The 106,233-nt window shown below is 66.0% G+C and carries 99 protein-coding genes and 1 tRNA gene (1 of these 100 only partly in view); 37 read left to right on the forward strand and 63 right to left on the reverse strand.

From position 1 onward, the window contains the following. Window positions 1-605, reverse strand: partial view of a glutamine--fructose-6-phosphate transaminase (isomerizing) gene (gene glmS / locus HGR_RS08640; protein ID WP_006297825.1) — the 5' portion only. It extends 1,261 nt beyond the left edge of the window; 605 of the gene's 1,866 nt are visible here — the first part of the coding sequence; the start codon lies at window positions 603-605; its stop codon lies off the left edge, out of view. 137 nt (window positions 606-742) lie between these two features. On the opposite strand from glmS, the gene HGR_RS08645 reads away from it, so the two are divergent. Beyond that, window positions 743-1,243 carry an Lrp/AsnC family transcriptional regulator gene (locus tag HGR_RS08645; RefSeq protein ID WP_006297826.1) on the forward strand — a complete coding sequence of 167 codons (501 nt, stop codon included), beginning with the start codon at window positions 743-745 and terminating at the stop codon, window positions 1,241-1,243. A 189-nt stretch (window positions 1,244-1,432) separates the two neighbouring features. Here HGR_RS08645 and HGR_RS08650 read toward each other — a convergent pair whose 3' ends face one another. The 3 genes from HGR_RS08650 to HGR_RS08660 form a co-directional block, all read right to left on the reverse strand. Continuing rightward, window positions 1,433-2,260 (reverse strand): sensor histidine kinase, encoded by an 828-nt coding sequence (locus HGR_RS08650; RefSeq protein ID WP_006297827.1) that lies wholly within the window; start codon window positions 2,258-2,260, stop codon window positions 1,433-1,435. Window positions 2,261-2,267: 7 nt separating this feature from the next. Next, entirely contained in the window at window positions 2,268-3,683 is a 1,416-nt protein-coding gene (gene glmU / locus HGR_RS08655; RefSeq protein WP_006297828.1) for a bifunctional UDP-N-acetylglucosamine diphosphorylase/glucosamine-1-phosphate N-acetyltransferase GlmU, read from the reverse strand. 184 nt (window positions 3,684-3,867) lie between these two features. Further along, a complete protein-coding gene (locus HGR_RS08660) occupies window positions 3,868-4,863 on the reverse strand; it encodes a tripartite tricarboxylate transporter substrate-binding protein (protein ID WP_006297829.1) in 996 nt (331 codons plus the stop codon). A 106-nt stretch (window positions 4,864-4,969) separates the two neighbouring features. Between HGR_RS08660 and HGR_RS08665 the strand changes: the two genes are divergently transcribed. Continuing rightward, window positions 4,970-5,878, forward strand: a complete 909-nt coding sequence (locus tag HGR_RS08665) for a pseudouridine synthase (protein WP_006297830.1) — start codon at window positions 4,970-4,972, stop codon at window positions 5,876-5,878. A 177-nt stretch (window positions 5,879-6,055) separates the two neighbouring features. Here the strand turns inward: HGR_RS08665 and HGR_RS08670 are convergent, their stop codons facing one another. Further along, window positions 6,056-6,355: a DUF2917 domain-containing protein gene (locus tag HGR_RS08670; RefSeq protein ID WP_006297831.1), complete on the reverse strand. Its 300-nt coding sequence runs from the start codon at window positions 6,353-6,355 to the stop codon at window positions 6,056-6,058. A 97-nt stretch (window positions 6,356-6,452) separates the two neighbouring features. Between HGR_RS08670 and HGR_RS18040 the strand changes: the two genes are divergently transcribed. Further along, a complete protein-coding gene (locus HGR_RS18040) occupies window positions 6,453-8,090 on the forward strand; it encodes a LysR substrate-binding domain-containing protein (RefSeq protein WP_006297832.1) in 1,638 nt (545 codons plus the stop codon). 30 nt (window positions 8,091-8,120) lie between these two features. Here the strand turns inward: HGR_RS18040 and HGR_RS08685 are convergent, their stop codons facing one another. Beyond that, the gene (locus HGR_RS08685) at window positions 8,121-9,365 is read right to left on the reverse strand and encodes an MFS transporter (protein ID WP_006297833.1); all 1,245 of its coding nucleotides are present in this window, start codon (window positions 9,363-9,365) and stop codon (window positions 8,121-8,123) included. A 99-nt stretch (window positions 9,366-9,464) separates the two neighbouring features. On the opposite strand from HGR_RS08685, the gene HGR_RS08690 reads away from it, so the two are divergent. Both HGR_RS08690 and htpG read left to right on the forward strand, forming a co-directional pair. Continuing rightward, window positions 9,465-10,076, forward strand: a complete 612-nt coding sequence (locus tag HGR_RS08690) for a TetR/AcrR family transcriptional regulator (protein WP_006297834.1) — start codon at window positions 9,465-9,467, stop codon at window positions 10,074-10,076. 136 nt (window positions 10,077-10,212) lie between these two features. Further along, on the forward strand, window positions 10,213-12,156 hold the full coding sequence (htpG, locus tag HGR_RS08695) for a molecular chaperone HtpG (protein ID WP_006297835.1): 1,944 nt from the start codon (window positions 10,213-10,215) through the stop codon (window positions 12,154-12,156). Window positions 12,157-12,232: 76 nt separating this feature from the next. Here htpG and HGR_RS08700 read toward each other — a convergent pair whose 3' ends face one another. The 3 genes from HGR_RS08700 to HGR_RS08710 all read right to left on the reverse strand — a co-directional run bounded on the left by HGR_RS08700 (window position 12,233) and on the right by HGR_RS08710 (window position 13,827). Then, a complete protein-coding gene (locus HGR_RS08700) occupies window positions 12,233-12,619 on the reverse strand; it encodes a VOC family protein (protein ID WP_006297836.1) in 387 nt (128 codons plus the stop codon). A 104-nt stretch (window positions 12,620-12,723) separates the two neighbouring features. Continuing rightward, complete coding sequence (locus HGR_RS08705; protein WP_006297837.1) at window positions 12,724-13,419, reverse strand: helix-turn-helix transcriptional regulator; 696 nt, start codon at window positions 13,417-13,419, stop codon at window positions 12,724-12,726. Between the two features lie 186 nt (window positions 13,420-13,605). Continuing rightward, window positions 13,606-13,827 carry a hypothetical protein gene (locus tag HGR_RS08710; protein ID WP_006297838.1) on the reverse strand — a complete coding sequence of 74 codons (222 nt, stop codon included), beginning with the start codon at window positions 13,825-13,827 and terminating at the stop codon, window positions 13,606-13,608. Window positions 13,828-14,601: 774 nt separating this feature from the next. On the opposite strand from HGR_RS08710, the gene HGR_RS08715 reads away from it, so the two are divergent. Then, entirely contained in the window at window positions 14,602-15,954 is a 1,353-nt protein-coding gene (locus tag HGR_RS08715) for a hypothetical protein (protein ID WP_006297839.1), read from the forward strand. Between the two features lie 66 nt (window positions 15,955-16,020). Here HGR_RS08715 and HGR_RS08720 read toward each other — a convergent pair whose 3' ends face one another. After that, the gene (locus tag HGR_RS08720; RefSeq protein ID WP_006297840.1) at window positions 16,021-16,770 is read right to left on the reverse strand and encodes an SDR family oxidoreductase; all 750 of its coding nucleotides are present in this window, start codon (window positions 16,768-16,770) and stop codon (window positions 16,021-16,023) included. Window positions 16,771-16,905: 135 nt separating this feature from the next. On the opposite strand from HGR_RS08720, the gene HGR_RS08725 reads away from it, so the two are divergent. Further along, entirely contained in the window at window positions 16,906-17,808 is a 903-nt protein-coding gene (locus HGR_RS08725) for a LysR family transcriptional regulator (protein ID WP_006297841.1), read from the forward strand. 64 nt (window positions 17,809-17,872) lie between these two features. Here the strand turns inward: HGR_RS08725 and HGR_RS08730 are convergent, their stop codons facing one another. From HGR_RS08730 to HGR_RS08740, 3 genes are read right to left on the reverse strand one after another with little or no spacing between them, the layout of a single operon-like run. After that, window positions 17,873-18,163, reverse strand: coding sequence for a GNAT family N-acetyltransferase (locus HGR_RS08730; protein ID WP_039853004.1), 291 nt, complete (start codon window positions 18,161-18,163; stop codon window positions 17,873-17,875). Between the two features lie 41 nt (window positions 18,164-18,204). Next, the gene (blaOXA, locus tag HGR_RS08735; protein ID WP_006297843.1) at window positions 18,205-19,005 is read right to left on the reverse strand and encodes a class D beta-lactamase; all 801 of its coding nucleotides are present in this window, start codon (window positions 19,003-19,005) and stop codon (window positions 18,205-18,207) included. Between the two features lie 46 nt (window positions 19,006-19,051). Next, window positions 19,052-19,384 (reverse strand): DUF6176 family protein, encoded by a 333-nt coding sequence (locus tag HGR_RS08740; protein ID WP_006297844.1) that lies wholly within the window; start codon window positions 19,382-19,384, stop codon window positions 19,052-19,054. 153 nt (window positions 19,385-19,537) lie between these two features. Here HGR_RS08740 and HGR_RS08745 point away from each other — a divergent pair, with 153 nt between their 5' ends. The 3 genes from HGR_RS08745 (at window position 19,538) to HGR_RS08755 (ending at window position 23,993) form a co-directional block, all read left to right on the forward strand. Continuing rightward, entirely contained in the window at window positions 19,538-20,044 is a 507-nt protein-coding gene (locus tag HGR_RS08745; protein ID WP_006297846.1) for a cytochrome c, read from the forward strand. A gap of 152 nt (window positions 20,045-20,196) precedes the next feature. Further along, complete coding sequence (locus tag HGR_RS08750) at window positions 20,197-22,149, forward strand: sensor domain-containing diguanylate cyclase (RefSeq protein WP_006297847.1); 1,953 nt, start codon at window positions 20,197-20,199, stop codon at window positions 22,147-22,149. Between the two features lie 110 nt (window positions 22,150-22,259). Beyond that, window positions 22,260-23,993 carry a GGDEF domain-containing protein gene (locus tag HGR_RS08755; protein WP_006297848.1) on the forward strand — a complete coding sequence of 578 codons (1,734 nt, stop codon included), beginning with the start codon at window positions 22,260-22,262 and terminating at the stop codon, window positions 23,991-23,993. A 32-nt stretch (window positions 23,994-24,025) separates the two neighbouring features. On the opposite strand, the gene HGR_RS08760 is transcribed toward HGR_RS08755, so the two are convergent. The 3 genes from HGR_RS08760 to HGR_RS08770 all read right to left on the reverse strand — a co-directional run bounded on the left by HGR_RS08760 (window position 24,026) and on the right by HGR_RS08770 (window position 27,143). After that, the gene (locus HGR_RS08760) at window positions 24,026-25,051 is read right to left on the reverse strand and encodes an Ldh family oxidoreductase (protein ID WP_006297849.1); all 1,026 of its coding nucleotides are present in this window, start codon (window positions 25,049-25,051) and stop codon (window positions 24,026-24,028) included. 85 nt (window positions 25,052-25,136) lie between these two features. Continuing rightward, window positions 25,137-25,841, reverse strand: a complete 705-nt coding sequence (locus tag HGR_RS08765; protein WP_006297850.1) for a molybdate ABC transporter substrate-binding protein — start codon at window positions 25,839-25,841, stop codon at window positions 25,137-25,139. Between the two features lie 126 nt (window positions 25,842-25,967). Then, entirely contained in the window at window positions 25,968-27,143 is a 1,176-nt protein-coding gene (locus HGR_RS08770; RefSeq protein ID WP_006297851.1) for a serine/threonine protein kinase, read from the reverse strand. Window positions 27,144-27,478: 335 nt separating this feature from the next. On the opposite strand from HGR_RS08770, the gene HGR_RS08775 reads away from it, so the two are divergent. The 3 genes from HGR_RS08775 to HGR_RS08785 all read left to right on the forward strand — a co-directional run bounded on the left by HGR_RS08775 (window position 27,479) and on the right by HGR_RS08785 (window position 29,176). Further along, window positions 27,479-27,718, forward strand: a complete 240-nt coding sequence (locus HGR_RS08775) for a hypothetical protein (protein ID WP_006297852.1) — start codon at window positions 27,479-27,481, stop codon at window positions 27,716-27,718. Between the two features lie 168 nt (window positions 27,719-27,886). Further along, the gene (locus HGR_RS08780) at window positions 27,887-28,312 is read left to right on the forward strand and encodes a rhodanese-like domain-containing protein (protein ID WP_006297853.1); all 426 of its coding nucleotides are present in this window, start codon (window positions 27,887-27,889) and stop codon (window positions 28,310-28,312) included. Between the two features lie 33 nt (window positions 28,313-28,345). Then, window positions 28,346-29,176 carry a type III pantothenate kinase gene (locus HGR_RS08785; RefSeq protein ID WP_006297854.1) on the forward strand — a complete coding sequence of 277 codons (831 nt, stop codon included), beginning with the start codon at window positions 28,346-28,348 and terminating at the stop codon, window positions 29,174-29,176. A 69-nt stretch (window positions 29,177-29,245) separates the two neighbouring features. Here HGR_RS08785 and HGR_RS08790 read toward each other — a convergent pair whose 3' ends face one another. Continuing rightward, window positions 29,246-30,436, reverse strand: coding sequence for a M20 aminoacylase family protein (locus HGR_RS08790; protein WP_006297855.1), 1,191 nt, complete (start codon window positions 30,434-30,436; stop codon window positions 29,246-29,248). Window positions 30,437-30,581: 145 nt separating this feature from the next. Between HGR_RS08790 and HGR_RS08795 the strand changes: the two genes are divergently transcribed. Beyond that, entirely contained in the window at window positions 30,582-31,697 is a 1,116-nt protein-coding gene (locus HGR_RS08795) for a YeeE/YedE family protein (protein ID WP_006297856.1), read from the forward strand. Between the two features lie 132 nt (window positions 31,698-31,829). On the opposite strand, the gene HGR_RS17970 is transcribed toward HGR_RS08795, so the two are convergent. The 28 genes from HGR_RS17970 to HGR_RS08935 all read right to left on the reverse strand — a co-directional run bounded on the left by HGR_RS17970 (window position 31,830) and on the right by HGR_RS08935 (window position 55,646). Beyond that, window positions 31,830-34,001, reverse strand: a complete 2,172-nt coding sequence (locus HGR_RS17970; protein ID WP_006297857.1) for an HD domain-containing phosphohydrolase — start codon at window positions 33,999-34,001, stop codon at window positions 31,830-31,832. Between the two features lie 74 nt (window positions 34,002-34,075). After that, window positions 34,076-38,038, reverse strand: a complete 3,963-nt coding sequence (locus HGR_RS08805; RefSeq protein ID WP_006297858.1) for a response regulator — start codon at window positions 38,036-38,038, stop codon at window positions 34,076-34,078. 263 nt (window positions 38,039-38,301) lie between these two features. Continuing rightward, window positions 38,302-38,378: transfer RNA gene (locus HGR_RS08810), tRNA-Met, on the reverse strand. Window positions 38,379-38,396: 18 nt separating this feature from the next. After that, window positions 38,397-38,783, reverse strand: coding sequence for a 50S ribosomal protein L17 (gene rplQ, locus HGR_RS08815; protein ID WP_006297859.1), 387 nt, complete (start codon window positions 38,781-38,783; stop codon window positions 38,397-38,399). A gap of 117 nt (window positions 38,784-38,900) precedes the next feature. After that, entirely contained in the window at window positions 38,901-39,887 is a 987-nt protein-coding gene (locus tag HGR_RS08820; protein ID WP_006297860.1) for a DNA-directed RNA polymerase subunit alpha, read from the reverse strand. 101 nt (window positions 39,888-39,988) lie between these two features. Beyond that, window positions 39,989-40,612 carry a 30S ribosomal protein S4 gene (rpsD, locus tag HGR_RS08825; protein ID WP_006297861.1) on the reverse strand — a complete coding sequence of 208 codons (624 nt, stop codon included), beginning with the start codon at window positions 40,610-40,612 and terminating at the stop codon, window positions 39,989-39,991. A 118-nt stretch (window positions 40,613-40,730) separates the two neighbouring features. Continuing rightward, window positions 40,731-41,135, reverse strand: a complete 405-nt coding sequence (rpsK, locus tag HGR_RS08830) for a 30S ribosomal protein S11 (RefSeq protein ID WP_006297863.1) — start codon at window positions 41,133-41,135, stop codon at window positions 40,731-40,733. Between the two features lie 20 nt (window positions 41,136-41,155). Beyond that, complete coding sequence (rpsM, locus tag HGR_RS08835) at window positions 41,156-41,521, reverse strand: 30S ribosomal protein S13 (RefSeq protein ID WP_006297865.1); 366 nt, start codon at window positions 41,519-41,521, stop codon at window positions 41,156-41,158. A 24-nt stretch (window positions 41,522-41,545) separates the two neighbouring features. Next, on the reverse strand, window positions 41,546-41,659 hold the full coding sequence (gene rpmJ, locus HGR_RS08840) for a 50S ribosomal protein L36 (protein ID WP_006297867.1): 114 nt from the start codon (window positions 41,657-41,659) through the stop codon (window positions 41,546-41,548). Between the two features lie 43 nt (window positions 41,660-41,702). Next, a complete protein-coding gene (gene infA, locus HGR_RS08845) occupies window positions 41,703-41,921 on the reverse strand; it encodes a translation initiation factor IF-1 (RefSeq protein ID WP_006297869.1) in 219 nt (72 codons plus the stop codon). 9 nt (window positions 41,922-41,930) lie between these two features. Continuing rightward, window positions 41,931-43,250: a preprotein translocase subunit SecY gene (gene secY, locus HGR_RS08850; RefSeq protein ID WP_006297871.1), complete on the reverse strand. Its 1,320-nt coding sequence runs from the start codon at window positions 43,248-43,250 to the stop codon at window positions 41,931-41,933. Between the two features lie 45 nt (window positions 43,251-43,295). Then, window positions 43,296-43,727 carry a 50S ribosomal protein L15 gene (gene rplO, locus HGR_RS08855; protein WP_039853045.1) on the reverse strand — a complete coding sequence of 144 codons (432 nt, stop codon included), beginning with the start codon at window positions 43,725-43,727 and terminating at the stop codon, window positions 43,296-43,298. 22 nt (window positions 43,728-43,749) lie between these two features. Beyond that, window positions 43,750-43,932 (reverse strand): 50S ribosomal protein L30, encoded by a 183-nt coding sequence (rpmD, locus tag HGR_RS08860; RefSeq protein WP_006297873.1) that lies wholly within the window; start codon window positions 43,930-43,932, stop codon window positions 43,750-43,752. A gap of 18 nt (window positions 43,933-43,950) precedes the next feature. Beyond that, window positions 43,951-44,481 (reverse strand): 30S ribosomal protein S5, encoded by a 531-nt coding sequence (gene rpsE / locus HGR_RS08865; protein ID WP_039853008.1) that lies wholly within the window; start codon window positions 44,479-44,481, stop codon window positions 43,951-43,953. 17 nt (window positions 44,482-44,498) lie between these two features. Then, the gene (gene rplR, locus HGR_RS08870) at window positions 44,499-44,864 is read right to left on the reverse strand and encodes a 50S ribosomal protein L18 (protein WP_006297875.1); all 366 of its coding nucleotides are present in this window, start codon (window positions 44,862-44,864) and stop codon (window positions 44,499-44,501) included. Window positions 44,865-44,884: 20 nt separating this feature from the next. Further along, on the reverse strand, window positions 44,885-45,418 hold the full coding sequence (gene rplF / locus HGR_RS08875; RefSeq protein WP_006297876.1) for a 50S ribosomal protein L6: 534 nt from the start codon (window positions 45,416-45,418) through the stop codon (window positions 44,885-44,887). An 18-nt stretch (window positions 45,419-45,436) separates the two neighbouring features. Further along, on the reverse strand, window positions 45,437-45,832 hold the full coding sequence (gene rpsH, locus HGR_RS08880) for a 30S ribosomal protein S8 (RefSeq protein ID WP_006297877.1): 396 nt from the start codon (window positions 45,830-45,832) through the stop codon (window positions 45,437-45,439). Window positions 45,833-45,846: 14 nt separating this feature from the next. Next, window positions 45,847-46,152: a 30S ribosomal protein S14 gene (rpsN, locus tag HGR_RS08885; RefSeq protein ID WP_006297878.1), complete on the reverse strand. Its 306-nt coding sequence runs from the start codon at window positions 46,150-46,152 to the stop codon at window positions 45,847-45,849. An 8-nt stretch (window positions 46,153-46,160) separates the two neighbouring features. Next, complete coding sequence (gene rplE, locus HGR_RS08890; RefSeq protein WP_006297879.1) at window positions 46,161-46,700, reverse strand: 50S ribosomal protein L5; 540 nt, start codon at window positions 46,698-46,700, stop codon at window positions 46,161-46,163. Window positions 46,701-46,711: 11 nt separating this feature from the next. Next, entirely contained in the window at window positions 46,712-47,032 is a 321-nt protein-coding gene (gene rplX / locus HGR_RS08895) for a 50S ribosomal protein L24 (RefSeq protein ID WP_006297880.1), read from the reverse strand. Window positions 47,033-47,042: 10 nt separating this feature from the next. Further along, entirely contained in the window at window positions 47,043-47,411 is a 369-nt protein-coding gene (gene rplN / locus HGR_RS08900) for a 50S ribosomal protein L14 (RefSeq protein ID WP_006297881.1), read from the reverse strand. A 357-nt stretch (window positions 47,412-47,768) separates the two neighbouring features. Continuing rightward, window positions 47,769-49,364 (reverse strand): glycerol-3-phosphate dehydrogenase/oxidase, encoded by a 1,596-nt coding sequence (locus HGR_RS08905; protein ID WP_039853009.1) that lies wholly within the window; start codon window positions 49,362-49,364, stop codon window positions 47,769-47,771. 121 nt (window positions 49,365-49,485) lie between these two features. After that, window positions 49,486-51,213 (reverse strand): ABC transporter substrate-binding protein, encoded by a 1,728-nt coding sequence (locus HGR_RS08910; RefSeq protein WP_006297883.1) that lies wholly within the window; start codon window positions 51,211-51,213, stop codon window positions 49,486-49,488. A gap of 87 nt (window positions 51,214-51,300) precedes the next feature. Beyond that, window positions 51,301-51,609, reverse strand: coding sequence for a DUF2160 domain-containing protein (locus tag HGR_RS08915; RefSeq protein WP_006297884.1), 309 nt, complete (start codon window positions 51,607-51,609; stop codon window positions 51,301-51,303). Window positions 51,610-51,778: 169 nt separating this feature from the next. Next, window positions 51,779-52,591 carry a carbohydrate ABC transporter permease gene (locus HGR_RS08920; RefSeq protein WP_006297885.1) on the reverse strand — a complete coding sequence of 271 codons (813 nt, stop codon included), beginning with the start codon at window positions 52,589-52,591 and terminating at the stop codon, window positions 51,779-51,781. Continuing rightward, window positions 52,584-53,480: a carbohydrate ABC transporter permease gene (locus HGR_RS08925; RefSeq protein ID WP_006297886.1), complete on the reverse strand. Its 897-nt coding sequence runs from the start codon at window positions 53,478-53,480 to the stop codon at window positions 52,584-52,586. The genes HGR_RS08920 and HGR_RS08925 overlap by 8 nt, the downstream gene beginning before the upstream one ends. Next, window positions 53,477-54,559 carry an ABC transporter ATP-binding protein gene (locus tag HGR_RS08930; RefSeq protein ID WP_006297887.1) on the reverse strand — a complete coding sequence of 361 codons (1,083 nt, stop codon included), beginning with the start codon at window positions 54,557-54,559 and terminating at the stop codon, window positions 53,477-53,479. The genes HGR_RS08925 and HGR_RS08930 overlap by 4 nt, the downstream gene beginning before the upstream one ends. A gap of 1 nt (window position 54,560) precedes the next feature. Then, window positions 54,561-55,646 (reverse strand): ABC transporter ATP-binding protein, encoded by a 1,086-nt coding sequence (locus HGR_RS08935; RefSeq protein ID WP_006297888.1) that lies wholly within the window; start codon window positions 55,644-55,646, stop codon window positions 54,561-54,563. A 193-nt stretch (window positions 55,647-55,839) separates the two neighbouring features. Here HGR_RS08935 and HGR_RS08940 point away from each other — a divergent pair, with 193 nt between their 5' ends. From HGR_RS08940 to proC, 3 genes are all read left to right on the forward strand, one after another. Further along, on the forward strand, window positions 55,840-56,607 hold the full coding sequence (locus HGR_RS08940; protein WP_006297889.1) for a DeoR/GlpR family DNA-binding transcription regulator: 768 nt from the start codon (window positions 55,840-55,842) through the stop codon (window positions 56,605-56,607). Window positions 56,608-56,633: 26 nt separating this feature from the next. After that, window positions 56,634-58,127: a glycerol kinase GlpK gene (glpK, locus tag HGR_RS08945; protein ID WP_006297890.1), complete on the forward strand. Its 1,494-nt coding sequence runs from the start codon at window positions 56,634-56,636 to the stop codon at window positions 58,125-58,127. A gap of 78 nt (window positions 58,128-58,205) precedes the next feature. Next, window positions 58,206-59,030 carry a pyrroline-5-carboxylate reductase gene (gene proC / locus HGR_RS08950; protein WP_006297891.1) on the forward strand — a complete coding sequence of 275 codons (825 nt, stop codon included), beginning with the start codon at window positions 58,206-58,208 and terminating at the stop codon, window positions 59,028-59,030. A gap of 114 nt (window positions 59,031-59,144) precedes the next feature. Here proC and HGR_RS08955 read toward each other — a convergent pair whose 3' ends face one another. The 6 genes from HGR_RS08955 to recG form a co-directional block, all read right to left on the reverse strand. Further along, the gene (locus tag HGR_RS08955; RefSeq protein ID WP_006297892.1) at window positions 59,145-60,095 is read right to left on the reverse strand and encodes a 4-hydroxybenzoate octaprenyltransferase; all 951 of its coding nucleotides are present in this window, start codon (window positions 60,093-60,095) and stop codon (window positions 59,145-59,147) included. A 120-nt stretch (window positions 60,096-60,215) separates the two neighbouring features. After that, window positions 60,216-60,707: a Dps family protein gene (locus HGR_RS08960; protein ID WP_006297893.1), complete on the reverse strand. Its 492-nt coding sequence runs from the start codon at window positions 60,705-60,707 to the stop codon at window positions 60,216-60,218. A gap of 86 nt (window positions 60,708-60,793) precedes the next feature. Continuing rightward, on the reverse strand, window positions 60,794-61,783 hold the full coding sequence (locus HGR_RS08965; RefSeq protein ID WP_006297894.1) for a LysR substrate-binding domain-containing protein: 990 nt from the start codon (window positions 61,781-61,783) through the stop codon (window positions 60,794-60,796). A 117-nt stretch (window positions 61,784-61,900) separates the two neighbouring features. Beyond that, the gene (locus HGR_RS08970) at window positions 61,901-62,503 is read right to left on the reverse strand and encodes a hypothetical protein (RefSeq protein ID WP_138922455.1); all 603 of its coding nucleotides are present in this window, start codon (window positions 62,501-62,503) and stop codon (window positions 61,901-61,903) included. A 38-nt stretch (window positions 62,504-62,541) separates the two neighbouring features. Continuing rightward, the gene (locus HGR_RS08975; RefSeq protein WP_006297896.1) at window positions 62,542-64,233 is read right to left on the reverse strand and encodes an SPOR domain-containing protein; all 1,692 of its coding nucleotides are present in this window, start codon (window positions 64,231-64,233) and stop codon (window positions 62,542-62,544) included. Window positions 64,234-64,466: 233 nt separating this feature from the next. Then, entirely contained in the window at window positions 64,467-66,716 is a 2,250-nt protein-coding gene (gene recG / locus HGR_RS08980) for an ATP-dependent DNA helicase RecG (RefSeq protein WP_406564774.1), read from the reverse strand. Window positions 66,717-66,891: 175 nt separating this feature from the next. Between recG and HGR_RS08985 the strand changes: the two genes are divergently transcribed. The 5 genes from HGR_RS08985 to HGR_RS17040 all read left to right on the forward strand — a co-directional run bounded on the left by HGR_RS08985 (window position 66,892) and on the right by HGR_RS17040 (window position 73,731). Beyond that, window positions 66,892-69,699, forward strand: a complete 2,808-nt coding sequence (locus HGR_RS08985) for a chemotaxis protein CheW (RefSeq protein ID WP_006297898.1) — start codon at window positions 66,892-66,894, stop codon at window positions 69,697-69,699. A gap of 116 nt (window positions 69,700-69,815) precedes the next feature. Further along, window positions 69,816-70,955 (forward strand): tRNA preQ1(34) S-adenosylmethionine ribosyltransferase-isomerase QueA, encoded by a 1,140-nt coding sequence (gene queA / locus HGR_RS08990; protein WP_050797425.1) that lies wholly within the window; start codon window positions 69,816-69,818, stop codon window positions 70,953-70,955. A 246-nt stretch (window positions 70,956-71,201) separates the two neighbouring features. Continuing rightward, complete coding sequence (locus HGR_RS08995) at window positions 71,202-71,951, forward strand: phospholipase D-like domain-containing protein (protein WP_006297900.1); 750 nt, start codon at window positions 71,202-71,204, stop codon at window positions 71,949-71,951. 75 nt (window positions 71,952-72,026) lie between these two features. Continuing rightward, a complete protein-coding gene (locus HGR_RS09000) occupies window positions 72,027-72,704 on the forward strand; it encodes a hypothetical protein (RefSeq protein WP_138922456.1) in 678 nt (225 codons plus the stop codon). A gap of 685 nt (window positions 72,705-73,389) precedes the next feature. After that, on the forward strand, window positions 73,390-73,731 hold the full coding sequence (locus tag HGR_RS17040; RefSeq protein ID WP_081463490.1) for a hypothetical protein: 342 nt from the start codon (window positions 73,390-73,392) through the stop codon (window positions 73,729-73,731). 356 nt (window positions 73,732-74,087) lie between these two features. Here the strand turns inward: HGR_RS17040 and HGR_RS09010 are convergent, their stop codons facing one another. Next, window positions 74,088-75,065 carry a GlxA family transcriptional regulator gene (locus tag HGR_RS09010; protein ID WP_006297905.1) on the reverse strand — a complete coding sequence of 326 codons (978 nt, stop codon included), beginning with the start codon at window positions 75,063-75,065 and terminating at the stop codon, window positions 74,088-74,090. 108 nt (window positions 75,066-75,173) lie between these two features. On the opposite strand from HGR_RS09010, the gene HGR_RS09015 reads away from it, so the two are divergent. Together HGR_RS09015 and HGR_RS17810 are read left to right on the forward strand one after the other, a co-directional pair. Then, a complete protein-coding gene (locus tag HGR_RS09015; protein ID WP_006297906.1) occupies window positions 75,174-75,821 on the forward strand; it encodes a cysteine hydrolase family protein in 648 nt (215 codons plus the stop codon). Between the two features lie 188 nt (window positions 75,822-76,009). After that, window positions 76,010-77,737, forward strand: a complete 1,728-nt coding sequence (locus tag HGR_RS17810) for a subtype B tannase (RefSeq protein ID WP_006297907.1) — start codon at window positions 76,010-76,012, stop codon at window positions 77,735-77,737. Between the two features lie 9 nt (window positions 77,738-77,746). Here HGR_RS17810 and HGR_RS09025 read toward each other — a convergent pair whose 3' ends face one another. The 4 genes from HGR_RS09025 to HGR_RS09040 all read right to left on the reverse strand — a co-directional run bounded on the left by HGR_RS09025 (window position 77,747) and on the right by HGR_RS09040 (window position 83,751). Further along, the gene (locus HGR_RS09025; RefSeq protein WP_006297908.1) at window positions 77,747-79,786 is read right to left on the reverse strand and encodes a putative bifunctional diguanylate cyclase/phosphodiesterase; all 2,040 of its coding nucleotides are present in this window, start codon (window positions 79,784-79,786) and stop codon (window positions 77,747-77,749) included. Between the two features lie 251 nt (window positions 79,787-80,037). Beyond that, window positions 80,038-80,868 (reverse strand): S-formylglutathione hydrolase, encoded by an 831-nt coding sequence (gene fghA / locus HGR_RS09030; protein WP_006297909.1) that lies wholly within the window; start codon window positions 80,866-80,868, stop codon window positions 80,038-80,040. Between the two features lie 142 nt (window positions 80,869-81,010). Further along, window positions 81,011-83,068: a sensor histidine kinase gene (locus tag HGR_RS09035; RefSeq protein ID WP_138922457.1), complete on the reverse strand. Its 2,058-nt coding sequence runs from the start codon at window positions 83,066-83,068 to the stop codon at window positions 81,011-81,013. A gap of 8 nt (window positions 83,069-83,076) precedes the next feature. After that, window positions 83,077-83,751, reverse strand: a complete 675-nt coding sequence (locus tag HGR_RS09040) for a response regulator transcription factor (RefSeq protein WP_006297911.1) — start codon at window positions 83,749-83,751, stop codon at window positions 83,077-83,079. A 227-nt stretch (window positions 83,752-83,978) separates the two neighbouring features. Between HGR_RS09040 and HGR_RS09045 the strand changes: the two genes are divergently transcribed. The 7 genes from HGR_RS09045 to tgt all read left to right on the forward strand — a co-directional run bounded on the left by HGR_RS09045 (window position 83,979) and on the right by tgt (window position 90,408). Continuing rightward, window positions 83,979-84,512 (forward strand): outer membrane beta-barrel protein, encoded by a 534-nt coding sequence (locus tag HGR_RS09045; RefSeq protein ID WP_006297912.1) that lies wholly within the window; start codon window positions 83,979-83,981, stop codon window positions 84,510-84,512. 53 nt (window positions 84,513-84,565) lie between these two features. Continuing rightward, window positions 84,566-86,086: an LPP20 family lipoprotein gene (locus HGR_RS09050; RefSeq protein WP_006297913.1), complete on the forward strand. Its 1,521-nt coding sequence runs from the start codon at window positions 84,566-84,568 to the stop codon at window positions 86,084-86,086. Continuing rightward, entirely contained in the window at window positions 86,083-87,234 is a 1,152-nt protein-coding gene (locus HGR_RS09055) for a hypothetical protein (RefSeq protein ID WP_006297914.1), read from the forward strand. Before HGR_RS09050 ends, HGR_RS09055 begins: the two co-directional genes overlap by 4 nt. Window positions 87,235-87,297: 63 nt before the next feature. Then, window positions 87,298-87,873 carry an LPP20 family lipoprotein gene (locus HGR_RS09060; protein ID WP_006297915.1) on the forward strand — a complete coding sequence of 192 codons (576 nt, stop codon included), beginning with the start codon at window positions 87,298-87,300 and terminating at the stop codon, window positions 87,871-87,873. A gap of 227 nt (window positions 87,874-88,100) precedes the next feature. Beyond that, complete coding sequence (locus HGR_RS09065; RefSeq protein WP_006297916.1) at window positions 88,101-88,715, forward strand: hypothetical protein; 615 nt, start codon at window positions 88,101-88,103, stop codon at window positions 88,713-88,715. Between the two features lie 111 nt (window positions 88,716-88,826). Next, complete coding sequence (locus tag HGR_RS09070) at window positions 88,827-89,183, forward strand: hypothetical protein (RefSeq protein ID WP_006297917.1); 357 nt, start codon at window positions 88,827-88,829, stop codon at window positions 89,181-89,183. Between the two features lie 34 nt (window positions 89,184-89,217). Continuing rightward, window positions 89,218-90,408 carry a tRNA guanosine(34) transglycosylase Tgt gene (tgt, locus tag HGR_RS09075; protein WP_006297918.1) on the forward strand — a complete coding sequence of 397 codons (1,191 nt, stop codon included), beginning with the start codon at window positions 89,218-89,220 and terminating at the stop codon, window positions 90,406-90,408. A gap of 76 nt (window positions 90,409-90,484) precedes the next feature. On the opposite strand, the gene ybaL is transcribed toward tgt, so the two are convergent. The 7 genes from ybaL to HGR_RS09110 all read right to left on the reverse strand — a co-directional run bounded on the left by ybaL (window position 90,485) and on the right by HGR_RS09110 (window position 98,663). After that, window positions 90,485-92,206, reverse strand: a complete 1,722-nt coding sequence (gene ybaL, locus HGR_RS09080) for a YbaL family putative K(+) efflux transporter (protein ID WP_006297919.1) — start codon at window positions 92,204-92,206, stop codon at window positions 90,485-90,487. 280 nt (window positions 92,207-92,486) lie between these two features. After that, entirely contained in the window at window positions 92,487-92,849 is a 363-nt protein-coding gene (mnhG, locus tag HGR_RS09085) for a monovalent cation/H(+) antiporter subunit G (RefSeq protein WP_006297920.1), read from the reverse strand. Next, complete coding sequence (locus HGR_RS09090; protein ID WP_039853059.1) at window positions 92,846-93,124, reverse strand: K+/H+ antiporter subunit F; 279 nt, start codon at window positions 93,122-93,124, stop codon at window positions 92,846-92,848. Before HGR_RS09090 ends, mnhG begins: the two co-directional genes overlap by 4 nt. A gap of 14 nt (window positions 93,125-93,138) precedes the next feature. After that, the gene (locus HGR_RS09095; RefSeq protein WP_006297922.1) at window positions 93,139-93,630 is read right to left on the reverse strand and encodes a Na+/H+ antiporter subunit E; all 492 of its coding nucleotides are present in this window, start codon (window positions 93,628-93,630) and stop codon (window positions 93,139-93,141) included. Beyond that, window positions 93,627-95,312 carry a monovalent cation/H+ antiporter subunit D gene (locus HGR_RS09100; RefSeq protein WP_006297923.1) on the reverse strand — a complete coding sequence of 562 codons (1,686 nt, stop codon included), beginning with the start codon at window positions 95,310-95,312 and terminating at the stop codon, window positions 93,627-93,629. The genes HGR_RS09095 and HGR_RS09100 overlap by 4 nt, the downstream gene beginning before the upstream one ends. Beyond that, a complete protein-coding gene (locus HGR_RS09105; RefSeq protein WP_006297924.1) occupies window positions 95,309-95,653 on the reverse strand; it encodes a Na+/H+ antiporter subunit C in 345 nt (114 codons plus the stop codon). The genes HGR_RS09100 and HGR_RS09105 overlap by 4 nt, the downstream gene beginning before the upstream one ends. A 1-nt stretch (window position 95,654) precedes the next feature. Continuing rightward, window positions 95,655-98,663 (reverse strand): monovalent cation/H+ antiporter subunit A, encoded by a 3,009-nt coding sequence (locus tag HGR_RS09110; RefSeq protein WP_006297925.1) that lies wholly within the window; start codon window positions 98,661-98,663, stop codon window positions 95,655-95,657. A 127-nt stretch (window positions 98,664-98,790) separates the two neighbouring features. Between HGR_RS09110 and HGR_RS09115 the strand changes: the two genes are divergently transcribed. From HGR_RS09115 to HGR_RS17975, 6 genes are all read left to right on the forward strand, one after another. Continuing rightward, window positions 98,791-99,651, forward strand: a complete 861-nt coding sequence (locus HGR_RS09115) for a phosphate/phosphite/phosphonate ABC transporter substrate-binding protein (protein WP_006297926.1) — start codon at window positions 98,791-98,793, stop codon at window positions 99,649-99,651. Window positions 99,652-99,660: 9 nt separating this feature from the next. Then, window positions 99,661-102,105, forward strand: a complete 2,445-nt coding sequence (locus HGR_RS16830; RefSeq protein WP_006297927.1) for a hybrid sensor histidine kinase/response regulator — start codon at window positions 99,661-99,663, stop codon at window positions 102,103-102,105. 60 nt (window positions 102,106-102,165) lie between these two features. After that, window positions 102,166-103,629, forward strand: a complete 1,464-nt coding sequence (locus HGR_RS09125) for a response regulator (RefSeq protein ID WP_006297928.1) — start codon at window positions 102,166-102,168, stop codon at window positions 103,627-103,629. Continuing rightward, on the forward strand, window positions 103,626-104,261 hold the full coding sequence (locus HGR_RS09130; RefSeq protein WP_006297929.1) for a response regulator: 636 nt from the start codon (window positions 103,626-103,628) through the stop codon (window positions 104,259-104,261). Before HGR_RS09125 ends, HGR_RS09130 begins: the two co-directional genes overlap by 4 nt. Before the next feature lie 147 nt (window positions 104,262-104,408). Further along, the gene (locus HGR_RS09135; RefSeq protein ID WP_237701393.1) at window positions 104,409-104,825 is read left to right on the forward strand and encodes a response regulator; all 417 of its coding nucleotides are present in this window, start codon (window positions 104,409-104,411) and stop codon (window positions 104,823-104,825) included. A gap of 1 nt (window position 104,826) precedes the next feature. Next, the coding region (locus HGR_RS17975) for a methyl-accepting chemotaxis protein (protein ID WP_006297931.1) at window positions 104,827-106,233 on the forward strand (1,407 nt) is incomplete at its 3' end.

Genomic DNA, 106,233 nt, shown 5'->3' on the forward strand with positions numbered 1-106,233 from the left:
TTGGCGTCGCCATCCCCGTTGTCCTTCTTGCCCACGCCCAAGATGAGCGGCGAGCCCGCACGGGCGCCCACCACGCGGTGCGGCTCGTCTTTGTGGAAAACCGCGATCGCGTAGGCGCCCTGCATTTGCCGGGTCGCCGCCTTGACGGCTTCGAACAAATCGCCTTCGTACAAGGAGTCGATCAGGTGCGTGATGACCTCGGTGTCGGTCTGGCTGACGAACACGTACCCGCGCTTTTGCAGCGCGGCGCGCAGCTCCTCGTAGTTCTCGATGATGCCGTTGTGCACCAGGGCCACACGGGCCGGCTTGGCCGCGGCGTCGGCCCCGGCCCCATGGCTGAAATGCGGGTGCGCGTTGTGCACGGCGGGCGCGCCATGCGTGGCCCAGCGCGTGTGCGCGATGCCCGTGTAGCCCTGCACCCCATCGCGCTGCACCTGCTCCATCAGCTCGGCCACCCGCGCCGTACTGCGCGCGCGCTGCGGTCCGCCAGTGGTGTGCACGGCCACGCCGCAAGAGTCATACCCCCGGTACTCAAGCCGCTGCAGGCCCTGCACCAGCACAGGAACGATGTTGCGCTGGGAAACGGCGCCGACGATGCCACACATGGAAAAGCTCACTTTGAGTTGGAATGCCTCGATGGTAGAAGCTCAAACAAGAAATATCTCATTGATATTCGATGCTCCATGAACGAAAATTCCGCCAACCTGAAATTAAGCACATTTATTTCATAGAAATATTAAAAATGGAATATTCAACCGGCACCAAACTCGATGCGATCGACCTGCTTCTGCTGGATGCGCTGCAGCAGGACAGCAGCCTGAGCAACCAGTCCCTGGCCGAGCGCGCGCACATCTCGCCCCCCACCTGCCTGCGCCGCGTCAAGCGCTTGGTCGAGGATGGTGTGATTGAGCGGCAAATCGCCATCTTGAGTGCCGACAGGCTCGCGCACTTGCTCGGCCACGGCCTGCAGGCCATCGTGGAAATCACGCTGGAACGCCAGGGCGAGGAGGCCCTGACGGCCTTTGAGCAACGCGTCGTGCAGGACGGCGCCGTGCAGCAGTGCTACCGCGTCTCGCCCGGGCCGGACTTCGTGCTCATCGTCCAAACGCGCGACATGCCGGACTACCTGGCACTGACGCAACGCCTCTTCACCAGCGACGCCAATGTCCGCAATGTGAAAACCTACTTCAGCACCAAGCGCGGGAAATTCGGAGCACAGATTCCCTTGCCGTCCAAACCCTGACAACAACGGCATCGGACACAGGACACTCCCCCGGATCGCCTGCCGCCTCAAGGACGCGTTGGGCCGGGGGAACCCGACGATTTCGATTTGCGCAGCAACTCACATGAGGAGCGGTCCCCCGGCCCAATGCGCCCGGGAGCGCCCACAGACAGAGCCAGATCCATGGCCAGCCCGAAAGCCCGGCAAGGGCTAAAGCAACTCCCCCTGCCGCGCGGGCATCGGCAAGGTGACGCTGACGTGGCAACCCGCGTCCGGCATGGCGTCGATGCGGATCGAACCACCGTGGCGCTGCGCAATCTTGCGCGCCAGCGCCAGCCCCATGCCCAGGCCCTCGAACTGCTGGGTGCTGTGCAAGCGCTGGAACACATTGAACAGCTTGTCTTTCAGCGTCGGATCAAAGCCGGCGCCGTTGTCGCGCACATGAAGGGTGGCCCATTCCTCGCCCGCCGTCCCCGCCCCACCGGTTTCGCCTTCGATCACGATCAAGGCGGTCTTGCGCTGCCGGGTGAACTTGAGCGCGTTGCCCAGCAGGTGCGAGAACAACAGGCGAAGCAAGGCGGCATCGCCGCGCAAGGGCGGCAAGGCCGGGTCCACCCGCCACTGAACGGCGCGCAAGGGCGACAAGGCGGCACCGGTGGGCTGCGCGGCGGCGGCCGTTTCCCAGGCCCGCTGTTCTTGCGCCATGGCGGCGGCCTGCAATTCCGCAAGCAACTGATTCGCGTCCACGGCCACGGGCTGCAAATCCGCCCGGTCCAGCATCGCCCATTCGCGCAGGCCATCGATCTGCCGGCCCATTTGCTGCGCCGCCTCGGTGATGGTGCCCAGGAAGCGCGCTGCCTCGCCGCTGAGCTCGCCGCCCACTTCCTCGCGCAACAGACCGGCGTAGGAAATGATGTGCCGCAAAGGCGCGCGCAAATCGTGCGTCACCACGTAAGTGAAGTCCCCAAGGGACGCGCGCACCGCCGCCAGCTCGGCGCGCAGACGCTCGATTTCCCGATCCGCCTTCACGCTCGCCACCCGCCGTTCAAGGCTTCTTCACGGAGCTTTTGCTCGGCCTCGTCCAACCGGGCACCGAAGCCTGGCGCGCCCGCGCCACCGTCAAGGCACCCGGCGCGGTGTTCTTGGTGATGGTGGAGCCCCCGCCCACGGTACCGCCCGCACCAATCGTGACGGGCGCGATCAGCACGCAGTTGCTGCCAATGTGCACGTCGTCCTCGATCACCGTGCGGTGCTTGTTGGCGCCGTCGTAGTTGGCCGTGATGCTGCCCGCGCCGTAGTTCACGCGGGCACCCACCTGCGAGTCCCCCAGGTAGGCCAGATGGTTGGCCTTGGCGCCGGACGCCAGCGTGCTGTTCTTGACCTCGACGAAGTTGCCGATGTGGACGTCCTCTCCCAGCTTGGCACCAGGCCGCAGCCGGGCATACGGACCGATGAGGGCTCCCGCGCCCACCTCCACCCAATCACTCTCGGACGTCCCACCCTCGATGTGGGTGTACGGGTGAATCACCGCGCCAGCCGCGATGCGCGCGTTGCCGATCACGCAATGCGGCCCGATGCGCACGCCTTCACCCAACTCCACCTGGCCGGTGAAGACGCAGCCCACGTCGATCTCCACGTCCTGCGCGCAACGCAGCTCGCCCCGCACATCCAGCCGCGCCGGGTCGGCCAGGCGCACGCCCTGCTCCAGCAAGCCGCGTGCGATGCGCAACTGGTAGGCGCGCTCCAGCTCGGCCAATTGCAAGGGGCTGTTGACGCCTGCGACCTGCGCGGCGTCGGTGATGCGATGCGCGGTGACCGCCACGCCTTGCGCCACGGCGAACTTCACCACGTCCGTCAGGTAGTACTCGCCCTGGGCGTTCTGGTTGTCCAGCTTCGCCAGCCAGGCTTTCAACTGCTTCGCGGGCGCGGCCATGATGCCGCTGTAGATTTCCTTGATCTCGCGCTGCGCCTCGCTCGCGTCCTTCTGCTCCACGATGGCCTGCACCGCGCCGCCCGCATCACGCACGATGCGGCCGTAACCCGTCGGGTCGTCGAAGGCGATGGTGAGCAAGGCCAGCTTGTCGCCCGCGCTGGCGGCAATGAGGGCGCGCAAGGTGTCGGCCTGGATCAAGGGTACGTCGCCCGAGAGCACCACCACCACGCCCTCGTCGGGCAGCAGCGGCGCGGCCTGCTGCACGGCGTGACCGGTGCCGAGTTGCGGCTCCTGGCGCACGAACTGCAAGGCCGCCGCCGAGGCGCGCGCCGTGACGCCCGCCTCCACCTGCTCGGCGCCGTGCCCCGTGATCACCACCACGCGCCGCGCCTGCAACGCCGCCGCCGTGTCCAGCACATGCTGCAGCAGGGCCCGACCGCCCAGGCGGTGCAGCACCTTGGGCAGGCGGCTCTTCATGCGGGTGCCCTTGCCCGCGGCCATGACGACCACATTCACTGCCACTGCCATTTCGCTTGCGCTTGCGCTTGCCATGTTCGAACCCTTGCACCCCACATGAAAAACAGGCCGCATTATCGGCGCGCGCCCGCGTGGGCCGCGCCAGGTCTGCCAAGCCGCCAAGAAAAAAGCCGCCGGACTCGCGTCCAGCGGCTGGTCTTGCCCGGCGAAACCGGGCGGTGGCCCTGGGCCTGCGTCAGTCGGCGTACTCGCCGGCCGCCTTGATGATGGCGCCCCACTTGGCGATCTCGGCCGAGACGAACTTCTTGTGCTCAGCCGGCTCCATGCGCTTGTCGGTCACGACCACGGCGCCCAGGCCCGCTTGCTTGCTGATGAACTCGGGGTCCTTCAGCGCGGCCTTCAAGGCGGTGTTGATGCGCTGAACCACGGCGTCGGGCGTGCCCTTCGGCGCGTACAGACCGTGCCAAATCGTGACTTCAAAACCCTTGAGGCCCGATTCCTGCAGCGTCGGCAGGTCCTTCAGCGCGGGCGTGGTCAGGCGCTTGGAGGTGGTCACGGCGTAGGCCTTGACCTTGCCGCCCTCGATCTGCGGCGTGGTGTTGGTGGTCTGATCGCACATCAGGTCGATCTGGCCACCAATCAGGTCCGTGATGGCCGGCGCCGTGCCCTTGTAGGGCACCGTGGTCATCCGAACGTCAAGCGCGTCTTGCAGCAGCAAGCCGCACAGATGCGAAGCGGCGCCCAAGCCAGCGTTGCCCAGGTTGATCTTGCCCGCGTTGGCCTTGATCCAGGTTTGCAGTTCCTTGTAATTCTTGGCCTCCATGCTGGGACGCGCGATCAGCGTCATGGGCACGTCATTGACCAAACCCAGGTAGGTGAAGTCGTTCTCGACGTTGAAGGGCAGCTTGCGGTAGAGCGCCGGCATGGTGGACATGCCGATGTGGTTCAGCAGCAGGGTGTAGCCATCCGGCTTGGCATTGGCGACCTTGGCCGTGCCAATGGAGCTGCCCGCGCCCGCGGCGTTGTCGATCACGATGGTGGCGCCGCCCAAGGGCTTGCGCAGCGCCTCGGCCAAGTCGCGCGCCACACGGTCGGTCGGACCACCTGCCGCGAAGGGCACCACGATGGTGATGGGCTTGTCGCCGGGGAAAGACTGGGCCGAGACGGCCAAGGGGGCGAACAGGGCCACCGCGGAAGCCGCGCCCAGAACGTGCGCAAACAAGCGTTTCATATCAATTCTCCTCAAGGGGGGAAGGGGGAGGGAAAAAGTTCCGAAGTCTAAGACCTTCGGATCGGCCGACGTTACTGCGGAAACCACTTAGGGCGACAATTCCCCCATGTCCTCTCCTGAAAAGCCCACCCTGCGCCGCGCGCCGCGTCCCGAGGGCGCCCCATCGCAGCGGCCCGCCTCCGCCACGCCCGGTTCCGGTGCGCTCGCCACCACCCGATTGAACAAGCGCATGGCCGAACTGGGCTTGTGCTCACGCCGCGAGGCCGACGCCTGGGTCGAGAACGGCTGGGTCAAGGTGAACGGGCGCGTGGCCGAGATGGGCCAGCAGGTGAGCCCTGCGGACCGCATCGAGGTCGACCCGCAAGCCCAGAACCAGCAGGCCACGCAGGTGACCATCCTGCTGCACAAGCCCATCGGTTATGTCAGCGGCCAGGCCGAGGACGGGCACGAGCCCGCCGTGGTGCTGGTGCAGGCGCAGAACCGCTGGCGCGAGGACCGCGCCCCCCATCGCTTCAACGGCGGCCAACTCCGGGGTCTGGCCCCGGCCGGTCGGCTGGACATCGACTCCACCGGCCTGCTGGTGCTGACGCAGGACGGCCGCGTCGCGCGCCAGCTCATTGGCGAGGATTCGGAGATCGAGAAGGAATATCTGGTGCGGGTGGTCTACCTCGGCACGCCCGCGGCAGCGAGTGCACCGACCGAGTTGCAGCCCATCCACGCGAACGACCCTGTCTCCGCCAATGTGCAGGCCGTTTTTCCGCCCGCCATGCTGGCCAAACTGCGCCACGGCCTGAGCCTGGACGGTCAGGCGCTCAAGCCCGCGCGCGTGGACTGGGAAAACACTGAGCAATTGCGCTTCGTGCTCAAAGAGGGCAAGAAACGCCAGATCCGCCGCATGTGTGAATTGGTGGGCCTGAAGGTGGTGGGCCTGAAGCGGGTGCGCATCGGCCGCGTGATGCTGGGCCAACTGCCCCAGGGACAATGGCGCTACCTGGCGCCGCACGAGCGGTTCTGACCCTGGCGCAGCACCCGGCGTCGGCTCTGTGCGAACCGACGCCGGTACCACGCCTCCCCTTCCCCATCAAGGAACCTTCCCCGCTTGGGCGGATGTGTCCGCACCCCCGCCCTCGTTCAACCCCGCGCTTGCGTTGGGGATCGCCCCCCGGCCATCCCCGACGCCCCTTGGGCGATGTCAGGCCGTGATGAGCGGCGCTTCCAGCACTTCGATGCGCGCCTGCGGCCAGCCCTCGGCCACCCATTCGGCGCCCGGGGGCAGGCAGTGGCGCTGGCCAGCGTCCAGCCAGAGGTCGCCGCCACGGTCCTGGGCGCTGTGTTCACCCGCGCCGCTTTGGGTCAGCCAGACCCGGCCTTCCACCACCCGCAGCCAGCGGGGCTGGGCACCCGCGGCGATGCGGGTGGCCGTGCGGGGCGGCAAAGCCCACTGCCACGGTTGCGCGGTTTGATGCAAATTTGTCATCGGCACGATGTTCATACAGACCCCTCTTAAAGCTTCGTCGTGAGGGAAATTCTGCGCATGGCGCGCCGTCGCGTCCAATGAGGAATGCGGTCTGCACTGATAACATTCCTGCATGAATCCCATCCGCCAGCGCCCGCTCTCCGTCGGCCCCTTGCGTGCTTTTGAAGCAGTGGCACGGCGCGCCAGCTTCCGGGCGGCGGCCGAGGAACTGCACCTCACCCAGCCCGCCATCAGCCGCCAGATCCGCAGCCTGGAAGAAGAGCTCGGCGCCCCGCTGTTCCTGCGCGGCACGCGCCACGTCGAACTGACCGGCGCGGGCGCCACGCTGCTGCGGGCCATCGCGCCGCTGCTGGACCGCCTGGACGCCAGCGTGCGGCACATCCGCACCTCGCAAGGACGGCGGCACGTGAGCGTGACCACCTTCGCCTCGTTCGCCTCGCTCTGGCTGCTGCCGCGTCTGGCCGAGTTCCAGAGTCAGTACCCGGACATCGACATCCGCATCTCCGCCAACGATACCCTGGTCGGCCAGGACGACCCGGAGCTGGACTTGGGCCTGCGCTATTGCCATCCGAACGACGCGCCCGCCAACTCGACCCTCTTGTTCGGCGAAGTGCTGTCGCCCGTCGTCAACCCCTCGCTGCCCTTGCGGCAGGCGCAAGACCTGGCGCGTCACACCTTGATCGAGCAGGACGACCACCGCTCGACGCCCCTTCGCCAGGTCAAGGATTTGGCCCGCCAAACCCTGATCGAGCAAGACGACCACCAACCCAGCGCCGAGTACCTGAGTTGGCGGCGCTGGCTGCGCGAGTACGCCCCAGCGGGCACCGAGCCGCGCGGCTGGATCTACCTGAACTACACCAGCCAACAGATCCAGGCGGCCATGGCGGGCCAGGGCGTGGCACTGGCGCGCATGGCCATGATCACCGAGGCCCTGGCGCGCGGCGAGTTGGTCGAACCTTTCGGCCCGACCATGCGGCTCACCTCGCCCTATGCCTACTGGCTGGTGCGCTGGCCCAGCCATGGCAAGGAGCACCGCCCCGAAGTCACGGCCTTCGCCGACTGGCTGCTGGCCCAGGCGGCGCAGACTCGCGCTTGCCTGGGACGGCGGCACGTGAACGTGCGCACATCCGCCGCCGTGGCGTCCTTTTGGCTGCTGCCGCGCCTGGCCGATTTCCAGAGCCAGCACCCGGACATCGACGTCCGCGTCCTGGCCAGCGACGCCCCCGGCGAGCAAAACCCACCGGAACCCGACCTGGACCTGCGCTACGACCTGCCCGATGACGCCCCGGCGCACGCCACCCTGCTCTTCACCGAGACGCTGACCCCCGTGGCCAGCCCCGCCCTGCCCGCGCGGCAAGCCAAGGATCTGGCGCGGCAAACCTTGATCGAGCTGGAAGAGGACCCACCCCTGCCCGGCGCCGAGCTGCTGAGCTGGCGACGCTGGCTCGGGGAGCACGCGCCCGCGACGCAACCGCGCCAATGGACCCGGCTGGACCACGCCAAGCCACAGATCGAGGCGGCCACAGCCGGTGAAGGCATCGCGCTGGCGCGCATGGCCCTGGTCAGCGAGGCACTGGCGCATGGCGAACTGGTGGAGCCGTTCGGCCCCGCCAAGCGCCTGGCCGCGCCCCAGGCCTACTGGCTGGTGCGCGGCCAGGAACAGACGGCAGCAACGCGGCCCGAGGTGCAAAATTTCATCGACTGGCTGCTGGCCCAGGCCGCGCAGACCCGCGCACAGCTCGAAGCCTGAATCCGCCCTTTGCCGCAGTCGACCTGCGGGTCAGGCGGCCAAGGCCTTGCGGCGTACCCCTGCCATCCGCAGCAAGGCCAGCAGCACCGTGGCGACGAGGACGATGCCGTAGCCAATGCTGGTGGACTCGAGCCCGAACAGGCCCACCGACAAACCCGCGGCGATGGCCGGCAGGCTGAAGGCCAGGTAACTCAGCACGAAGAAGCCCGACATCAGCGCGGCGCGCTCCTGCGGCGACACCAGAGGCACCAGGCTGCGCACCGAGCCATTGAACCCGGCGCCGAACCCCAGGCCCGCGATCAAGGTGCCCACGAAGAACAACGTGGTCGAGTGCCGGTGCATGCCCACCAGCGTCAGCAGCAGACCGGCGGCCAGCACGACCGCGCCCCCGGCCAGCACCGCCATGGGCGGGCGATGGCGCACCCACAGAATCGCCACCGCGCCGCTGAGCACCAAGGTCGCGATCAGGCCGCCGCCGATCATGGGCGCGTCGATGCCGGTGACGTAGCGCGCCAACGTCGGCCCAAGTGACAGGTAAAAACCGCCCAGCGCCCATTGCGCGGTGTTGACCGGCAGCACTTTGCCCAGGGTGGCACGGGCCGCGGCGGGCACCGCGACCTTCGGGCGCATGGACGCCCAGGCCCCAGGCCGGCGTTCCACCGTCTCGGGCAGGAAGTACGCCAGCACGCCTTGCACGGCGAACAGCACCAGCAGCACATCGAACACCAAGCGCGTCGGTGCTGGCGCGAATTGCACCAGCGCGCTGGTGCCCAGCGCCCCAAGCGCCATGCCGAACATCGGCGCCACGCTGTTGATCAGCGGGCCGCGCACGCGGTCCAGGTCCAGCAGGCTGGCGCTGAGCACGCTGGTGGCGATGCCCGTGGCCAGGCCTTGCATCACGCGCGCGGCGATCAGCCAGGCCAGGGAATCCGCCTGCCAGAACATCAGGGTGGAAACGAACTCGATGCCCAGCGCCAGCAGGATCACCTCGCGCCGCCCCCGATGGTCAGACAGCGCGCCAAACATCAGCAAGGACAACAGCAGCGCGAAGGCGTAACTGGCGAAGGCCACGGTCAGCATCAGGGCCGAGAAGCCCCAGGCTTCACGGTACAGCGCGTACAGGGGCGACGGCGCACTGGACGCCGCCAGGAAGCTGGCGATCATGGACGCCACCAGCCAAAGCGACTGCGTGGGGCTGAGCAGCGCCCGCCCGGAATGCATGACGGACGCGCTGGCGGCAGGCAGGGCGGCGGGGGGTTGCGGTGTGGACGGCATGGAAGATCCCTTGGGCGCTGTTAAAGCAAATTTTTTGCGTTTACAGGATTGTCGCCCTGTTCTGACACTAACGCAAGTTCTTTGCGTTAGCATGACCGCATGAATGTCCGATCCCTGCCCCGTCCTGGTGGTCGCAGCGCCCGCGTGCAGGCCGCCGTGCACCAGGCCACGCGCGAGTTGCTGGACCAGCGCGGCCGCGCCGCGCTCACCGTGCCCCTGATCGCCGCGCGGGCGGGCGTCACGCCTTCGACCGTCTACCGCCGCTGGGGCGACCTGAACGAGCTGCTGGCCGACGTCGCCCTGGAACAGCTGCGGCCCGAGACCCCGCCCGCCGACACCGGCAGCGTCGAAGGCGATCTGCAAGCCTGGGCCGAGCAGTATTTCGAGGAAATGTCCTCGGTGGGCATGGCCATGGTGCAGGACGTGCTCTCGGCCCGCATGGGCAGCGAGACCGCGCCCGGCTGCGCCTGCGCGGGCATCACCGCCGGGCAGATCGCGGCCATCGTCGAGCGCGGCATCGCGCGGGGCCAGGCCGTGCCCTCGGTCGAGGCGGTGATGGACGGCGTGGTGGCGCCCGTCGTCTACCGCCTGCTCTTCGGGCCGGCGCCGGCCACGCCGGGCCTGGTGCGAGCATGGGTGGCCGCCTGCATGGCGCGCGCCACGGTCCAGCCGCCAGCCCAGGCCACGCCCGCGCAGCCGGCCGAGGCTTGAAAGCCGGCGGCACCGCCCATAATTCAAGGCTTTGCCCGCCCCGGCCGGCGGCCCTTGCGTGCCCTGCGCGGAACCACCGCGCGCAGCCCAGCCCCGGCCAGGCATTTCACGTGTTCCACGAGCCATCACGACCATCATGAGCCAGAAACATTCCTTCCAGGCCGAAGTGGCCCAGCTGCTGCACCTCGTCACCCACTCGCTGTATTCCAACAAGGAAATCTTCGTCCGCGAGCTGGTCTCCAACGCCTCCGACGCCTGCGACAAGCTGCGTTACGAAGCGCTGAACAACAGCGCGCTGTACGAAGACGCGCCCGAGCTGCGCGTGCGCATCGCGCTGGACAAGAAGGCACGCACGCTGACCATCACCGACAACGGCATCGGCATGAGCGCGCAGGAGGCGATTGACCACCTGGGCACCATCGCCAAGAGCGGCACCAAGGATTTCATGAGCAAGCTCGGCGCCGACAAGCAGGCGGACGCCAAGGAGCAAGGCCAGCTGATCGGCCAGTTCGGCGTGGGCTTTTATTCCGGCTTCATCGTGGCCGACAAGATCACCGTGGAATCGCGCCGCGCCGGCCTCAAGCCCGAGGAAGGCGTGCGCTGGACCAGCGGCGGCACCGGTGACTTCGAGGTGGAAACCATCACTCGGCCTGAGCGCGGCACCAGCGTCATCCTGCACCTGCGCGAGGATGAGAGCAACAGCGCCGACGAATACCTGAGCGCCTGGAAGATCAAGCAGATCATTGGCAAGTACTCCGACCACATCGCCCTGCCCATCCAGATGCGCAAGGAAGAGTGGAAGGAGAGCGAGGAAGAAGGCAAGCCTGGTGAAATGGTGACCACCGACGAGTGGGAAACCGTCAACAAGGCCAGCGCCCTCTGGACCCGCGCGAAGAAGGACATCACGAAGGAAGAGTACGAAAGCTTCTACCAGGGCATCAGCCACGACTACGAAGCCCCGCTGGCCTGGAGCCACAACCGCGTGGAAGGCAGCACCGAATACACCCAGCTGCTCTACGTCCCGGCCAAGGCGCCCTACGACCTGTGGAACCGCGACAAGAAGGGCGGCCTCAAGCTCTACGTGAAGCGCGTCTTCATCATGGACGAGGCCGAGGCCCTGCTGCCCAGCTACCTGCGCTTCGTCAAGGGCGTGGTGGACAGCGCCGACCTGCCGCTCAACGTCAGCCGCGAACTGCTGCAGGAAAGCCGCGACGTGCGCGCCATCCGCGACGGCAACACCAAGCGCGTGCTCACCCTGCTGGAGAACCTGGCCAAGCACGACGTTCCGGCAACCGACGCCAGCGAGGAAGACAAGGCCGAGGCAGGCAAATACAGCAAGTTCTACGCGGAATTCGGCACCGTGCTCAAGGAAGGCCTGGGCGAGGACTTCGCCAACCGCGAGCGCCTGGCCAAGCTGCTGCGTTACGCCAGCACCACGAGTGACACCGCCACCGTGAGCCTGGCCGACTACAAGGCCCGCATGAAGGAAGGCCAGGAGGCCATCTACTACATCACCGCCGACACGCTCGCCGCCGCCAAGAACAGCCCGCAGCTCGAAGTCTTCAAAAAAAAGGGCATCGAGGTGCTGCTGATGACCGAGCGCGTGGACGAGTGGGCGCTGAGCTACCTCACCGAATTCGACGGCACCCCGCTGCAGAGCGTGGCCAAGGGCGCGGTGGACCTGGGCAAGCTGCAAGACGAAGCCGAGAAGAAAGCCGCCGAGGAAGCCGCCGAAGCCTTCAAGCCCGTGCTCGCCAAGCTCAAGGAAGCGCTCAAGGACAAGACCGAAGACGTGCGCGTCACCACCCGCCTCGTCGATTCACCGGCCTGCCTGGTCGTCAAGGACGGCGAGGTGAGCAACCAGCTCGCCCGCCTGCTCAAGCAAGCCGGCCAGAAGGCGCCCGACAGCAAGCCCATCCTCGAAGTGAACCCCGAACACGCGCTGGTGAAGAAACTCGACGGCAGCGTGCACTTCCACGACCTCGCGCACATCCTCTACGACCAGGCCCTGCTGGCCGAAGGCGGGCTGCCGGAAGACCCGGCAGCGTATGTGAAGCGGGTGAATGCCTTGTTGGTTTGATCGACGCAGCGCGCCCCAAGCAAAAACCGCCTTCGGGCGGTTTTTTCATGCTCCCCACCCGCGACGGCTCATGCCGTCAATTCGCTGGTGCTCGGGCGGCGGGCTGGAACACGCGCAGGCGGTGGCCATCCGGGTCGGCCACCACGGCGGTGTAGCCGAAATCCATCGCCGTGGGCGCCTGCAGCACGGGCCAGCCCTGCGCCTTACCCTGGGCGACCCAAGCGTCCACGTCGGCCGCTTGGTCCACGGCCATGCAGAGTTCACTGCCGCCCCTCTCGGCCGTGGCGGGCGGCAGCACCGCAGGCCGCAGCCACAGGCCCAGCTTGAAACCCGAGGGCAGGACAAAAAGAGCAAAGCCGGGCGACGACTCCACCGGCTGCAGCGCGAGCAGGCGCGCATAAAACGCAGCGCTGCGCGGCACGTCGGCCACGTACAGCAGCACATAACTGGGATAAGGGTTCATGAAAGCTCCGTGAAAAAGAATCAGACAAACAGGCCATGGCTTGGGTCTGGATTCTTGGCGGACGCACTGTCAGTTTCTGTCAGCAGTGCGAGGCGCCGGGGCTTTCACAGGCTGGGCGGGGCGATGCCTTCGCTCTGCCGCCAATCACGCAGCAGGTCCAGGCGGCGGCGCGGGTAACGGGCTTCCAGCACGCGCGGCGCGCTGATGCGGTCGGTGCGGAAATGGCGGAAATCGTTGCGCGTCTCGCACCAGGCGATGAGCACGCTGACCTGTTCGAAGAAGCCCAGCGCGCACGGCCACACGGTGCGCAGCGACGCGCGCTGCTGCGCGTCCAGGTAGTGGAACTCCAGCTTGCGTTCCTCGCGCAGGGCCTGGCGCGTGAGGGCCAGCACCTCGTCGGAACACGCCACCGTCTGGCGCGGGCCGACCAGCAGCGCGCTGTGCTCCAGCGTGTAGCGCAACTCCGGCGGCAACACCGCCGATACCTTGGCCAGGGCCTGACCCGCGGCATCGGCCAGGCGCGCATCCACCCGGTCCGCCACCCAGCGCACCCCAAGCACCAAGGCCTCGATCTCCTCGGGCGTCAGCATCAACGGCGGCAAGGTGAAGCCTGGGCGCAACACATAACCCAGACCGGCCTCGCCCTCGATCTGCGCACCTTGGGACTGCAAGGTGGCAATGTCGCGGTACAGCGTGCGCAGACTCACCCCCAGCTGCTGCGCCAGCGCCGCGCCGCTGACAGGCCGACGGTGGCGACGCAATTGCTCCATCAGGTTCAGCAGGCGTTCGGCGCGGGACATGGTGGGGCGGTTTTTTGACTAGGCACCTTCTGCTTCCGACCCGTAGCGGACGCTCGCTGGTTAAAAACCATACACACAACGGTTGAACTGAGCGGCACGCACATCGACGTTTGAGCTTGGAACTTTATCTCTCACGCGCCTCACTCCAGTGAGGTGTTAGGACACACGCTCAAGCAAGTGCCTCCCTCACTTCGTGAGCCCCAGTCTCGTGTTGACTGCACCAGACAGCGCCGCGTGAATCGCAGCATGCCAGTCTTCCTCTACAGCTGGGTCGGCAGGCCTTCCGTCCTGCAGCATCGACATCGAGCCAAGAAGAGCGCCGATGTCATCTGCCTTTGACCGCAGGTAGTGCGCTGCAAGGAACGAATACATCGCCAAGTAGGCTTGATTCTGTGTGAGTGCGTTCATGATTGCTACCTTGACCTGTGCGATCCATGGTCCGTCTGAAGCCCGCGGCCTAACACCTGAATCGCGCTGAGTTTGTTAGTTACTTTCGACCCGTTGCTGACGGTCAATGATTGGAAAAGCGGTCGCTCTAAGCCAGGATGCAATGGCAGCAGGGTCTAGTGAATGCACCAAGAAGACGTCGCGGGGGCAATCTGCGAACTAGCCTCGGTCGTCTACATCCTCTTATAGCAACCAGGCTCGGACGAATTCAATGCACCGCCCTGGGTAGGTGGGCAGACCTTGCCGTCGTAGGTAAAGCCCCTAGCCTTCATGCATAGAAGCATCCAGTTTCGGTAAGCTTGATCACGATCAGTCGGAGACCTGTTCTGTTCGAGAAAACGTGCTCCAGCGTCACCATACGCATCGATCGTGCATTGGGCTAGGTGTGCCTCAATGTGCATCTCGGCCGATGCAGTCTGTGCGCACAAGAAAACCTGAACGCCTAGAACAAGCGGCCTCCAAGACGTTATCGATTTCATCCATTGCTCCATATGCGATTTTTTGCGACCCTCAGGTTCAGGCAAACCAATACTGAAGTCAGTCCGCACTTGATGGCAAAGTCCGAACGATTTCATAGAGTCACCTGAACAGAACCTCGCTCTCCAATTTGGGGATGTATGGCCGCTTTCGCTGCGATCCTACCAACATCCGCTCCTGGCCGAACACGGTCTATTTGCCAGCTATGGGCAGCCCGTCTAGCATCGCCCCACCCGATAACAACAACGGAGACAAAACATGAGTTCCCTGATTCGGCAGCGCATCACGCTGCCCCTGCTGCTGGCCGCCGCACTCGTCGGCTGCGCACAAACCCACACCCCACCCACCAGCACCAGCGAAGCCGCACCCCAAGCCAGCCCCTGCCCCAAGGGCACGCCCGAAGGCGCGCGCTGCCTGCGCGGCCAGGACTCGGCCGGGTCGTTCTACCTGATCGTGGTCCCCGCGCAGTGGAACCAGATGTTGGTGGTGCATGCCCACGGCGGCCCGAGCCTGGGCGAGCCCAAGGCCAGCCGCGCAGATGAAGACATCGAGCGCTGGGCCATCACCGTGCGCGCGGGTTACGCCTGGGCGGGCTCCGTGTTCCGCCAGGGTGGCGTGGCGGTGCGCAGCGCGGCGGAGGACACGGAGCGCGTGCGGCGCATCTTCGTGCAGCACGTGGGCCAGCCCTCGCGCACGCTGCTGCACGGTCAATCCTGGGGCGCCAGCGTGGCGGCCAAGACGGCCGAGCTGTACGCGGGCCCGGGCATGCGCTCGCCTTATGACGCGGTGCTACTGAGCAGCGGTGTGCTGGCGGGCGGCACGCGGTCCTACGACTTCCGGCTGGACTTGCGCGTGGTCTATCAATACCTGTGCAACAACCACCCGCGCAGCGACGAGCCCCAATACCCGCTGTGGATGGGTCTGCCGGTGGACAGCAAGCTCACCCCCGCCGAACTGAACGCCCGCGTGGAAGACTGCCTGGCTACGCGCAAGTCCGCCGCGCAGCGCACGCCCGAGCAGGCGCGCAAGCTCAAGATGATCGTGGACGTGCTGAAGATTCCCGAGTCCTCGGTGGCGGGGCACCTGGCCTGGGCGACCTGGCATTTCCAGGACATCGTGCAGAACCGCACCCAGGGCCGCAACCCGTTCCGCAATGACCAGGTGCGCTATCAAGGCTCGGCCGATGATGCGGCGCTCAACGCCGCCGTGCTGCGCTACGCGGCGGACCCAGCCGCCGCGGCCCGCTTCTCCGAGGACGCGGACCTGACCGGCCGCATCGCCATTCCCGTGCTGACGGTGCACGGCATCGACGACCCGACCGCCTTCGTGGAGTTGGAAAGTGCCTTTCGCCAGACCATGGAACGCGCGGGCAACGGCGCGCGCCTGGTGCAGGTGTTCAGCGACCACAACACCCACAGCTACCTGAGCGACCCAACCTATGTGGCCCTGTTCGACGCCCTGAACCAGTGGGTGGAACGCGGCGTGAAGCCCACGCCAGCCAGCGTGGCCGAAGGCTGCAAACGCGCGGAAGCGACGTATGGCGCGGGCTGCAAGATTCGCGCGGACTACCAGCCCGCGCCGCTGGAAGCGCGCATGGCACCGCGCCAGTGAGCCCCACCGCATTGGAGGGTGCAGCGTTTCCGGGGCCTGGGCCCTGGGGGCGCTGCACCTCCGACATCACATCTGGCTCATGCCGCCATCGGCAATGATCTCCGTGCCGACGATGAAACCCGACTCCGGGGACGTCAGGTGCAGCACGGTGGCCGCGATTTCTTCCGGGGTACCAAAGCGGCCCAGCGGGATTTGCGTCTGGATACCGGCGGCCATGGCCTGCACTTGGTCGGGCGCCAGGCCCAGCTTGCCGTAGAGCGGCGTGCTCACCGGGCCAGGGCTGACCACGTTGACGCGCACGCCCTGGGGCAGCAACTCGGCCGACAAGGTCTTGGCCAGGGAAATCAGCGCGGCCTTACTGGCGGCGTAGACGCTGGAGTTCGGCATGCCGATGTGGGCGTTGATCGAACCATTGAGCACGATGGCACCGCCACGTGTCATGAGCGTGGACAGGCGCTGGATCAGGAAGAACGGGCCTTTGACGTTGGTGTCAAAGCTGCTGTCCCACAGCGCTTCGTCGATCTGCGCCAGGGGGCCGAACTTGGCCACGCCGGCGTTGATGAAGACGCCGTCGATAACGCCCATCTGCGCCTTCAACTCGGCCACCAGCGCGGCTTGGGCCGACACGTCGCCGGCTTCGCTGACCAGCGCGAGCGCGTTCGGGCCCAGTTCGGCCTTGACCCGGGCCAGGCCAGTGGCGTCGCGGCCGGTGATGGCCACGCGGGCGCCCTCGCGGGCAAAGGCGATGGCGGCGGCGGCGCCGATGCCGCTGCTGCCACCGGTGACGAGGATGTTCTTGCCTTCAAAGCGGTTCATGGTGTTTCCTTCGGTTGTTTCGTCGATGTCTGACGGGGTTTTCAGCCCAACTGCAGAGCTGATGGATGAAGTTTCTGCCGATCAATAGGTTCACAGACGCCATAATCCCGACGAACTCATGCGATTCCATCGAATATGTTGAGCTTGGACGATCTGCAACTGCTGGAAGCGGTACGCGCCACCGGCAGCCTGTCGCGCGCGGCCGACCGCCTGGGCAAGGCCGCGTCCACCGTCTCGCATGCGGCGCGTCAGCTCGAAGAGCGGCTGGACGCGCTGCTGTTCGACCGGGCGGGCTACCGCATCGCGTTGACGCCGGCCGGCCTGCTGCTGGTGGAGCAAGGCGCGCAGTTGCACGCGCAGGCACAGCGCCTCACCGAGCGCGTGAAGCAGGTGGCCAGCGGCTGGGAGTCCGAGTTGCGCATCTCCACCGACGAGTTGGCGAACATCGACGCGCTGCTGCCGCTCATAGCTGACTTTGATGCCCTGAACAGCGGCGTGCGCCTACGCTTCGGCCACGAGGTGCTGGGCGGCACCTGGGAGGCGCTGCTGGACCAGCGCGCCGACCTGGTGGTGGCCGCCACCAACGAGCCGCCCGCGATGGCTCACCTGCAATGGTTTGAGCTGACGCAACTGGCATGGGTGTTCGCCGTGTCACCGCGGCACCCGCTGACGCGGGAGAAGCAACCGCTGTCCACCGAGGCCATCGCGGCGCACCGCGCGGTGGTGGTGGCCGACACCTCGCGCCTGGGCTTGGCCCGCAACTACGGCGTGCAAACCCACCAGGAACGGCTGGCCATGCCCAGCATGCAAGGAAAGATCGCCGCCCAGGTGGCGGGCCTGGGCGTCGGCTGGCTGCCGCTGGAGAAGGTGCGCCCACACCTGGCGCAAGGCACGCTGGTGGCGCTAGAAACGCAGGACCCGCGCGAGCCGAACCAGCTCTTCGTGGGCTGGCACTCGCACCGCGCCGGCCCAGCGCTGAAGTGGTGGGTGGAGAAACTGCGCGACCCCCGGCTGGTGCCGCCCTTGCTACACCACTGAAACGCCGAGCAGACGACGCGGGTGCAGGCCCGTGGGCGTGCACCGCCCTTCGCGCGCGAGGCACTTACCTCAGCACATCCCGTATCGACGCGTCCTTCTCAAACTGCGCCTTGGCATAGGGACACAGCGGCACGATCTTGGTGTTGGTCTCGCGCGCCCAGACCACCAGCGCATCCAACAGCTTGCGCCCGATGCCTTGGCCCGCCAGGGAGGCATCGACTTCGGTGTGATCAATGATGATCAGCGAGGGGTTGGCCCGGCTGTAGGTCATTTCGGCGAGGTGGCCGCCCTCGGGGCGAGCGATGAAGAAGGCGCCCTTGGAGTCGGTTTCCTGGTGTTGGACGGTGTAGGTCATGGGCCCATTGTGCATGGCACGACACCGTCCACACCGATGCTTCACAAGGTTTGCGGCCAGGCCTTCAAGGTCTGCAGCGCGGCGCGCACCATCGCCTGGCGCTGCGGCAGATCTTGCAGTCGGTTGGGGGTGTCCATGTTCATCGCGAAGAACACCGGCCCCTCGGGCCATTCGACCCAGCCCACCCACCAGCCGATGCGCCCGGTCCAGCCGGTCTTGGCGCGCAATATCCAATCAGGCCCAGCCGCGCTGACCATCACGTCCTTGACCAAGCGCTGGTGCGCGACTTGGAAAGGCAACTCGTTCAAGTACAGCCGCTTCAAGAAAGCGAACTGTTCGACGGCCGAAATCGCCAGGTCGCCCTCCACCCAGAAAGGCTGGGCACCGCTGACCGCTGCGTTGCCGTAGTCCAGACGGCGCAGGTACTCAATCTCCTTCGCGGCGCCGAGTTCACGGGCGAAACGCTCGTAGACCCAGACGGTGGAGCTGCGCATGGCCGAGCGCAAGGTCTGGTCTTGGTTCCAGGCGGGCACGCTGCGCTGCACGCCGTCCCAGGGAATGACCTGGAACTCGTCACGCAACAGCCCGGCGTCCAAGGCGAACAGACTGTGCGGAATCTTGAAAGTCGACGCGGGCGAAAAACGCCGCTGGGTGCGCGCCCCATCGGCCACCCGCAGCGTCTGCGCGCCGCCGCGGGCATCGAGCACCGCGATGCAGCCCGACACACCGGCCTCCTTGAACTGGGCGGCCCAAGCGGGCATGTCTTGCGTGGTGGTTTGGGATTGCGCCAGCGGCAGCGTGCCGAGGGCGAGAGAAGCAAGGATGAAGTTACGGCGACGCATGCCGGAATTTTTACTTAGAAATGTGCTGAAGCTGTGTATGTTCTCGTCATTCACTCGTGCGCTGTAGATCGACGAGCAGCTCCAGCTTCTGCACTTCGCTCCAAGTCTCGCGTTTGAAGCTCTTGTGGAACGCGTCGATGGCAGCCGTTGATTCGAGGGCGGCGGTTGTTGCGCGGTCGAGAGAATCGGCACGCATGTAGTAGATCAGGTAATCCCCCAAGGGATTGGCATCCAGAAATACGGACTCAATCCAGACGGACTCCCTGGCAAGGGTCTCCAATGCTTCAGGTCGGCGAGCATTGATTTCGCAAGCCCAGGCACGAACTCTTTCAAGGCTGTTCGGCTTGAGTTTGACTTTGACGCAGATCACTTCCTTCATCAGCTATTCCCATTGCATGGCGGTCATGCGATCTTATGGCGACCCCCGCGGACTCGCTGAGCGATAACTTTCTTGCTCCAGATCAACACGACAGTGCAGGCGGCGAGCACAATGGCCTCGCCACCATGGCGCTGCAGCGCCGTAAAGGACCCCATGCGTCAATCAACGACTTCCCGGCTTGGCCTCGCACCGACATTTGCCGCTGCGCTGGCCTTATGCGTCGCAGCCACGCTGACCGGCTGTGCCGTTGAATGGCAGAACCCTGAGGCGGCGCGCCAACTGGCGCGGGAACAGCAGCCCCCGGGCTCGACTTACCTGGGCTGGCGGGTTTACCAGGATCGCTGCGCCAGTTGTCATGGCGCCGACGCCCGAGGCACGGCCAACGCACCCAATCTGCTGACGCGCCTGCAAACCCTGGGGCCGCGCCAGTTCGTGAGCCTGGTGCTCTACCGCTACGACAGCACGCTGCAAGGCCGACCCGCCATGGCACGCGATGCACGCGAAGCCCAGGTGGACAGCCTGATGACACGCCAAGGCCAGCCCCTGGCCATGCCAGCCTGGCAGGACGAGCCACGGGTGAACGCGCACATCCTCGATCTGCACGCCTACCTGGCCGCGCGCTCCGAAGGGCGGCTGGGTGCTGGCAAACCCGCCCCCTGAAAGGGGCTACGAGGACTCGCGGCGGGGCTTGCCGCGACTGGAAACCGCCTGAATCCAGTCCATGAAGGGGCTGGTTTCGCGATACCAGCCCCGGTAGACTGGGTCGCCGACGCTGCATCAGCATCGGCTGGTCCACCAAGGGAGCCCAGGGAATGCGCTTGTCAAGGCCTACTGACGCGGCCCCCACCGCGTCGCGCCACAGCGAATTGCCGCCGCTGAGCCTGGCCATCGGCGTGGCCTGCGCGCTGGGCTTGACGCTCATCTGGGCCATGACCTTGCAACGCATCGCCGACGAGCGTGAGCAGGCCGTCGCCGCGGCGATGGAGTCCAACGCCAACCTCGCCATCGCCTTTGAACAGCAGGTCTACCGCACCCTCAAAGCCGCGGAGCAAGTCGCCAGTTTCGCGCGGGAGCAATACCTCAACCACGGCGACACGCTGGACTTGCGGCGCTGGGAAACGCGCGGCGTGATCCGCGAGGCGATGTTCAACATCATCAGCATAGTCGATGCACGGGGCAGCATCGTGCGCAGCAGCCGCCTGCCGCTGAACGTCAACTACGCCGACCGTGAGTTCTTCATCGCGCAACGCGACATCACGCCCGACCTCGCGCACGATGTGCTCCATGTCAGCCAGCCGGTGCTGGGCCGGGTCACGAACCGCTGGCAGATTCCCATGTCACTGGGCATGTGGCGCGAGGATGGCCGCTTCGCCGGGGTCGTGGTCGTGTCGGTGGACCCGGCCAAGTTCACGGACTTCCATCGTCAGGCCAACCTGGGAGCGGGCGGCCTGCTGGAGCTGACCGGTCTGGACGGCACGGTGCGCGGGCGCAAGATCGACGAAGACCGCGGCTTTGGCATGGACGCCCACGATCTGCCCTGGTTCCAGCGGCGCGCCGTCGCGCAAGCCGGCAGCTTCGTGGACAACGGAAGCCTCGACGGCGTGCCCCGCGTCATCAGCTTTCGCACCATGGCGGACTACCCACTGATGGTGACCGTGGGCACGGCGTTCAAGAGCGAGTTGGCGCCCTCGCAAGCAAGACGCCATGGTTATTTGTGGCTGGCTGGCGGCGTCAGCGCGGGACTGATGCTGTTCACGGTGCTGCTGATGCTGGCCCTGTCGCGCCAGCGCGCCGCCGCCGAGGCCTTGCAGACCAGCGAGGCCTTGTTCCGCGCGACCTTCCACCAAGCGGCCATGGGCATCGTGCACCTCTCGCCCGAGGGCCGCATCCTGCTGGCCAACGAAAAGTTCCGCGCCATGCTCGGGTACGACATGGCCGAGTTGCGTGAACGCACGATCTTTGAAATCGGCGATCCGCAACGGCAGTTGGAGGCACGGCTGTACCTGCGCAAGCGCCTCTCGCTGGACAGCGCCGACGCCTTGCCCGAGATGGAGAAAACCTACCTGCGCAAGGATGGCGCCGTGCTGTGGGTCTGCGAAGCCTTGGGCGTGGTGCAGGACCGGCAAGGCCGGCCGGAGCGCGTGGTGGCGGTGGTGCAGGACATCACGGCGCGCAAGGCACTGGAAGCCCGGCTGTCACACGACGCCTTGCATGACACGCTGACCGGCCTGCCCAACCGCATGATGTTCCACGACCGCTTGTGTCAGGTGCTGGAATCGGCGCGGCGGCGCCAAGGCCTCGCGGCCGTGCTGTTCCTGGACCTGGATGGCTTCAAGGAGGTGAACGACACGCTGGGGCATGCGGCGGGTGACGAGTTGCTGAAGCAGGTGGCTCTACGCCTGGAAGAATGCATGCGCGCCGAAGACACGGTCGCGCGCATCGGCGGCGACGAATTCGGGGTGGTGCTGGCCAGCGTGGCGCAGGAGGGCGACTGCGAGCAGGTGGCCACCAAGATCCTGGACGCGCTGAGCCAGCCCTTCATGCTGGGGCAGCAGGAGGTGCGCATCTCGGCCAGCGTGGGCGGCGCCTTGTTCCCCCTGCATGGGCAGAGCATGGACAGCCTGCTGGCCCGCGCCGACACGGGGATGTACGCCGCCAAGCACGAGGGCAAGGGGCGCTTTTGCTGGGAGGACAAGGAAAGCCCGATCCAGCAGACGACTCACCCGACCAGACCAGTCCCGACCGGACCGGCTGACCCGGCTTAAGCGGAACCGACCCCGCCGCGCCCAATTTGACCCTTGGCGAGCAGCGGAAGACAACGAACTTTAAGATCGCCGACTTTCCCGGGATTTGCCGCGTTGGCGCGGCCGGCACCATGCGTCTTCGCCACCTGTTCCTGCTCATCAGCGCCTTGATGGCAGCGATCCTCATCACGCTGACGGTCAGCATCGTGCGCGGCGCCTGGTCTGATCTGCGTCAGGCGGAGTTGGGCTTGGAAGCCATGCGGCAAATGCGCACGCTGCTGATCGCCGCGGAATTGGCATCAGCGGAGCGCGGGCCGTCCAACGCCGTGATGGGCAGCCCCATCCCGAACGACCCCGAGGAAATGCCCTCGCTGCAAGCGGCGCGCGACCTCACCGACGAGGCGTACACCACGCTGCTCTCGGCGTTGGACACGCGAGACACGCCGGCCACGCGGGACATCAACATCATCGTGCGCAGAAGCCAGGCGCAGCTCAAACGCGCGCGGCAGGCCGTGGACCAGCGCGCCAGCCGACGCGGTCCGGCGCGTGATGGCGCGACGATGCGGGCGGCGATCCGTGAGATGTTCCTCGTGGTCGAACTGTTGTCCCCCGGCGCCGTGGCGCTGAACCGAACCGCCGAGCAGCACCTGCCGACCACGACCGATGCGCTGATCGCGGCGCATCAGTCCGCCTTGCTGCGTGAACTCGCGGGGCAACTTGGCTCCCACCTGATCGTTCCACTGGCCACCCAGCAGCGGATGACACGCGAGGAGAGCGTCACCATCGAACGCCTGCGCGGCCGCATCGAACAATTGCGTCTGCAGCTGTCGCTTAGCGGGTCGTCCATGCAGCCACGGCCCGAGGTGCGCGCGGCCGTCCAGGCCATGCTGGGAGATTACTTCGCCGTGGCCCTGCCCTTCGTCGACACTTTGACCCACGCCGAGCAAGAAAGCGGTCGTTACCCCGTGACACCGGCCGAATTCGCGCAGCGCTACGTGCCCAGCATGGGCGTCATCGCCACGCTGCGTGACACCCTGATGGAAGAAGCGATCGACGAGGCTGGGCGGGTCGTGCAACACGCGGGCGATGTGACCCTGTGGATCACCAGCAGCAGCGTGCTCATGCTCGTGCTGCTGGCCTTGATCTGGCGGCTGCTGCACCGCAGGGTGGTGCTGGCGCTGACCCAAACGACCGAGCTGATCGTGAAAATCGCCAGCGGGCAATTGGATGTGCAGGTACCGCCCACGCGCTGCCGGGACGAAGTCGGCGACATGCTGGGCGCCATCAGCGTGTTGCGCGACAACAGCGTGGCCCGCAAGGCCGCCGAGGACGCGATACGCGAAATGGCCTATTACGACCGCTTGACCGGCCTGCCCAATCGCCGCCTGCTCGAGGACCGCATGCAGCAGGTGCTGGCCAGCGCGCAACGGCGCCAGACTCGGGTCGCGGTGATGTTCATCGACCTGGACAAGTTCAAGCAGGTGAACGACCGGCACGGGCACGAGGCGGGCGACTGGCTGCTCAGCGAGGTGGCGAAGCGCATGCGCGGCGTGTTGCGTGAATCGGATACCGCCGCGCGCGTGGGCGGCGATGAGTTCGTGGTGCTGCTGCCAGACACCAACAGCCCCCAGGAAGCGACCTTGGTGGCAGAGAAAATCCGCCAGCAACTGGAACAGCCCTTCGTGAACCGCGAGGGGCGGGTGCTGGAAATTTCCTCCAGCATCGGCGTGGCGATGTACCCCGACCAGGCGGACAACCCACGCGACCTGCTGCACTGCGGCGACGAGGCGATGTACTGGGTGAAGAAGCACGGCCGCAACGCCGTCGCGGTGTTCGACACGGACGGCCCGCCCCACGCCCCCTGACACCGCGCCAGCCCCGAGCCTGGGGCACGCGCTCAGGCGGCGGCCAGCTGCCGCAGCGTGGTGAGCAAGGCCTCGGGGATCTTCAGCCCCTCGGCAAGCGCCCGCTCGGCTTTCCGCTCGCGTTGGTCGCCAGGCACGCGCACGCCTTCGTCGGCGCGCATGGCGGCGATCAGGGCTTCGATGCGCTCCGCGTAGGCCGTCGTGCCGGCCATGCTGCCGAGGTCGAAGACCAGGAAGAGCTGGCCCATGCGCAGGCGGTTGCCCTGCGGCTCGAAGAAGGTGTCCATCTCAGCACCGAAGCGCGAGCCCGTCAGCGTGACCACCAGCACCTCGATGATCAAGGCCAGGAGCGCCCCCTTGATGCCGCCGTTGGAGGAACCAAAGGGCAGCATGGAACCGCGCAGGCCGGCCTGCGCGTCGGTGGTCGGTTGACCGTGTTCGTCCAGCGCCCAGCCCAGCGGAATGGGCTCGCCTTTTTGCGCGGCCACCATGAGCTTGCCGCGCGCCACCTCGGACATGGCGAAGTCCATGACCATGGGCGGCTGGCGACGCCCGTCCTGGTCAGGGCGCGGAAACACCGCCGCCAGCGGGTTGGTGCCCATCAAGGGTCGCTTGCCGCCCACCACGGGCATGGCGGCCGGTGAATTGCTCATGGCAATGCCGATCAGGCCGGCGCGCGCCACGGGCTCCAGGTGCCAGGCCGCGGCGCCGAAGTGGTAGCTGTTGCAGATGCCGGCCACGGCCAAGCCTTGGGCACGGGCGCGGGTCATGGCTTCTTGCACGGCCAGCTCGCAAGCGGGAAACGACAAGCCGTCGGCCGCATCCACCAGCACGGTGGCGGGCTTGGACGCGAGCACACGGGGCTGTGCCTGACCATCGACGCGGCCGCTGCGCAGATGGGCGGCGTAAAAGGGGATGCGTGAGACCCCGTGCGTGGCCAGGCCCTGGGCGTCGGCGGCGACGAGGGCACGGGCGGTGGAACGGGCTTGTTGGGCGTTGGCGCCTGCCGCGCGCAGGGCTGATTCAGCCAGGGATTCGAGTTCGGCGTAAGAGATCACACCGCATCTTAACCAGGCGACATGGCGCCGAGTCAGGCGGCAGCGCGGGCTCAAGAACTGAAGGGCAGGCAGGGCGCATGAGGGGTCACTCGAAGCCGTCGGCACGGCGCTGCGCCGCCGCCTCGGGCGTGGCCAGCATCTCGATGAGCACGCGCGCGGCCAAGGCTTGCTCGGAACGCGAGGTGATGGCGGCGATGTAGACGGTCGCGAGCTCGAAGCTCTTGGGCAACACGCCCGCGCAGTGCACGCCGGGCGTGGCCAGGATCTCAGTCATGTGGGTGCAGACCAGCACGCCTCGGGCGTCGGCTGGCTCAGCCTCACACAGGGTCTGCAAGGCGGCACTGCCGTTGGCGAAGAAGCGCAGCTTGGACGCCAGCTCCGGCATCAAACCGAGGCGTTGGACCACCTGCATCAGGTGCGTGCCGGCACGGGTCTTGGCCGGATCGGCGAAATAGACGGCCCGCGCGGCAAGCAGCGCGGCCTTGAGCGCCTGCGGCGTCTCCACGCAGGGCACGGGCTCACCGGACCGCACGGCCACGCCCGTGCGCACCAGCCCCAGGGCTCGCGCGCTGTCGGGCAGGACACGGCCAGCGACGACGAGTTCCTCGATCAGCGCCTGGGTGAGGATGAGCACGTCACAGGCTTCGCCCGCGAGCAGGCGATCACGCATCAGGCCCACCGCGCCGAAACGGGCCTCGATCGTGCGTCCGGTCTGCCGTTGAAAATCCTCGCGCAGCTTTGCAATCAACCCCCTGGCCGCGCCGCCGCTCAGGACATGGAGTGCACCCATCGCGGGTCTCCTTCTGGGCTTGTTTGTTGTCGGTCGCAGCCATGCTAGTGCGGCTGCGCACGCGCCTCTCCGAGGACTATCCCTGAAAGGCCGCCTAGGGAAAGCGTGGGCCAGCGTTTCCCCGGGTTAAACCATCAGCGGTTCTTCCTGCATCGCCTCGATCTGCTCATGCAACACACGGGCCTGGCCTTGCCAGTAGTCCGAGCTACCGAACCAGGGAAAGTTGCGCGGGAAGGTGGGGTCGGCCCAGCGGCGCGCGAGCCAGGCACTGTAGTGAATGAGGCGCAAGGTGCGCAGGGGCTCGACCAAGGCCAGCTCGCGCCGGTCGAAGGGACGCATCTGTTCGTAGCCGTCGAGCAGGCAGGAGAGTTGACCGGAACGCTGCGCGCGGTCCCCCGAGAGCAGCATCCACAGGTCTTGCACGGCGGGCCCCATGCAGGCGTCGTCCAGGTCCACGAAGTGAGGACCGGGGGCCGTGGCCGTGGCCGTGACCGTGGTCGCCGTGGCGGATGAGGAGGCAGCGACGGCTTGTGCCGCGGGCTTGCGGCCCGATGACTCGGCGGACTCCAGCGGCGTCCAAAGCACATTGCCCGCGTGGCAATCACCATGCAGGCGGATCGGCGCGAGGTCGCGCAGGGGCTCGGTGTAGCGGGCTTGCACCAAGGCCAGAGCCTCTTCGCAAGCGCCTTGCCAGGCGGATTGCGCGTCCAGCGGGATCATGTCGCTGTCCAACAGCCAGCGCAGGGGCTCGAAGCCAAAGCGCTGCGCGTCGAGCACGGGACGGTGGGCGAAGGGTCTGCGCGCGCCCACCTCGTGCAGGCGCGCGAGGAAGCGGCCGATCCATTCCAGCACTTCGGCATCGTCCAGTTCAGGTGCGCGCCCGCCACGGCGCGGACTGACCGAGAAGAAAAAACGCGCCGCCGCGCCCCCATCGGCGACGGCATCCTTGCCGCCGTATTGGGCGCCATCCACTGCCGCGGCCGCCTCGCAGACATGCAGGCTGCGGCCCTGCAACAGCAGGGGCGCGACCACCGGCACCTCCGCCTCCGTCAGCTCGGCGGCGAAGGCGTGCTCTTCCAGGATTTGCGCCTCGCTCCAGCGGCCAGGCCGGTAGAACTTGGCGACGACGCTGCCCCCATCGTCCAGTCCCGCCAGATAGACGCGGTTTTCGTAAGAGCTGAGCGCCTGCAGTCGCCCATCGCAAGGCAGGCCCAGGCCGAGCAGCGCGTCCTGCACCACATCGGGGGTCAAGGCATCGTAGGGATGCGCGGAGGACAGAGAGACGCGGGCGGCATGGGACATGAGGCGACGATTGTCCGTCATCGCCTGCGCGGCGCGACGGTGCGGCCCTCCGACGTGGCCTTGCCCGCGGCCATGCGGGAACCTGCCGCCGCTGCATGACCGACGCCACTTGAAACACGGGGCGTGCACATATCCAGTGGCGCAAAGGGCGGAAAAGCAGGACCAAAGGCCCGCAGAGCCGGTGGTCTGGCGGGTTTCACCGAGGGTTTGTCAGGCTTTTTCTGACAAGAGAAACCGATGTACGCCGATTCAAGATCTTGGAGGCGGCCCCTAAAGTTCGCGCACGCAATCACAAAACCGAGATTCCTCTTTTTTTTGCGTCACAAGGAACCGCCATGCAAAGCAACCCGACCGCCCTCAATCCCTTCAGTCTGATGATGGAGCCCGAGGCCGTGATCCAGGCCATGGAACGCTCCACCGCCCTGCGCTCGCTGCGCCGCCACCAGCTGCGTCCCCTGGACAAGCCGCTGATTCCCTATTCCAGCACCCGCATCAACCCGATGCGCGACGTGCAGGACGAAGAACAAGCCGCCGTGCGCCAGGTGCGCCCGGACGCGATGGGCCTGGGCCACTGATCTTTCCCGCGCATCGGAACGGCTGAGCACGCGCCGCGTGGCTCGTTGACGCTGGCCGTGACCTGGCCTTTGCCAGGCTTCCGATCGATTCTTGCGTCACCGACACGGGAAGTCGGCATTTGCGTTTATCCTAGGCGGGCTTCGCTGCACTGACTTGCCCCGCCTGCCATGTCGCATTTTCCCGCCCGTCCCCCCGTCGAAGGTTATGCCGGCGATGTCTCGCCCGAACAGGCCTGGGCCTGGGTTCAGGGCGGCGAAGCCGTGCTGATCGACGTGCGCAGCGATGCTGAGCGCGAGTGGGTGGGGTATGTGCCGGGCGCCATCGGCCTGGCTTGGAAACAATGGCCTGGCATGGCCCTGAACCCCGCTTTTGACACAGAGCTGCAAGCCGCGGCGGCGTCCGCGCCGGGCAAGAAGCTGGTGCTGCTGTGCCGCAGCGGCGTGCGTTCCGTCGCGGCCGCGCGGCGTGCCACTGAACTCGGCCTGGCGGCTTACAACATCCTGGAAGGCTTCGAAGGCGATGCCGATGCCCAGGGACACCGAGGCCGCGTGGGCGGCTGGCGCTACCGGGGTCTGCCCTGGAAGCAGTACTGACGACCACGCCCCGGCATCACCTCACGGCCCGCCATGTCTTTTCTCGCCATCGACGTCGGCAACACGCGCCTCAAGTGGGCGCTGTTTGAGTCCGCTCAGCCTGGCGCGCGCGCGCTGGCCCAGGGCGCTGAGTTCCTCGATCACATCGACAAACTGGCCGAGACATCCTGGAGCCGCCTGCCCCCGCCCCAGACCATGCTGGGCTGCGTGGTCGCCAGCGACGCGGTCAAGCACCGCGTCGAGGCCCAGATGGAAGAGCTGTGGGACGTCTCGCCGCAGTGGGTGATCGCCAGCGCGCAGGAAGCGGGCCTGGTCAACGGTTACGACCACCCGGCCCGGCTCGGCCCCGACCGCTGGGTCGCGATGATCGGCGCCTGGCACCGCATGCGCGCCCTGCCTGGTGCCTCGACACAGTCCCGCCCCATCGTGCTGTCCATGGTGGGCACGGCGGTGACGGTGGAAGCCATCGACGCGAGCGGCAAGTTCCTGGGCGGCTACATCCTGCCGGGCCACGGCATCATGCTGCGCGCGCTGGAGTCGGGCACGGCCGGCCTGCATGTGCCCACCGGCGAGGTGCGCCCCTTCCCCACCAACACCAGCGACGCGCTGACCAGCGGCGGCACCTTCGCCATCGCGGGCGCGATGGACCGCATGGTGCAGCACGTGCGCGCGCATTGCGGCGTGGACCCCTGGTGCGTGATGACGGGCGGCGCGGGCTGGAAGATGGCGCCCAGCCTGGCCTCGCGCTTTGAGTTGATCGACAGCCTGATCTTCGATGGCCTACTGCAGATCGCGACCCACCGCGGCCTGGACCAGAAGACAGCGGCCGATGCGCCCCTGATCCAGCCGCGCTTCGCGCTGTGAGTCGTTGACGCTCTGAGGCGTTGATCTGGGGCGCCCGCGCCCCGTGACCGGTGCGGACGACTTCTGCCCTCAAGCCTTCTTCAGGAATTCCTCGACCAGGCGCACCCAGAAGGTCGCGCCCAAGGGGATCAGGTCGTCGTTGAAGTCGTAGCTCGGGTTGTGCAGGGTGCACGGCCCTTCGCCATGGCCGTGACCGCGGTGCGCGCCTTCGCCATTGCCGATGAAGGCATAGGCACCGGGCTTGGCCCGCAGCATGTAGGCGAAATCTTCCGCGCCCATGGTGGGCTCCTGCCGCAGCACGTTCGCCTCGCCCACGATGCTGGCCATCACTCGCCGGGCGAAGGCGACCTCGGCCTCGCTGTTGATGGTGGCGGGGTAGTTGCGCACGAACTCGAATTCACAGCTCGCGCCGAAGGCGGCGCAGGTGTGGTCCGCGCAGACTTTCATGCGGGCCTCGATCAGGTCCAGCACTTCGGGCCGGAAGGTGCGCACCGTGCCCTGCAGCTCGCAGCTGTCAGCGATCACGTTGGTGGCGTGGCCCGCGTGGATCATGGTCACCGAGATCACGCCCGCCTCGATGGGTTTGACGTTGCGGCTGATGATGGTCTGGAAGGCCTGCACCAGCTGCGCGGCCACGACCACCGGGTCCACCGTGTTGTAGGCCATGGCCGCGTGACCGCCCTTGCCCTTGACCACGATCTTGAATTCATTGGTGGAGGCCATCACCGGACCTGGACTGAGCGCGAAGCTGCCCGCCGGCAGGCCGGGCCAGTTGTGCATGCCAAACACCGCGTCTACCGGGAACTGATCGAACAAGCCGTCGCGGATCATGCGGTCGGCGCCAGCGCCCCCCTCTTCCGCGGGCTGGAAGATCAGGTGGACCGTGCCATCGAAGTTGCGGTTGAGCGCCAGGTGCTGGGCCGCCGCCAACAGCATGGCGGTGTGGCCATCGTGTCCGCAGGCGTGCATCTTGCCCGCGTGGCGGCTGGCGTGGGGGAAAGCGTTGATCTCCTGCACAGGCAGGGCGTCCATGTCGGCGCGCAGGCCGATGGCGCGCGAGGACGTGCCGTTGCGCACCGTGCCCACCACGCCCGTGCCGCCCAAGCCCCGGTGCACGGGGATGCCCCACTCGGCGAGCTTGGCCGCCACCAGGTCCGAGGTACGGAACTCTTCGTAGCTCAGCTCGGGATGGGCGTGAATGTCACGCCGGATGCCAGCGATGCCGGCGGCCTGCACGGCGATGGAGTCAATGAGTTTCATGGTGATCGGACCTCAGGGTGAGAGTCTAGTTCAGCGCCTGGGGGCTGTCACCCCAAGGGGCACACCTCAAGGGCGCGGGGTCTCAGGGCATGCCCTGGGGTCGGGCGGGGGTGACAACCCGCTGAATCCGCGAAAATCACCGCCCATGACTGACACGGACATCGGCGCGCTCAACAGCCAGGTGCTTTGGACCGTTCTGGCCCTGGCCCTGGTCTTCGGCGTCATCGCGCGACGCACCCGTTTCTGCACGCTGGGCGCCATTTCGGATGTCGTGGCGATGGGCGACTGGCAGCGGGCCCGGATGTGGGCCCTGGCCGTCGCGACCGCGATGGTGGGCTTCAACGCCATGGTGGCGCTGGGCTGGGTCGAGGCCCGCAACTCCCTCTATGCCGCACCTCGGCTGCTTTGGCTCTCCGCCCTGGTGGGTGGAGCCTTGTTTGGGCTGGGCATGAGCTTGGCCTCGGGCTGCGGCAGCCGCAACCTGGTGCGTCTGGGCGGCGGCAATCTCAAATCCCTGGTCGTGCTGTTGGTCTTGGCCATCAGCGCCTCGGCGACCTTGCGAGGCCTGACCGCGGTGCTGCGCGTTGAAACCGTCGACCGCGTGCGCATCGAGCTGCCCACGGGGCAAGACCTGCCCTCGCTGCTGGCCCTGCCGACAGGGTTGCCTGTGACGACGCTGGCGGCGGTGATCGGTGGCTTGCTCGCCTGCGCCCTGCTGGCCTGGGTGCTGCGCCAGCCGGAAGGACGCAGCGGCGAAACCTGGCTCGGCGGTCTGGGCATCGGGGCGGTGATCGCCGCCGTGTGGTGGGTGTCGGGACGGCTGGGCTATGTGCCCGAGGACCCGAACACGCTGGAGCCTGCCTTCCTGGCCACCAACTCGCGCCGCATGGAGTCCTTGTCGATGGTGGCGCCCGTGGCCTACGCGTTTGAATGGATTCAGTTCTTCAGCGACAAGTCCCGCGTGCTGACCGTGGGCATCGTGGCGGCCTTCGGCGTCGCGGCTGGCGCGCTGGCCGACGCGCTGGTGACGCGCGAATTCCGTTGGGAAGGCTTCCAGGGCGTCGAAGATTTGGGGCATCACCTGGTCGGCGCCACGCTGATGGGCGTGGGCGGGGTGACCGCGTTGGGTTGCACGGTAGGGCAAGGCATCAGCGGGGTGTCCACCCTGTCGCTGGGAAGTTTCCTGGCCGTGGGCGGCATCATCGCGGGCACCCTGCTGGGCTTGCGCTGGCAGCGCTGGCGCATTGAGCGCGGCGGATGAACTCCTCAATTGCACGCGTCCGCTGAGGGGCAGCTTGAGCGCGCACTGAGCGCGCCAGCTCAGCTCAGCTCAGCTCAGCTCAGCTCAGCTCAGCTCAGCTCGGGGCGGCGACGCAACGCCACGCGGGTTTGCTCAGCCCAGGTACTTGCTGATCTCGACCGTGTCGATCTGGGCCGGGTCCATGTAGCGGCGCGCGTAAGCCAGATAGACGCCCGAACTCAGGAACAGATCGAACAGCACGGGATCGATGTGTCCCTTGGTTTTGAACTGGTGCAAGATTTCGACCGCCGTCGACAGCGACTTGGCCTTCTGGTAAGGCCGGTCCCGCGCGGTCAGGGCTTCGAAGATGTCGGCGATGGCCATGATGCGCGCGGGGATCGACAGCTGCGCCCCCGTCAGCCCGCGCGGGTAGCCTGAACCCGTCAAGGTCTCGTGGTGCGTGCCCGCGTATTCGGGCACGCGCTTGAGGTCATCGGGCAAGGGCATGCTCTCCAGCATGCGGATGGTCTGAATGATGTGCTCGTTGATCTTGAAGCGCTCTTCCGCGTTCAGGGTGCCGCGCTGGATGCAGAGGTTGTAGAGCTCACCCCGGTTGTAGAGATAGCGCGGCGGCTTGAGCTTGAAATCGCCTCCGTCGTCGCTCTTGTGTCGTTCGATCAGGTGGTAAGGCTGGTCGGCCAGCAAGTTCTCCCGCGCGGGCAGGCCGGCGCGCGGTGTCTTTTCATGAAGCCGCAGCTCTTCATGCGACAGGCCGAGGCGGTCGTCGAAATGGCGCAGCCAGGTTTCCTGGGCGATGGCGCGCAAGCGGGTGACATGTGCCTCGTCCATGCTCTCGCCCCCAAGATTGCATTCGGCCACGAAGGCAAAGTCCTCGTGCAGCTGGGTCTCGCGGCGCTCGAATTCCGCGCGGGCCTGCGCGGCCGAGCCTCCGGCGAGCACGGCCTCCAGTTCGCGCACCTTGGCGTCGCGCAGCAGCACCTCAAAACGAGTGCGGATTTCGTGGATCCGGTTGACGATGGTCTCCAGCTTGGTCGCCTTGTCCACCACGTACTCGGGTGTGGTGACCTTGCCGCAGTCGTGCAACCAAGCACCAATGCGGAACTCGCGCCACTCCTGCTCAGTCTTGAAAGCGAAGTCGGCCAGAGGCCCCTCGCGCACGCGCTCCGCCTCTTCGGCCAGCATGAAGGCCAGTTCGGGCACGCGGGCGCAGTGGCCTCCGGTGTAGGGGCTCTTGGTGTCGATGGCGCCCGCCAGCATGCGGATCATCGAATCGGTGAGGTTCCTCTGAGCGTCCAGCAATTCATGGTTCTCGAGCGCCATGGCGGTTTCCGCGGCCAGCGCCTCGGTGAATCCGATGATCTCCGGGTCGAAGGGGCAGATCGCTCCCGTGCGGGAGTCTTGGGCATTGATCATCAGGACGACGCCAATCACCTTGCCGTCGCGCGGCTTGAGCGGCACACCGAGCACGGACAGGGGCGAGATGCCAGCGGCTTCGGCCAGACGCCGCAGGGGATCCAGATCGAGGCCATTCGCGCTTGCAACGCGGGCGTCATTGATGACCACGGTGGCGCCCGTGCGGGCGACCCGCTGCGCGACGCGGTCACGCGCGTCGGCCCCCTCGCCCGCCCTGGGCATTTCCATGGGCAATTCCTTGCTGCCGGCGGCCATGTGTTCGTGCGTGCTGTAGGCCATGCGCAGCGTGTTCTCCGGCGTGCGCGTGAAAAGAGCCACCGCCTCGCAGTTGGCGATGTCGCGCGCGCCCAGCAGGGCGCGCTTCATCAAGGCCTGGCGGTCCGTGTCGCGGCCGAGCGCGATGCCGATCTCAACCAGTTTGGCCAACTTGGCGCGCGCCTCCCCCAGCGCCAGGCCCGTGCGACGCACTTGGTCGCCCAGCTGGATGTTTTGCGCCTCCAGCAAGCCCAAGGCGTCACGCACCAGCAACTGGGTCTGCACGCGCGCCAACAGGATGGGCGGGCTGACCGGCTTGGCGATGTAGTCCGCCGCCCCCAGCGCCAGGCCCTTGCTTTCATCGTCCTCGCTGCTCATGCCGGTGAGGAAAATGACGGGAATCGCCTGGGTCCTTTCGTTGGCCTTGAGGCGTTCGCAGACCTCATAGCCCGACAGACCCGGCATCACCACGTCCAGCAGGATCAGGTCAGGCAGTTCATCCCCGCTGGCCAGCGCTGCCAAGGCCTTCTCACCGCTGTTGGCCAATCTCACCCGGTAGAAGTCCTTGAGCAGACCGGCGAGCAAGGACAGGTTGTCTGCCGTGTCATCCACGACCAGGATGGTTCTCTTGTGCATCGCCTGATCAACATGGTTAGCCGATGCGGCGCTTGTTTTGGAGCCGCCGGGTGTCGCTCTCAACGTGGTCGATGTCATGTCGTCTCCCCCTTGATCGCCATGGTCTGGTCCAATTGCCGCAAGGCTGCGTCGAAGTCAAATGACTTCAGTGCGGCTTCCCAGGTGTTGAAGTGGCTCCCCAGCGCAGCAGCCAGCAAGTCCGCTTCACGCTCTGCGAGGTCCATCGCCTCCGCGTCCATCGCGCCCAGCAACTCGCGCAGCTGGGCCACGACTTCGCGCAAACGGGCTGCATCCACCGTCGTTTCTGACCTCGAGACAGCGGCTTCCATCGGAAGGTGCGCGCGCAGGCCCTGCAGCACGGGGAGCAGGGCCGCCTCCAGCCCTGCCAAGTGAGCTTGAAGCTCAGCCTCCGAGTGTTGCTCGCGCAAGGCCCGCTCAAGATTCGCCGCCGCTGCTTGCACTCGGACCGCACCCACGTTGCCGGACACCCCTTTCAGCGTGTGCGCAATGCGCATCGCGGTGTCTCGGTCCTGGGCTTCGAGTGCTTGCTTCAAGGTTTCGGCCTGTTCGCTTTGTCCCTCCAGGAACTTGCGCAGCAATGCGATGTAGCGGTCCGCCTTGTGCATCATGCGCCGCATTCCCGTCACCGTGTCCAGGCCGTCGATGCTTGCAATCCCTTGCAGGGCCGTGGCCTGCTGGCCTGCCCCACCGTCGCTGCGCTGTTGCGCCAGCGCCGCTTGCTCGGTCGGGATGCGGTCTGAAGAAAGAGAATGCAATGTCGGCGCGGTGTCCCCGGCCTCTGCCGGCGCCTGGGCCTCGTTCGCCGAGACGTCTGCCGTGGAACGTTTCGGAATCCACTGCAGCAAGGCGCGCCAAAGTTCGTCGGGCTCGATGGGCTTGGCGACAAAATCCTGCATGCCAGAGGCGATGCACAGTTCCCGGTCGTGCTGCATGGCATTGGCTGTCATGGCCACGATGGGCAGGTCCGCGGGAGAGAGGGTCTTGCGCAATTCCCGGGTGGCGGTGACGCCATCCATCACGGGCATCTGCATGTCCATCAGCACCAGGTCAAAGCGCGGCTTCGCCCGGGCAATCTTCTCGATCGCGATCTGGCCGTTGTCGGCGATCTCCACCAAGAAACCCGCGCCCGTGAGCAACTCTTGCGCGACTTGTTGGTTGATTTCATTGTCTTCCACGACCAGCAAGCGCGCGCCTCGTAAGGAGGCCAGGCTTTGCTCCAGCGCGGACGGCGTGTTCTCCAGAAGGGGAATGACAGGTTCGCGCACGGCCGAGTCGTCCAAGAGGCGTACCGCCGTGTCAAACAGCAACGACGGACTGACGGGTTTGATCAACACGTCTCCCACCCCCGAGTCCTGGATCTGGTGCAACACTTCCTCCCGGCCAAAGGCCGTGACCATGGCGATCTTGGGCTCGTCTGGTAGTTCCAAGGCATGGATGCGACGGGCGGTTTCCGCCCCGTCCATGCCGGGCATCTTCCAATCCAGGAACACCACAGCGTAGGCATCAGGCTGCCCGCTGCGCTTGCGCACGGCCTCGATCGCGTCGGCGCCGTTGGACACCGTCGTCACCGCGAAACTCATGCTCTCCAGCATCTCCTTGAGCACCAGGCAAGCCGCCTTGTTGTCATCCACCACGAGCACGGTGCGCCCGCGCAGATCTCCACGAGGCCGCAGCTCGCGCGTCCCGCCTTGCCCTATGCCCAGTCTGGCGGTGAACCAGAAGGTGCTGCCCCGCCCGAGTTGACTGCTGACCCCGACCGTGCCCCCCATGCGCTCGGCCAGTTCAAGGGAGATGGACAAACCCAGGCCGGTTCCTCCATATTCGCGTGTGGTGGAGTTGTCCGCTTGCTGAAAGCTCTGGAAGAGACGCTTTTGCTGTTCGACGCTCAATCCGATGCCCGTGTCATGCACGGCGCAGTACAGGAGCACGTCATGGTCCGTGCGCTCACGCACGCGTATCTGCACGGTGACCTCGCCCCGCTCGGTGAATTTGACGGCGTTGTTCGCGTAATTGATCAGAATTTGGCCCAGGCGCAGCGAATCGCCCACCAAACGCTGGGGTACATCGGGCGCGATGTCGAAGATCAACTCCAGCCCCTTGGCATGGGCCTTCTCGGCGATCAAATTGGCCACGTTGCTGAGTGCTTTTTCCAGCTGGAATTCGGTGTGCTCGATCACGAGCTTGCCCGCTTCGATCTTCGACAGGTCCAGGATGTCGTTGATGACGCCCAGCAGGTGCTGTCCCGCCTGCTGGATCTTGCGCAGGTAATCGTGCTGGCGCTGGCTGAGTTCGGTCTTGAGCAAGAGATGGCTCAATCCGATGATGGCGTTCATGGGGGTGCGAATCTCGTGCGACATGTTCGCGAGGAAATCGCTCTTGGCCTGGGCGGCCTCCTGCGCGCGGTCCCGCGCGACGCGCAGTTCGCCTTCCATGCGCTTGCGCTCGGTGATGTCCGCGATCACCCAAACACTGCCTCGTCCAAGATCGTTCGGATCGATCGCCCGCCCGCGCAACACCGCCTCGAAATGCGTCCCATCGCGGCGGCGCAGGGTCAACTCGCGGCGGTTCTGGCGATCCTCCGCCAACTCGGCATACAGGACTTCCCCGACTTCGCGATAGTCCTCCTCGTTGACGTACCACTCTCGGGTCGCGTGCCCCAGCATGCTTCCGGGCTCCACCCTGAACATGCGTTCGAAACCCGCGCTGCAGCGCACCACGGTGCGATTCTTCAGCAGCACAATGCCGATGTCCGCCGCGTTGAGAATCGCGTCTTGCTCATCCTTGGCGTTCTTGATTTCCTGCTCGGCGGCCAGACGGGCCTGGGTTGCCTCCTGCAGGGAGCCGAGCGCGCCAAGCACCTGGCCAATTTCATCTCGCCAACGAGCACGCGGCAGATGCACCCGCTGATCGCCTCGGGCAATCTGCTCGAGGGCTTGCGTCACTTGGTCCAGCGGAATGGACAGGCGCATGCGCATGAGCACGTACATGCCCAGCAGCAGCAGGAGCGCGAAAGCCGCCAAGACGACCGTCAGCAGCAACTCACGGCGATTACGGGCATCCAGGGCGTCAATGCGACCATGCACACCCTGGATGGCGATGTTTCCGAGCTCGGCGATCGCATCGAGACGCGGGCCGTACTCGCTGGCGAGCGTGACCGCGTTCATCCCGTAGTTGCCACTGGTGCGTCCGGTGGTTTCCAGCTCGCGCAACAAGTTCATGCCTTCCTGCATGAACAGTTCATCCACCTTGCGCACGGCAGTCTGAAAGCTTTCCGCTTCGACTCCGCCTTGGTCCATCACGCGATCCCGTTGCAAGCTCAGTTCACGCCGCAACGATTCGATCGCGCCCCGCAGGTAGTGAATGCGAGCCATTTCCTGGGGCAAGAGCGGACGATTGCCCACGAACGCGGCCGTGAACACCGAAGCCATCTGCCCTGCGTAATCATGCAGCGCAGTGGCCAAGCGAGCGATGGCCGTCCATTGGAAGAGCAAGGGATCGGAGACACTGACCAGCATCTCGACCTCGGCGATGCCTGGCTCCAGATTGTCTGGCACCTCGACCAAGCTGGTCACTGCGCGCCGGACTTCGGCGTCGCCGCGCGCGGCGCGCTGGTGGACAAGCAAGGCATCGACGTTTTCCCGCGCCTGGGTCAGCATGCCCCTTGCATTGCGCAGAGCCTGGGTGAGGCGAGCCGCCTCGTCTGCGGTGATGAGCCGAACATCGGCCACCGCAGTCTGCGCGATCAATAGGGTTGCATCGGTCTCCTCGCGCGCCTGGCGCAGCGCGTCGCGCGTCGCCGCCGACCGATCACTGCCCAACAGCGCGTTGCTGGGGCTGCGTTCCTGCGAGATATAGACTGACGTGCGCAGTGCGAGGTCCATGAGGTGAGCAACCTCGCGAGCCTTGAGCGCATGCTCATGCTGCTGCAGTTGAGGAATGACCGCACGCCCGACCAGCACGGCACTGGTGGCGATCACCAAGCTCATGCTCAAGCTGACGAGTACCGACACGCGCATGGATGTTCCCCATGACGATTCCGAGTGCATGCGCCAGGACCTGGCCGCACCGCCCCCAATCAATGCGGGATGGAATGGATGCGCGCGCTCCGTTCTGTCAGCCTTTTCACCTTTGATGCGCTTGCCGCTCCCCCAGCATTGCCCCAAGACCGATTGAAACCATTATGAACCGGGCAGGCAAGGCGCGCGAAAATCACAAACTGTGCACTTAATCCGGAAACAAAAAAGGCCACGGCGAATGCCGTGGCCTTTTTTGAGTGACTTGGTTGCGCGAGGAGGATTTGAACCTCCGACCTTTGGGTTATGAGCCCAACGAGCTACCAGACTGCTCCATCGCGCGGTAGCCTTAGATTATAGCTTATTCCGACTTACCTTGGTCGGCTTCGGCGGGACGATCCACCAATTCCACCAGGGCCATGGGGGCGTTGTCACCCACGCGGAAACCCATCTTGAGGATGCGCGTGTAGCCGCCCGGACGCGCCTTGAAACGCGGGCCCAGTTCGTCGAACAGCTTGACCACGCTGTCGCGGCTGCGCAGGCGGTCGAAAGCCAAACGGCGATTGGCCACGGTGGCTTCCTTGGCCAGGGTGATCATGGGTTCGACGACGCGGCGCAGTTCCTTGGCCTTGGGGACCGTGGTCTTGATGACTTCGTGCTCGATGAGCGAGTTCATCATGTTGCGCAGCATGGCGAGGCGGTGCTCGCTGGTGCGGTTGAGTTTGCGGAGTCCGTGTCCGTGACGCATGGTGCTTTCCTTTCCTTATATAAAACGGGCAGCCGTGTCAGGTACTGCCCGGTGCACCCAGCCCCTGGGGGCCGGTTTCGGTTCGCCTCTCACCGAGGTGAGGGGCAACATTCTAGATCAACGCTTCTCGAGCGCGGCCGGCGGCCAGTTCTCGAGCTTCATGCCCAGCGTCAAGCCGCGCGAAGCCAGCACTTCCTTGATCTCGTTGAGCGACTTGCGCCCCAGGTTGGGGGTCTTGAGCAATTCGTTCTCGGAACGCTGAATCAGATCGCCGATGTAGTAGATGTTCTCGGCCTTGAGGCAGTTGGCCGAGCGCACCGTGAGCTCGAGCTCGTCAACCGGGCGCAGCAGGATGGGGTCGAACTGACCAGCGCTGCGCTGCGAGGGCGTGTCGAAAATCTTCTCGCTGCCATCGAGCTGAGCGAACACGGCGAGCTGTTCGACCAAGATCTTGGCGGAGGCGCGCACGGCATCCTCGGCCGTGATGGTGCCGTTGGTCTCAATCTCAATGACGAGCTTGTCCAGGTCGGTGCGCTGCTCCACGCGGGCGCTTTCGACCGCGTAGCTCACACGCTTGACGGGCGAATAGGAGGCATCCAGCACGATGCGGCCGATGGACTTGCTCTGTTCGTCCGTGTGGCGGCGCATGGTACCGGGCACATAACCGCGGCCCTTCTCGACCTTGATCTGCATGTCGAGCTTGCCACCAGCCGACAACGTGGCGATGACGTGTTCGGGATTGATGATTTCGACGTCGTGCGGGGTCTGGATGTCGCCCGCGGTAACGACGCCTTCGCCGTCCTTGCGCAGGGACAGCGTGACTTCATCGCGGTTGTGCAGCTTGAAGACCACACCCTTGAGGTTCAGCAGGATGTTGACCACATCCTCTTGCACGCCGTCAATCGACGAGTACTCGTGCAGAACGCCGGCGATGGTGACTTCGGTGGCCGCGTAACCCGGCATCGAGGACAGCAGAACGCGACGCAGCGCGTTGCCCAGCGTGTGCCCGTAGCCACGCTCAAAAGGCTCCAGCGCGACCTTCGCGCGATTCGGACCGAGTTGCTCGACGTTGATGGTTTTGGGTTTCAGCAGACTGGTTTGCATGAAAACTTCCTGTCAATACCCCCGGCTCGTTACACCGGTAAGGCTGGTGAAGCACCCGCAGGGCGTGGGCCCGGCGGGAACGTTGCTCAATGCTCGGCTGATTAACGCGAATACAACTCAACGATCAGCGATTCGTTGATGTCGGACCCAAATTCATCACGATCGGGAGCCTTCTTGAAGGCACCCTCGGCCTTGTCCACGTTCACTTCCACCCAAGCAGGGAAACCCACTTGCTGCGCGAGTTGAAGGGCTTCAACAACCCGGTTCTGCTTCTTGGACTTTTCACGAACGGCGATCACATCACCGGCCTGAACCATGTAGGACGGAATGTTGACGGCCTGGCCGTTCACGGTGATCGCCTTGTGCGACACCAGCTGACGCGCTTCGGCGCGGGTGGAGCCGAACCCCATGCGATAGACAACGTTGTCCAGGCGGGATTCCAACAGGCTCAGCAGGTTGGCGCCGGAGTTGCCCTTGCGCTGGGAGGCCTGCTCAAAGTAGCGGCGGAACTGACGTTCCAGCACGCCGTACATGCGCTTGACCTTCTGCTTTTCACGCAGTTGCAGACCGAAGTCTGACGTGCGGGCGCCGGAAATGCGACCGTGCTGACCCGGCTTGGAGTCAAATTTGGCCTTGTCGCTGATGGAACGGCGTGCGCTCTTCAGGAACAGGTCTGTGCCTTCACGGCGGGAGAGTTTTGCCTTGGGGCCGAGATAACGTGCCACTTGAGTTTCCTTTTCTTCAACTTCCGCAGCCTTGAACTACGGGAGCCACCAGCGCATGACGCGGGTGGCGGTGGGCTTGGTTAAAAGATGGACAGGACCCTGCGGACCTGTGAACCCATCAGATGCGACGACGCTTTTGCGGACGGCAGCCGTTGTGCGGCATGGGGGTGACGTCCGAAATCAAGTTGATGCGGATGCCCAACGCGGCGAGAGCACGCACCGAGGACTCACGACCAGGACCAGGACCCTTGATTTCCACGTCCAGGTTCTTGATGCCTTGCTCGATCGCTGCGCGGCCAGCCACTTCAGACGCCACCTGGGCGGCGAACGGCGTGGACTTGCGGGAACCCTTGAAACCTTGACCACCGGAGGAGGCCCAGGACAAGGCGTTGCCCTGACGATCCGTGATCGTGATGATGGTGTTGTTGAAGGAGGCGTGCACGTGGGCGATACCGTCAGCCACGTTCTTGCGAACCTTCTTGCGCACGCGTTGCGCAGCGGTATTGGCGGGAGCTTTAGCCATGGTGTTCTTTCAATGCCGGTTTATTTCTTCAGTGCAGCGGCGCCCTTGCGCGGACCCTTGCGAGTGCGGGCGTTGGTGCGCGTGCGCTGACCGCGCATGGGCAGGCCACGGCGATGGCGCATGCCACGGTAGCAACCGATGTCCATCAAACGCTTGATGTTCATCGTGGTTTCGCGGCGCAGGTCACCTTCGATCGTGAACTGGGCAATCTGGTCGCGGATTTTTTCCTGATCGGCGTCGGTCAGGTCCTTCACCTTCTTGGAGAAAGGAATGCCGCAAGCCACGCAGATCTTGCGGGCGCGGGTGCGACCGATGCCGAAGATGGCGGTCAGGCCAATCTCGGTATGCTGATGCGGCGGAATGTTGATGCCAGCGATACGTGCCATTTTCGTCCTCTTAAACTCTTGCGATCAGCCTTGGCGCTGCTTGTGGCGCGGATCCGTGCAGATCACGCGCACCACGCCATTGCGGCGGATGATTTTGCAGTTGCGGCAAATTTTCTTGACCGAAGCCGAAACTCTCATGATGCTCTCCTAAAACTACTGTGCCTACGCCTTGCGATTCACGTCATTTGGCGCGGAACACGATCCGCGCGCGCGTCAAGTCGTAAGGCGTCAACTCGACCGTTACCTTGTCACCGGGAAGAATTCGGATGTAGTGCATCCGCATCTTTCCAGAGATATGTCCCAACACGATGTGGCCGTTTTCCAGCTTGACGCGAAACGTCGCGTTCGGCAGGTTTTCCACCACCTCGCCCTGCATCTGAATTACATCGTCCTTCGCCATGTCGCATTCTCATGCACCCAGCGTGGGCTTGAAATTAGCTTTCTTCAACAGAGACTCGTACTGCTGACTCATCAGATAGTTCTGAACCTGAGCCATGAAATCCATCGTCACCACCACCAGGATCAACAGAGAGGTGCCGCCGAAGTAGAACGGCACGTTGTATTCCAAGATCAGGAATTCAGGCAGCAGACAGACGAAAGTGATGTAGATCGCACCCGCCAGGGTAAGGCGCAACAGAATCTTGTCGATGTACTTGGCGGTCTGATCACCAGGGCGGATGCCCGGAATGAAGGCACCGCCCTTTTTCAGGTTGTCCGCCGTCTCACGGCTGTTGAACACCAGCGCCGTGTAGAAGAAGCAGAAGAAAATGATTGCGGCTGCGTACAGCGCAACGTACACCGGCTGCCCCGGGGCCAAACTGGCCGCAATGTCCTTGAGCCACAGCATGGAATTGCCACTGCTGAACCAGCTCACCACGGTCGCGGGCAGCAGGATGATGCTGGACGCGAAGATGGGAGGAATCACGCCGGCCATGTTCAGCTTCAAGGGCAAATGCGACGATTGACCGCCATAGACCTTGTTGCCAACCTGGCGGCGGGCATAGTTCACCAAGATCTTGCGCTGGCCACGCTCCACGAACACAACGAACCAGGTCACCAAAATGACCAGCGCCACGATGAAGAGCGCCGCAATGATGCTCATCGAGCCGGTACGAACCAGTTCCAGCAGGCCGCCAATGGCGCCGGGCAGACCGGCGGCGATACCGCCGAAGATCAGAATCGAGATACCGTTGCCCAGACCGCGCTCGGTGATCTGTTCACCGAGCCACATCAGGAACATGGTGCCTGCCGTCAGGGTGACGACCGCGGTGAAACGGAAACCCATGCCAGGATCGATCACCAAGCCTGGGGAACTTTCCAGGGCGATCGCGATGCCCAGCGACTGGAAAACCGCCAGACCCAAGGTCGCGTAGCGCGTGTACTGGGTGATCTTGCGACGGCCCGCCTCGCCTTCCTTCTTCAATTGCTCGAAGGTGGGCAACACGTAGGTCAGCAACTGCATGATGATGGACGCGGAGATGTAGGGCATGATGCCCAGCGCGAACACCGTGAAGCGCGACAACGCACCACCCGAGAACATGTTGAACAGGCTCAGGATGCCGCCCTGCTGCCCTTTAAAGAGCTGAGCCAGCTGATCGGGATTGATGCCGGGCACCGGGATGTGCGCGCCAATGCGGTACACCACCAGAGCGAGCAGCAAGAAAACCAGCCGGCGACGCAGGTCGCCGAACTTGCCGGTTTTTGCCAACTGAGCCGCGTTCGTAGCCACTGTTGCTTACTTTCTTCCGTCGATCCGTTGAGTCAGCGCGTCCGTTCAGGCCACACTGCCGCCAGCAGCCTCGATGGCCGCCTTGGCGCCAGCCGTCGCACCGATGCCGTTCAGCTTGACCGCCTTCTTGATTTCACCGGACTTGATCACCTTGACGACCTTGGCGAGTTCACCCACCAGGCCGGCTTGCTTCAGAGCGAGCAGATCGACGCTGGCGGCGCCGAGCTTGTCCAAGGCGCTCAGCGTGATCTCGGCGTTGTACTTCAGCAGGGCCGACTTGAAGCCGCGCTTGGGCAGACGGCGATGCATGGGCATCTGGCCACCTTCGAAGCCCACCTTGTGGTAGCCGCCCGAACGCGACTTCTGACCCTTGTGGCCACGACCGGCGGTCTTGCCCAGGCCGGAGCCAATGCCACGGCCAACGCGACGCTTGGCGTGCTTGGCGCCTGCCGCGGGTTTGATGCTGTTGAGTTCCATCATCGGCCTCTAGAAATTTCGATTAAAGAACCTTGACCAGATAGCTGATCTTGTTGATCATGCCGCGCACGGCGGGCGTGTCCTGCAGCTCGCTCACGCTGTTGAGCTTGCGCAGGCCCAGGCCACGCACGGTCGCACGGTGCGATTCCTTGGTGCCGATGGGGCTGCGGACCAATTGAACCTTGACGGTTTGTTGAGTTGCCATGTCAGACTCCTAGTGCGCTCAGGCGGTGAACAGTTCTTCAACCGTCTTGCCGCGCTTGGCCGCCACTTCGGCGGGCGTGCTGCTGTTGTTCAGGGCGTCGAGCGTGGCGCGCACCATGTTGTACGGGTTGGTCGAACCATGGCTCTTGGCCACGATGTCGGTGATGCCCATCACTTCGAAGATGGCGCGCATCGGACCACCGGCAATGATGCCGGTACCCTTGGGGGCGGGAGCCATCATGACGGAAGCAGCACCGTGGCGCCCCATCACTTTGTGATGCAGGGTGCCGTTCTTGAGCGACACCTTGAGCATGTTGCGACGGGCTTCTTCCATCGCCTTCTGCACAGCAGCAGGCACTTCCTTGGACTTGCCCTTGCCCATGCCGACGCGGCCATCGCCATCACCCACCACGGTCAGCGCGGCGAAACCCAGGATACGGCCACCCTTGACCACCTTGGTCACGCGGTTGACCGCGATCATCTTCTCGCGCAGACCGTCCTCGGGACCCTCGGCCCCTTTGCCCTGCATTTTTGCTTGAACCTTAGCCATGTTTGCTTCCGATCTGCTTAGAACTGCAAGCCCGCTTCACGCGCGGCATCTGCCAGCGCCTTGACGCGACCGTGGTATGCGAAGCCCGAACGGTCAAAGGCGACTTTCTCGACGCCCGCCTTCTTGGCTTTCTCGGCGATGCGCTTGCCGATCAGTTGCGCGGCGGCGGCATTGCCACCCTTGCCCGCGCCACCCAGGGACTTGCGCACCTCGGCCTCGGCCGTGGAAGCGGAGGCCAACACCTTGGCACCGTCTTCCGAAATCACGCTGGCGTAGATGTGCAAGTTGGTGCGGTTCACAGTCAGACGCGCCACGCCTTGCTGGGCGATGCGGATGCGGGTCTGGCGTGCCCGACGAAGACGCTGCTCTTTTTTGGTCATCATGATGAGTATCCTTTTGAGCCTTACTTCTTCTTGGTTTCCTTGATCACAACCTTCTCATCCGCATAGCGGATGCCCTTGCCCTTGTAGGGCTCGGGAGGACGGATCGCGCGGATCTCGGCGGCAATCTGGCCCACGCGCTGACGATCGGCACCCTTGATGACGATTTCGGTCGGAGCGGGGGTGGCCACGGTGATGCCTTGCGGCATCTGGACATCCACGGGGTGGGAGTAACCCACCGACAGGTTCAGCTTGGCGCCCTGGGCCTGGGCTTTGTAGCCCACGCCGATCAAGGTCAGTTTCTTTTCGAAACCCTTGCTCACACCAAGCACCATGTTGTTCACCAGCTGACGCAAGGTGCCGCTCATGGCGTTGGCTTCACGGCTGTCGTCAACGGGCGTGAAGCTCAGCTTACCGCCTTCGTTGCTCACCTTCACCAGCGTGGATGGCGCCAGCGACAACGTGCCGCCGGAACCCTTGACGCTGATCTGGTCGGCCTTGATGGAGACTTCCACGCCGTTGGGAACGGCAATGGGCATTTTTCCGATACGCGACATTTCAGTGACTCCTCGACATCAGGCCACGTAGCACAGCACTTCGCCGCCGACACCGGTGGCGCGCGCCTTGCGATCCGTCATGACACCCTTGGGGGTGGTCACGATGGCCACACCCAGGCCGTTCTGGACCTGAGGAATGGCGTCACGGCCCTTGTAGACGCGCAGGCCAGGACGGCTCACGCGCTCGATGCGCTCGATCACCGGACGGCCGGCGTAATACTTCAGCGCAATTTCCAGTTCGGACTTGCCATCGACAGTCTTCACTTGGAAGCCGTCGATGTAACCTTCGTCCTTCAACACCTGGGCGATGGCCACCTTCACCTTGGAAGAGGGCACCGACACGGTGGTCTTGGCGACCATCTGCGCATTGCGGATGCGCGTCAGCAGGTCGGCGATGGGATCACTCATGCTCATCTTGAATCTCCTGCTTACCAGCTCGCCTTGGTCACGCCAGGGATTTCACCGGCGAAGGCCATTTCACGGATCTTGGCGCGGGCCAAGCCAAACTGGCGGAACGTGCCACGCGGACGACCGGTGATTTCGCAACGGTTGCGCTGGCGCGTCGGGTTGGCGTTGCGCGGCAGCTTCTGCAGATCCAGGCGGGCAGCAGCGCGCTCTTCATCGCTCTTCTTGGAATCACCAGCGATGGCCTTGAGTTCCGCGTACTTCTTGGCGTACTTGGCGACCAGTTTTTCGCGCTTGATTTCGCGCTCGATCAAAGCTGTTTTAGCCACGGGTCACCTCAGTTCTTGAAGGGGAATTTGAAACCGGCGAGCAGTGCCTTGCACTCCTCGTCAGTCTTGGCCGTCGTCGTGATGCTGATGTTCAGACCACGCAGGGCATCCACCTTGTCGTATTCGATCTCGGGGAAGATGATCTGCTCTTTGACGCCGATGTTGTAATTGCCGCGACCATCGAAGGCGCGACCCGAAATACCACGGAAGTCACGCACGCGCGGCAGGGCCACGGTGACAAAACGATCCAGGAATTCGTACATCTGCACACCGCGCAGGGTGACCATGCAGCCGATGGCCTGACCTTCGCGAATCTTGAAGCCGGCAATGGCCTTCTTGGCCTTGGTCACGACGGGCTTCTGGCCAGCGATCTTGGTCAGATCACCGACGGCGTTGTCCATCACCTTCTTGTCAGCAACAGCCTCGGACACACCCATGTTCAGGGTGATCTTCGTCAGGCGCGGCACCTCCATGGGCGACTTGTAGCCGAACTTCTTGGTCAGTTCGGGAACAACCTTCTCGCGGTAGATTTCTTGGAAACGAGCCATGATGGGTACCTTTAGGCGGCCTTGATTTCTTCGCCGCTGGACTTGTAGACACGCACGCGCTTGCCATCAGCCAGCAACTTGATGCCCACGCGGTCAGCCTTGCCCGTCGCGGCATTGAAGATCGCCACGTTGGATTGATGGATCGGCATGGACTTCTCCACGATGCCGCCGGTCGTACCCTTGACGGGATTGGGCTTGGTGTGCTTTTTCACCAGGTTCACACCCTCGACCACGACATGGCTGTCGTCCTTGCGCAGCGCGACCTTGCCGCGCTTGCCCTTGTCACGCCCGGCGAGGACGATGACTTCGTCGCCTTTGCGAATCTTGTTCATGACGAGTCCTTCAGAGAACTTCGGGCGCCAGGGACACGATCTTCATGAAGCGCTCGGTGCGCAGTTCGCGCGTGACCGGGCCGAAGATGCGGGTGCCAATGGGCTCCAGCTTGTTGTTGAGCAGCACGGCGGCATTGCCGTCGAACTTCACGAGCGAGCCATCGCCACGGCGAATGCCCTTGGCTGTGCGAACCACAACCGCGCTGTAAACCTCGCCCTTCTTGACGCGGCCACGCGGAGCAGCTTCCTTGATGCTCACCTTGATGATGTCGCCAACACTGGCGTAGCGACGCTTGGAACCGCCGAGCACCTTGATGCACAAAACGGACTTCGCGCCGGTGTTGTCGGCAACTTCCAACCGAGATTCTGTCTGGATCATTTCAATATTCCCAACTTGCACCAGCACCGAGCCGCGCGAAATGCGTCAGCCCTTGCCGGACAGTCTTGGGCCCGTCGTCAGCACCGCGCACCACGCGCAACGCCTCAGTTTGGGCAGATGCCAGACCCCTTCGACACCCGAACTGAACTTGAAAGCACATTCGGAATTTCTGAGGGCCTAGCGGGAAATCCACCTGAAAATTCAGGCAGAGCCGGCGATTATGCACGAGATTTGAGGCAGCGTCAAACGCCTACGAACCCCCACTACAAAGCAGCCGCCAAAAGCCGGGCGCGGCGAGAAGCCAGGGTGACGAACACGAGCGCGGCCCACAGGCGCTTATTGGTATAGCGCCCTCACTCAAACTGGCCAGTCGCGGTAACTGCGAGCCAAGGCCTCGAACGCCCCCAACTGCGGATCGCCGCCGGTTTCTTCTGTGAGAATGCGGCCCACGCGAGGCGCCACGCGACCTGCCAACTCCGCGTCCAGGAACAGCAGGCGAGACCGCCTGGCCAAGACGTCCTCGACAGTCAGCGCATACTCATATCGCGCTGCGAACCGCACCATGGCTTCGGTCAAGCCCGGCGCAAGCACCTCCCCCGCGCCTGGCAAGGCGGCAAGCGCTGTCGCCTCCTCGCCATAGAGGTGCGGACCCGGCGCGACTGTAAGCCCCGGTCCTTGCGCAGCCCGCGAAGATGGCGCCCCCACCAAACGCAGCGCTGCACTCACCCCCGCAGGGCGGCTCGGCAGCAGGCCAGACGCCACGCACCGCGCCAACACATCCTCGGCCATCGCCCGGTAGGTGGTCCACTTGCCACCGGTCACGGTCACCAGACCGCTGCTGGCTTGCAGCACCGTGTGTTCCCGACTCAGGCTACCCGTGTTCGAATCATCCCCAACCGGGCGTACCAGAGGCCGCAACCCCACCCAAATGCTCAGCACGTCGGCCGGTTTGGGCGGACGCACGAGGTAACGCGCCGCCTCGCCCAGGATGAAATCAAGCTCGGAGCGCAGCGGCCGAGGTTCCCGGGGCAGATCCCGCCGAGGCGTGTCTGTGGTGCCGAGCACCAATTTTCCCTGCCATGGCACCGCGAACAGCACGCGGCCGTCGGCCGTCTTGGGCACCAGCAGGGCATGCTCCCCCGGCAGGAAGGACTGGTCAACCACCACATGCACCCCTTGGCTGGGCGACACCATGGGCGTCACTGCCTTGCCTTGACCGCCGCCATCCATCTGACGCAGGTCGTCGACCCACACGCCGGTGGCGTTGACCACGCAACGCGCCTTCACCTCGTAGGACGCTCCCCCGATGGCGTCACGGCAGCGCAAACCCGTCACGCGGCCGGCTTCGTGCCGCAACTCGGTGACCGGACAATAGTTGAGCAGCAAGGCGCCCTCGCGCGCCGCCGTGCGCGCCAGAGCGAGCGCGAGGCGCGCGTCGTCAAACTGACCATCCCAGTACTGCACCCCACCGCTCAGACCAGCCGGTTGCAGGCGAGGCAAGGCGGCCAAGGTGTCGCTCCGACCCAGAAAACGCGTCGGCCCGAGGCCCGCTTGACCCGCCAGCAGGTCATAGAGCTTCAGGCCGATGCCATAAAACGGCGTCTGCCACCAAGCGTAGGACGGCATGATGAACGACAAGCGCGACGCCAAATGCGGCGCGTTGGCCAGCACGGTGCTGCGTTCATGCAAGGCCTCGCGCACCAGGGCGACATTGCCCTGGGCGAGGTAACGCACCCCCCCGTGCAAGAGCTTCGTGGAACGCGACGATGTGCCGCCGGCGAAGTCGTGCGACTCCAGCAACACGACCGAATAACCCCGCGCCGCGGCGTCAAGCGCCACGCCCAGACCGGTGGCGCCACCGCCGACCACGGCCAGATCCCAAGTGGAGGACTGGGCCAAACGGTCGAACAACTGGGCGCGCGATGTGGAATTCGGAAGTACAGACTCACTCATAGCTTTACAACAATACTGAGAACAAAGATACCCGGATCATCCCTCAATCCGCAGCCCTTGGTTCCCGCCAACCCGCGGCAAGGGTCTGGCGCCCCGGGGTGCGTGCGCCAGACCTGGTGCATCAACGCACTTTGCCGTCCTTCCAAGCCTGGAGCAGCTTGTCGTAATTGATGGTCTTGCCCGTGGGCTTTTCATTCGCCAGCTTGGCCCAAGGCGCGGCGTTGGTGCTGAGCCACTTGGCCGGATCGCTCTTGGGATTGAGCTTGGGCGCGCAGCGCGCCATGCCAGCGCGTTCCAAGCGGGCCATGACTTGGTCCATTTCCTCGGCCAGGGTGTCCATGGCGGCCTGCGGCGTCTTCTCGCCCGTCACGGCCTGCGCCACGTTCTTCCACCAGAGCTGGGCCAGCTTCGGATAGTCCGGCACGTTGGTGCCAGTGGGCGACCAGGCCACGCGCGCCGGGCTGCGGTAGAACTCAACCAGGCCCCCGAGCTTGGGTGCGGCCTGGGTCATGGCCGCGGACTGGATGTCGCTCTCACGGATCGGCGTGAGCCCCACCATGGTCTTCTTGAGCGACACGGTCTTGGCCGTGACGAATTGGGCGTAGAGCCAGGCCGCCGCGGTGCGGTTGGCATCGTGGCCCGAGAAGAAGGTCCACGAGCCGACGTCTTGGTAGCCGTTCTGCATGCCTTCCTTCCAGTACGGCCCATTGGGCCCAGGGGCCATGCGCCACTTGGGCGTGCCGTCGGCATTCACCACGGGCAAGCCGGGCTTGGTCATGTCGGCGGTGAAGGCCGTGTACCAGAAGATCTGCTGCGCGATCTGGCCTTGCGCGGGCACCGGGCCAGCTTCGCCGAAGGTCATGCCGGTGGCTTCCTTGGGCGCGTACTTCTTCATCCAGTCCACGTACTTGGTCAGCGCGTAGACGGCGGCCGGTGAGTTGGTGGCGCCACCGCGCGACACCGAGGCGCCCACGGGCGTGCACTTGTCCGCCGCGACGCGGATGCCCCACTCGTCGATGGGCAGGCCGTTGGGTGTGCCGATGTCCGCGGTGCCGGCCATCGAGAGCCACGCATCGGTGAAGCGCCACCCCAGGCTGGGGTCCTTCTTGCCGTAATCCATGTGCCCGTAGACGGGCTTGCCGTCGATGGTCTTCACGTCGTTGGTGAAGAACTCGGCAATGTCTTCATAGGCGCTCCAGTTCAGCGGCACGCCCAGGTCGTAGCCGTACTTGGCCTTGAACTTGTCCTGCAGGTCCTTGCGTGCGAACAGATCGGCGCGGAACCAGTACAGATTGGCGAACTGCTGGTCAGGCAACTGGTACAGCTTGCCGTCCGGTGCCGTCGTGAACTTGGTGCCGATGAAATCCTTGAGGTCCAGGCCGGGGTTGGTGTATTCCTTGCCCGCGCCGGCCATGTAGTCGGTGAGGTTCATCACCTTGCCGTAGCGGTAGTGCGTGCCGATCAGGTCGGAGTCGCTGATCCAGCCGTCGTAGATGGACTTGCCGGACTGCATCGAGGTCTGCAGCTTCTCGACCACGTCGCCTTCCTGAATCAGGTCATGCTTGACCTTGATGCCCGTGATCTCCTCGAAGGCCTTGGCCAGCGTCTTCGATTCGTACTCGTGGGTGGTGATGGTTTCCGACACCACGGAGATTTCCTTCACGCCCTTGGCTTGCAGCTTCTTGGCCGCCTCGATGAACCACTTCATCTCGGCCATCTGTCGCTCCTTGTTGAGCGTCGAGGGCTGGAACTCCGTGTCCACCCATTTCTTGGCTTCGGTCTCGCCCGCCATGGCCGGACCGGCCAGGAGGGCGATGGCCAAGGCCACCGCGGTGTATCCCGTCTTCATCATGTCTGTCTCCTCGTTGTCACTTCCCCTGGAGGTTCACGATCACGTCCGACGCAGGGGAAGCTGGGCGCCAGACGAAAGCAACAATCAACCCTTGCGCATCACCAGCAGCAACAGCAGCATGGACAGCACGAAGCTGATCCACACCGAGGGCTCGGACGGCAGATCTAGCCACGCGGCCAGCTTGCCGCTCAACCCCACGAAGGCCAAGTTCACATAGGCCGCCAGCAGCAGGCCGATGAACAGGCGGTCGCCGCGCGTGGTCGCCAGCGGAAGGAAACCCCGGCGCCGGGTCGTCGGCGAGCGGATTTCCCACACCGTCATGCCCACCAGCAACAGGACGATGGCGATGAAAAAAACCGCCACGGGCAGGGTCCAGGCCATCCAGTCAAACATAAGCACCCCCCTGTGCGCCTGCGGCGCTTCCCCCCAGGGGGACATCGCCGGTGGCCTGGCAAAGCCAGTTCCACGGCGATCGCTGGGTTTTGCCGTGGCACGCGACCGCAGGCTGTTGAACGCGGGTCGAAGCTGTCGGATTGAGCGTCATGTTTTTTTCCTCTTCTGCTCACACCCGTCCCATCGCGAAACCTTTCGCGATGTAGTGGCGCACGAACCAGATCACGATGGCGCCGGGCACGATGGTCAGCACGCCAGCCGCCGCCAGCACGGCCCAGTCCATGCCCGAGGCAGAGACCGTGCGCGTCATCGTGGCCACGATGGGCTTGGCGTTGACGCTGGTCAGCGTGCGCGCCAGCAGCAGTTCCACCCAGCTGAACATGAAGCAGAAAAAGGCCGCCACCCCGACCCCGGCCTTGATCAGCGGCAGGAAGATGGTCAGGAAGAAGCGCGGGAAGCTGTAGCCATCGATGTAGGCCGTCTCGTCGATCTCGCGCGGGATGCCGCTCATGAAGCCTTCCAGAATCCAGACCGCCAGGGGCACGTTGAACAGCAAGTGCGCCAAGGCCACCGCGATGTGCGTGTCCATCAACCCCACGGTGGTGTACAGCTGGAAGAACGGCAGCAGGAACACCGCTGGTGGGGTCATGCGATTGGTCAGCAGCCAGAAAAATACATGCCGATCGCCCAGGAACTGGTAGCGCGAGAAGGCATAGGCCGCGGGCAGGGCCACGGTGACGGAAATCACCGTGTTGATGAAGACGTAGATCAGGCTGTTGATGTAGCCCGAATACCAGGACGGGTCGGTGAAGATCGTCTTGTAGTTCGCCAGGGTGAAGTCGCGCGGGAAGAACGAGAAGCTCGACAGAATCTCCTCGTTGGTCTTGAAACTCATGTTGACCATCCAGTAGATGGGCAACACCGCGAACACCAGGTAGGCGATCAGCAGCAGCGTGCGCTTGCGCAAGCGGGGTTCATGCATGGCCGGCCTCCTGCTTGTCCGAGGTTCCCACGCCCTGCATCCAGTTGTAGAGGATGAAGCACAGCAGCAGGATGATGAGGAAGTAAATCAGCGAGAACGCCGCCGCGGGCCCCAAGTCGAACTGCCCCACGGCCTTCTGCGTCAGGTACTGCGAGAGGAACGTGGTCGCGTTGCCCGGCCCGCCCCCGGTCAGCACGAAGGGCTCGGTGTAAATCATGAAGCTGTCCATGAAGCGCAGCAGCACCGCGATCATCAGCACACCGCGCATCTTGGGCAGCTGGATGTAGCGGAACACCGCGAACTTGCTGGCGCCGTCGATGCGGGCGGCCTGGTAATAGGCGTCAGGAATGGAGCGCAAGCCAGCGAAGCACAGCAAGGCCACCAGCGGGGTCCAGTGCCAGACATCCATGACCAGCACCGTGACCCAGGCATGGGTGGGGTTGCCGGTGTAGCTGTAGTCCACGCCCAGGTAATCCAGCGCCGCGCCCAGCAGCCCGATGTCCGCGCGGGCGTAGATCTGCCAGATGGTGCCCACGACGTTCCAGGGAATCAGCAGCGACAGCGCCATCACCACCAGCACGGCCGAGGACTTCCAGCCCTGGGCCGGCATGGCCAGCGCGAGCGCGATGCCCAGCGGAAGTTCGACCGCCAGCACCGCCAGCGAGAACACGAGCTGGCGCAACAGCGCCTCGTGCAGTTCCGGGTCGCGCATCACGGCGACGAACCATTCGGTGCCCACGAAGACGCGGCGTTCGGGCGAGATGATGTCCTGCACCGAGTAGTTCACCACCGTCATCAGCGGCAGGATGGCCGAAAAGGCCACGCACAGGATCACCGGCAGGATGAGGAACCAGGCCCGCTGGTTCACAGGTTTGGTCACGGCGCTCATGGCAACAGTTCCTCCCCAGCATAAAAACAGGTATGCGCGCCCAGCAGCTGCACCCACAGGCTGCCGCCGGGCGGAGGCGGAGGCGGCGAATCGATGGCCAGCCGCGCCTTGAGCGCCTGGCCCCCACTCAACTCGACGGTGAGCATCAGGTGCGTGCCCACATCCTGCACCTGGCGCAACTTGGCCGGCAATGCGCCCGGCGAGCCGGGGGCGACGACCGTCAGGTATTCCGGCCGAATGCCCAGCTTGAGCGGCCCCTGCGGCAGAGACTGTTCGGCGGGCAGCGGCAGCGTCTGCCCCGCAAGCAGCAAATTGCCGCCTCGCACCTCGGCAAGCACGAAGTTCATGCCGGGCGAGCCGATGAAATGTCCGACGAAGGTGTGCTGGGGCCGCTCGAACAAGGCATCGGCCGGTCCGACCTGCACCGCCTTGCCGCGCGTCATCACCACCACCTGGTCGGCGAAGGTCAAGGCCTCCACCTGGTCGTGCGTGACGTAGATCAGCGTCAGCTTCAGCTCGTGATGGATCTGCTTGAGCTTGCGCCGCAGCTGCCACTTCAGGTGCGGGTCGATCACCGTCAGTGGCTCGTCGAACAGGACGGCCGACACATCGGGGCGCACCAGCCCCCGACCCAGCGAGATCTTTTGCTTGGCGTCCGCGGACAGGCCCGCGGCGCGGCAGTTGAGCTGGCCGCTCAGGTCCAGCATTTCGGCGATCACGCCGACGCGCTGGCGGATTTGCTCGCGCGGCACCCCACGGTTGCGCAAGGGAAACGCCAGGTTTTCGGCCACGGTCATCGTGTCGTAGATCACCGGGAACTGGAACACCTGAGCGATGTTGCGTTCCTGCGGGCTGGCCCGGGTGACGTCACGGCCATCGAAAAGCACCCGGCCCTGCGAGGGCACGAGCAGCCCCGACATGATGTTGAGCATGGTGGTCTTGCCGCAACCCGAAGGGCCCAGCAAGGCGTAGGCGCCGCCATCCTCGAAGGCCATGGTCAAGGGCAGCAAGGCGTAGTCACTGTCCTGCTGGGGGTTGGGCCGGTAGGCATGCGCCAAGTCGAGTTCGATGCGTGCCATGTCAATGTCCCCCGGCTCGCTGCGGCGCGACGCACAGTTCACCCGCTGCGTCAAAAAGATAGGCTTGCGCCGGGCTGAAGTACACGGTCAGCGTTGCTCCCAGCTCGAAGTAATGCACGCCGGTGAGCTGCATCACCAGTTCCCCGACCTGGGTGGCCACGTGCACATAGGTGTCGGAACCCGAGATCTCGGCCAGCTCCAGCCGTCCGGGCACGGAGACATCGCCCGCGCGCGGTACCACCCGCAAGGCGCTGGCCCGCAGCCCCAGCGTGACGGGCGCTCCCGGCCGATCCAGCCGGTCCGCCGGGAAGGCGAACGCGAAGTCCGGTCCGCCGCGCAGACGCAGGCCTTGGGCCGTCACGTCCGCCGTCAACAGGTTCATGGGAGGGTCACTGAATGCACGAGCAACTCGCAAGGAAGAAGGCCGGTGAAAAACGTCCACCGTGGGCCCGTACTGCAGCAGTTCGCCCTGGTCCAGCACCGCCGTGTAGCCGCCCAGCAGCAGGGCCTCGGCAGGCTCGGTGGTGGCATAGACCACGGTCGAACCCTCCGAGGCGAAGAGCTGGCTCAGTTCTTCGCGCAACTCCTCGCGCAGCTTGTAATCCAGATTGACCAGGGGTTCATCGAGCAGCATCAAGGGCGCTTGCTTGGCGAGGGCGCGGGCCAGGGCCACGCGCTGCTGTTGCCCTCCCGACAGCTCGGCGGGGAGGCGGTCCAGAAAGGGTTCGATGTGCAGCTTGGTGGCCAGCTCGCGCACCCGCGCGTCCACACCCGTCTGCTTGCGCAGCCGCATGGGCGAGGCGATGTTGCGCGCCACGGTCATGGACGGGTAGTTGATGAACTGCTGGTACACCATGGACACATCTCGCTTGCGCACCGGCACGCCCGTCACGTCCTGGCCGTCCACCAACACGCGCCCCGAGGTCGGCGCATCCAGACCGGCCATCAGCCGCATCAGGCTGGTCTTGCCCGCCTGCGTCGCGCCCAGCAAGACGGTGACCGCCCCGCTGCGCAGGTCCAAGCTCATCGGCTTGAGCCAGGTCTCGGCGCCCACGTTCTTGCCGACGCCCTCCAGTACCAGCCGCATCCCGCCCCCTTTCATGAACGAAGTCCGTGCCGGCACGGCGATGCGGAGCAACGCGGCGGGCCACTGTTCAACTGTTCAACAGTTCGCAATTTTTCGATTGTTATTCTTTTGCTTTCGTTTGCTGTACAGGTTTTCCCTGGAGCCATTCCTTTTCGCTCGTTTATAGTGACCCGCTCGAAATTGAACGACCCGCATGGAGAACCACACCCCCCGTCAGCTGCGACTGATCGAGTTCGTGCGCGCGCGCGGTTCGGCCACGGTGGAACAGCTCGCCGAGGAGTTGGGCGTGACCTTGCAGACCGTGCGGCGCGACATCCAGCGGCTGGCGGACACGGGCGCGCTGGCGCGCTTCCACGGTGGCGCCCGCGTGCCCAGCTCGACGACCGAAAACATTGCTCACCAGCAGCGCCAGCAACTGCATGCACAGGGCAAGGCGCGCATCGCGCGTGCCATCGCGCGGCAGGTGCCCAATGACTGCTCGCTGATCCTGAACATCGGCACCACGACCGAGGCCATCGCGCAGGCGCTGCTGCAACACACGGGTTTGCGCGTGATCACCAACAACCTCAACGTGGCCAACATCCTGTGCGGCAACCCCAGCTGCGAAATCATCGTGGCCGGCGGCATGGTGCGTCCCCGGGACCGCGGCATCGTGGGCGAGGCGGCCGTGGACTTCATCCGCCAGTTCAAGGTCGACATCGCGCTGATCGGGATTTCGGCCATCGAGTCCGATGGCTCGCTGCGCGACTACGATTACCGCGAAGTCAAGGTGGCCCAGACCATCATCGCGCAGTCGCGTGAAGTCTGGCTGGCCGCCGACACCAGCAAGTTCAACCGCCCGGCCATGGTCCAGGTCGCGACCCTGTCACAGATCGACCGGCTGTTCACCGACGCCGAGCCTCCTGCTCCTTTTCCATCCCTGCTGAACGACGCTGACATCCGCCTGGAAGTCTGCACCTGATCCACCCCGACACGACCCGAGCCCCCATGACTTACTTGCTGGCACTCGACCAAGGCACTTCCAGCTCCCGCAGCATCGTCTTCAACGAACGGGGACAGATCGTCGCGCTCGCGCAGCAAGAACTGCCGCAGATTTATCCGCAACCCGGGTGGGTCGAGCACGACCCCATGCAGATCTGGCAAACCCAGCTCGCGACCGCGCGCGATGTGCTGCGCAAAGCCGGCATCAGCGCCTCGGCGGTGCATGCCATCGGCATCACCAACCAGCGCGAGACCACGGTGGTCTGGAACCGCAAGACCGGGCAGCCCATCCACCACGCCATCGTCTGGCAGGACCGGCGCGCGGAACCGGCCTGCGCGCGGCTGCGCGAACAAGGCCACGCACCGCTGATCCACGCGCGCACGGGGCTGCTGGTCGACGCCTATTTTTCGGGCATGAAGCTGCAGTGGATCCTCGACCACGTGCCCGGCGCGCGGCAGCAGGCCTTGGCGGGTGAACTCGCGTTTGGCACCGTGGACAGCTGGCTGATGTGGCAGCTGACCGGGGGGGCCGTCCATGCAACCGACGTGAGCAACGCCTCGCGCACCATGCTGTTCAACGTCCACACCAACACCTGGGACGCCGAACTGATGGCGCTGCTCGACATCCCGCAGCAGCTGATGCCGGAAGTCCACCCGTCCAGCGCCGACTACGGCCAGGTCCGCGCGGACTTGCTGGGGCACGCGATCCGCATCGGCGGCGTGGCGGGCGACCAGCAAAGCGCCCTCTTCGGCCAGGCCTGTTTCCGCGCGGGCATGGCCAAGAACACCTACGGCACCGGCTGCTTCATGCTGATGCACACCGGTTCCACCTTCCAGGCCTCCAACAATGGCTTGCTGACCACCAGCGCGGCCCAGGTCAACCGCCAGGCCGAATACGCCATCGAGGGCAGCGTCTTCGTCGGCGGCGCGGTGGTCCAGTGGCTGCGCGATGGGCTGCACGCCATCAAGGCCAGCAGCGAAGTGCAAAGCCTGGCGGAAAGCGTGCCCGACGCCGGTGGCGTGATCCTGGTGCCCGCCTTCACCGGCCTGGGCGCGCCTTACTGGAAAGCGGATGCGCGCGGCCTCATCACCGGCCTGACGCGCGGCACGACACTCGCCCACATTGCCCGCGCCGCGCTGGAGAGCATTGCCTTCCAGAGCACGGCGCTGCTGGAGGCCATGAGCCGGGACGCCGTGGCCGCGGGCGGCAGCGCCGTCAGCGAATTGCGCGTGGACGGCGGCGCCTGCGCCAACGACCTGCTGATGCAGATCCAGGCGGACCTGCTGGGCATCCCCGTGGTGCGACCCGAGGTCATCGAGACCACCGCCCTGGGCGCCGCTTACCTGGCGGGCCTGAGCACCGGGCTCTATGCCGGCACCGACGAACTGAGCCAGCTCTGGCGCGCCGAGCGCACCTTCCGGCCCACGCTGGGGCGCGCGCAGGCCCGTGCGCGCATGGACCAGTGGGAACACGCGGTGCGCCAAGCGACCGCGGACTGACGCCGCGCCGCTGCGGCGACAATCCTTCTTTTTGAACCGGCCTGCGCGCGCCAGGCCCTGCCCAGAAGGAAGCACCGGATGATCGACCCCCGCACCGCCATCGCATTCATCGGCGGCGGCAACATGGCCAGCGCCATCATCGGCGGCCTGCTCAAGCAAGGCCTGCCGGCCAGCCGCATCACCGTCGTGGACACCAACGCCGAAGCCCGCCAGCGCCTGAGCGACAGCCACGGCGTCGTGGCGCACGCAGCGGTCGGCCCCTTCCTGCGGGACTTTCCCATCGTGGTGTGGGCCATCAAGCCCCAGACTTTCAAGGACGCCGCCCAGTCGGCCGCGCCCTTCGTCAACGGCGCGCTGCACCTGAGCGTGGCGGCCGGCATCTCGACCGACAGCCTGCAGCGCTGGCTGGGCAGTGAACGCATCGTGCGTAGCATGCCCAACACCCCGGCGCTGATCGGCAAGGGCGTCACCGGGCTGTACGCCCGCGCTGGCGTGAGCGCGCAGGACCGCGCGCAAGTCGCGCACATCGCCTCGGTCATGGGTGAGTTCGTCTGGGTCGAGCAAGAACACCTGCTCGACGCCGTGACGGCGCTTTCCGGTTCGGGCCCCGCCTATGTGTTCTACCTGCTGGAGGCCATGACGGCCACGGGGGTGGAACTGGGCCTCACGGCCGAGCAGGCCCATCAACTCGCGGTCGAGACCTTCCTGGGCGCGGGCGCGTTGGCCAAGGCCTCGCAAGAACCGCCCGAGGTGCTGCGCCAGCGCGTCACCTCCAAGGGCGGCACGACGCACGCGGCGATCACGGTCATGGAAGAAGGCGGGCTCAAGGCCTTGTTCGACCAAGCCCTGAAGGCCGCCGCGCGGCGCTCCGCCGAACTGGGCGCCGAATTCGGCAAGGACTGACGGCGGCGGTTCATTGCGGCGCCGCGGTGCAACGACCGGCGGCGAGTCTGCCGTCGCGCAAACGGGTGCAGTGCGGGTGCAGTGCGCTGGCGGAGGCGGAGGCGCGACGCTGCTTCAGCGAAGGGCGTGGCCGATCACCACGCCCGCGAACACCGTGAAACCCAGCCAATGGTTCAGGCGAAAGGCGCGGAAACAGCCTTCGCGTGTGCGCTCGCGGATCAGGCGGTGGTGCCAGACCACTTGCGCGGCGGCCACCAGCAGCGTCGCGCCCCAGACCCAGGGATGGAGCCGGTCGATCAGCAGCACCGTCCAGATCAGCAGGTGCAGCACGTAGAAAGCCGTGATCGCCACCACGTCGAAACGGCCCAGCGTGATGGCCGAGGTCTTCATGCCGATCTTCAGGTCGTCGTCGCGATCGACCATGGCGTACTCGGTGTCGTAGGCCAAGACCCAGAACAAGTTGCCGATGAGCAGGGCCCAGGCCAGCCAGGGAACCGCCCCCAGCACGGAGGACACGCTGAGCCCATCGCCGCCTTGCACGGCGGAAAAACCGAACGCATCGCCGCCTTGCACGGCGGCGAAGGCCATGGGAATGCCGAAGCTGAACGCCACGCCCAGCACGGCCTGCGGCATGGCCACGTAGCGCTTGGCGTAGGGATAGATCAAGGTCACGGCCAGCGCCGCGAACGACCAGGCGATGGTGACGGCATTGGTGGTGAGCACCAGGCCGAAAGCCAGCAGTGCCAGCACCGCGCCCAGCGCCAGGGCTTCCTTCACCGACACTTTGCCGCTCGTCACCGGGCGTTGCGCGGTGCGCTTGACGTGCCGGTCGAAATCACGGTCGGCCACATCGTTCACGCAACAGCCCGCGCTGCGCATGAGGATGGTGCCCAGCACGAACACCGCCAGCAAATGCCACCCCGGCCAGCCCCCCGCCGCGACCCACAGCGCCGACAGCGAGGGCCAGAGCAACAACAGCCAACCCGCCGGACGGTTCCAGCGGATGAGGTCGAGGTAAAGAGACCAGCGCGAGGGCTGGGTGGATGGGGTGGTGACTGAGGACATGTCAGGAATTGGAAGGCTGAGAAACCGTAGCGAGCGGTCCCAGCTTGCGCCGAGCATCGCAGCCGTACTGTACGTACGGCGAGAAGCACAGGCGCGAGATGGGATCGCGCAGTAGGTTGATCAGTCTTCCAAAAGGGAGCGCAGCATCCAGGCGCTCTGCTCATGCACCGTCAGGCGCTGCGTCAGCAGATCGGCCGTGGGCTCGTCGTTGGCCTTCTCGGCCAGGGGGAAGATGGCACGCGCCGTGCGCGCCACCGCCTCGTGGCCTTGAACGAGGATGCGCACCATCTCCAGCGCCTTGGGCGGCGTGGCTGGCACATCCGGCACCGAGGCCAGCTTGCCGAACTGCGCGTAAGAGCCCGGCGCCGCGTGGCCCAGCGAGCGGATGCGCTCGGCCACCGGGTCCACCGCGTTCCACAGCTCGGTGTACTGCGTCATGAACATGGTGTGCAGGGTGTTGAACATCGGCCCCGTCACGTTCCAGTGGAAGTTGTGCGTGGTCAGGTACAGGGTGTAGGTGTCGGCCAGCAGCCGGGACAGGCCCTCGGCGATGGCCGCGCGGTCTTGTTCGCTGATGCCGATGTTGATGGCGGGGGCAGTGGTCTTGGCCATGAAAAAACTCCTGGTGGTCGGTGAAGAAGCGTCGGGGGAGCCGGAACGATGCAGGTGATGGTTCAGGCGGCGGATTCAAGTGAAGTTCAGGCCGCCTGGGCCTCGACCTGGCGCAGGTCGGACAGGCGCGTGACACCCGGCAGAGCGCAGGCGTAGATGGCGTTGCGCAAGGCGGCGATGGCCTCATAGCGCGTGAAGCTGCGGCGCCAGACCAGCACCACGCGGCGCAGGGGCGCATCCCCGTCGAAGGGCAGGTAACGGATCAGGCTTTCGTCGGCGCCGATCCGGTTCTTGGCCCGCCCCTCTTCCAGCGCCCCCTCGGGCACCGACAGGCGCGGCACCAGGGTCACGCCCATGCCAGCGGCCACCATGTGCTTGATGGTCTCCAGCGAGGAGCCCTCGAAGCTTTTCTGAATGCCTTCGGTGTTGCTCGAGAAACGGGCGAACTCGGGGCAGACCTCCAGCACATGGTCTCGGAAGCAATGCCCCGTGCCCAGCAGCAGCATGGTTTCGGACTTGAGCTCCTGCGAGGTGACACGCTCACGCTGGGCCAGCGGATGGCCCACCGGCACGGCCGCGAAAAAGGGCTCGTCGTACAGCGGCGCGACGGCCAGGCCGGTGTCGGGAAAGGGCTCGGCCAGGATGGCGCAATCGATCTCGCCGGTGCGCAGCATCTCCAGCAGCCTGCCCGTGAAATTCTCCTGCAGCATCAACGGCATCTGCGGTGACAGGCGGATGTTCTGCCGCACCAGGTCAGGCAGCAGGTAGGGGCCGATGGTGTAGATCACGCCCATGCGCAGAGGCCCGGCCAGCGGGTCCTTGCCGCGCTTGGCGATCTCCTTGATGTTGGCGGCCTGCTCCAGCACGGACTGCGCCTGGCGCACGATGTCCTCGCCCAGGGGCGTGACGGTGACTTCGTTGGCGCTGCGCTCGAAGAGCTTGACGTCCAGCTCTTCCTCGATTTTCTTGACCGCGACCGACAGGGTGGGCTGGGACACGAAGCAGGCCTCGGCCGCGCGACCGAAGTGCTTTTCTCGGGCCACCGCCACGATGTATTTGAGTTCGGTCAAGGTCATGATCTAGCCATTCCATCCATCCAATAGACCGATACTATCAAGCGGGAGGGAACAAGGCGTGGCGATGCCCGTCACACGGCATCGCGCGCCGGACTGGACCCGTCGCGCGGTGCGGTGTCAGGGCAGCACGGTCACGCGCAGTTGCAGCAGGCGCGCCGGCTGGCCCGCGACGTCGCTGCGGTAGGTACCGCGCTCGGGTTCGGTGCCGCTCTTGGCCAGGGTCACCCACTGGCCCAGCGGCGCCAGCACGGTGGTGCGCAATTGGCCAGTCTGCTGCGCGGGCAGCTCCTTGCCGGGCTGCTGGCTGACGTTCTCGCCCAACCATTGCACTTCGACCTCGGCCTGGCGGCCGCCGGTCCAGACGGGGCGCATCTGCAAGGTCTGGCCGCTCTGGAACCAGATCAGCTCCTGCTTCACGCCAGCGCCGTTGTTCTGGCCTTCGGCCTGCACTTCCTTGATCCAGGTCTGCGGCTGGGCCGAGGTCTGGCCAACACGGGTCACGTCCCCATTGCGCACCTGCACCTGCTGAGCAGGCTGCAGGGGCACGGTGGGCTGGGTGCCCACGCTGTAGCCCGCGGCGACCGCGTCGATCTGGCGCAGCTCCAGCAGCACGTTGCGCGCGGGCAAAGACTGCGCCGCGGCCAGGCCCACGGCCCCGAACAGCGCCCAGCCCAGGGCGCTGACCACCATGAGAAAACTTTTACGCGTACCGATAGCCATCACGACCTCCCATCTCGACCTCTTTACTTCAAATTCCATCACCGCGCCTCGCGCATCACCACCGCAGGCAGGCTGCGCGCCTGGATGCGCTGGGCGGTCTGCTGGGCCTGTGCCTGCTGGGTGTAAGGCCCCGCCACCACACGCTGCAGGGACTCACCCCGGTTGTTGGACACGGTCTCCAAGCCAGCCTCGATGCCCATGGTCCGCAGCTGCGCAAGCACGCGGTTGGCGTTGTCGGCTTGGCGGAACACGCCCGCCTGCACCACCCAGGTGGATGCCGTCGCCGCCGAGCGGACGGACGGTGATGCAGTCGCGACCGCCGACTGAGGCGCCACGCTGGCGCTCACGCCGCCCTCCTGCGACTGCGCGGCCCGCTTGGCCTGCGCCGCCTGCGAAGCGGCGCGCAAACGGGCCGAAGCTTGCGGCTTTTCGCCTTCGGTGGGTTCCGCCGCCGAGGCCCGCCGGGGCGTCGAGGGCATGACCGGCGCCACAGGGCGAGCGGGCGAAGGCGCTGACACCGCCGGGGCCGGGCTGGCGCTGGCCGGCGCCGTCGCGGCGGGCCGGGTCACCACGCCGCTGGCGACATTGCCGGAACGGTTGCCCATGGGCGCGGTCGTGGTGTCGGCCTGAGCCAACTGGCGCACACGCGGTGCCGTCGGCGGCGGCGACTGGAGCCGAGAGGAAGGCAGGGTCACCGACTGCAAAGGCACCAGGTCGGTCGAAGCGGTCGCGGAACCCGTACTCGGGGCAGAGCTGGAACCAGAACCGGGACCAGAGCCCGCAGCGGGCCCCGAAAACGGTGCCGGCAGCGGCGCATTCAAAGGCGCGGGGGTCAGCGGATTGGCCGCAAAGGACGTCACGGGCACGAGGTCGGCCCCAGAGCGGCCGGGGCGGGTCGTGGCATCGAAGGCCGGCTCAAAGGCCACCACGGGCCGGGTGGCGGCATCGTCCGCAAGCGGAGCCGGGCGGGCCGACACCGCGGAAGCAGCTTGCGGGGTCGCGGTGGGCGCAGGTGCGGGTGCGATGGCGGGTGCCGTGGGCGCCAAGCCTGCCACGCGGCCCGAGGCACTTTGCGCGCCCGAGGCCGCGGGGGCGGAGGGCGACAGGGGCAAGAGCGTGCCACCGTCTGGCTGCGAGGGGTGTCGGCTCACCGCCGAGGCCAGCTTGGCCCAGGCCTGCCCGCCCATGCGCTGCCAGTCTTGCATGGCCGCCACAGGGGCCAGCACGGCCCCGACCACCAGCAGATTGGCCAACACTTGCCACCCGAAACGACGGGGGCCAGGTGCAACGGCCGTGAGCCGACCCACGGTGTCGACCACGCCGGAACTCTTGCGCAGCACCTCGGAAATCTTGTCGTTGTAGTGCCCGTACAGCCAGACGTTGGCATAGAGTCCGGGCACGATGTAGGCCGCCGAGAGGAACCACAGGCCCAGCATCCAGGCCAAGGCGCTGGAGTAGTCGAACACCAGCTTGCCCACGCCAAAGACCAGCAGCCCGGCGGTGGCCATCACGCCCACATAGGCCAGCGCCCAGTTCCACATCTTGCGGTAGACCAGCCAGTTGAAGGTGAACAGGCTGGCGGCCCAGTTCCAGCTCAGCCCCGTCTGCCCCGCTTCATCGAAACGCAGGAAGCGCGGCAGGTGATAGCCCTGCCCGCGCACGCCGATGGCGGCGCGGTAGAACAGGGCGGTGTCACCCGCGGCGAGGGGATGGAAGGGGTCGGCGCTCATGGGGGCTAGGGGCGATCAAACGGCGCCGCCGCACCGGGCGACAGACCGGGCTCGGCGGCGCTGGGCAAGTCTAAATCAGCGGGCGGCGCTCAGGTATCTTTTTGCCCGGGGCGCGCGGGGCAACTCCAGGCCTTCTTACGGACTCTCTTGCGGGCCTTCACCCAAGCGGCCGGACAAGCGTGGTTCCCACCGTTCTGTCGATCGTCCACCCAGGCGCCCCGGGAACCCTGCACTCACGCCTTGAGGTAATCCACCCGCCCGCCCAGCCAGCGCGCCACATGGCGCTCGGCCAGGACCGGATGCTGGGCGAGCATCAAGGCGGCCGTCTGCCGCGCCCAGTCCAGCAGCTCACCATCGGTGGCGAGGTCGGCGAAGCGCAGCAAGGCCGCGCCGGACTGGCGGGCGCCCAGGAATTCACCGGGGCCGCGGATTTCCAGGTCGCGCCGCGCGATCTCGAAGCCGTCGTTGGTCTCGGCCATGGCCTTGAGGCGCTCGCGCGCCGTCTGGCCGAGGCGCGGCGCGTCCCCGGTCGAGTACAGCAGCACGCAGGCCGAGGCCTGGGCCCCACGCCCCACCCGCCCGCGCAGCTGGTGCAATTGCGACAGACCAAAGCGCTCCGCGTGCTCGATCACCATCAAGGTGGCATTGGGCACGTCCACGCCCACCTCGATCACCGTGGTGCTGACCAGCAAGCCCATGCGGCCCGCCACGAACTCGGCCATCACGGCCTGCTTCTCGGCGGCGGGCAGGCGCGAGTGCAGCAGGCCGATCTGGATGCCCCCCCCGCCGCCGGGCCGCCCCAAGGCGGGGGACGCCCCCTCGGGGGGCAGCGGCGCAGCGTGGGGAGCATCGTTCAAGGCGGCGGTCAGCTCGGCGTGCGTGGCCGTGGCGTTGGTGAGGTCTACCGCCTCGCTCTCCTCGATCAGCGGGCAAACCCAGTAAACCTGCCGGCCCTCGGCCAGCTGGGCGCGGATGCGCGCGATCAGCTCGGGACGGCGCTGCTCCGAAATCACGCGGGTCACGATGGGGCTGCGCCCCGGCGGCAGCTCATCCAGCGTGGACACGTCCAAGTCCGCGTAGTAGCTCATGGCCAAGGTGCGCGGAATGGGCGTGGCGCTCATCATGAGCATGTGCGGTTCAACAGGCTGCTTCGCGCCGCCTTCAACCGCATCGCCACCTTCCATCACCTTCTCGCGCAGGGCTAGGCGCTGCGCCACGCCGAAGCGGTGCTGTTCGTCCACGATGGCCAGGCCCAGTTTGTGGAAACGCACCTTGTCCTGGATCACCGCGTGTGTGCCGACGATGAGCTGGGCCCCGCCTTCCTGGGGCGCGCGGTCGATGGCCTCCAAGGTTTCGCGCCGCTCCTTGGTCTTCTGCCCGCCCGCGAGCCAGGCCACCCGCACGCCCAGGGGCGTCAGCCAATCCACCAGCTTCTTGACGTGCTGGCTGGCCAGGATCTCGGTGGGGGCCATCAGCACGCATTGGTAACCAGCATCGATGCACACCGCGGCGGCCAGCGCGGCCACCACGGTCTTGCCGCTGCCCACATCGCCCTGCAGCAGGCGGTGCATGGGTGAAGGGCGGGCCAGATCGCGTGCGATTTCCTCGCTCACACGGCGCTGCGCCCCCGTGAGCGCGAAAGGCAGCACGGCCAACAGTTGTTCATGCAGCCCCTTGGCCTCGCCACCGCGCTGCCCCAAGGCAAGGGTCGGCGCGCGCCGCAGCGCCTGCGCCTGGCGGGCTTGCAGCTGCGACAACTGCTGGGCGAGCAACTCCTCGGCCTTGAGGCGCAGCCAGGCCGGATGGCTGCGGTCCTGCAAGGCCGCCAGCGAGACCTCGGGCCGAGGATGGTGCAGGTAGTCCAGCGCGGCGTGCAGCGGCCAGTCGGCCAGCACCCGGGGCCCGCCCGGCCAGATTTGCAGGGCCTGCGGCGGCAGGGTTTCGTCCAGCACCAGCTTGTCCAGCGCACGGCCCACGGCCTTGCGCAGATAGGCCTGCGGCAGGCCCGCCGTGGTCGGGTAGACCGGCGTCAGCGCCTGGGCCAGCGGCGCGCCAGCCTGCACGGCCTTGCATTCGGGGTGCACCATCTCGCGGCCCAGAAAGCCACCGCGCACTTCGCCGCGCACCCGCACGCGCTGGCCCACGCTCAGCAGCTTTTGCTGAGAAGGGTAGAAGTTCAGAAAGCGCAGCAGCAGCGTGTGGCCGGCGTCGTCCTCGATGCGCGCGATCAACTGGCGGCGCGCGCGCACCTCGACCCGGCTCTCGCGCACCACCCCCTCGGCCTGGGCCATGTCACCGTCGCGCAACTCGGCGATCGGCGTCAGCGTCGTCTCGTCCTCGTAGCGCAGGGGCAGGTGCAAGGCCAGCTCCATGTCACTGTTCAGACCCAGGCGGCGCATCGCCTTCTGCGGCGCGCTCATGGGCTTGTCGGCCTTGTCCTGTCGGGTCTGCATCTTGTCGACATGTTCGCGTACGGCGGGCATGGGCGGCATTGTGGCCCAGGCTCAACGGGCGCAGCACGGGCAAGGCATCAGGGCTCGATATGTAACCGGCACATCTTTTGCGTGATGCCCGACGTGGAGCCCAGCCCCACACGCAGACTCCATGAATAAAAGCGTTACCCTCCGCAGGGGGGAACGAACCCATGAAGAAAACACAATGAACAAAGAGAAGACGAAGCTGCAAACCGACATCTACCTGCCCTACATGCGTGACGTCGCGCGCTGCGAGCAATCGCTGCGCGAACTCAACCAGATGTGGCGCATGATCGAATCCTCCGCCAAGATGAATTGCCCCCGCGAGGCACAGACCATCCTGCCCATCATGGCCGCCACGCGGGCCGGCTTCGGCAGGCTTGAGCAGGAACTGGTGGACAGCCTGGCGGGCGAGAAGGTGGCCAACGTGCTGGCCGCCATCGGGGCCAAGGCGCACTACGTGATCGACATCATGGTGCGCAACCTCTACGAGCGCACCGCCGACGTGGGCTTCCTCGCGACCGACCGCGAACTGTGCGCCTTCGTCGCGTCGGCCCAGCAGTCCACGCAGGGACCCGACGAAGACGCCATCGACGCCATCCGCGCGCGCCTCTTCGCCTACCGCAGCAAGTACACCGTCTACGACGAAATCATGTTGCTTGACCTGCAAGGCAATGTGCTGGTGCAGCTGGACCCGGAGTCTCCCGTCGAGGGCAGCAGCGACGCGCTGATCGCCCGCACGCTGGAGAGCGACACCTTCGTCGAAACCTTCCGCGCCAGCGAATTGCGCCCGGGCAAGGCGCAGGCCCTGATCTACTCGCGCCGCATGCACCACCCCGACACGGGCGCCGTGGTCGGACTGCTCTGTCTGTGCTTCGATTTCGAGAACGAGATGCGCCGCATCTTCCGCTCGCACCGCGACCCGGAAGGCCGCTCCAACATGCTGCTGCTCGATGGCGAGGCCCGCGTGATCGCCAGCGCGGACGAGCACTGGATCGCGCCCGGCACCACCGTGCCGGTCAACCTCGATGGCACGCCGCACCTGCAGATCCATCAAGGCCGCGAGTACCTGATCCGCACCTTCCACGCCGAGGGCTACCAGGGCTACATGGGCCCGCAGGGCTGGCGCGGTCAGTTGATGATCCCGGTGGACCTGGCCTTCTCTGGCGGCACGCGCAGCACCTTGTCCTCGCTGGCCCCGGCGCAAGCGGCGGGCCTGCTGCAGCACGCGCGCAACTTCAGCCCGCCGCTGCACGAAATCATCACCGCCACCGAAACCATCCGCCGCGTGGTCTGGAACGGTCAGGTCATCACCGCCGACCAGCAAGACATCTTCGTGGACGATGGCCTGCCCAAGCGCAGGCGCTCGGATGCCAACGGCGGCGAGCAGAAGGAAAAGCTCAAGACCATCCTGGACCAGATCAGCGAAACCGGTTCGCGCAGCAACGCGCTCTTCTCGCAGTCCATCCGCGATCTCTACGAGACCGTGCTCGAAACCAAGCAGCAAGACGGTGAATTCCTGTCCCAGCTGCTGGTGGACCTGCTGGATCGCAACCTCTACGAACGCGCGGACGACTGCCGCTGGTGGGCGCTGACCGCCGAGCTGCGCACCGCCCTGGCCCAGCCGGTGGTCGCCCCAGAAGAAGCGCGCAAGCTGCATGACCTGCTGAGTTACATCCACGGCCTGTACACGGTCTACACCCAGCTCTTCGTCTACGACCGCCAAGGCAAGGTGATCGCGCGTTCACGCCGCGCGGGGGACCAAGCCCACGCGGGCGACGAATCCGTGGACGCCGCCACGCTGGCACGCGTGCGCGCCCTCAAAGACGATCAGGCCTACCACGTCAGCGCCTTCGAGCCCACGCCCTTCTACGGCGGCAAGCCCACTTACATCTACCACGCGGCCGTGAGGGCGCCCGCGCCAACGGGACAGAACGGCGCTGAAGTGGCCGGGGAGGTGGTGGGGGGCATCGGCATCGTCTTCGACGCCGCCACCGAGTTCGAGGCCATGCTGCGCAGCGGCTTGGCACAGCGCCAAGGCCAGGGCTACTTCACCAGCCGCGCCGGGCGCATCATCGCCAGCACCGACCCCGCGCATCCGGTGGGTGAGCGCCTGGACGACCCCGCCCTGCTCGCCTTGCTGCGTGAACTGGCCAAAGGCAAGAGCATCTCGCGCATCGTCGAGCACGACGGGCACTACGCCGTGCTGGGCTGCGCCGCCGGCCAGGGTTACCGCGAGTTCAAGGTGAGCGACGGTTACGAGGAAGACGTGCTGTCCGTGGTCTTCCAGCCCCTGGGCGCGGTGCAAAGCCATGGGCGCTCGCAACGCGCGGACCAAACCATCGAAGGCAGCGGCTACGGCGGGGACGGACGCCAGCGCAAGACCTACGCCACCTTCCACTGCGGCGGTGACCTGCTGGCCCTGCCCGCCCTGCATGTGGTGGAGGCCCTGCCCGCCAGCGCGCTTTCAGCCCGCATGGGCAACGGCGGCCCCGCCATGGGTTCGGGCTCGGGTTCGGGCAACGTCACGGGTTCAGGCGCAGCCAGCCGAGGCAAGAGTGGCACAAATGGCACAAGTGGCCCGAAGTACCAAGGCCGCATCGGCATGCTGGCGCCGCAGGGCAATGACCGCATCGGCCACTTCGTCTGGGTGTTCGACCTGTCCTGGGTGCTGCACCAGCGCCCCGGCACGCTGGACGACAACAGCCAAATCATCATCGTGCGCCACGGCCTGCACACGGCTGGTTTGCTGGTCGACGGCCTGCACGCCGTGCCGGAGTTCGGTGACGAGCAGCTGATGCCCTCGCCCTTTGGCGCGGAGCAGAAGCTGATGAGCCACTTCATCCGCGCCAACGGCGGCAACCTGCTGATCCAGTTGCTGGACCCGGCGGCCCTGCTGGCGCGCGTCACCAGCGGCGCCACGGAACCGGCCACGAACCGCACGGATGCGGCCAACATCGGCACCGGCAAGGACCTGGCGCGCGCGGCTTGAACACCCGCAGTAAGGAGGCCGGGCGGCAGCCCAGGCGAGAGGCCGGATGAGAGAATCACGGCCTCTCGCTTCTTTTTCTTGAACCCTTGGAACGGGCCCGTCCGGCCCTCAAGCCCATGCCGCATTCCCCCGCCTCCGGCGCTTCGCTGCCCTCGTCCGCGCCTCATCCCCGCGCCCACACCCTGAGCGACTTCGACTTCGCTCTGCCCCCCGAACTCATCGCCCAGCACCCCGCGCCCGAGCGCAGCGCCTCGCGCCTGCTCGATGGCCGCGATGCCCGACCCGGCGCGTTGCCGGTGGACCGCATCTTCCGCGAGCTACCTGGGCTGCTGCAGCCCGGCGACCTGCTGGTCTTCAACGACACCAAGGTGGTCAAGGCACGTTTGTTTGGCAACAAGCCTGCTCCGGCCCGAGGCGCCACCTCACCCATCGGCGGCAAGCTGGAACTGCTGATCGAGCGCGTGCTGACGGGCCACGAAGTCGTGGCCCACATGAAGGTCAGCAAGAAACCCGCCGTGGGCACGGTGCTGCAGATGGCGGGCGGCTACACCGCCGAGCTTCTGGGCCGCTGGCCCGATGAAGACGGGCAACTGTTCCGCCTGCGTTTCAGCGACGAACCACACAAGCTGATGGAACAGCACGGCCATGTGCCGCTGCCTCCGTACATAAACCACAGCGACAACGACGACGACGTGGCGCGCTACCAGACCGTCTTCGCCGCCAAACCCGGCGCCGCCGCCGCGCCCACCGCCGCCCTGCACTTCGACGAAGCCGTGCTGGCCGCGCTGGACGCACGCGGCGTGAAGCGCGCCAACGTCACCCTGCACGTGGGCGCGGGAACCTTCTCACCCGTGAAGACCGAGAACCTGGCCGAACACCGCATGCACCGCGAGTGGTACGACGTGCCCGCCGCCACGCAACAAGCCATTCGCGACACCCAGGCGAACGGTGGCCGCATCGTCGCCGTGGGCACCACCACCATCCGCACGCTGGAATCCTGGGCAAGGTCCGCAGGCCCAGGCTTGTCCGGGGGACAAACCAGCGGCGACACCGACATCTTCATCACCCCAGGTTTTGAATTCAAAGTGGCGGACCTGCTGATCACCAACTTCCATCTGCCCAAGTCCACCCTGATGATGTTGGTCAGCGCCTTCGCGGGCTACGAGCACATCATGGCGCTGTACCGCCATGCGATCGCGCAGCGGTATCGGTTTTTCAGTTATGGGGATGCGATGGTGTTGGAGCGGGTGCGGTAGTGGGTAAACCTCCTTGTGCTCCGCTTCCGGACAAAATCGGAGCGACTCTGGCATCCGAAAGTGATTGTTCCAACCGGGCATGATGAGCAACTGAGACTGAAAGCCGTAACGGAAATGCCATGCTGTACTTTCGCGGGGTTTCACGGCTTGTCATGCAATCGAATGCACGCCATATTCATCTGATTTTTTCAAAAAGGCCTTCCACTTAGCTTGCAGTTCGGGAGGGGCAAGGATGAACATCAGTTCATGTTATTCCGCGCTTTTTCGGTCGATATCACATTAGATTGCTCAGACATGGACCCCCACGTCCTCCTCACCCAACTGAAGGCACACATTGGCCGCGCTCCAAGCTTCGCGGACTTCTCGGCCACGTCAGCAGTTCACCAGGAGTGGCTTGGGCGGTCGTACGCATTGGTCAAGCGATGGAACTCCCTCGAAGCAAGTTCGCTGAAGGTTGCCGCTGATTCGCTTGCTTCCCTTACCTTCATGCGCGAAGGCAATCTTGGCAGCATCTTTGGCGTTCTAAATCGAGCAATTTCGGACCTGGAACTCCAACTCCCTGTGACGGCGGCACAGGCATTCGGACCCGGCGCCGTCTACGACTTCTTCAAGGCCCTCAACTCGGTTGTCTCGTCAGCCCAGTCTTCGCTGTTCATCATTGACCCATACCTCGACGACACAGTGTTCGACGCCTATCTGTCAGGTGTACCCAAGCAGGTTTCGGTGCGGCTCCTCGTAGAGGGATACGCGGCGAAAGTCACCTCTGCCATTCAGCGGTTCGTGGCGCAGTTCGGCATTGCGGTTGAGGCTAGACGTAGTCCATCGTTTCACGACCGAGTGATTTTTGTGGACTCAAGCGAGTGTTGGGTGTTGGGTATGTCCATACGCAAAGCAGCGGAAGCGAAGCCAACTTACCTTGCCCCGCTGTCTTCCGACATCGCAGCGCTGAAGCTTGGTCACTATGAGCAAATCTGGTCAGGCGCAACAGCAATCTAATCCGTCGCTCGAGCCGCCGGCCACCGGGATAGGCGCCTGGCCGCTCAGCTCCAACGTTAAACCGTAGGAGACACCGTGCCAGAGTGGAAAGACGTCCTAGCAGCATTGGTCACTCTCGTAGCTTCGTTCGCAGGTGCGTGGGCGGCATTTAGGCTTCAGGCCCACGAGAAAAATAATGAACTTATACGGCACAACGTGGGCGCAGGTAATCGGGCGATCTTCGACGTATACGCGCTTTGGAATGTTCTGGAGCAGTTCCGAAAAGAAGTGCTCGAACCATCCCGCGGTAGGCCAGATGCTTGGCTCAATCTGGCCGCGCACCCTGCGGCGCCTGTGGCAGTGGACCGATTTGATGCCTCGGCGCTACAGTTTCTTCTAGAGGAAGGGCACGCAAGCGTCTTTGCCTCTCTGATGCTGGAGGAACGCAGGTTCCATCTCGCAATCGACCTAATCCGAAGTAGGTCGGAGCTGGTCCTGGACACAGTGTTTCCGAAAATGGCGACTGCCGGTTTCAATGTGATGCAGCCTCAAAACGAGACCGAGGTCGAGCAAGCCATAGGTTTGGACGTCTGCCACAAGCTCCGGCAAATTACCGCAGCCATCTTTCAAAACGTCGACGAGGACCTCACATCGCTCCGACAACTCTACGTCGATCTGAGGACGGCCATGCAAGCTTTGTACCCCGGTCGGAAGTTCGTGCAAGTTGACTTTGACAGGAAGCCGGAAGATGCAGGTGGTGCCGCTGCTGTCTAACAGGTCGTATATTGACACCCCCTGAACGGTAAGAGGCTGATCGAATGTGGACCGACGGGTAAAGCGCCTGAAGTCGTATATCCGGCATCTGAGGTGTGATCATTGAAGTCCCGTGCCGACAGGAATCCGCATCACAGATGCGCCAATCACTACAAGCAGCTGCATGAGAGCCGGAAGAGTTATCGGCATCCCGCGATGTGGGTGGAACCCCGTTTGGTCATGATGGTCGATCAATCTCGTTGCAAAGGCACATGCGGAAATGTCCTACTCACTTCGTATCTGGCTCAGGCAGGTATCACGTCAGTCCAGTCGTCAACCATCGGCAGGGGCTGAAATTCAACGTCGTGCCGCAGAATCGAGCCGTTGTCCATACCAATGCCGACGTATTTATTTCGATTCACCATCGCAAGCGTTCCCGACAGGCAAGAAGTCGTTGCGGAGATATTTTTCGGCGACATCCAGGTTGCGGAACTGAACACCGAGTCTGGTGACCTTTCTATCGAAATCTATCCCAGACCTAATGGAAAACCTTGGTGCCTAGATGCAGAACAGTTCCTACAGGCAATCATGGAAGCGAGGATGGCGCTCCTGGGGAAAAGTTCATGATGGAGGCACGCTGCGACATAAAGTGCCAAACGCTGCGGACGACCTATCAGCTGGACCACATCCAGGGACACCTCTACCCATGCAACTAGATCGCACTAAAGCTTTAATCCATCAAGGGATTGATTTAAGCAATCCGCTTGGTGCGCTAATCCAGGTGCTTGAATCGGCGCTGGAACTTGTCTTGCTGCCGGACAATGATTTTGCTTGGTCTTCTTGGGCCAATGCGGCCGAAGCTCAAGCAGAAATTAGGGTGTTGATTGAGTTGGCGCTGTCAGGCGTTGTGCCCGAGCGAGGTACCGTCGCTGTGCTATTTGCACCAACTAGGCCACTACAGGAGATAAGCCTGAGCAGTGGTTGGGCGGAGTCATTTCTTAAGGTTGCGGAGCGGTTCGATGAAATCGAAACCGCTGTTTGGTCGTAATCTGCCCAACTGGTAGCCGACGCATTATTCGCAGATTGGTACGCATCGTACCAACACCAAACAGCCGTTATTCCCCGAAGTAGTCCGCCCCCGCCAAATCCCCCATCAACCCCACCCCCGTCGGCACCCACCCCAACTGCCCCCGCGTCCACGCACTCGACGCCGGCATATCCAGGGCCGCGAAACCGGCCCCAGCCAATTGAAATGCACGGGCGCTTCCTCGCGCATGAGGCAACGCACAGGCAGGCCCATACCGTGGCCGATGGCTTCTGCGATTTGCTTGAAGGGCAGGCCTTCTTCCGCAGCGCCGTGGTAACGCGCCCCCGGGGTGTTCACGCGGGTTGAGCGTGGCGTGTTTATGCCCGAGGTGATGCGGTTGAAAACTGCCGCCGGTAGGTGGAGGGTGCGATGTTGAAGGCGCTGGCGAAGTGTTGGCGCAATGACACCGCCGAGCCAAACCCGGCGTTGAGCGCCACGCGATCGATGGACAGGTGGCTGGTTTCCAGCAGGCGCTGTGCCAGGGCCAGCCGTTGGTGCAGCAGCCATTGCCCGACGGTGGTGCCGGTGGCTTGACGGAAGCGGCGTGTGAAGGTGCGCCGGCTCATCAGGGCGCGCCGTGCCAGATCGTCCAGGGCATGCGGTTTGTGCAGGTGCTTGCTCAACCACGCCAACACCGGCTGCAAGCGGTCGGATTCGGCGGCCATGGGCACGGGTTGCTGGATGTACTGGGCTTGCCCGCCCTCGCGGTGGGGGGCGACGACCATGCGGCGCGCGGCCTGGTTCGCCGCTTGGGCGCCGTAGCGCACGCGCAGCAGGTGCAGGCAGCAGTCGATGCCGGCGGCGGTCCCCGCCGAGGTGAGGATGTCGCCATCGTCCACATACAGCACGTCGGCCTGTAGCCTGACCGATGGGAAGCGTTGGGCGAACACGGACGCCAGGTGCCAGTGGGTGGTGGCGGGACGTTGGTCCAGCAGCCCAGCCTCGGCCAAGACAAACGCGCCCAGGCACAAGCCCACCAAGGTCGCGCCACGGCGGTGGGCTTGGCGCAGGGCGTGCAGCAAGGCCGGGGGCACCGGCTGGCCGTTCTGATGCCAGGAAGGCACCACCACGATCTGCGCGCGGCGCAAGACTTCCAGGCCATGGGTGGTGTGGATGGCGAAACCGGCATTGGTGCGCAGAGGACCGGGTTCAGGCGCGCAGACCCGCAAGCGAAAACGCGCTTGACCGGTGTCTGTCTGGTCTTCGCCAAACACCAGGCATGGCACGGACAGGTGAAACGGACTGATGCCGTCAAAAGCGACCACGGCAACGGTTTCGGGGGCAGGGGCACGCATGGCCCGATTCTATCGATCAATGGCATTCAGGCCGCTTTTCTCGGCCGCGATCAACGCCCAGAATTCGCTTGTCCTTTGAACGTTGAACTTTGAACTTTGGAGCGTTTCATGAGCAAGTCCCCATTGCGCCGTGCCCTGGTGGTGATTGATGTCCAGAATGAGTATTTCGAAGGCGGGGGGCTGCCCATTGCGCACCCTCCCATATCGCAGACCTTGCCCAACGTGTTGCGCGCCATGGATGCGGCGCGCGCGGCTGGCGTCCCGGTGGTGGTGGTGCGGCATCAGGCGCCTGCCGGTGCCCCGGTCTTTCAACTCGACACGGTCAACGGGCAGTTGCATCCCGAAGTGGCCCGCCGCGAGACCGACCACCGCATCACCAAGACATTGCCCAGCGCGTTCACCGGGACCGATCTGGCCGACTGGCTGGCACGGCATGGCATCACCACCCTCGCGGTGGCGGGCTACATGACGCACAACTGCAATGCCTCCACCGTGTTCGAAGCCATGCACCGTGGCTTGCAGGTGGAATACCTGGCCGATGCCAGCGGGTCATTGCCGTATGCCAACGCCGCTGGTCAAGCCACGGCGGAAGAAATCCACCGGGTATTCAGCGTCGTGTTCCACAGCAATTTCGCGGCAGTGGTTCGCACGCACGATTGGATCCAAGCCGTGCAAGCGGGCTTGCCCCTGGAAAAAGACAACGTGCTGATGTCCAACCGCCGAGCGCGTGCCGATCACGCCGCCACCGCGGTGTAACCACAGGAACCGAAGAAGACCCGCGACACCGTTGTCGCCTTCTTCGGTTGGCCCTGTTTCGGCTTGCTTCGCAGCCGCGGCGCAGACCTTGGACGCCGCCCCGCAGAACACGTCGTGCCGTCCCAGCTTCATTGAAGCGAGCGCATATCTCCACAATTCATTGACAAAGCGGGCGCATCATCCGCGCCATGATCTACGCCAACCGTCGCCAGTTCACCCTTGCCCTGATGGCCGCCAGCCTGGCCACCACCGCCCGCGCCGCCGAGAGCGCGCCGCAAGGCACGACCAACACCAGCGAATCCTCCCTGGATTTCAACCCCCATCGCTACACCCGGCAGGACTTCGTGCTGAAGGGCCTGGCGGTCGACGTTCGCGCCTACGAAGGTCTGCCGACCGTGCGCAGGGCGTTGGAGCCGAGTTACCAGACGCTCAACCTCTACATTCCCGACGCCTACTTCAAGGGCGGCACCGTGGGCCGCTACAACGCGCAGACCGCGCCCATCTTCCTGCCCAACCAAGTGGGCGGCTACATGCCCGCCAAGCCCGGCACCCTGGCCGTGCGCGTGGAAGGCCCGCCCGGCGGCATGGGCATGGAGATGGGGGGCGGAGGCGGTGGCCCTCAAGGTCCAGGGCGGGGAGGCATGGGCGGAGGCGGGGGTGGAGGGCGCATGGGCCCTCCCGGCGGCGGCATGGGGGGTGAGCCGGGGACTCGCCCCGGAGGCGGCGGTGCGCGCGGCGCAGGCGGACCCGGTGCGGGCCCAAATGCCGGGCCGAGTGCTGGCCCGAGTGCCATCATGCAAGCGCTGGCGCGCGGCTTCATCGTGGCGGCACCGGGTGCGCGCGGCCGCACGCTGCGGGCGGAAGACGGCAGCTGGACCGGCAAGGCGCCCGCGGCCATCGTGGACCTCAAGGCCGCGGTGCGCTGGCTGCGCCACAACGCGCTCGCCAACGGCGGGCGCTTGCCCGGCAACACCGAACGCATTGTGTCGAACGGCACCAGCGCGGGCGGCGCGCTCTCGGCCCTGCTGGGCGCCAGCGGCAACCACGCCGATTTCGAACGCGAACTGCAGGCCTTGGGCGCGGCCGACGCGCGTGACGACATCTACGCGGTGTCCGCCTACTGCCCCATCACCAACCTCGATCACGCCGACGGCGCGTATGAGTGGCAGTTCCACGGGCTGACGGAGTACCGCAACGTCGCCGTGTCCATGCTGGACTTCCGCGTGGAACGCACGGAAACCGTGGCTCGGCTCGACGCCGAACAACAGCGGCTCTCGACGGAATTGCGCGCGGAGTTCATCGCCTACGTGAACGGCCTGAAGCTGCGCGGCGCACAGGGCCAGCCCTTGTCCTTGCAAGCCGATGGCACAGGCACGCTGCGCGACGAAATCCAGGCCCTGCTCATGGCATCGGCCCAAGGCGCGCTGGCCGCTGGTGTGAACGTGGGGCAGCGCGATTGGGTGCGGGTGAAGGATGGCCAAGTCAGCGCGCTGGATTTCGCGGCGCACGTGCGCGGCATGGGCCGCATGAAGGGCCTGCCCGCCTTCGACGGGCTGGAGCTGGAGACGGGTGAAAACCAACTCTTCGGCAACGCGCAAACCGACAAACGGCACTTCACCGCGTTCTCCGCCCGGCACAGCCGCAGCGAGGCGGGCGCCTTTGTCGCGGACCCGCTGACGGTGCGTCAGATGAACGCCATGCACTACGCCACGGACAGCAGCGCGCGCCCCGCGCCCCACTGGCGCATCCGCCACGGCACCATGGACAGCGACACCTCCTTCGCGGTCCCGACGCTGTTGGCTGCCGCGCTGCGCGAACGCCAGCTCCAGGTCGATCTGGCCTTGCCCTGGGACCGTCCGCACAGCGGGGATTACGACCTGGACGAGCTGTTCACCTGGATCGAGCAGCGGGTGTGAGGCGGCGGGTCAAGGGGCCGATGAAGCCGCCTGTGACCTCATCATCGCCTCGAATTCGCCCTGCGCCACCGGCCGGGAATGCAGGTAGCCCTGCTGCAGCACGCAGCCCCGGCCACGCAGGAATTCCGATTGCTCCTCGGTCTCCACGCCTTCGGCCACGACCTGCAAGCCCAGCTCACGACCCAGGGTGATGACGGCCGCGGCCAGCGCGCCGTCGCGGCCGCCGCGCGCCACGTCGATGACGAAGGCGCGGTCGATCTTCAGCTCGCTCACCGGCAAGCGCTTGAGGTAATTGAGCGATGAATAACCGGTGCCGAAGTCGTCCAGCGCCAGGCCGTAGCCCTGGTCGCGCAGGCGCTCGAGCACGCCGATGGCGGCGCCAATGTCGCGCATCAGCATGGTCTCGGTCAGCTCCAGCATCAGGTTGGACGGACGCAGCCGGTAGCGCTGCATGAGCGCGGCCAGCTGGTCCAGCAAGCGCTCGTCGGCCAGACTGGAAGCCGGCAGGTTGACGGACAAGGGCAGCTCGGGCAGGCCCGCGTCCGCCCAGCGGCGCAAGCTGCCGCAGGCGGCGTGCAGCACCCAATCGGTCAAGGGGCCGATCAGGCCGCTTTCCTCGGCCAGGGGAATGAAGTGCCCCGGTGGAATCAAACCGCGCTGCGGGTGCGACCAGCGCACCAAGGCCTCGGCGCCAACGATACGGCCGCTGCGCACGTCCACCTTGGGCTGGTAGTGCAGGCAGAGCTGTCCGGTCTGGATGGCTTGGCGCAGCTCGGTTTCGAGCAGCACGCGCTCGCGCGCCTGGACGTTGTGCGCGGCGTCGAAGAACATGTGCTGGCCACCGCCCGCCTCGGCGGCGGCGCGTGCGGCCTGGGCCGCGCATTGCATCAGGCCGGTGAGGTCGGGCGCATCGCCCGGAAACAGCGCGATGCCGATGCTGGCCGACAGCACCAGGGGCTGCGTGTCCACGACCACGGGCTGGGCCACGGCGGCCAGCAGGCGGTGCGCGACCAGGGAGGCTCGCTCCTGGCTGTCGAGGTCGTTCAGCAAGATGGAAAAGGCGCTGTCACCCAGACGCGCCACCACCCCCGAGCCATCGCCCGTCGTGCCCGCGGCGGCCAGATCGCCGCCGCGGATGCACATGCGGATGCGCTGGGTGATGTCGGCCAGGGCCTCGTCGCCCGCGGCGCGGCCATAGACGTGGTGGATGCCGCTGAGGCGGTCGATCTCGACGTGCAACATCGTGCAGCCGACCCCGCCGCGCCGCGCGCGCTCGATCACCGGCACCGCCAGCTCCGCGAACAGGCGGCGGTTGGGCAAGCCGGTCACTTCGTCGTAATGCGCGAGCCGCAGCGCGCGTTGCTCGGCCGCCGCGCGGGAATCGTCCAGGCCGGCGCGCGCCACGAACTCCTTGCGCAACAGGTACTCGCGCCACCAGCCGATGCCCGCGGCGAGGATGAAGAGCGTGAGCACGTGGTAGGACCAGTAAGCCGCCCACCCAGGCGTCAGGCCCGCATGCCACCACAGCGCGTACTCGAAGGCCGCCAGGATGACCAGCCCCGCGACCAGGGCGTAGCGGAACTGCACCCCCAGGATCACGAAGCAATAAAACTGCAGGAAGGTGAAGTTGAGCACCCCGACCCAGCTGTGCAGGCCCGCGCCTCCTTCGGCGTCGATGCGCGTGAGCGTGTAGAAAAGGCAGAAGGCGACGGTGACGATGAAACAGCTCATCACCGGTTGCCAGTGTCGGCGCGCGTCGGACAGCAGGGAATAGCCCAGCCCCGCCAGCAGCACCGGCAAGGCCAGGGTCAGACGCAGCAGGTTGGCGCTGACGCCCCCGTAGGCGATGTGGTCCACCAGGTAGTCACCGACGATGAGCACCGCGCCCAGCACCAGGCTGGCCTGGGCATAAGGGAAATAAAAGGCGACGTAATGCGTCACGAAACGCCGCTCATAAGCGGCGTCGGCGAAGCGCAGCAGCAGGCGCCATGGCATCGCGGCGGTGCCCGCGGTGCTGGCCGGCGGGCTCTGGGCATCGGCATCGTGCATCAAGCAGCCCCTGACTCAAGACGACCGGCGACGGCGGGACGCCGCGCCAAAAAACTCCGGCTTGTCCCCATCATATCGTCCGACCTGGCGCCGCCTTGAGCGGCACCGGTCACGGCCCCGGCCCCGGCCCCGGTTATGCACGCGACCCGGCTTGGCACGCGACACGGCGCCGCAAGCCCAAGACCATCAGGTTGACATCAGGGCCACATCGGGCCACATCGGGTCACCCGGCCGCAAGCGCTCCGTCCGTCTCAGCGCAGCGAGGCCGCGTGGTGCGCCAGGTGGTCGCCGATGAAGCTGGCGATGAAGTAATAGCTGTGGTCGTAGCCGGGGTGGCGGCGCAAGGTCAACGAGTGCCCCGCGGCGGCGCAAGCTTGTTCCAGCAGCTCCGGCCGCAGCTGCTTGCTCAGGAATTCATCGCTATCGCCCTGGTCCACCAGCAGAGGCAGGCGCTCGCCGGCGCTGGCGATCAGTTCCACCGCGTCCCATTCCTTCCAGGCTTCGCGGTCCTCGCCCAGGTAGGCGGCGAAGGCCTTGCTGCCCCAAGGCACCTGGCTGGGCGCGACCACGGGCGCGAAGGCCGACACGCTGCGGTAGCGGCCCGGGTTGCGCAGCGCGGTGATGAGTGCGCCATGGCCGCCCATGCTGTGGCCGAAGATGCCGCGCGCCTCGGTGCAGGGGAACTGCTGCTCCACCAGCGCGGGCAACTCCTGCGCCACGTAGTCTTGCATGCGGTAGTGCTGGGACCAGGGGGCCTGCGTGGCATTGACGTAGAAGCCCGCGCCCTCGCCCAGGTCGTAGCTGTCCACATTGGGCACCCCCGCGCCACGCGGGCTGGTGTCGGGCGCGACGAGGATGAGCCCGTGGCGCGCGGCGTGCTCCTGCGCGCCGGCCTTGGTGATGAAGGTCTGTTCGTTGCAGGTCAGGCCCGCCAGCCAGTACAGCACGGGGCAACGCTCGCCCGCCACGGCGGCGGGCGGTAGGTACACACCGAATCTCATCTCGCAGCCCAGGGCCGCGGAGGGGTGTTTCCAAACTTCTTGACGGCCACCAAAGCAGGCGTGGCGCTCAACGCGGTTCATGTTTTTGTGTCTCCTTGGTTGTGGGAATGAGGACGCGCAAAAGCACATTCTCGTCCAGAACACGCGGTGGCCCGGACCTTGCGCCTGGGCCACCCGTGAGGCGTGAGCGGACCTTGCCTCGCGTTCGCCGCGACGCGCTGGTTCAGGACGATGCGGCGGATGGACCGGATGCAGGCTTAGGTGCGGGCGGGTTGATCGGCAGCATCAGCTCGACGCGGGTGCCCTGCCCGGAGCTGACGATGTCCAGCCGGGCCATGAGGGCGGCGGCGCGCTCGTGCATGGCTTGCAGGCCCTTGCCGGGGGTCAGCGCGGGCTCGAAACCCAGGCCATCGTCCTCGATCACGATGTGCAGGGCTTCCCCCTCGGGGCCATGGTCGCGCTGCGCCGACACGCTGAGGTGGCTGGCCTGCGCATGCTGGAGCACATTGGAAATGGCGCCGAAGAGCAGGAACTGCAGGTGGCGTGCATCGCCGACGTCCATCCGCGCCAGCGGCGGCAACTCGTCCACCGTCCAGTGCAGCGTGATGCCCCCGGCGCGCAAGCGGGGCTCAAGCCGGTAACGCAGGGCGGCCAGCATGGCGCCGACATCGCCCGGATCGACCTGCATGGCGTCGATGGAGAGCTTGAGCTGGTCCAGCGAGTCCGTCAGCGTGCGCAGCAGTTCCTCATTGCTGGTGGCGCCCGAGCGCAGCTGACGGATCGCGGTGCTCAGGTGCACGCCCACGCCATCGTGCATGTCCTTGAGGATGCGGCCCCGCTCCTGCTGGCGGGCCTGGTCACGCGCCAAGTTCTCCAAGCGTGCGTAACTCTGGGCCAGTTCACGTTCGCGCGTGGCCACGCGCTCGCTCAGCTGCTGGGTCAGCTCACGCGCGTACTGGCTGGCGGCGCGAAAGCGATGGATCATGATGACGATCAGGGCCAGCCCGAACAGCACCGAGGAATAGCGGATCCAGGTGTTGACCTCCAGGCTGCCCGCCGCGAGGCGGATGGCCAACCAATCGCGCACCCCCATGGCGACGTTGACCGTGCCGATCAAGCCCACGACCAGGCGCGTGCGGTCTTGCGGATGCAGCAAGGCGCGCCAGAGGTACAGCAGCGCGTACGCCACGAAGATCAGGTTGGCCATGCCCAGCCACACCGTCAGCCACACGGGGTTGTCGAACAGCTGGGTCAGCGACGCGGCCAGCATGGCCGTGACCACCAGCGCGCCCAGCCCCCATTTGACCCAGCGCGCCGAGGGCCGCTGGTGCCAGCCCGCCACGCAGTGGCAAAACCAGCCCACGCCCGCGATCCAGCCGGCGAAGGCCACGGTCACCACCACGGTCCAGACCGGCCAGGGCAGCGGAGGCCGGTTGAACACCACATCGCCCACGCGCAGGGCCCAGCAGTACTCGGCCAGGAAGGCCGCGAGGTACAGCGCATTGGATTGCGGCCCGACCTGGCCCTGAACCGGCTCGCTCTCGGGCTGCGTGATCCACAAGGCCAGGGCCAGGCTGCCCACCAGCAGGCTGAACGCGGCGATGATGACGGACATCTCCACCCGCATGCGGTAGCTGGCGTCGTACAGAGGACGCACCTCCGCCTGCGGCCCCAGCAGAGGACGCGCCAGGCCGCCACGGCGTCCTTTGTCGGCGTTCAAGCGGATGATCAGGCGGTTGTCGGTGTCCGTGATCAGCTGCGGCGGCACCGTGACGTACTGCGGCGCCCTGGAGTAATCGGCTGTGTTGGGCTGGTTCAGATCGCCCAGGCGTTCGAGCAGGGTGCCGTTGAGCCAGATCTCGGCCGTGTTGCCGATGCGCGGAAAGTAAATGCCATAAGGAGGCTCCCCCTCGCCCTGCCCCCCCTTGGGAACGTCAAAGCGCAGCTCGAATTCGGCCTGCCCGGCACGGCCCGGGTGCACGCGGTCCCAGTGGTAGGGCAGCGTGACCGCGCCCAGCGCCAACGGCTCCTGCCCCACAACGTGCACCACCGCGCGGGCCTGCGCCAGCTCCTGCAAGACCCCGGGGGTGGCCGCAGCCGGGGCCGGCGGCACCGCGCCATTGGCCCCGAGGCCCACGCTGGGCGCCCCGATCGCGGCAACGCCCACGAGGCCACTGGCAATCAGTCCGAATACAAGGCATGCGAGGAATGCGAGCGCACGGCGGCGCCCAGCGCGCAAGACGTGCGCGACAGCGGGCATGGCCGGAAGGGACAGCGCCATGGCCAGGCTCAAAATGATTTCAGCAAACCCATGCGGGTGGCCTCGAACACCGCCTCGCCGCGCGAATGCACGGCCAGCTTTTGGTAGAGGTTCTTGATGTGCGTCTGCACCGTGTGGACGCTGATCTCTTGCAGGCGCGCGATCTCGGCGTAGGAAAAGCCGCGCGCGATCAGCTCCAGCACCGCCTGCTCGCGCGCCGACAGCGCGGGCGCCTGGGCCACCGGCAAGACCGGAGGCGCAGCGGGCGCTGCCTCGGCCAGGGCGCGGTAGCGGCGCAGCACGCGCCGCGCGACCATGGGCGAGATGGGCGAAGCGCCCGCGCGGATTTGCAGGATGGTCTGCGCGATGTTCTCGGGACGCTCGTCCTTGTGGATGTAGCCCACGGCGCCGGCCTCGATGCTGTCGAGCACGCTGTCCTCGTCGCCGAACATGGAAATGACCAGCATGTCCACCGCCGGAAAGCGGGCGAAGGCATGGCGCATCACGTCCAGGCCGGAGCCATCGGGCAGGCCCAGGTCCACGAGCAGCACGTCCAGCACCAGCTCGGCGCTGTCCAGCCAGGCCTTGGCCGCGGCCACGGTCGCCGCCGCGCCGACCAGCGACAGCCCGGGCGTGTCCTGGATGCAGCGAGCGAAGAAGTCTCGGGTCTGCGGGTCGTCCTCGACCACCAGCACGGACAGCATGGAAGAAAGAGAGGTTGGGTTTGATGGGCTGATCAAGCCGCCTTTATACCCAGCGTCGGCCCCCGTGGGGCATCACATGAATTCGGGATGTTGCTTTTCAGGCCGCGCTTCCAGAATGCGCGCCAAGCCCGGGGCAGGACCTCCACCACACCTCCACCACACCCTTCACCGCAAATTGCCCCGCGCTCCCACTCACTCTGTCACACATCCTTCAAGGAGTTCTCACCATGCGTTCCCCCTCTTCTCTGCGCCGACTTGTGGTCCAACTCACGCTGGCGGCGGCCGCCGCGCTGGGTCTGGCCAGCGTTGCCCAGGCCCAAGACAAGCGCAGCGAAATCAGCTTGTCCGGCGACATCAGCAGCACCGACAACTACGACCGCACCGTCATCTGGGCGAGCTACGGCTTTTATCTGACGCCTCAGATGGTGCTCAAGCTGGGCTACACGCGCTTCTACACCTGGCAGCACGCGCCGTACTCGGAGCAGGTCACCAACGGCTACGACATCGGCGCGCGTTATTACTTCCAGGTCGGGCGAACCGGGGAGTTCGTGCCCTTCGTGGAAGCAGGCTTGGGCACCTCGGAAACGACCGTCTGGAGCGTGGGCAGCACCACCACCGACAGCAGTTCCACCTTCACGATCAAGGGCGGCTTCTCCTACTTCATCAACGAATCGGCCAGTTTTGACATCAGCGTGTACCAGCGCTCGGAGGACCCCTCCGACACGACCGGCATCCTCTTCGGCACCACCGTGCGCTTCTGATGCCACGCTGCTCGCCGCCCATGTTGAGCGCGCGCTTTCCCAGGGGCCGTCCCATGCTGGCACGGTTGACGGTGACGGCCCTGTTTTTCTTCGGCGCGGCCCCGCTGGCCTGGGCCAGCACCTGCCCGGGCAACGGAGCGCAGCCCGGCTGGGTGGCCAGCCCCGACGCGATTTCAGGTGCTTTTTTCTTCGCGGCGGGCGTGTCCAGCCAGACCAGCGGACCGCTGGCCGAGCGTCTGGACTCCGCGCGGCAAAACGCCTTGCGCAGCCTCGCCAGCCTGATCCAGGTCGAGGTGCGCAACTCGTTGACGATGGAGCAATCGCAGCGCCAAAGCGGCGGCGCGGTGTTGACCGAGTCCACGTTGCGCACGCTGACCGAGACCTCCACCCAGGCCACGCTGGAAAGCGTCGAGACCGTGGCCACCTGGGAAGACGGCGCGAGCTGCCAGGTGTGGGTGCGCGTGCGCATCGCCCAACAGATCGTGGAAGACAAGAAACGCGCCGCGCTGGCGCGTCAGCTGTTCGCTCAATTCAATGAGCAGTTGGCCACCGCGCAAGACGACACACAACCCCTGCGCACGCGCCAGACCGCGCTGGAGGCGGCGCAGGACGGGCTGCCGCGCATCAGCCTGGCGCTGATTCCCGAAGCCAGTTCGCCCGCGTATTACGCGCAGTTGCTGCGCCGGCTGGACAACGCCCTGGGCGCCGCGGTGCGCGAGGTGGACGGCGTGCGCCAGCGTCTGGCGCAGGCCGATGGTCAACTGCTCAAGGCCGAGGAACTGCCCGATGAAGCGGCCAAGGCGCGCTTGCGCCTGAGCGCCATCGGCACCTATCGGGACCTGCTGCGGCAGTACGCCAACGGCCTGCCGCCGCTGTTCGCGCCGGGGGACCTCTACATCAAACTGGCGGAGGCCGAGGAGTTGCGCGCCAACCGCTGCGGCGCCAAGACCTATTACCAGCTCGCGCTGACGGCGCGCCAGCTGTTGGACCGCAGCGCCTTGGCCCGCCAGCGCGCCGGCAGCCTGAACTGCTCGGCGGCCGACCTGGAAACGGCGCGCTGGCGGCAGTACTTTGAGGGACGCCCGCTGGAACTGCTGTGCTTGCAGAAGGTCCAGACCGCGCAGCCTTCGCAGTCGGCGTCGGCCACGTCCTGGCACAAGGCCTGCGACGAGGTGGGCAATGTGTTCCGCGCCTTGGGCGCCGACATCCAGACCCGGCGCGCGGCCCTGCCGCCAGCGCAAACCCAGGCTCTGCTGCAAGGCAATCTGCCCGATCAGCTGGGCGCCCCCGGACAGACGGACCGCCCCATGCTGGTGGTGCTCGCGTCGGGGCGGCTCAACAGCCAGCAGAACACGCGCCCCGACGGTCCAGCGGCGCGCGCCTACCAGTTCGAAGGCCTGCTCTGGACCCTGCTCTGGGACGGCGGCAAGCCGGTCTACACCGACCGTTTCCAGGGCCTGACGGGCTGGAACCCGGTCTCTGCCGAGATGGCCATGGACGTGCTGGCGCTCAACGTGGTGCGGCGCTGGCAAGACCGCTTCGGCAAGTTCCTGAATCTGGAGATCGCGCCATGAAGCGCACCCGCATCCTTCTCGTGTGGGCCTTGGCGGCGGCGCTCGGCGTGGGACTGATGGCGCACGCCCGCGCCGCCGCGCCCGCGCGCAAGGTGGCGGTGCTGGTCTACGCGCCGCCCGCCTTGCCAGCGGCGCACACACGCATCGCGCAGACCCGGCTGGAACAGATCCTGGCCGACAACGGCCTGACCGTGCTGGACCGGGAGCAGGCCGACAAGCTCAAGCAAGGCTGGGGCCGGCTGCAAGACCCCGGCGCGCTGATCACGGCCGAGGAATTCGTCGCCAACGCCTCGAAGTACGCGCTCGATGGCGTCTACCGGGTCTACCTGGACACGGGCGTGGTGCGCGGCGTCGCGGGCCTGTACAGCGCCACGGCGCTGTCGGACATTCGCTACGTGGGCGAGGACGCGCAGGTGCGCGCGGCGGCTTCACCGCCCATGGGCGTCAAGGGTTTGCCGCCTTCGGATGGCCTGACCGAGAGCGCGGCCGTGAGCAATGCCGTCCAGCGCGCGGTGGACGCGACGGCGCAGGCGCTCGGCCTGCAGGTGCTGGACTACACCAACCCTCGGCTGTTCAGCGTGCGGCTGCAAGCCGTGCCCACGGTCGGCGCAGACTACCGGGCCGAGCCCCGGCCCGCGCCGCTGTCGGCGGCCGACCCGGCACTGAAGCGCGTCAAGCTCGCCGACGGCGACTGGCTCAGCGAAGAGATCACCTGCGCGCAGCCCTCGCCCGACGGCAAGATGGTCGCGGTGGGCGGCTACATCCGCAAGACCCAGTTGCTGGGCGGGCGGCCTCAGCGCACCTATGGCTCCACCGTGCATGTGCTGGACCTGGGCGCGGACAAGGAAGTCGCCACCTTCGTCTCGGCCCCGGTGTCGGACCGCACGCGCGACGAACAAGGCGGCGGCAAGGTGCTGGACTGCCTCTTCCTCTCCGGCTGGCGCTACGTCGCGGCCATCACCCAGAGCAAGCTGTTCCTGTGGGACACCGAGCGCGGCGCGGTGATGAGCGAGATCACCTTCGACCGCGCCTACGAACTGGCCCGGCTCGAGCACGGGCGCGCGGGCGATCAGGACTTTCTGTCTTTCTCCTTCCAGGGCCTCACCACTGGAAGCGGCCGGGTGAGCTACCGCATCACCCGGGAATGAATGCGCTGTCACCTTTGGGCAAGCTGCATGGGAGCCGTCGTTTTCTTCAACAAGGAGCTTTGTATGTCACACCGTTTCCACTCTGTCGCCGCCCTGGCGGGTGTTCTGCTGGTCAGTGCGTGTTCCGCGCCGACCAAGGTGGCGGAATGCGTTTTCCCCAAATCCAACCAGCCCGCGCCGGGCTGGATCTGTGATCAGCCGGTCGAAGGCCTGGCCGTCTCGGCCATGGGCTCGGCCACCCCGTCCCAAGCGGGTCTGGACTTCATGAAGCAGATGGCGGCCACGGCCGCGCGGGTGCAGTTGGCCCAGCAGATGCGCATCGAAGTCGAGAACATGATCAAGCAGTACGCTGAAACCACGGGCGCTGGCGGCAGCGAGACCGTGGACCGCGTGAACACCGCCGTCACCAAGCAGATCACCAGCCAGAGCCTGCAAGGCACGCGCATCGTGCGCAGCCTGCAAGGCCCCGATGGCACGCTGTATGTGCTGGTTGGCCTGGACCCCAGCGCCGCGGAACAGGTGGCCAAGAACGCCATCAAGACCAGCATGAACAACGAGCAAGCCGCCTGGCAGCAATTCAAGTCGCAAAAGGGCCAGGAAGAATTGGCGGCCGACATCGCGCGCCTGTCGAAAAAATAAGAGGCCCGGTTGGGAGGACCGGCTGAGGGGCCCGGTCAGAAGGCCCTGTTCGCGCGGCCTTTTAGCGCGGCCTGGTAGCACGCCCATTTAGCACGCCCGGTTAGCACGCCCGCCCCCACCCCAAAGCGGGCGTTTGAGGGGGAAAAACGCCTTAACACGCGGCTTAGTGCCTGTGCGAGGCCCGCAAAAATCCTGTTCCAGATTGATTCTGTTTCAGGGGTTTTGCCATGATCTCGTCCGTCAATAACACGCTGCTGAGCTATCTGGCGTCTCAAGGTCTGCTGTCGGCGTCCACGGCGGCCACCATCGCCAGCGCGGGCACCACCACGACCGACTCCACCAGCAGCAGTTCCAGCAGCGACGAGACGATTTCGCAATCGTCGCTGGACCGCGCGGCGGGCATGTTCAAGACCGCGACCATCGCGCGCAATCTGGACACCGCCCAAGTGGCGCTCGCCGCCGACCTGCGCGCGGCCCTGAACCAGGCGCTGGCCAAGCTGGAGGGCAACGTGCAGTTCTCGGTGAACGCCAAGGGCGAAGTCACGGTCGAGGGCTCCGACAAGGACAAGGCCGCGGTGCAAGCCGTGCTCAAGGCCGACACCAGCGACCCCAGCCTCGCCAGCCGCATCGCCACCCAGGCCAGCGATGCGATGCAACTCTCGTCGCAGATCCAGCAAAGTGCCGCCATCTCCCAGGCCGCCAAATCGTCGACAACGCCCGATGGCGTGATTTCGCTCTACCAGTCCCTGATGCAACAAACGGCGTCGACCAGCGTCGTGTTCTCGGTGTCCGCCACGACGAGCACGCTGACCTACCCCGGCTCGCTCAAGGCCAAGGCCTGAGACCCGTCATTAGCATCCCGCGCGCCGACGTCTCTTGAGGAACCAGAGCGCGGCGCGAGGCAAAAACCCGCTCCCGCGAACGGCCGCGCCGCTTCGGGGACAATCGCGGGCATGCCTCAACGCCGTTTCCGGGCCCCTGCCCTCCCCGCCCTGCTGGCCGCCGCCCTGGTGATGTCGGCCTTCGTGCCCGTGCACGCGCAGTCGCTGATGGAGCGGCGCAACGCCATGGTCAAAAACACCAACCCAGGTGTCGTGATCATCGAAGCCAAACCGGACGACAACGCGACCGCTGCCGACGGCACGGCCCAGGGCGAGAAACCCACGGGTCTGCGCGCCATCTTCGACAAGCTGGGACCGCCCAGCGGCTGCCCCATCGGCGCGGCGCGCCAGGCGCAATGCCCGAGTCAGGGCATCGAGGTGCCCACCGGCGCGCCTTCCGCGTCCAACACCCCCAACTTCAGCCGCTGACCTCTGGGCAGCCGCTGACTGTTTCCCCAATTCCATGCTCCGCTTTGAACTGCTGCGTACCGAGGGCCAGGCCCGCCGGGGCCGCCTCACCCTCAACCACGGCGTCGTCGAGACGCCGATCTTCATGCCCGTGGGCACCTACGGCACGGTCAAGGGCGTGCTGCCGCGCAGCCTGCACGACATGGGCGCGCAGATCATCCTGGGCAACACCTTCCACCTCTGGATGCGCCCGGGCCTGGACGTGATGCAAAGCTTCGGCGGCCTGCACGGCTTCGAGCAGTGGAACAAGCCCATCCTGACCGACAGCGGCGGCTTTCAGGTCTGGTCGCTGGGCGCGATGCGCAAGATCACCGAGCAAGGCGTGCACTTTGCGTCACCGGTCAACGGCGACAAGCTCTTCATGTCGCCCGAGGTCTCGATGCAGATCCAGACCACGTTGAATTCCGACATCGTGATGCAGCTCGACGAATGCACGCCTTATTGGCAAGGCGACAAAGGCAGCGGCCACATCACCACCGAGGCCGAGGCCCGGGTGTCCATGGAGCTGTCGCAACGTTGGGCCCGGCGATCACAAGCCGAGTTCGCGCGGCTGGAGAACCCGAATGCCCTGTTCGGCATCGTGCAGGGCGGCATGTTCGAGCACCTGCGCCAGGAATCGCTGGAAGCGCTAGTCGAGATGGACTTCCCCGGCTACGCGGTGGGCGGCGTGAGCGTGGGCGAGCCCAAGGACGAGATGAACCGCATCATGGCGCACACGCCCCATCGCCTGCCGGCCCACAAGCCGCGCTACCTGATGGGCGTGGGCACGCCGGAGGACTTGATCAACGGCGTGGCCAACGGCGTGGACATGTTCGACTGCGTGATGCCCACGCGCAACGCGCGCAACGGCACCATCTTCACGCGCTACGGCGACCTCAAGCTGCGCAACGCGCGCCACAAGGCCGATCACCAACCGCTGGACCCCAGCTGCACCTGCTATGCCTGCGCGGGCACGGCGGGCATCAGCTGGGAACAGGGTGGCCCCGACCACGGCTGGCAGGGCTTCTCACGCGCCTACCTGCACCACCTGGACCGCTGCGGCGAGATGCTCGGCCCCATGCTGGCGACCATCCACAACCTGCACTACTACCTGAACCTGATGCGCGAGGTGCGCGAGGCGCTGGACGCGGGCGCCTTCGCTGCCTTCACCGCGCGCTTTCACGCCGAGCGCGCGCGCGGGGTTTGAAACCGGGGCCGGGCGGGCCAGGGCGCGGCGGTCGATCTGGCCTTTGACGCGCGTGACCGCTGCTGCGTGCAACGGGTCAATGCCCGCGGGCTGGGCTGGGCAACAACTGCTTGAGCACGTGCTCCGTCATGCCGCGCGCGAGTTCGTGCTCGCCCAGGAACACGGTGCCCTGGGTGTCCTTCTGCAGCAGCTCCGCCTCTTCTTCGTTGTGGGTGCGCAGCACGATGTGAATATCGGGGTTGAGCTGGCGCGCGATCTCGACCATCTGGCGCACGTTCACGGCGTCGGGGATGGCGATGACCAGCATGGCCGCGCGCGTCACGTGGGCCTGGATCAGCACCTCCGGCGTCTGGGCGTCGCCGCTGACCGCGGGCACGCCCTGCTTGCGCAAGCTGTCCACCAGCTCACGGTTTTCCTCGGCCACCACGTAGGGAATGTGGTGCTCGCTCAGGCTGCGCGCGATGCGTCGGCCCACGCGCCCATAACCCACCAGCACCACTTGCTTGCTCAGCAGGCGCGGGTCGGTGCTCATGGGCAGCTCGGACAGCGGGTCATCACGCAACTCCAGGCGGCGCGCGAACTCGGAACGCGCCAGCAGCCAGCGCCGGATCGGATCGATCGCGGCGAACAGGGAAACGTTGAGCGCGATGGAGATCAGCGCGCCGGCCAGCACCAGGCTCTGCCCCTCGGGCGGCATCAGGCCCAAGGCCACGCCCATGCCGGCCAGGATGAAGGAGAACTCGCCGATTTGCGCGAGGCTCGCGCCCACGGTCAGCGCCGTGTTGAAGGGGTAGCGGAACAACAGCACGATGGTGATGGCCACCAACGGCGTCCCCACCAGGATGACCAACACCACGGCCAAGAGCTTGAAGGGCTGCTGCCAAACCACCGAGGGGTCGAACAACATGCCCACGGACACGAAGAACAGCACGGCGAAGGCGTCGCGCAGCGGCAGCGACTCATCGGCCGCACGGTGGCTGAACTCGGACTCGCGCATCATCATGCCGGCGAAGAAGGCCCCGAGCGCGAAGGACACGTCAAACAACTTCGAGGAGCCATAGGCCACGCCCACCGCGACGGCGACGACGCTGAGCGTGAACAACTCGCGTGAACCGGTGTGGGCCACCCACCACAGCAGACGGGGCAAGACACGTCGGCCCACCACCAGCATCAGCGCGACAAAGGCCGCCACCTTGAGCAGGGTCAGGCCCACCGAGCTCCAGAGGTCATGGGTCGGTGCCACCACGTCCGCCCCGGTCCCCGGCGTGGCGCTCAGCACCCCAGCCAAGGGCGGCAACAGCACCAGCACCAGCACCATGACCAGATCCTGGACGATCAACCAGCCGACGGCAATTTGGCCGTTGACGGACTTCAGCAGATTCTTGGCTTCGAGCGCGCGCAGCAGCACCACGGTACTGGCGACCGACAGGCACAGGCCGAACACCAGCGAACCGCCCAGCCCCCAGCCCCAGAACCAGGACACGCCCATGCCCAGCAGCACGGCCGCGACGATTTGCACCAGCGCCCCCGGGACCGCGATGCGCCGCACCGCCATCAGGTCCTCCAGGGAAAAGTGCAGCCCCACGCCGAACATCAGCAGCATCACGCCGATCTCGGCCAGCTGACTGGCCAGTCCCACGTCGGCCACGAAGCCCGGCGAATGGGGTCCGACCACGATGCCCGCGACCAGATAACCCACCAGCGGCGGCATGTGCAGCTTGGTGGCCAGCAGGCCCAGCACCATGGCAATGCCGAAACCGAAGGCGACAGTGGCGATCAAACTGAGGTCGTGGGGCATGCGCAAGCTCTCAAAAAAGGAGCACATCCTGGAAAGGTGTCGGAGGTTTGACGATAACCGACTTTCCCCGCCCGCCCAGCTCAGCCCCAGCGGATCAACTCCGCAAGCGCCCCACTAAGACCTGGCCGCGGGTGCATCCGCACCGGTGCCGTGATCTGGGGTCGAGCTAAGGTCGAACTGTGGTCGAACTGTGGGCAATCCAAGGAAGATCTGCGGGCAACTTCACCCATGATCTACCGGCGATCCATCAGCGATCCATCGGTGATCGATCAACGGCCATCTAGTGACCGGTACCTGGGTGCTCCACGTCGTGGGAGAGACCCAAGGGCGGGGGCAAGGCGTCTCCGGCGCGCCTGCGCCGGAACAGGGCTGCGCGCGCCAGCACGATGGTGGTCACCGGTGCGGTGATCGACAAGACGATGATGATCAACCAGACGTGCAAGGACAAGGCACCCGCGTGCGCCGAGAAATGGACGATGGACGCCAGGGCCACGATCCAGGCGGCCAGCGTGGAAGCCAGCGCGGGCGCGTGCATGCGGGTGAAGAAATCCGGCAGACGCCACAAGCCCAGCCCTGCAGCCAGCACCACCACGCCGCTGAGCAGCAGCAAGGCCGCCACCACGTAGTCGCTCCAGGGCGTCATTCGATCACCTCCCCGCGCAGCAGGAATTTGGCCAGCGCGAGCGACCCCACGAAGCCGAACAGCACCATCAGGAAGGCGCCCTCGAAGTACATGCTGCTGTCGTAACGGATGGCCAGCACGAGCATGACCAACATGCCCACCACGTAGATGAAGTCCAGCGCCAGCACGCGGTCCTGGGCGCTCGGCCCGCGCAACAGGCGCAGCAAGCCCAGGCCCATGGCCAGCACGTACAGAACCAAGGTGGCGGCGATGGCGTAGGTGAGCAGCGGACTCATGGCACTGATGTTGCTCATGGCAGGATCTCCAGCAGGGGCCGCTCGTAGCGGGTCTTGTAGTGGTCGATGAAGGCCGCATCGTCGCCAGCAAGGTCAAACACATGCAGCAGCAGGCGGCTGCGGTCCGGGGACAGCTCGCACCACACCGTGCCAGGAATGACGGCCGTGATCATCGCGAGCGCGGCCAGGGCATGGTCGTTGCGCAGGTCCAGGGGCACGACGACGAAACGGCTGACCGGGCGCGCACGGCGCGAGCGCAGCACCCCCCGCGCGACCCCGAGCCCCGACAGCAACACGTCGCCGCCGACGCGCAGCACCAGACGGGCCAAGAGCAGGGGGCGGCGCACCGCAGGCCCAGGCGGGCGCAAGGGCGCGGCCAGCACCGGCAACACCCAGGCCAGCAGCACGCCCAGCAGCACGGTGCCGGGGCTCACGCTGCGGTTGAGCATCAACCACAGGGCCAGCAAGCCAGCCGACAGCAAGGGCGCGGGCAGCCAGCGCTTCATGGCGCGGACTCCTGGGCCGAGATGCCGGCCATGGGCGGCACCGGGCGCGCCGACATCACGGCCGTGATGTACTGGGCCGGTGCGTGCAGGCTGGCCGCGGTCTTGCCCATGTAGTCCAGGATCGGCGCGCCCTGCAGCACCAAGCCCAGGCCGCCGGCCAGCAGCAGGCCAATCGGCAGGGTTTCCGCCACGCGCAGGCGTGGCGCGGGCCGCGCCTCGGCGGTCCAGAAATGACGCATGCCGATGCGCAGCAAGGCCGTGGCCGCCATCAGGCCCGACAGCAGCAGCAAGGCGAACAGCATCCAGGCGGCGGGACGCTGCAGGTCCAGCAAGGCCGTGAGCATGGCCAGCTTGGCCACGAAGCCCGACAGCGGGGGCAGACCGCTGACCACCAGGGTGCAGACGGCGAAGGTCAGGCCCAGGAAGGCCAAGGCCGCGGGAATCGCGCGGCCGATCAGCACCTCCTCGTCGTCATCGAGGTTGACGCCGGGCAGGGGCTCCGACTGGATGAACGCCGGCAAGGTGTCCTGGCCATCGTCGATCTCGTCCGGGCCGAGTTCAACCTGGCGCGCGCGCTCCAGCAACTCCACCAGCAGAAAGAGCGCGGCCGCGGCCAGCGTCGAACTGGCGAGGTAGAACAGCGCGCCCGCGGCCAGCGCGGGCGCGCCGAAGCCGAAGGCCGCCACCAAGGTGCCCGAGGACGTGATCACGCTGTAGGCCGCGAAGCGTCCCAGCTGCTGGGAGGCCAGCATGCCCACCGCGCCAAAGGCCAGCGTGGCCAAGCCCCCCCAGACCAGGGCCCAGCTGCCGAAGGGTTCAGCGACGGACACCCCTGCGCCCACGTCGACCGGAAAACACAAGGTCCACAGGCGCAACACCGCGTACACGCCCACCTTGGTCAGGAGGGCGAACAGCGCGGCCACCGGCGCGCTGGCCGCGCCGTAGGCTCCAGGCAGCCAGAAATTCAAGGGCCAGAGCGCGGCCTTGGCGAGAAAGGCCACGGCCAGGATGGCCGCGCCCGCGTGCAGCAGGCCCCGGTCCACCTCGGCCACCATCGGGAGCTTGGCCGCGATGTCGGCCATGTTGAGCGTGCCCGTCACGCCGTAGAGCACGGCCACGCCGATCAGGAACAACAGGGAAGCCACCAGGTTGACCGCGATGTAGTGCAGGCCCACGCGCACGCGTTGCGCCCCGCCGCCGTGCAGCAGCAGACCATAGCTGGCCGCGAGCAGCACCTCGAAGAACACAAAGAGGTTGAACAGGTCGGCCGTCAGGAAGGCGCCATACAGTCCCATGAGCTGGAGCTGGAACAGCACATGGAAGTACACGCCTGCCTGGTGCCAGCGCGCCAAGGCGTACAGCAGCGAGGCCAAACCGATGCACGCCGTGAGCACCAGCAGCAACGCCGACAAGCGGTCCAGCACCAGGACGATGCCGAAGGGCACGGGCCAGTTGCCGGGCAGGTAGACACCGAAAGCCAGGGTCAGGTCCCGCGCGTGCACCGCCTGCATCAGGTACACCGCCAGCAGCAAGCCCGCCAGGGTCGAAGCCAGGTTGACCACGGCCTTGAACCGGCGGCGGCCTTCGCCCAGCAAGAGCATGAGCGCGGCCGTGGCCAGCGGCAGCAGCACCGGCGCGACGATGAGGTGCGAGCCCGCGAGCGGATTCAGAGCGTCCGTCATGGCTGCTCCTCCCGACCGTCCACATGGTCACCGCCGGACAAACCGCGCAACGCCAGCAGCACAACGAGGAAAAGCGCCGTGGTCGCGAAACCGATCACGATGGCGGTCAGCACCAGGGACTGCGGCAGCGGATCGGTGTAGCTGTCCAGCGTGGGGGCCAGGCCCGGCAGCACGATGGGTTCCTTGTCGATGGCCAGGCTGCCCACGCTGAAGATGAACAGATTGATGGCATACGACAGCAAGGACAAGCCGATCAACACCTGAAAGGTCCGCGGACGCAGCAGCAGCCAGACACCCGAGCCCGCCAGGATGCCGATGGCGATGGAGATCACGACTTCCATGTCAGCGGCCCTCCTCTTGAGAAGCGGCGCCTCGCGCGGGCCCACTCAGAGGGTCTTGATACCAGGGCTCCCGTGGAACTGGCTGTGCCAGGCCACCGGGAGCGCCGCCCTCGCGCGGGGAGGCGCGCAGCGCCTCGGGGGGTGTTTCAATCTGCCGGTGCGCGCGCAGCGATTGGTGCGCGAGGGCAATCAGCAACAGCAAAGTCGCGCCCACCACCACGGCGAACACCCCCAAGTCAAAGAGAGCCGCCGACGGCACGTGGATCTCACCCAACCAGGGCAGCGTGAGGTGGGCAGTGTGCGTGGTCAGGAAGGGATGGCCGAACACCATGGACCCCAGGCCCGTGCACAGGGCGACCAGCAGGCCGAAGGCGATCCAGCGCGGCGGTTGCAAGCGCATCTGGTTCTCCACCCAGCGCGTACCCGCCACCATGTACTGGGCCAAGAAGGCGATGGCGACCACCAGGCCCGCCACGAAGCCGCCACCGGGCTCGTTGTGCCCGCGCATGAAAAGGTAGAAGGCGAACAACCACGCGACCGGCAGCAGCAAGCGCACCAGCACCGCGGGCACCCCCATGTAATCGGGCACGCCATCGCCGCGCGAGGACTCGCGCAGATCGGCGCCGATGTCGCCCACGCGCTGCTGCGTCGGCACGTCAATGGCCTCTTGCGGCGGGCGGAAACGCCGCAACAGCGCATAGACCGTGAGCCCCACGATGCCCAGCACCGTGATCTCACCGAGGGTATCGAAGGCGCGGAAGTCCACCAGCATCACATTGACCACATTGCTGCCCCCTCCGCCGGGCAAGGCTTGCTCGATGAAGAAGGGTGAAATCGAGAGCACGGTGTGGCGCGTCAGCAAGGCGTAGGAGAAGGCCGCCAACCCCAGGCCCACCAGCAGCGCGATCACCAGGTCACGGCGGCGGCGCCAGAACACGCGCCGTTCGATGCGCGGATCGTCTTGCTCCACCCGCTTGGGCATCCAGCGCAAACCCAGCAGGAACAGCACGACAGTCACCACCTCCACGGCGAGCTGCGTGAGGGCGAGGTCCGGCGCGGAGAACCAGGCGAAGGTGATGCACAGCGCCAGGCCGACGACGCCCAGCATGATGAGCGCGGCCAGCCGATGGAACTTGGCCTGCCAGGCCGCGCCCAGGGCACAGGCCCCGCCCACGATCCAGAGCAGCACGAAGGCGGGTGAGGCGGGCACACGGGCGCGGTCACCCCAGGTCAGCGGCACGATCAAGGCCGAGGCCGAGGCCACCACCAAGGTCACGACCAGGATGGCGGAAAGCTGCGGCTGCAAGCGGGACGAACCCGTCCAGCGGCGCAGCGCGGCCGCGCCCGCGCTCACGCCAGCGAGCAGACCCTCGAACACCCGCTGGCCGTCCAGGCGCAACAGCGCGGCGGTGCGCGCGGCGCGGCGCTTGAACGCCCGCCGAAAAAACAGGTAGACCACCAGCCCGCCCGCGCTGGCCACCAGACTCATGAGCAGCGGCGTGTTGACGCCATGCCAGACCGCGAGGCTGTAGTCGGGCAGCACGCCGCCCACGACCGGGCGGGCCGCGGTCTCCAGCAGGCGGCCGATGGACCAATCGGGCAGCGTGCCCACAATGACGCAGGCCAACACCAGCAACTCCACCGGCACCCGCATCCAGTGCACGGGCTCGTGCGGCTGGCGCGGGCATTCGCCCGTCGCGGGACCGAAGAACACATCGTGCGCAAAGCGCAGCGAATACACCACGGCGAAGACCCCGGCCACCGTGGCCGCCAGCGGCAGGCCGTGTTTGAGCCAGGGCTGGCCGCTGACGAAGACGGTTTCCGAGAAGAACATTTCCTTGGACAGGAAACCATTGAGCAAAGGCACACCGGCCATGGCCGCGCAGGCCACGATGGCCAAGGTGCCCGTGATGGGCATGGCGCGGTAGATCCCGCCCAGGCGGCGCATGTCGCGCGTGCCGGTCTCGTGGTCGATGATGCCCACCGACATGAAGAGCGAGGCCTTGAAGGTCGCGTGGTTCATCATGTGGAAGACCGCCGCCACCGCCGCCATCTCGCTGTTGAGGCCCAGCAGCAGGGTGATCAGCCCGAGGTGGCTGAGAGTGGAGTAAGCGAGCAAGCCCTTGAGGTCGTTCTGGAACATGGCGACATAGGCGCCCAGCAGCAAGGTGGTCAGGCCCGCGCCACCCACGATCCAGAACCAGGTGTCGGTGCCCGCGAGCACCGGCCACAAGCGGGCCATCAGGAAGACACCGGCCTTCACCATCGTGGCCGAATGCAGGTAGGCCGAGACCGGCGTGGGCGCGGCCATGGCGCGCGGCAACCAGAAATGGAAAGGAAACTGGGCGCTCTTGGTCAGCGCGCCCAGCAGCACCAGCACCAGGGCCAAGGGGTACAGCGGGTGCGCGCGCACCTGCGCGCCCGCGGCCAGCACGGTGTCCAGTTCGTAGCTGCCCACGATGTGGCCCAGCACCAGCACACCGCCCAGCAGGGCCAGCCCCCCCGTGGCCGTGACCGTGAAGGCCATGCGCGCGCCGCGCCGCGCGTCCTTGCGGTGGTACCAGTAGCCGATCAGCAGGAAGGAAAAGACGCTGGTCAGCTCCCAGAACACGACGAGCTGGATCAGGTTGCCCGCCACCACCACGCCCAGCATGGCGCCCATGAAGCCCAGCAGCAGCGAGTAAAAACGCGCCGCCGGGTCCTCGGGCGCCAGGTAATACCGCGCATAGACGATGACCAACAAGCCCATGGCACTCACCAGCATGGCGAACATCCAGGCAAAGCCGTCGAGCCGCACCACCAGGTCCACGCCCAGCCCTGGCAGCCAGGACCAACGCTCGGTCAGCACGACACCGGCGCTGACCTGCGGGTACAACAGGGCCAGGGGCACGGCCACCGCCAAGGCCACCGCCGCCGCCCACAGCGATTCGAGGTTGCGCGCGCTGGTCGGCAGCAGCGCGGCTACGACGCTGCCAACGAATGGCAAGAGGAGGATCAGCAGCAGGGACATGCCCCGAGTCTATGGCCTGAGCGCGCGAATTTTGCAAGCGCGGGAACATCCGAACATCTTCCGCGCGGATGGCTGGGGTAAGCTTCGTTTTACCTCCATGTTCTGGGGCCTTTGCCGGCCAACCCCCATGCCGATACTGCGCACCTTGATGGCCCTCGCGGCCGTGTTGTCCATGAGCCTGGCGCCCCTGCAAACGGCGGGCGCGCAGACCCGCGAGGCTGGTTACCGCTTCTCGCCGGTCAACCAGTACGACATCCCGCTAATGGCCGCCTACTGGAACCCCATCGTCCAGTACGTCTCGGACAAGAGCGGCGTCAAGCTCACGCTCAAGATCGCGCGCACCTCCGCCGACACCACGGCCTATGTGCTGACCCAGGAAGTCGAGTTCGTCTTCAGCAACCATCTGTTCAGCCCGGAGCGTGAGCAACTGGGCTGGAAAGTCTTCGGCCGGCGCCAGGTCCCGCCCATCCTGGGACAGATCGTCGTGCCCGAGGATTCACCCATCACGCGGCTGGAACAACTCAAGGGACAGGAGGTGGCCTTCGCCGGACCGGAGGCCTTCGTGATCTACAAGGTGCCCTACGCCCATCTGCTCAACAGCGGCATCGACATCAAGGTGGTGTTCGGGGGCAACCAGAACGGGGCGCTGGCCCAGCTCTTCGCGGGCAAGGTGCAGGCCGCCGGCGGCAACTCCCAGCTCATCGAGGGCTACGCCAAGCGCGAGGGCAAGAAGTTCCGCGTGCTCTGGAGCTCGGAGCCCTTCAACGACCTGGCGCTGATGGTGTCGGGCAAGGTGCCCGCGAAAGACGCGCAGGCCGTCGCCGACGCCTTCCTGGGCATGCACCAGGACCCGGTGGGGCGCGAGGTCCTGCGGCAGACCGCGCAGACGGTCGGACTGCCGGTGGACGCGTACTTCATCCCCGCGACCTCCGCCGACTACGCCGCTTACCGCCGCTTCTACCAGAGCGCGCCCCCGCAATTGCGCTGAAGCCGCGCCGTGGACAACCCGCTGATGCGCCTGCTGCCGAACTCGCTGGTCAAGCGGGTGTTCGCCCTCTACATCGGCACGCTGCTGCTCTTCTTCGGCAGCGGGCTCTGGCTGTTCTACAACTATGAGTTCCGGGAAGAGGTGGAACAGGTGCGGGAAACCGCCGCCATCCTCGTGGAGTCCACGGCCCAGACCATCACCGAAAGCGCGGTGATCGGCGACTACGACACCATCCAGCGCACCCTGGCCAGCGGCGTGTTCGGCTCACCGTTCGCCTCCGCGGAGTTCATCGACCTGCGCGGAGGCGTGGTGCGCAGCCGCAACCCCGCGATCAGCACCGAGGCCTACGCACCCGATTGGATACGCAGTCGCGTTGGAGAATTGCTGGACGATCTGAATCGCCCGATCACGGCCGGCGGCAAGGACTATGGCGTGCTGCGTCTGCAGTTCGCCGTCGGCTCCGTCGCGCACAAGCTCTGGGAGTTGTTGCTGACCGTGCTGCTGCTCATCGCCGCCAGCCTGGCGGGCGGCTTGCTGGTGATCGGCTACTCGCTGCGGCGCTGGCTCAAGTCGTTCCAGCAGTTCGACGGCAAGCTGCAGGCGGGCAACCCGCGGTTCGAACAGATCACGAACCAGATGGTGCAGGCCGTGCCGGAGGAATTCCGTCCCACCTTCGAGGCGATGCAGCGCATCTCGGGGGACCTGCACCGCGAATTGGACCAGCGCGAACTCGCCCTGACTTCGCTGCGGCAAGCCTTGGCCAGGTTGCTGCCCGACGCGCCGCAGGACCCGGCTACCCAGGGCATGGACCTGGGCGCCTTGGCGGATCTGGTGCTGCAGGTGGTGCGCGAGCGCGAGGCCGACCGGGTGACGCTGCAGGAAGCCAAGCAGGCGGCCGAGGCGGCGAACCGCGCCAAGAGCGAGTTCCTCGCGGTCATGAGCCACGAGATCCGTACGCCCATGAACGGCATCGTCGGCATGACGGGCTTGGCGCTGGGCACGACGTTGACGCCGCAGCAGCGCGGCTACCTGACCATGGTGCGCCGCTCGGCCGACGCCCTGCTGGGCGTGATCAACGACGTGCTGGATTTCTCCAAGATCGAGGCTGGCCGGCTCACGCTCGACCCCCGGCCCTTCCGCCTGCATGCTCTGGTGCGCAGCACGCTGGCCAGCCTGGACAACCAGGCGCGCGAGAAGGGCCTGCGGCTGGCCTACGAGCCCGCGGAGGACTTCAGCCACCGCCTGATCGGGGACCCGGGACGCTTGCGCCAGATCTTGGTCAACCTGGTGGGCAACGCGATCAAGTTCAGCGAGACCGGCGCGATCACCGTGCGGGTGCGCACGGAGGCCTTGCGCGACGGGCAGGTCGTGCTGCGCTTCGAAGTGCAGGACCAGGGCATCGGCATCACGCCGAGCCAGCAGCAGGCCATCTTCCAGCCCTTCACCCAAGCCGATGCCTCGATCACCCGCCACTACGGCGGCACGGGCTTGGGCCTGGCGATCTGCGGCAAGCTGGTCCAGGCCATGGAGGGCGAGATCGGCGTGCGCAGCGCGCCCGGCCAGGGCAGCACCTTCCATTTCACGGCCAGCTTCGGGCTGGGCGCGCCTGACACCGAGGAGGCGGACGACACCGACGGAGACGGCGACATCGCCGCCCCAGCGCCATTGGCCGCGGGCGGTGCCGTGGCCGCGCTGCGAGTCCTGGTCGCCGAGGACAACGAGATCAACCAGGCCATCATGGTGCAGCTGCTGCAGCAAGCCGGGCATGCCGTCACGGTGGCGCACAACGGCGAGCAGGCGGTGGGCCTGGTCACCCAGGCCGAAACGCCCTACGACCTGATCTTCATGGACATGCAGATGCCGGTGCTCGACGGACTGCAGGCGACCCGCCGCATCCGCGAGCACGAGCAATCCACCGGACAGCGCACGCGCATCGTCGCGCTCACGGCCAATGTGCTGCCGGAAGACCGCGCGCGCTGCCTGGCGGCTGGCATGGACGGCCACCTGGGCAAGCCGATCGACCAAGGCGAACTGCAGACCGTGCTCGGCGGAGGCACGCCAGCCTCGACCGCGCGGCCCCCCGCTCCCGCCCCGGCCGCACCAGCGGCCAACGCGCCGGCCTTCGACTACCAGCGCGCCCTGGATGGCGCGGACGCCCTGGTGGTGCGCATCATCGCGGAGTCCTTCCGGGGCAACTGGCCAGGACAGTTGCGCGCCCTCATGACCTGCGCGCAACGGGACGACGCATCGGGCGTGCAACGCGGCGCACACGCCCTGCGGGGCGTGCTCGGCAACTTTGGCGCCACGCCCGCCGCGTCCTTGACACGGCGCATCGAGTCGCTGGGTGCCCAGGGCGAGCTGGATCAGGCCCGGCCGCTGCTGCCTGAGTTGGAGGCCGCGCTGCAGGCCCTGGACCAAGCGCTGCTCAGCTGGCTGGCACGCACGCCCGCTTGAACCGGGGCGCAGGCTACGATGCAATCCCGCCCACCCCTCCAGGCCGAAGGATCGCCGCCCATGAGCCCGCCACTTCGTTCCGGTGCCGCCCGCATCCTCGTCATCGACGACTCGCCCGAAATCCGGCTGCTGGCCACCGTGTTGCTGGAACGCGAGGGCTATGAGGTCAGCAGCGCGGACAACGGCGAGGACGGAGTGAAACGCGCGACCGAGACGGCGCCTGACCTGATCTTGCTGGACGTGATGCTGCCCGGCATGGACGGCTACGAAGTCTGCCGCTGGCTCAAGCAGAGCGAAGCGCTGCGCGACATCCCCGTCATCTTCATGAGTGCGCAGGACGATGTGCCCGCCCAGACACAAGGGTTCACGGCGGGCGGGGCGGACTATGTCACCAAACCGCTGTCGGTGCCCGTGCTGCTGGCCCGCGTGCGCACGCACGTCGCCTTGCACGCGCAGCGCCGCAGCCTGGAGGGCATGTTCCGCGACGCCCTGGAGTACGCGCCCGACGGCATCGTGCTGACGGACCCGCAATGGCGCATCGTGCAGGCCAACGCGCGCACCCTGGAACTGTTCGGCTACCTGCGCGAACAACTGATCGGGCAGCCGGTGGACATGCTCGTCCCCGCGCGGCTGCGCGGGCACCATCACGAGCGCCGCAAGCTGTATGCCGATCTGCGCCCCGGCGATCTGAAGCTGGGCGTGAACACCGACTGCCTGCGCAGCGACGGCACGGAGTTCGCTGGCGAGCTCAGCGTGGGCCTGCTGCGCACCAACCGCGGCCCCTTGTTGATGACCGTGGTGCGCGATGTCACGGAAAGCCGGCGCATTCAGCAAGAGATGGCCGACTCTCGCCAGCGCCTGCGAGACCTGGCCGCGCAGGGCGACGCCATGCGGGAGTACGAGCGCAAGAACATCGCGCGCGAAGTGCACGATGAACTGGGCCAGGTGCTGACGGCCCTGCGCATGGACATCACCTACGCCAGCATGAAGTTCGGCGCGGCGGACGCCGACTTGCTGGATCGCCTGCAGGGCATGCGCGTGCTGGTGGACCGCGCCATCCAGGGCGTGCGCAACGTGGCGACCAACTTGCGCCCCTCGGCGCTGGACATGGGACTGGTGCCCGCGCTGGAATGGCTCAGCGGCGATTTCCAGCGCCATGCGGGCATCCCCTGCCAGCTCGACCTGGGCAGCCCGTCGGTCGACATGCCGGAACACCGCGCCATCGGTGTGTTTCGCATCGTGCAGGAATCCCTGACCAATGTCAGCCGCTACGCCCAGGCCAAGTCGGTGTGCATCAGCTTGCGGCAAGACGAGGGACAGCTGGTGCTCCAGATCCGCGATGATGGGCGAGGATTTGACATGGCGGCCAGCGCACGCGGCGGCTCCTTCGGTCTGTTGGGCATGCAGGAACGGGCGTTGGCGCTCGGCGGCGAACTGACCGTGAGCAGCGTGGTGGGCGAGGGAACCACCATCACCGCGCGGCTGCCCTTGCAGTTGGAACCCCAGGGAGAGGAAACCCCATGATCCGAGTGATGATTGCCGACGACCACGCCATCGTGCGCGGGGGCCTGCGACAGCTGCTGTCGCTGGCGCCGGACATCGAGGTGCAGGCGGAAGCCGTGGACGGCGCGCAGGTGCTGGAAGGCCTGCGCCGTGAGTTGCCAGACCTGCTGCTGCTGGACGTCAACATGCCGGGTCTGAGCGGCCCGGACCTGATCGCGCGCGTCAAGTCCCACTGGCCCACCCTGCCCATCCTAGTGTTGAGCATGCACAACGAGGGCCAGGTGGCCGCGCGCGTGCTCAAGGCGGGCGCCAGCGGCTACGTGACCAAGGACAGCGAGATGGAAGTGCTGCTCGCCGCGATCCGCAAGGTCGCGGGCGGCGGCAAATACATCGTGCCCGAACTGGCCGAGAAACTGGTCTTCGACGTGTCCTTGGGCAGCGGCGACCGGCTGCCGCACGAGACCCTCTCGGACCGTGAGATGGAGGTCTTTCGCCTGCTGCTGGCTGGCCAAGGCGTCAACGAAATCGCCGAGCAGCTGTGCATCAGCAACAAGACCGTCAGCACGCACAAGACGCGCTTGATGGAAAAGCTCAACCTCGGCAGCACCGCCGAACTGGTGCGCTACGCCATGCAGCATGGCCTGCTGAACTGAGCCCCGCTGGGGCTCACGGAGCCCCGTTGACGGGCCCGTGCTCCCGTTGTTGGGGTAGGAATCGTCCTACCCCTGCCATCCGATTCCCACACGCAAACCGGCCGCGTCCGATGGTGCGTCATGGTCCGCCTCGGCACCATGACGGTCATGAAAATCCTGGTCGTCGATGATTCCGAGCACATCCGTCTGCGCCTGAGTTGGCAGGTCGGAGCCATTCCTGGACTTGAACAAGTGTGGGTGGCTTTGACCGGCATCCAAGCGCAAAAGTTGCTCACGCGCATGAAGCCCGCGCTGCTGGTGCTGGAACCCCAACTGTCCGATGGGGACCCCGTGCACCTGATTCCGCTTTTCAAAAGCACACACGCGGACCTCAAGGTCGCCGTACTGACCGACGATGCAACCGGGCATAGCCGCCAGCGCTGTCTACAGGCTGGCGCGGACTGGTTCTTCGACAAATCCACCGAGTTCACGCAGTTGCTGGATCTGATCCACCAACTTTCTGACGCCTCACTGCTGACCCAACATTCCAATGCAACCGTCCCGCACGGGGGAAGCCATGAATAACATGAAGATATCCACGCGACTGTCCTTGCTGATCGGTCTGCAAGCGTTGCTGCTGATCGTGATCGGCGGCATCGGCCTGTTCGGAATCGAAGCCAGCAATGAGGCCCTGAAAACCGTCTACGAAGACCGCACGGTACCGGCCAGTGAATTGGGTGACATCGGGGCCCGGCTGATCACCAATCAATTGCTCATTTCCGAGTCCCTGCGCACGCCAACGCCCAGCACCATTGCCACCAACACGGCATTGATCGAATCCAACAGGACGGAGATCACGAAGATCTGGGACGCCTACATGCTGACGTACCTGACAGAGGAAGAAACCAAACTGGCGAAGAACTTTGCCGAAAGCCGCAAGCGATTTGTTCAAGAGGCCATCAATCCCGCGTTGACGGCACTGCGCGCCAGCGACATCGCTTCGGCGCAACGCCTCACGGAGGAAAAAGTCCACCCGCTGTACGCGGTCGTCAAAAAAGACATTGACGCCCTGGTGCAGTTGCAACTGGACGTGGCGAAGATGGAATACGACAGTGCGGAAAAACGTCGCGCGCGCATTCTGGCTGGGTCGGTGATCGCCATCGTGGGCGGGATTGTCCTGGCCACCTTGATGGGCTGGTGGATGACCCGCACCATCAGCCGCCAGCTTGGCGCCGAGCCAGGTGAAGCAGCGCAAGTGGCTCAGCGCGTGGGCGCCGGAGATTTGAGCACGCGCATCGAGCTGCGCGCTGGCGACACCAGCAGCCTGATGGCGCAGCTCAAGCTGATGCAAGGGTCTCTCACCCGGGTGGTTTCCACCGTGCGCCAGGGCAGCGTGTCGGTCTCCAGCGCCAGCGCCGAGATCGCCCAGGGCAACCAAGATCTGTCGGCTCGCACCGAGAGCCAGGCCAGCGCGCTCGAGGAAACAGCCGCCAGCATGGAAGAACTGTCTTCCACCGTGAAGCAGAACGCTGACAACGCACGCCAGGCCAACCAGCTGGCCCAGAGCGCCAGCGTTGTGGCCGTGCAAGGGGGTGCCGTGGTCTCGCAATTCGTTGACACCATGAAGGGCATCAGCGACAGCAGCAAGAAGATCGCCGACATCATCAACGTCATCGACGGCATCGCCTTCCAGACCAACATCCTCGCGCTCAACGCCGCGGTGGAAGCCGCTCGCGCGGGCGAACAGGGCCGGGGCTTCGCGGTCGTGGCCAGCGAAGTGCGCAACCTGGCGGGCCGCAGCGCGGACGCCGCCAAGGAGATCAAGACGCTGATCACCGACAGCGTGGGGCGTGTTGATCAGGGCACGGCCCTGGTCGACCAGGCCGGCCAGACCATGAACGAAGTCGTGGCCAGCATCAAGCGCGTCACCGACATCATGGGCGAGATCAGCGCGGCCAGCAGCGAGCAGAGCGCGGGCGTGTCCCAGGTGGGC

This window comes from Hylemonella gracilis ATCC 19624 (assembly GCF_000211835.1).
Lineage (GTDB): Bacteria > Pseudomonadota > Gammaproteobacteria > Burkholderiales > Burkholderiaceae_C > Hylemonella > Hylemonella gracilis.

Excerpts from the sequence above, each read along its gene's own strand:
- HGR_RS08745 (WP_006297846.1), top strand. The coding sequence starts at position 19,538 with ATGCGTCAATCAACGACTTCCCGGCTTGGCCTCGCACCGACATTTGCC.
- HGR_RS08690 (WP_006297834.1), top strand. The coding sequence starts at position 9,465 with ATGAATGTCCGATCCCTGCCCCGTCCTGGTGGTCGCAGCGCCCGCGTG.
- HGR_RS08965 (WP_006297894.1), bottom strand. The coding sequence starts at position 61,783 with ATGACCTTGACCGAACTCAAATACATCGTGGCGGTGGCCCGAGAAAAG.
- glmU (WP_006297828.1), bottom strand. The coding sequence starts at position 3,683 with ATGGCAGTGGCAGTGAATGTGGTCGTCATGGCCGCGGGCAAGGGCACC.
- rpmJ (WP_006297867.1), bottom strand. The coding sequence starts at position 41,659 with ATGAGAGTTTCGGCTTCGGTCAAGAAAATTTGCCGCAACTGCAAAATC.
- HGR_RS08660 (WP_006297829.1), bottom strand. The coding sequence starts at position 4,863 with ATGAAACGCTTGTTTGCGCACGTTCTGGGCGCGGCTTCCGCGGTGGCC.
- fghA (WP_006297909.1), bottom strand. The coding sequence starts at position 80,868 with ATGAACCGCGTTGAGCGCCACGCCTGCTTTGGTGGCCGTCAAGAAGTT.
- rplE (WP_006297879.1), bottom strand. The coding sequence starts at position 46,700 with ATGGCTCGTTTCCAAGAAATCTACCGCGAGAAGGTTGTTCCCGAACTG.
- ybaL (WP_006297919.1), bottom strand. The coding sequence starts at position 92,206 with ATGCCCCACGACCTCAGTTTGATCGCCACTGTCGCCTTCGGTTTCGGC.
- HGR_RS08765 (WP_006297850.1), bottom strand. The coding sequence starts at position 25,841 with ATGGGTGCACTCCATGTCCTGAGCGGCGGCGCGGCCAGGGGGTTGATT.
- HGR_RS08975 (WP_006297896.1), bottom strand. The coding sequence starts at position 64,233 with ATGAGCGCCGACCCCTTCCATCCCCTCGCCGCGGGTGACACCGCCCTG.
- HGR_RS09070 (WP_006297917.1), top strand. The coding sequence starts at position 88,827 with ATGCCTCAACGCCGTTTCCGGGCCCCTGCCCTCCCCGCCCTGCTGGCC.
- rplO (WP_039853045.1), bottom strand. The coding sequence starts at position 43,727 with ATGGAACTCAACAGCATCAAACCCGCGGCAGGCGCCAAGCACGCCAAG.
- HGR_RS08985 (WP_006297898.1), top strand. The coding sequence starts at position 66,892 with ATGAACAAAGAGAAGACGAAGCTGCAAACCGACATCTACCTGCCCTAC.
- HGR_RS08935 (WP_006297888.1), bottom strand. The coding sequence starts at position 55,646 with ATGCGGCTGGTACTGGAGGGCGTCGGCAAGAACGTGGGCGCCGAGACC.
- HGR_RS08940 (WP_006297889.1), top strand. The coding sequence starts at position 55,840 with ATGGAGAACCACACCCCCCGTCAGCTGCGACTGATCGAGTTCGTGCGC.
- rplX (WP_006297880.1), bottom strand. The coding sequence starts at position 47,032 with ATGAACAAGATTCGCAAAGGCGACGAAGTCATCGTCCTCGCCGGGCGT.
- HGR_RS08780 (WP_006297853.1), top strand. The coding sequence starts at position 27,887 with ATGTCGCATTTTCCCGCCCGTCCCCCCGTCGAAGGTTATGCCGGCGAT.
- HGR_RS08795 (WP_006297856.1), top strand. The coding sequence starts at position 30,582 with ATGACTGACACGGACATCGGCGCGCTCAACAGCCAGGTGCTTTGGACC.
- HGR_RS08915 (WP_006297884.1), bottom strand. The coding sequence starts at position 51,609 with ATGTTTGACTGGATGGCCTGGACCCTGCCCGTGGCGGTTTTTTTCATC.
- queA (WP_050797425.1), top strand. The coding sequence starts at position 69,816 with ATGCCGCATTCCCCCGCCTCCGGCGCTTCGCTGCCCTCGTCCGCGCCT.
- rpmD (WP_006297873.1), bottom strand. The coding sequence starts at position 43,932 with ATGGCAACTCAACAAACCGTCAAGGTTCAATTGGTCCGCAGCCCCATC.
- HGR_RS09110 (WP_006297925.1), bottom strand. The coding sequence starts at position 98,663 with ATGTCCCTGCTGCTGATCCTCCTCTTGCCATTCGTTGGCAGCGTCGTA.
- HGR_RS09060 (WP_006297915.1), top strand. The coding sequence starts at position 87,298 with ATGTCACACCGTTTCCACTCTGTCGCCGCCCTGGCGGGTGTTCTGCTG.
- HGR_RS09130 (WP_006297929.1), top strand. The coding sequence starts at position 103,626 with ATGATCCGAGTGATGATTGCCGACGACCACGCCATCGTGCGCGGGGGC.
- HGR_RS08920 (WP_006297885.1), bottom strand. The coding sequence starts at position 52,591 with ATGCATGAACCCCGCTTGCGCAAGCGCACGCTGCTGCTGATCGCCTAC.
- mnhG (WP_006297920.1), bottom strand. The coding sequence starts at position 92,849 with ATGACGCCCTGGAGCGACTACGTGGTGGCGGCCTTGCTGCTGCTCAGC.
- HGR_RS08710 (WP_006297838.1), bottom strand. The coding sequence starts at position 13,827 with ATGAACGCACTCACACAGAATCAAGCCTACTTGGCGATGTATTCGTTC.
- rpsM (WP_006297865.1), bottom strand. The coding sequence starts at position 41,521 with ATGGCACGTATCGCTGGCATCAACATTCCGCCGCATCAGCATACCGAG.
- HGR_RS08955 (WP_006297892.1), bottom strand. The coding sequence starts at position 60,095 with ATGTCCTCAGTCACCACCCCATCCACCCAGCCCTCGCGCTGGTCTCTT.
- HGR_RS18040 (WP_006297832.1), top strand. The coding sequence starts at position 6,453 with ATGAATCCCATCCGCCAGCGCCCGCTCTCCGTCGGCCCCTTGCGTGCT.
- recG (WP_406564774.1), bottom strand. The coding sequence starts at position 66,716 with ATGCCCGCCGTACGCGAACATGTCGACAAGATGCAGACCCGACAGGAC.
- HGR_RS09025 (WP_006297908.1), bottom strand. The coding sequence starts at position 79,786 with ATGCACGATGCCGATGCCCAGAGCCCGCCGGCCAGCACCGCGGGCACC.
- HGR_RS09045 (WP_006297912.1), top strand. The coding sequence starts at position 83,979 with ATGCGTTCCCCCTCTTCTCTGCGCCGACTTGTGGTCCAACTCACGCTG.
- HGR_RS08790 (WP_006297855.1), bottom strand. The coding sequence starts at position 30,436 with ATGAAACTCATTGACTCCATCGCCGTGCAGGCCGCCGGCATCGCTGGC.
- rplF (WP_006297876.1), bottom strand. The coding sequence starts at position 45,418 with ATGTCGCGTATCGGAAAAATGCCCATTGCCGTTCCCAACGGCGTGGAA.
- HGR_RS08720 (WP_006297840.1), bottom strand. The coding sequence starts at position 16,770 with ATGAACCGCTTTGAAGGCAAGAACATCCTCGTCACCGGTGGCAGCAGC.
- rplN (WP_006297881.1), bottom strand. The coding sequence starts at position 47,411 with ATGATCCAGACAGAATCTCGGTTGGAAGTTGCCGACAACACCGGCGCG.
- HGR_RS09065 (WP_006297916.1), top strand. The coding sequence starts at position 88,101 with ATGATCTCGTCCGTCAATAACACGCTGCTGAGCTATCTGGCGTCTCAA.
- HGR_RS08910 (WP_006297883.1), bottom strand. The coding sequence starts at position 51,213 with ATGAAGACGGGATACACCGCGGTGGCCTTGGCCATCGCCCTCCTGGCC.
- rpsH (WP_006297877.1), bottom strand. The coding sequence starts at position 45,832 with ATGAGCATGAGTGATCCCATCGCCGACCTGCTGACGCGCATCCGCAAT.
- rplQ (WP_006297859.1), bottom strand. The coding sequence starts at position 38,783 with ATGCGTCACGGACACGGACTCCGCAAACTCAACCGCACCAGCGAGCAC.
- HGR_RS08670 (WP_006297831.1), bottom strand. The coding sequence starts at position 6,355 with ATGAACATCGTGCCGATGACAAATTTGCATCAAACCGCGCAACCGTGG.
- HGR_RS08730 (WP_039853004.1), bottom strand. The coding sequence starts at position 18,163 with ATGACCTACACCGTCCAACACCAGGAAACCGACTCCAAGGGCGCCTTC.
- HGR_RS17040 (WP_081463490.1), top strand. The coding sequence starts at position 73,390 with ATGCAACTAGATCGCACTAAAGCTTTAATCCATCAAGGGATTGATTTA.
- HGR_RS08665 (WP_006297830.1), top strand. The coding sequence starts at position 4,970 with ATGTCCTCTCCTGAAAAGCCCACCCTGCGCCGCGCGCCGCGTCCCGAG.
- HGR_RS08820 (WP_006297860.1), bottom strand. The coding sequence starts at position 39,887 with ATGCAAACCAGTCTGCTGAAACCCAAAACCATCAACGTCGAGCAACTC.
- HGR_RS08685 (WP_006297833.1), bottom strand. The coding sequence starts at position 9,365 with ATGCCGTCCACACCGCAACCCCCCGCCGCCCTGCCTGCCGCCAGCGCG.
- HGR_RS08715 (WP_006297839.1), top strand. The coding sequence starts at position 14,602 with ATGAGTTCCCTGATTCGGCAGCGCATCACGCTGCCCCTGCTGCTGGCC.
- HGR_RS08995 (WP_006297900.1), top strand. The coding sequence starts at position 71,202 with ATGTTATTCCGCGCTTTTTCGGTCGATATCACATTAGATTGCTCAGAC.
- HGR_RS08960 (WP_006297893.1), bottom strand. The coding sequence starts at position 60,707 with ATGGCCAAGACCACTGCCCCCGCCATCAACATCGGCATCAGCGAACAA.
- HGR_RS09115 (WP_006297926.1), top strand. The coding sequence starts at position 98,791 with ATGCCGATACTGCGCACCTTGATGGCCCTCGCGGCCGTGTTGTCCATG.
- HGR_RS17810 (WP_006297907.1), top strand. The coding sequence starts at position 76,010 with ATGATCTACGCCAACCGTCGCCAGTTCACCCTTGCCCTGATGGCCGCC.
- HGR_RS08905 (WP_039853009.1), bottom strand. The coding sequence starts at position 49,364 with ATGAGTGAGTCTGTACTTCCGAATTCCACATCGCGCGCCCAGTTGTTC.
- HGR_RS09050 (WP_006297913.1), top strand. The coding sequence starts at position 84,566 with ATGCTGGCACGGTTGACGGTGACGGCCCTGTTTTTCTTCGGCGCGGCC.
- glpK (WP_006297890.1), top strand. The coding sequence starts at position 56,634 with ATGACTTACTTGCTGGCACTCGACCAAGGCACTTCCAGCTCCCGCAGC.
- HGR_RS08925 (WP_006297886.1), bottom strand. The coding sequence starts at position 53,480 with ATGAGCGCCGTGACCAAACCTGTGAACCAGCGGGCCTGGTTCCTCATC.
- rplR (WP_006297875.1), bottom strand. The coding sequence starts at position 44,864 with ATGATGACCAAAAAAGAGCAGCGTCTTCGTCGGGCACGCCAGACCCGC.
- HGR_RS09015 (WP_006297906.1), top strand. The coding sequence starts at position 75,174 with ATGAGCAAGTCCCCATTGCGCCGTGCCCTGGTGGTGATTGATGTCCAG.
- tgt (WP_006297918.1), top strand. The coding sequence starts at position 89,218 with ATGCTCCGCTTTGAACTGCTGCGTACCGAGGGCCAGGCCCGCCGGGGC.
- HGR_RS17970 (WP_006297857.1), bottom strand. The coding sequence starts at position 34,001 with ATGCACAAGAGAACCATCCTGGTCGTGGATGACACGGCAGACAACCTG.
- HGR_RS09035 (WP_138922457.1), bottom strand. The coding sequence starts at position 83,068 with ATGGCGCTGTCCCTTCCGGCCATGCCCGCTGTCGCGCACGTCTTGCGC.
- rpsK (WP_006297863.1), bottom strand. The coding sequence starts at position 41,135 with ATGGCTAAAGCTCCCGCCAATACCGCTGCGCAACGCGTGCGCAAGAAG.
- HGR_RS09010 (WP_006297905.1), bottom strand. The coding sequence starts at position 75,065 with ATGCGTGCCCCTGCCCCCGAAACCGTTGCCGTGGTCGCTTTTGACGGC.
- HGR_RS08740 (WP_006297844.1), bottom strand. The coding sequence starts at position 19,384 with ATGAAGGAAGTGATCTGCGTCAAAGTCAAACTCAAGCCGAACAGCCTT.
- HGR_RS08805 (WP_006297858.1), bottom strand. The coding sequence starts at position 38,038 with ATGCGCGTGTCGGTACTCGTCAGCTTGAGCATGAGCTTGGTGATCGCC.
- HGR_RS08645 (WP_006297826.1), top strand. The coding sequence starts at position 743 with ATGGAATATTCAACCGGCACCAAACTCGATGCGATCGACCTGCTTCTG.
- HGR_RS09135 (WP_237701393.1), top strand. The coding sequence starts at position 104,409 with ATGAAAATCCTGGTCGTCGATGATTCCGAGCACATCCGTCTGCGCCTG.
- HGR_RS09105 (WP_006297924.1), bottom strand. The coding sequence starts at position 95,653 with ATGGAAGTCGTGATCTCCATCGCCATCGGCATCCTGGCGGGCTCGGGT.
- HGR_RS08930 (WP_006297887.1), bottom strand. The coding sequence starts at position 54,559 with ATGGCACGCATCGAACTCGACTTGGCGCATGCCTACCGGCCCAACCCC.
- HGR_RS09095 (WP_006297922.1), bottom strand. The coding sequence starts at position 93,630 with ATGAAGCGCTGGCTGCCCGCGCCCTTGCTGTCGGCTGGCTTGCTGGCC.
- HGR_RS09100 (WP_006297923.1), bottom strand. The coding sequence starts at position 95,312 with ATGACGGACGCTCTGAATCCGCTCGCGGGCTCGCACCTCATCGTCGCG.
- HGR_RS08705 (WP_006297837.1), bottom strand. The coding sequence starts at position 13,419 with ATGTCCCGCGCCGAACGCCTGCTGAACCTGATGGAGCAATTGCGTCGC.
- HGR_RS08775 (WP_006297852.1), top strand. The coding sequence starts at position 27,479 with ATGCAAAGCAACCCGACCGCCCTCAATCCCTTCAGTCTGATGATGGAG.
- HGR_RS08970 (WP_138922455.1), bottom strand. The coding sequence starts at position 62,503 with ATGGCTATCGGTACGCGTAAAAGTTTTCTCATGGTGGTCAGCGCCCTG.
- HGR_RS09125 (WP_006297928.1), top strand. The coding sequence starts at position 102,166 with ATGAGCCCGCCACTTCGTTCCGGTGCCGCCCGCATCCTCGTCATCGAC.
- HGR_RS08785 (WP_006297854.1), top strand. The coding sequence starts at position 28,346 with ATGTCTTTTCTCGCCATCGACGTCGGCAACACGCGCCTCAAGTGGGCG.
- HGR_RS08770 (WP_006297851.1), bottom strand. The coding sequence starts at position 27,143 with ATGTCCCATGCCGCCCGCGTCTCTCTGTCCTCCGCGCATCCCTACGAT.
- HGR_RS08755 (WP_006297848.1), top strand. The coding sequence starts at position 22,260 with ATGCGTCTTCGCCACCTGTTCCTGCTCATCAGCGCCTTGATGGCAGCG.
- HGR_RS09090 (WP_039853059.1), bottom strand. The coding sequence starts at position 93,124 with ATGAGTCCGCTGCTCACCTACGCCATCGCCGCCACCTTGGTTCTGTAC.
- htpG (WP_006297835.1), top strand. The coding sequence starts at position 10,213 with ATGAGCCAGAAACATTCCTTCCAGGCCGAAGTGGCCCAGCTGCTGCAC.
- HGR_RS08725 (WP_006297841.1), top strand. The coding sequence starts at position 16,906 with ATGTTGAGCTTGGACGATCTGCAACTGCTGGAAGCGGTACGCGCCACC.
- proC (WP_006297891.1), top strand. The coding sequence starts at position 58,206 with ATGATCGACCCCCGCACCGCCATCGCATTCATCGGCGGCGGCAACATG.
- HGR_RS08700 (WP_006297836.1), bottom strand. The coding sequence starts at position 12,619 with ATGAACCCTTATCCCAGTTATGTGCTGCTGTACGTGGCCGACGTGCCG.
- HGR_RS09055 (WP_006297914.1), top strand. The coding sequence starts at position 86,083 with ATGAAGCGCACCCGCATCCTTCTCGTGTGGGCCTTGGCGGCGGCGCTC.
- HGR_RS09040 (WP_006297911.1), bottom strand. The coding sequence starts at position 83,751 with ATGCTGTCCGTGCTGGTGGTCGAGGACGACCCGCAGACCCGAGACTTC.
- rpsE (WP_039853008.1), bottom strand. The coding sequence starts at position 44,481 with ATGGCTAAGGTTCAAGCAAAAATGCAGGGCAAAGGGGCCGAGGGTCCC.
- HGR_RS08750 (WP_006297847.1), top strand. The coding sequence starts at position 20,197 with ATGCGCTTGTCAAGGCCTACTGACGCGGCCCCCACCGCGTCGCGCCAC.
- blaOXA (WP_006297843.1), bottom strand. The coding sequence starts at position 19,005 with ATGCGTCGCCGTAACTTCATCCTTGCTTCTCTCGCCCTCGGCACGCTG.
- infA (WP_006297869.1), bottom strand. The coding sequence starts at position 41,921 with ATGGCGAAGGACGATGTAATTCAGATGCAGGGCGAGGTGGTGGAAAAC.